Raw genomic sequence first — 115,343 nt, 5'->3', positions numbered from 1 at the left:
GCACCTTTGGTTTTTGCAGCAGTTATTTTGAAAGCAACCGATAGCGATTTATTCAAAAACTTAGCTTTCATGACTGGCGAAAATCGAAACAACGCTTTAAATGAGCTTATCTCCAGAGTCATTGAACCTTATTTTTTTGTAGGTATCTTATTATTCTTACTCGGGCTTTCGGTAAGATTTTCGCCTTTGCCAGAAATTGAAACTGATCAAGAAAGTGAAGAAGTAGCACAAATCAATTCCTCCAAAAACAATATTCTACAATTTCCTCATTTAATACTTGGAGCTATGGCTATCTTTTTACATGTAGGCACCCAAGTCATTGCCATTGATACAGTAATCGGATATGCTGGATCCATGAATATTCCACTTATTGAGGCAAAAATTTTCCCTTCCTTCACACTTGCCGCAACAATTTGCGGATATATACTTGGAATTATCTGCATTCCACGTTTGATCAGTCAAGTCAATGCTTTACGGATTTGCACTATTTTAGGATTTATTTTTAGCTTGGGTATTCTAGTTAGCCATGGGACGGTAGAAATTATCGGTTTAAAAACGGATTTAAGTATTTGGTTTGTAGTGGCTTTAGGTTTAGCAAACTCGCTGATTTGGGCAGGAATATGGCCATTGGCCTTGGATGGTTTAGGGAAGTTCACCAAAATTGGGGCTTCTATCTTAATCATGGGACTATGTGGAAATGCCATTTTGCCTCTTATTTATGGACATTTTGCAGACGCTTATGACTTAAAATCTGCTTATGCGGTTTTACTACCTTGTTATCTTTACTTAATTTTTTATGCCATGAAGGGGCATAAAATCAAAAAATGGAAACATAGAAAATAATATGATGAGAGAAAAAATGACACGTAGAAATTTTATGGTTCCTTTGGCATTAACTGGCTTAAGTTTACCATTTTCTAGACTAGCTTTCCATTCAGATTCATTTTCTGGTAAGCGAATTGGCATCATTGGCTTAGATACTTCCCATAGTGTTGCGTTTACCAAAGCATTGAATGCCAATTCTCCGAATCCAATTTATGATGGATACAAAATTGTCGCTGCTTATCCACATGGAAGTAAAGATATCATATCTAGTTCAGAAAGAATTCCTGGCTACACAGAAGAAGTAAAAAAAATGGGTGTTGAAATTGTCGATTCCATCCAAGAATTGCTCAACAAAGTAGATTTTGTCATGCTTGAAACAAATGATGGAAGATTGCATTTGGAACAAGCCATAGAAGTGTTTAAAGCAGGAAAAATCACTTTCATAGACAAACCGATGGCAGCCTCATTGAAAGATGCAAAATCAATTTTCAAGGAAGCAAAAAAATACAAAGTACCTATTTTTTCCTCTTCATCGCTTCGATATGCTACGGGCATGCAAGATATTAAAGATGGTAAAATTGGAGCTATCACTGGAGCAGATACCTATAGCCCAATGAAATTTGAAAAAACACATCCGGATCTTTTTTGGTATGGAATACACGGAGTAGAAATGCTTTTTACGGCGATGGGTCCTGACTGCATCTCTGTTCAAAGGACCATTTCCGAAGAACAAGAAATTTGCACGGGAATCTGGTCAGATGGTAGAATTGGTACATTTAGGGGAATCAAATCCGGTAAACAAGACTATGGTGGAACCGCTTTTGGCAAAAATGGCATTCTACATTTAGGCCCCTACAATGGATATGACCCACTTCTTGTAAAAATCATTGAATTTTTCAAAACAAGAATTCCACCTGTGGAAGAAACGGAAACTTTAGCCATTTTGGCATTTATGGAAGCCGCAGATACAAGTAAAAAACTACAAGGAAAACGCGTTGAATTAGCAAAAATCAAAGAGTAAGATCATGAAAAAAACACTTGTCATTTTTTGTTTAAGTTGTGCCTTATTTGGCTGTCAAAGTAATAAATTGAGCCATTCGGAAGAAAAAAATGGTTTTCAACTTCTGTTTGATGGAAAATCAACTTCTGGCTGGAGAGGAGCCTATCAAAAACAATTTCCTACCCATGGTTGGGTCATCAAAAATCAACAACTTTTGGGAGAACTATCTTCAGGAAAAGAATCAGGTGATGGAGGAGATATTATCACACTCAAAAAATACCAAAATTTTGATCTGCGTTTTGACTGGAAATTAGGGAATTTGGGGAATTCTGGAGTCAAGTATTTTGTAGAAGAGCTTCCTACAAAGCCAAGTAATTCGAGTTCCCTCATTGGGTATGAATACCAATTAATCGATGATCGTGATTTTATTTATAATGATAAACACTTACCTGAAGACCATAAAACAGGTGCGCTTTACAACATCATTCCTCCGACTAAACCAGATGTTAAAATTGGAAAATGGCATACTTCTCGCATCGTTGTCAAAAGAGATCAGATCGAACATTATTTGGATAATCAACTAATTATGAGCGTCAATAGAAATTCACCGGAATTCAAAATTGGATTCCAACAAAGTAAATTTAAATCGATTACTGGATATGATCAACGAAATGAAGGCTATATATTATTACAAGATCATGGTCATAATGTCGCCTTCAAAAACATTAAAATCAAAGAGTTGGATTAGATTTTTGATAAACCAAATTACCTTTTACAATAGTTTTCTGAATTTCAATTTGAGGATCAAATATCACTACATCGGCATCCGAACCCTTGGTAAATGATCCTTTTTGGTTTGAAATACCCATAATTCTAGCGGGCGTGCTAGTCATCATTTGAACTGCCTCCACTAAAGGAACTTCAGCTAATTCCAACATGTTTTTTAGCAAACGATTAGCTGTCGCTACACTTCCTGCAAAAGCAGTGCGGTCTGGAAGTTTGGCTACTCCATCTTCCACAATAACTTTTAATCCATTCTTATAAGATCCCAAAACCGAATCACCTTCCGGCATTGCGGCAGCTCGCATCGCATCCGTAATTAACGCAATTCTGTCCGGCCCTTTTATTTTATAAATCAATTTCAATAAGGGTGCTGGCAAATGAACACCATCAGCTATGATTTCCACATCCATTTCATCCAATAAATAAGCGGTTTCTATAACACCTGCATATCTAAATGCGTTTCTACGCGTCACCCCAGACATAGCAGAATAGAAGTGGGTAGCAAGAGTAAATCCGCCATTCTGAAAGGCATCTAACACTTCTTCATATATGGCATCTGTGTGTGCAATAGCTGCTAAAACCCCTTTTGAGCTAATATATTTTCCAAATTCTACCGCACCTTTTAATTCAGGAGCAGCAGACCAGCGCTTGATAAAATCAAAAGAATTCAATATTTCTTGGTATTCCTTAGGGTCAGGATCACGGATATATTTTGGGTCTTGTGCCCCACGCTGAGAAACCGCAAAATAAGGCCCTTCTAAATGCATTCCAATAAAATCGGCACCTAAGGTATTAGATAAATGCGCTTTTTGATAAGCCTCAAGCGTTTGAATTAAATCCTCTTTTTCACAAGTTAAAGTAGTGGGCAACATTGACGTGGTCCCATATTTTGCATGCGTTTGCGCCACCTGCAAAAATGCCTCCATGGTGCCATCCATGAAATCAGCACCACCACCGCCATGAATATGGATATCTATGAATCCTGGGGAGACAAAATTCCCCTTTGCATCCACCAATGTTGCTCCTGGAAAATCTATATCTTGACTTTCAACATTTAATATTTTACCATTTTCAATCAAAAGGCAAGCCCCCGAATGAATTCGATTTTGGTGTATGATTTGACCATTAAAAATTTTAATTCTACCTACCATCCTATTGGAAATTAACTGGAAGTCGAGAAGCGGAACTTGAATCTAAATATAAGTCAACTTGAGGATGATTTTGTAAAATACTAGCAGGAAACAAATTAGATACTCCTTTTGTCAAACAATCTGCCACAGCTTGAGATTTTCTTTCATCAGGAACCGAACAAACAATATATTCAGATTTAAGAATTTGTTGAATCGACATACTAATTGCCTGTTTTGGAACATCATCCATTGTTTCAAACCAACCCTCTCCCATTTGTTGAGCACGACATGCTTCGTCTAAATCAACAACGATATAGGGTTTTTCTGTATGAAAATCGGCTGGAGGATCATTAAAAGCTAAATGTCCATTTTCGCCAATGCCAACCAAAGCAACATCGATGGGATTTTGTAAAATCAAATCATCTAATCGTTTGCATTCCGTTTCAGGATCAAGTTCTCCATTGATTAAATGTGCTATTTTCAGGTTGGGAACTAGCTTAATAAATCTTTCCACCAAATAATTTCGAAAACTAGCTTTGTGTGTTATCGGAAGGCCAATGTATTCATCTAGATGAAACATTTGAACTCTTTCCCAAGAAATTTCAGCATCAGAAATTAATTGTTGAATCGTTTCAAATTGGCTCGTCCCTGTAGCTAAAATAATATTCGCAAAACCTTTCTGCTGTATCGTTTTTTTAATTAATTCCGCCGCTATTAGTCCAGCGGAAACTCCTAAATCCTTTGAATTGTTACTGATATGTACTTTCAAAATAATGAATAGTTAAACGCGTAAAAATATATTTTTCTGATATAATAATCGTAAAAAAAGCCATTTAAGGGCCAGTATGGTAATAGCTACATAAACAATGAAACTTGGTTCACCAGCTAATTGAATAAGCCATTCAAAAAAATACTTAGCGGTAAATTCCCAATCAATAAATTTCTCTGAAAGATAAATCAAAATTGAATTAACGCCAATGACTTGGAATGGGAAAGCCCATTTTTTGTAGCCTAAAACATCAATGACATAATAGAAGAGCGCAAACAACAAGAGGCTAAAACCGACGGTTTGCATCACAAAAGAACTAGACCAAAGATTTTTATTAATAGGAAAGTCCAAGTTCCAAATTTGGGCAATAACTAAAGAAAGGAACCCAGAGCACACTAGATATATCGTTTTTTGTTTACCATTGAGATTTGTCTGTTTCAAAAACACTCCCACCATAATACCAGCCAATGCATTTGATATAGCTGGAATATTATTAAAGAAACCAACCGTATCGTGAATTCCTTTACTTAATTTACCAGGCAAAATCAATCGATCCACATAAGAAGCAAAATTACCAGGCATACTTAAATCGCCGATGGGAAAACCTGGAGCTGATGTAAATTTCAAAATCAAATAATACCCTATTAAAAGTCCTGAAAACCAAATGAATAACCAACGTTGTTTGACATATAGAAATAAAATATTGGCGAACAAATAAGCGATGCCTATTCGTCCCAGAACAGAGGAAAATCGAATATCTTCCAAAGTTCTTATGGAGAAACCATTGTTATAAAAGATTCCTAAAATCACCAAAACGCCTCCACGAATCAAGATTTTTTTCAAAAGCAGGTGTTGGGGAACACCCTTATCCAAAGATTTACCAACCGAAAAAGGTGTAGAAACTCCTGCTAAAAAGATAAATAAAGGAAAAATTAGATCATAAAAAGTAAAACCGTTCCATTCTGGATGTCGAAGCTGATCAGAAAAAGCTTGAAAAAAGGAAGAATTGGTCACTTTAGATAAACCATGAACGATATCTTCTGCCCCTATAATCCAAAATAGATCAAATCCCCTAAGAGCATCTAATGAATACAATCGATTGTTCAAAAAATCCTCTCGCTTTTCCAATAAATTTGATGAATTTGCCATAGGTTAAATTTTAGGTTCCCAACCAGCTTCGTATTCACGCGACCAATATTTCATGGCTTCTTTATCATTCAAAATGTGTCCGTTTTTTGGATTAATAGCTAAAGAACGGCCTACGCGCTGAGAAATATTTCCCAACTGAACCAAAAGTGTACTTTGGTGACCACTCACTATATCGGAGTTCAAAGTAGAACCTAAACGAATACCATCAAAAAAATTCAAAATATGAAGCGCATCTAAATTTTGAGAAGGATCTGAAAGATTTCTTGCATCTACATTAAAATTATTTTTCACCTCTTTCACCAAATTATTTTTAAGGTCGTAAATTTTATATGAATTTCCGCTCTCAATCACCATACTTCCTTGCTCTGCATAAAAAATAATCCCAACACTGTTGGATTCAATGGATTTGCCATTGCAACTCCTTCCTTCCCAAGAAATCATCGTATTATTTTCAAATTCAAGATTTATTACTTGTGTATCTGGCGTTTGCCAATCGTCTTTATACATATATCTTCCACCTGAGGAACTCACTTTAGAAGGGTATTCAACATTTAAGCCCCATCTAGCTAAGTCGACCATGTGTGTTCCATTGTTCAACGCCTCTCCTGTTCCCCAATGCCAAAACCAATGCCAATTATAATGAATCAAATTATCTTTAAATGGTTTTCTAGGAGCCGGTCCTTGCCATAAATCATAGTTCAACCATGCTGGCACGGCCGTTTCTTTGCCTATTCCGATGGATGGACGATTATTGGTGTACCATGTTTTGGCAAAATAGGGCCGACCAATTACTCCAGCATGAAGTTCAGCAATGGCCGCAGCAACATTGGGCCAAGATCTTCTCTGGTTTCCCATTTGCAATACACGTTTGTGTTTCGCGGCAGACTTTACCAACATTTCACCTTCATTGGGATTATGGCTACATGGTTTTTCTAAATACACGTGTTTTCCCGCAGAACAAGCTAACATAGCTGCAGGTGCATGCCAATGATCAGGAGCAGTTACAATTAGAGCATCCAAATCTTTATCCTCCAAAGCATTCCTGAAATCGGGTGTTGCTTTAGGTTTAAACGCTTGGATTTTCTGAATGGCATCGATACAAATATCTGCAGCGCGCGAGTCGACGTCACATACATGAAGAACTTCGCAATTTTTCTGATGAGCGAAATTTTTACCAACAGCCAATCCGCGACTATTTACACCCATGCAAGCGACTCTAATTTTTTCGTTGGCACCCAAAATATTTTGATAACTTTTTGCTGAAAAGGAAGGAAGCATACCGCCCAAAGTCAAAGCAAATGCTCCAGATGAGGCCTTTTGAATAAAGGTTCTTCTTGAATTTTTCATAATATATAGGTTAAAAAGTTCCTAAAGATTACGAATTTATTCGACTATTTATATATATTTTATTAAAATTCAAAGAGGAAACAATTGATAAAAAACAAATCCATATTCTATATCACTCTTTTTGCATGTTATACATCAAAGTTTGAATTCTCCATTCATCCCCAACTTTAATGAATAAAAAAACATCGACGCCTTTGTGGGTAAACTTGCCATTTAAATAAAATTCATAAGGAACCCAAGCGCTTGCAATTTCATGATCTACCAAAATTTCACCCCATGAGATCACTCGCTCATCCAAATCACCGGACTTTCTAGTCATTACATTTTGGACAAACTTAGCAATGGGCACTTCACGAATGATGTTTCCTTCTGGTCTTATTTGACTGACATGTAAAACAGCATTGGGTGTAAAGCAGGATTTTAAAGCCACCGAATCTACGGATTTCATGGCCGAAAAAGTTTTTAAAATAACCGCTTTGATATTTTCCTTTTCATCATTCCCTGAATGATTTGTTGCTTGAACATAAAATGGGCCAAACAACAGTATTACTAATAAGCCAAAATTGTAGATAGTTTTCATAAAACTAATTTAAGAGTTTTGAAATAAATTTAATAATGCGAATTAAGGGTTAAAAAATAAAGTTCTGGATCTTTCCAATAATTGTAGCTAAATTAAATTTAATTGTGTTTTTTCTTGCCAAAAATGCAATTTTCTGGCTAATTCATTTTCTATGGTATTTCTTTTTTTGAAAAAAAAGAAACCAAAAAACTTATTTGTTGCAAGTTAATCCAAGAATAAATAGCGTTGGCTGAGCACGGTTGCTGAACACGGTTGCTAAGTCTGTCGAAGCACCGAAGCCAAAAGTGGTAGGAAAGGGAAAACTTGGTGAATCTTTGTGTTAACTCCTATTTTTAAACACCAAGTTCACAAAGGATATTTTGACTCTTAATTCGCATTAATAATTATCAATAAACTGATAATCTAATGTTTGCTATTTTTTTAGCCCTTTTCATTTTTTAAATTTATTAACCTAATCACTAATATAAATGGAAAATCAAATCGAAATTTTCAAAACCAATGAAGGTACTACAGAATTAAAGGTACAAATCTCAGCAAACACTGTTTGGCTATCACAAAAGCAAATGTCAATGTTATTTGAAAAAGATTCAGATACAATAGGTCTTCACATAAAAAATATTTTTAAAGAAAAAGAGTTAGAGGAATTGTCAACTACCGAGAATAACTCGGTAGTTCAAATAGAAGGAAAACGTAAAATTAAAAGAACAATAAAGTCATATAATCTCGATGTAATCATTTCAGTCGGATATCGAGTAAATTCAAAACGCGGTACTCAATTCCGCCAAAGGGCTACGCAACGACTAAAAGATTATCTTATTGCCGGATATGCGATTAATCAAAAACGACTAGAAGAGCAAAATAAAAAATTAGAGGTATTAAGAGATGGCATTCGAATTATGAGTAGAACCATCGAAGAAAAAGCTACTCATTCAGAAGACTTTAAATGGTTACGACAATATAGCCTTGGACTACAATTATTAGATGATTATGACCATGAGAATTTAGACAAAAGGGATTTGAACAACATGACCTCCTTCTATTCAAGAAAAAGCAGCGATGCTTTTGTATTTAATCATAAAAAACCACGCCTTTATAGATGGCAACAAACGTATCGCTGCTGCTTGTTTTTTATTATTCCTGAATAAAAATGAACTTCTTTTTAATCCAAAAGGGCATTTTATCATTAGCAATGAAGCACTAGCCAGTTTGACACTTTTTGTAGCAAGCAGCCATCCAGATGAAATGCAAACCGTCAAAATGCTATTAATAAGCGTTTTAAACAGAAGTTTAATTGATTAAACTCCTATTCCTCCAAACTCTTCATTATCCAATTTTTAAACTCCGTTCTTAATTTAGGAGGATTCGTGGACGGCCTTTGCAATAATACCATGGCAATCATTTCATGCTTTTGATCGATAAAGAAAATTGGGCCAGTCGCGCCACTCCAATACAAAGTGCCAGCTGGACGCGGGTCATTTCCTATTTCCTTTCTTTTGATTGCATAGCCGAACGTAAATCCATTGTTCTTTAAATTGTCGGTCGGTGTAATAGCCGCTTCCAAATTCAATGGTACATAATCCGTTTTCATCATGGCAATGGTAGAGGGCTTTGCAATACGAACACCATTCAATTCTCCATTTTGTAAAACCATTTGGCTAAACTTGAAATAATCTAATGCGGTAGAATGCAATCCACCTGAACCAGAATAATAGGTTTTTTGTCCACTAATTCTAATGCTTTTTTCAGAACCTGGATCGATTAAAGCCAACCCTCCTTTTCCATCTGGTTGATAATAAGATGTAAATCTTGGTGCATCTTTAGGCTCTAAATAAAAATGTGTATCCACCATACCCAAAGGATCTAATATTCGTTTTTGCACAAAATCTTGGAAGGGTTGCCCTGTAATTACTTCCACAATTCTACCAGCTACCAACAAACCAGGACCATAAATCCATCCATCACCCGGCTCATGCGTTAAAGGGAGTTTCGACAATTTCTTTACATAATGTTCCAAATCGCTGAAATACACATCCTTGGTAATTGCATTGTAAATTTCGGGCATATTTCCCCCATAAGCACTGGGTTGACCTGTGGTGTGCGTCAAAACATGTTTAATCAACATGGGTTTGGTAGCTTCTTTGGTTTTATAAATCCAATGTCCATCCACACTATCTTTAGAAATCAAAACTTGCTGAGAAGCAAATTCGGGCAAATACTTACTCACGGGATCATTAGGCTTACATTTGCCATCCTCCATCAATAACAACAAAGCTAGTGTTGCAATGGGCTTCGTCATTGATGCCAAACGAAAGATGGCATCTTTCTTCATGGGAATATGGGTCTCCATTTGCGACTCCCCTTTTGCTTCAAAATGTACAATTTTACCTTTGCGCGCTATGAGCGTGACCGCACCTGCAATATCTTTGTTTTGAATCGATTGAATGACAAAATTCTCATAGTCATTTAATATAGACGGCTTAAATCCCAATTCTTTAACTTCCTTTTCTCCAACAGATTCTAAACTAACTACTTTCTTTGTTGGCTTTTTGATCCCCTCATAAACTCCTGTCCTAAATTCATCGCTAAAATAAAATTGATAGGGATTCGGTGTTGTTAAAGCACCAATTTGCGTCATAAAAATACCAATCACATCATCTTTAGGATTCACAAAAAAATGGGTTGAATTTGCACCACTCCAGAAATACTCACCAACTGACACATTGGTTCGATTCGCAAGCATTGGATCTTTTAACATTCCAAATCCAATACCAAATCCGTAGCCTGGTTCCAAATTCGTACTTCCATCTTCATCCATGGAAATGCCCGTTGCAATTTTATAAATTCTTGAATTTTGATCTGGCTTGCGCGTAATATCATGGGTTACATCCTGACGCATCAATTCCAAGGTTTCCTTTTTCAAAATCCTTTTTCCATTTAATTCTCCATTATTGTAAAGCATTTTAGCAAACTTCAAATAATCATCCATAGTGCCCCATAAAGCATTCACTCCCGCAAAAACTGTTACACCAGCACTTTGTGGTTGCATTTTTGAACGAGTCAAATTTTTACCATCGGCAAAATCATAAACAATCATAGCACGTTTTTGCTGCTCTTCGTTCAAATTGTACCCAATGTCTTTCATTCCCAAAGGTTGAAAAATGGTTTTCTTTAAAAAGGAATCCGTTGTTTCTCCAGATAAAACTTCAATCAAACGAGAAGCCACATCTGGACCAAAAGAATAATTCCATTTAGAACCAGGTTGATAAGACAAAGGTATTTTAGCCAAAGCTTTGACACGCTTTTCAATCGTAGTTAAACTTTGATCATATAAAATGGTATTCCAAATATCGCGATCCATTTTTACTTGAGTAATTCCGTGTGACATACCAGAAGTATGACTCAACAATTGACGAATGGTTATTTTTTGTTGTGCTGGGATCAATTCACTGGACATTCCCACATTCACATCTTTTACTACTTGAAGATTTTTAAATTCTGGCAAATAATTCTCTACAGGATCATCCAATTGAAATTTACCTTGTTCATAGAGTGTCATTAAAGCAACAGTCACAATCGGTTTTGACATGGATTGTAAATAATAAATTTCATTGCCAGACATTTTTACGTTTTTATCAACATCTCGATTACCATAAAATTTATTGTAGACGACTTTGTCTTTATGATATACCAAACCATGGACTCCCATTAATTTTTTCGATTGAATTTCATTTTTCAAAAATTGATCGAGAGTGTCAAATTTTTGAGCAAATGTTGTATTTACAAAGAAGAAGACCGCTAGTAAAAGCGTGATTTTTGTTAAAATTATTTTCATAGAAATAAAAAGTTTGAGCTAAAATTACAGAAATATTTCTCACAAAAAAGTATCACGAATGAGTCAAAAAAAAGGGACCAAATTGATCCCTCTTTTAAAAAACTATATCAATTATTTTAATCTATACAAGTGTTTAAAATTTTCAACAAACCTAAACCATAAATAAGTCATTTTTGAGAATCACAATGTAATGATTGTTCCCATTTCAGAAAAAGGAACAATTGAAATGAATTTCACAAATCCCAAAATCAAAAAAGAATAAATCTGGACAAAAATGACAGAAATATGGACAAATAAAAAGTTCACAATTCCATAAAATTGAAGCAAAATCAATCTATTTGTTCTTTTGATATCTTCTGTAAAAAATAATCAATACGGCTATAATGGCAAATAATATGGGGAAGGTCATAATTATGAGTTTAATTTAATTAAATATACAGCAAGCAACTTCAAACTCCATCCATGCAAAATCAAAATTACCCAGTCATTTTATTTATAAAACAAGGAATTAATCAGTAAATGGAAGTACATCACCCGCATCATGCACCTAAAAATTGGAAAGAATACTTCAGCGAATTTCTAATGCTTTTTTTGGCAGTCACACTCGGCTTTTTCGTTGAAAACTACAGAGAACATTTTGTAGAGCGGGAAAGAGAAAAAGAATTTTTGGAGTTAATTGTAAAAGACTTAACAATGGATATTCGGATGGTGGATTCGAATTTATATTATCGAAACATTAGGGCATCCATTTGCAAGGAATTTGCTGATACTTATACCAACGAAACCTATAAAAAAGACACAGGACCTTTTTATTTAAATAGTAGAAGATTACATGTTCGATATTTGTTTGAACGCACCGATGCAGGTTTTCAGTTGTTAAAAAATGCTGGTGGATTACGTTTAATCCATAATCCAGAAATTGTTCAAGCCATTCAACATTATGAAAATTCCATCGCAGCGATAGAAAAATTTCAAGAAGGAGAAATGAATTATTTGCGAGAATACTCTAGAGCAAATGGCGAAATTTTTGACATCAAGGTCTTAATGAAATATTCTGGTGGAAAAGTAAGTAATTACTTTTCCTATTTAATGCCAAAAGAGAATCCTCCACTCCTTTCCAATGATCCGGTTAAATTAAATCTAATGATGACTCATTTTTTTGGTATGGATAAATCCAATTATGTGGTGATGTTTTTTGAGGAAAAGCTCAAAAACGAAGGAGAAGATTTAATTCATATCATTGAAAAACAGTTGAACAAGTAAAATCTCATTGAAATAAATCCCATATTCATTTCAACACCTATGGGTCGAATCAACAACTGGCTAAATATGAAATAATTATGCAAATAATACCTTTCTAAATACGAGAATAATCTTAGAAAGCTGTATTTTGCCATATATTAAAATCGATATGCCTAATTTCAAAAAAGTTTCTGATTCCGAAACCACCATCACTGAATTAATGATTCCTGCTTTTGCCAATTTCAGTGGTAAAATTCATGGGGGAACCTTATTGTCTTTGATGGATAAAGTTGCTTATGTATGCGCCGCCAAACACAGCGGTCAATATTGTGTGACAGTCGCCGTCGAAGGTGTGGAATTTTTCAATCCCGTAGAAGTTGGTGACTTAGTCTCCATCAAAGCATCCGTTAATTATGTAGGTCGAACCACCATGATTATCGGAATGCGAATCGAGTCATTAAAGCCCAAAACTGGAGTGGTTACTCATACCAATTCTTGCTATTTCACCATGGCGGCAAAAAATGAAGAAGGGCAATTAACAGAAGTTCCTGGATTGATTTTAGAAAACGAAACACAAGCTCGTCGATTTGCCGAAGGAAAATTATTGCGCAAATTATCTTTAGAAAAGCGTGAATTATTAAAGTCTGATTTAAGAAATATTGCTGGAGATATTCAAGAAATGTGTATTGGAGAAAAATGCGAATTGAAATATCTTTAAAAGGTAAAAGGTAAGAGGTAAGAGGTAAGAGGTAAGAGGTAAGAGGTAAGAGGTAAGAGGTAAGAGGTAAGAGGTAAGAGGTAAGAGGTAAGAGGTAAGAGGTAAGAGGTAAGAGGTAAGATGTGGCTTCGAGAACCTCAGCCACCGAATTTCCTCTTTTCTCTTTCCTCTTTTCTTATCAATAACTCAAAAAAGCCGCATATATCAATTCTGCCCATTTGCGGTAAGCTAGTGAAGAAGGATGTAGGCCATCTTGAGCTATCCAATCCGGATTATTTTTGGCATTTCTACCAATTTCCGTAATGTCTATGTAGGAACATTTATTTTGAAGCGCTATCCGTTTATTGATTGCATTGAACATATCAATCTCTTTACTAATCTTCAATGTGTCCAATTGCTTCCCAATCGGTGTTAAGCTATAATCTGGAATAGAAAGAACTAAAACCCTTCCTACATCTCCACCTGCTAATTCAATGGATCTATTTATAAGAAAGGTAAAATTTTTCCGATAGGTACTCGTATCAATTCCTTGATATTGATCATTGACACCAACCAACAGTGAAACAAAATTATGTTCTTCTAAATTTTGCTCCCCCATCGATTTAAGCAGGTCAGCACTTGTCCAACCCGTTTTTGCCAAGTAAGTCAAACGTTTGGTTTGAATGAATTTCATTTTCAACAATTGCAGTGCTTGATAAGGAAAACGATCTGATTGATTTACCCCTTGGCCAATGGTGTAGGAATCTCCCAAGGCCAACCAAGAAATAGCTGTAGAGTCTTTTTGAGAGATAACAGGCTTTGCAATAATTATTTCGGATTCAAAGGATTTCTGACAGGAAAAGCCGAAAATCAGTAAAAAAATAGCGAAACAATATTTCATTCTTTACAAACCAAGCAATTGATGAATTGTTTAAATTTAGTATTTGGAAGTTTATACAACGAAAAACACTTAGTGAACTAAGAGTTAAAATAAAAACAACAAGAGTTTTATTATTTTTTGAACAAAATAAGATTATGTTTACAATATCAAATTAGCCAACGAAATCTCTAAATCTAAGATACCATGTTAAAACATCATCTATTTATCGTCTCATTTTTGTCCATCATTTCTTGTTCCAAACCCTCAGAAACGCTGACTAACTACTTTAGTTATCCAGATAGCTTAGAATCTGCAGGTGTAAAAATGATACCTATCCAAACACCCAAAGGCACATTCAAAGTTTGGACAAAACGATTTGGCAATAATCCGAAAATAAAAATTTTATTATTGCATGGAGGTCCAGCGATGACACATGAATACATGGAATGTTTTGAGACATTTTTTCAAAGGGAGGGATTTGAATTTTACGAATATGATCAATTGGGCTCTTATTATAGTGATCAACCGACCGATTCAACGCTTTGGAAAACGGAACGATTTGTAGAGGAAGTAGAGCAAGTGCGTAAAGCCATAGGAGCCGATGCTTCTAATTTCTATGTATTAGGAAATTCATGGGGAGGAATTTTAGCCATGGAATATGCCCTGAAATATCAGCAAAATATGAAAGCTTTATTGGTATCCAACATGGTAGCCAGCGCACCTGAATATGGAAAATACGCAGATGAAGTATTGGCCAAACAAATGAAACCAGAAATACTGCATGAAATCCGTGCGATAGAAGCCAAAAAAGATTTTTCTAATCCACGCTACATGGAATTACTAATTCCGAACTTCTACCACGAGCATATTTGCCGACTCAAAGAATGGCCTGATGCATTGAATAGATCCTTAAAACATGCCAATGGGACAATTTACGTACAGATGCAAGGACCAAGCGAATTTGGCATCAGTGGATTATTAGCCAAATGGGATATCAAAAATCGTTTAAAAGAAATAGTTGTTCCCACCTTAATGATAGGTGCCAAATACGATACCATGGATCCTAAAGCCATGGAGGAACAAAGCAAAATGGTCCAAAACGGAGAATACCTGTATTGTCCAAACGGCAGTCACCTAGCCATGTGGGATGACCAAAAAAAGTATATGAATGGGGTGATTGGGTTTATCAAAAAAGTGAGTGGGGAGTGAGATAAATAGGTAAATCACCTATTTGTCTACATTCTTTCACGTATCTTTTCAGGGGAATTTTTATATTTGTGTACACCGTATTTTACGTTGAATACATTCACAAGTTTCTAAAATTTATACCATTTACTATGAGGATATGTGTTGGCTGGAAAGTCATTTTCTTATTATTGAATGTTGGTCTCTTGTCATTGAATTCCTTGCCCTATTCACATGAACTCAAATCGTTCAATCAAGAAAGAAAACTGCTTATTAAAATTGATTTACAAACCAATCAGGTTTTCCAAGAAATTCCCAATGCTGAAAATTTTGAATTCATAGGTACGTTAGGGACAAAGCATCCAGAGATAACTTCCTTGGATTGTGATATCTTTAACATTCAGGAATTCAATTTAAAAAATAGACCTATCATCAGTATCAAAGGGACTAGCTTGGTCTACCAATTCGTTCGAAAAGGAAATACTTTTGAACTAATACGATTAGATCATTCTTCCTTTAAAGGTTTTAATTTCTTCGCCTATCAATTTGTTCGAAAGGACACATTGTTTAGCATTGGAGGGTATGGATTTTGGAATTATAATAACAAATTAACCTACTTTGACGAAAATAATAAAGGTTGGGAATTATATAAAATCAATAATGAAGGACCTTTATCTGTAGATTATAGCGTCTGTGGATACGATTCAAAAAAAGATGGAATTTGGACACTAAACCTCATTAATCCTGAAAACTTAATCATCGGTAAAAATGAACAAAATCTTTACTTTTACGACTTCAAAACAAAAAATTGGGATAAGAAAGGAGAGATTAATAAAGAGATTTTAGCCAAATATCATGCTTCCTTTGAGAAAGCAATTGGATAGACAACCATTTTATCTTTAATCTAAAAGAAGTATGTATTGCCGCAGATCCAGGAACTCTTCAACTGACTATTTTTGATAAAAAAATGGTAGAAACTGGGGCAATGGAAGTGACATCGTTCAAATTAAGGATAGTATTTATTTGTACAGTGCTCAACAAGAAATAAATCCCAACATAAAGTTTCAACAGGTTAAAACAAAGGCAAGTCAATTTTTAAGTCAATTTAAACCTATTGATGAATCTTTTGTAAAATTTCCCATTTACACATCTAAAATCTTCTTAATGTTTGCCATCATTCTAGCATCATTAGGTGTTTCTGCTCTGTTGTTCCTTGGTTTCAAAAAACAAAATTCGATCTTTAATGACATAGAATTGGCCTTTTTGAAAATGCTACAAGAAAAAGAAGAGGGAATTAGTACGGAGGACTTAAAACAGTTCCTCGACATCGCAAAGAAAAATGTGGATATCCAAAAGAACCAACGCAATCAATTCATTAAAAATATCAATACCAAATTTCAGGCAAAACATAGCACAGAGGATAATCTAGTGGATCGAAAAAGCTCTGAAAACGACAAGCGATTTGTGCGCTATGTGGTGAATGGGAAATATGTAGGTACTTTAAGTTAGGTATTAGTTGTTAGTTATTAGTTATCAGAAAATATTAACAACTAATAACTAACAACTAATAACTAACAACTAATAACTATTTCAACGTTCTCTTAACTTCTTTCATTTCGTAGCATTCCAACATATCTCCAACTTCTAAATCATTGAAGTTTTTGACAGAAAGACCGCATTCGTATCCGAATTTAACCTCTGCTACATCGTCTTTGAAACGCTTCAAGGCTGAAATTTCTCCATCGTGAATCACGACAAAGTCACGAATGACACGAATTTTATGTGAACGTTTTACGGTACCATCTAAGACATAACATCCAGCTACAGTACCAATTTTAGTAATTTTAAATACATCACGAACTTCGATATTGGCGGTGTTAACTTCTTCAAATGTTGGAGCCAACATACCTTCCATGGCAGCCTTGATTTCATCAATGGCTTGGTAGATAATCGAATAGTTACGAATTTCAATTTGCTCAGTTTCTGCCAATCTACGGGCATTTTGAGAAGGTCTAACCTGGAAAGCAATAATTACTGCATCCGATGTACTTGCTAAAGCGACATCTGATTCAGATACTTGCCCCACCCCTTTGTGAATGATACGTACTTGAACCTCTTCCGTAGAAAGCTTCATCAATGAGTCAGACAAGGCCTCCACTGAACCGTCCACGTCACCTTTTACAATTACGTTTAATTCACGGAAAGTACCTATTGCCTTTCTACGACCAATTTCTTCTAATGTAATGTGCTTACGAGTACGTAAAGATTGCTCACGTAAGATTTGCTCTCTTTTGTTAGCGATTTCTCTGGCTTCACGCTCATTTTCTAAACAGATTAATTTATCACCTGCTTGAGGTGCACCATTTAATCCCAAAACTTGAACTGGAGTAGATGGACCCGCTTTTTTAATTTTATTTCCATGGTGATCGAACATCGCTTTCACACGACCGTAATTATCACCTGCTAACATCATATCACCCACATGTAAAGTTCCCGCTTGAATCAATAAAGTGGTCACATAACCTCTACCTTTATCTAATTCCGCTTCAATAACAGAACCTACTGCTTTTTTATTTGGATTGGCTTTCAATTCTAATAATTCAGCCTCCAACAATACTTTTTCTAATAAATCATTAACACCTAGTCCAGATTTAGATGAAATTTCTTGAGATTGATATTTACCTCCCCAATCTTCCACCAACATGTTCATGGCTGCTAATTCCTCACGTACTTTATCTGTATTGGCACCATCCTTATCTACTTTCGAGAAAGCAAAAATGATCGGCACGCCAGCTACCATAGCGTGATTAATAGCTTCTTTCGTTTGTGGCATCACTGAATCGTCCGCTGCAATAACGATAATTACAACGTCAGTCACTTTAGCTCCCCTTGCACGCATGGCGGTAAACGCTTCGTGACCAGGTGTATCTAAGAAAGTTACTTTTTTACCAGAATCTGTTTGTACTGAATATGCTCCAATATGCTGAGTAATACCACCAGCCTCACCTGCTGCCACTTTAGCACGACGGATATAATCCAATAAGGATGTCTTACCGTGGTCAACGTGACCCATGATGGTAACAATCGGTGCTCTTGGAACTAAATCAGCCGGATCATCTTCTACTTCCACTTCAACAGCATCAATTTCTTCTTCCGCTGAAACGAAACTCACTTCAAATCCAAACTCATCTGCAATAATGGTAATCGCTTCTGCATCCAAACGTTGGTTGATCGAAACGAACATACCTAAACTCATACAAGTAGAGATAACCTCGTTCACAGAAACATCCATCAAAGAAGCTAAATCACTAGCCGAAATAAATTCCGTTACTTTTAAGATTTTTGCACCTTCATCTTCCGCTAATTGACGCGCCTCTTCAGCCTCTGCTCTCTCTCTTCTCTTTAATTTACGCTTATCGGCACCAAAACTTTGCTTGTTGGTGGCACCTTGCAAACGAGCCATTGTGGCCTTGATTTGCTCTTGAATATCTTTATCAGAAAGTTCTTCTTTCGGTTGAACTTTGTTTCCTTGCTGATTTCCTTGATTTCCTCCTGGCTTTTTCGTGAAATCCTTCTTTTTGTTTGGATCTTGCGAAGCTTGGTTAGGAGCATTATTCGGACGATTTGCCTGATCAGCATTTCCTGCAGGTTTCTTTTCGTCTTTAACGATTCTCTTACGCTTGTGCTTGTTGGAATTATTTGAACGATCATTCGCAACAGGTAATTCAATTTTACCCAAAACAGTTAAACCTTTTAAGGTTTCACCTCTAGCTTCAATCAATTCAATTTCTTCAGGTACCACAGGAGCTATAACTTCAGGAGTTGCGGGCTCGACTTTTACTACAGTTGGTTGAGGAGCTTCTTCTTTTTTTACTTCTGCAACAGGAGTTTCCGCTTTAGGAGCAGGAGCCTCCACTTTAGCCTCAATTTTAGCTTCTTCTTTAACGACAGGCTCGGCTTTAGGTCTAACAGGATTTCCATTTTTATCTAAATCTATTTTACCTAATATTTTTAAACCTACTTGTTTTGGCTCTTCCTTTACCTCTTCCTTTTCAACAGAAGGAGCAATTACTGCTTCAACTGGTTTTTCCTCCACTTTCGCTTCAATTACTGGAGCCGGCGCAGGGGTTGGAATAGGTTCTGGAACAGGTTCAGGCTTAGGAGCTTGAACAACAATTTCAGGTTCTGGAATTGACACAGGAGTAGGCGCAACAACCTCAGCAACCTCTTCAACTTTTCTAGGTGCCTCTCCAGCTTCAAGAATATGCTCTGCATGATATTCTTTGGCTAACAAAGTCAACTGCTCAAAGTTCAATTTGGCGTTTGGGTTGTTGTCAATTTTGTGCCCTTTAGCAGAAAGAAATTGTAGAATCGTAGACGTTCCTACATTAATTTGTTTTGCTACAAGGCTCAATCGCATTGTCTTTTCTTCTGCCATAAATTTTACTAAATACTATATGTTTTAAACTATTAATCTTTACTCTCAATGATTATCACTATTCAAACTCAGAACGTAAAATAGCCATAATTTCATCAATTGTGCCTTCTTCTAATTCTGTTCTACGCTCTAATTCTTCTTTCGACAATGCTAAAACTTGTTTCGCTGTATCTAAACCAATTTTATGCAATTCTTCCAAAATCCAAGCATCGATATCGTCTGAAAATTCTACCAATTCTACATCCTCGTCATCTAACTCTTCTTTTGGAACATCTCTAAAGACATCTATTTCGTAACCGACTAATTTACCTGCTAATTTAATATTTTGTCCACCACGTCCAATCGCCATAGAAACTTGATCCGAATTCAAATAAACCGAGATACGCTTGCGCTCTTTGTCAATCTTCATTGAATTCAATTTAGCTGGACTCAAAGTACGGTTGACCAATAACTCTAAATTATCTGTGTAATTGATTACGTCAATGTTTTCATTTTGCAATTCACGAACAATTCCATGAATACGAGAACCTTTCATACCCACACATGCTCCTACTGGATCAATGCGGTCATCGTAAGATTCTACTGCAATTTTAGCACGCTCACCTGGTTCACGAACAATTTTACGAATAGTAATGGTTCCATCATAAATTTCTGGAATTTCTTGTTCGAATAAACGCTCCAAGAAAACAGGAGAAATACGCGACATAATGATACGTGGAGTACCATTTGACATTTCTACTTTATGAATAATTGACTTGATAGTATCACCCTTCTTAAAACGATCTTTAGGAATCATCTCTGATTTTGGCAAAATCAACTCATTATCTTCGTTGTCAATCAAAATCAACTCACGACCTAAGATTTGATATACTTCAGCAGAAACTAGTTCTCCCACTAAATCTTTGTATTTGTCATACAAACTCTCTTTTTCCAAATCTTTGATCTTTTGAATCAAGGTTTGACGAGCAGTTTGAACAACACGACGACCAAAGTCTTCTAATTTAATCAATTCTGCAACTTCCTCACCTATTTCAAAGTCTGGCTCAATCAATTTCGCTTCAGCCAATGGTATTTTATCAAAATCCCAAATATCTTCTGAATTGTCATCAACGATTTCACGTGTACGCCACATTTCTAAGTCGCCACTCTCTGGATTTACAATCACATTAAAGTTTTCATCGGAACCAAATTTCTTACGAATCATGGTACGAAAAACCTCCTCCAATACCGAAATCATCGTCGGCTTGTCGATATTCTTCTCCCGAGCAAACTCTGCAAATGACGAAATTAATTCAACACTGTTCATTGCTATTAATTATGTTTTTTTTATTAAAATGACACTTGTACTTTTATTTTATCAATCTCCACTAATGGAAAATGAGAACTTTCTTTTGCTACTATTGTACGGTGTTTGACCGTTTTCTCTGTTAGTACTTCGATGGATTCTGCTGTGTGAGACAACAAAGTCCCTTCAACACTCTCCGCTTTTTTCAACCAAACTTTCACTTTTCTACCAGCATTTTTTTGAAATTGCCAGCCCTGTGTCAATGGAAAATCTAAACCAGGTGATGAAACTTCAAGATTAAAAGCGTCAGGCATTAAATCATTTTCCTCAATAAAATGCGCCAATTTTCTACTTAATAAAGCACATTCATCAATCGAAATACCTTCCAATGTATCCACTAAAATGGTCAACAAAGTCCTTTTAGTCCCTGGAACAAATTGAAAATCAACTAAAAATATAGGCCCTTGTCCAATGTATTCTAGTACCCAATTCTTAATTTTTTCAGCTATATCACTCATGTAATTTATTTTGAAAACAAAAAGAGGGATTAAAAACCCCTCTTCTTTTCATATTTTTCCGTTGCAAATATAAAGTAATTAATTGGTAAAAGCAAGACTATGTTGATGTAAGATGTAAAAGGTAAAAGGTAAAAGGTAAGAGGTAAGAGGTAAGAGGTAAGAGGTAAAAGATAGCTTAGCTTCTCGAAGCCACAGATTTCTACATTTCTATCTTCTCTCTTCTCTTTTCTCTCTTCCTAAGGTTTAAACCTTTCATACACATCCTTTCCAGTAACTGGATCTTTGCCAAATAATTCAATGTAATTAACCGAGGGCATAAACTTCTCCTCATTTACACTAACGAAGACCTTTTTCAAGATTTGTAGTCGGCCATTGATGGGAAATAATGCGATTGGGGAACCTTTGGCATCCATTTTTACCACAAATTTTCGCTTTCGATAAGCTAAAAAATAACCTTCATAACTATCAGTCTCATTAACGATTGGATTCGTATAAAGTCCGTAGGCTAAGGTTCTTTGAATGGTGGTTAATTCTTCTTTTTGCCCTTTATCAGTATATCTGATCCAATAAGTATGCACTGGATTTTTCGGATTCAGCTTTTTATCTGCTATGAAATTAGCATCATAAATCACCGCATTGGCATTGGAACTCCTTTGGATGTAAAACAATGAAATTTTACTTTCAGGAGGGGTGGGAAATCGGTCATTAGGTTCAATAAAACTAAATAATAGTCCACTAAATAGAATGAAAACTAATGACCGATACATGTTAAAAATTATGTGCAAAGAAATTGAACGACTAATTACCCATTTTGTCTACGATTTCCTCAGAAATACCCACTGAAGAAAATCCGCCATCATGGAACAGATTTTGCATAGTAACTTTTCTAGTTAAATCTGAGAACAAGGTAATTACATAATCAGCACAATCATCTGCCGTAGCGTTTCCTAAAGGTGCCATTTGATTAGCATATTCATAAAACGCATTAAATCCACTGATACCTGTACCTGCTGTTGTTTTAGTTGGCGATTGAGAAACGGTGTTCACACGAACTCCTTTGCTCTTTCCATAATGATAACCAAAACTTCTTGCGATTGATTCTAACATGGCCTTCGCTTGAGCCATGTCTGTATAATCTGGAAATGATCTTTGAGCTGCGATGTATGACAAAGCAACAACGGAACCTCCTTGAGCAATGGCGTCTTTCTTTTGGGCAACTTGCATCATTTTATGAAATGATAAAGCAGAAACATCCAACGATTTCATGAACCAATCGTAGTTCAAATCATTGTAAGGTTTTCCCTTACGAATGTTGGTAGACATGCCTATTGAATGTAGAACGAAATCAACTGGTCCGCCTAAAAATTCCATCGACTCATCATATAAATTCTCTAAATCTTCGATTGAAGTAGCATCTGCTCCAATGATTTTAGCGCCACAAGATTCCGCTAATTTATTAATTTCACCCATACGCATTGCGATCGGTGCATTAGTCAATGTGAACGTTGCTCCTTCTTCATGAGCTCTTTGAGCAATTTTCCAAGCAATTGAATTTTCATCCAGCGCACCAGAAATAATTCCTCTTTTTCCTTTTAGTAATTGATATGCCATATCTAAAGATTAAAATCTATGTTTTGTGATTTTGCCTTCAAAAGTAAGGAAATTTTCATGAAAGTGGAAATCGTGCCTTAATAATAGGATTTAGAATTAAAAATCCTTCAGCTTCAAGATTACATTTTACTAGCTTATTATGATATTACGGCATTTATTTAACCTAAATGAGAGAAATAAAACACCTTATTGTCTCTTTATTTTAACCCAATGATTCGAATTAATTCAAGTAAAGTTTTTTCTGAACAAAAAAATGGAAGAGGAGATTTTGAATGTCTTGATTAAAATCACATAATTGATTGAAAATATAAGTTTTTCAAATGCGATTCTGATTTTCTTTTTTTAAGGGGTAATGCGTCCCCTTACCCCCTGCAATTTACAAGTATTATAGTTCAGTTTATTGATAAATTGATTAGATCTAAAAAGAAGTCCAATTATTAGCATTGGTTCAAATTTGAGAATACTATTTCCGATGTTTTTTTAACACAAATTAGGATATAAACATCGTTACTGAGTAAGGTTGTTGAGCCTGTTGAAGCAACGAAGTAAAAAGCCGTAAAAAGAAGAAGAGTGAAAACCTTTCTCTCTTCTTCTTTAATTTTTAATTATATATCAAATTTTTCCTCAAAATTTCATCTCCAGATTAAATTGACCATTTCGAATTTGACCATTATAACCGTACAATTCCATAATTTCATGATTGAATACGTTTTTCAAAACAAATCCCAAACGAAATTTTTTATTCAGTTGGTAAGTAACTTGCAAATCAGTCCAAAGATAAGCGTTCAATGTTTTTGCCACTACTGCAAATGTTTCATCATCATATACATAATCGGTTCTTGCATCAATCCATTGATTCAACATAGAGAGTTTCCATTTATCACTCATATCATAACTTAAACGAAATGAAACAGCATTTTTAGGTCTTCGAATTAAAGAAGAATAAGTACTATCCTTTGTACCTACCAGTGTAGAAATTTGACCATCCATCAAGGTATAACTTAATTGACCTGACCACTTTTTTCTGTTGAAAGAAAATTCAAGTTCTACGCCTTTTGTTATTTGCTGAGAAACATTCACATATTGCCCATAAGGTTCCACATTTTTTGATTGAAATACAATACCATCTTTCACCCTATTTTCAAAAAATACGGCTCTAAATTTAGTATTTCGAACATTTTTTTCCCAGCCAAATTCATAACTCAATCCTTTTTCTGCCACCAAATTCAAATTCCCGTAAGGAGAATACAATTGGTACAAAGAAGGCACTTTGAAACCCGAACTGATATTGATAAATAATTTTGAGTTGGGACGAAAATACCAATATGGATTCAAATTAAAACTCATAAAATTACCAAAAGTGGAAGAATGGTTCCACCTCCCCCCTAATTCCAAACCAATCTTTTCATTCCAATTTTTCTGTAATAGTCCGTATGCTGCAAAAATCGATTGATTGGCCAAAGATGCATCCATGTTGGGCGAGTCATAACGACCATAGGAACTAATCGAAAAATCAGATTGGTTGGTGGTTTGATTTCGTAATTCTGCCCCAACAATACCCATTAAATCATTGCTCAAAGGAATTTTGGCATACAATTCTAATCCTCTACTTAAACCCTGATAATTGGATTCATAAAAATTAGAATAGGCAAATGGTGGAATATAGGTGGAATCGTTCCTAAATACCCGATTAATTTGGTCTGAAAAACCACGAATATACAGATCCGCCGATTTGATTTTTATTTGAAACTGGAAACGCAAGGAGTTAGAATGTGCCTTGGAAGTATAATCTAATTCGTCCGTAAATGGCCCTGCATCCAAGTTTCCTCGATAATTTTGAAATGAATAATATACATCCAACCAAGAATTTTTACCCACAGGCCGCGAAACAGCCAAATCAATATTTTGTTGCCTAAAGCCATCAGTTTCACCCCCTCCTGCTACTTTTGCTGCAGAAAATCCAGATGAAAAATAATCCTTTCCTGAAAACCTCCACTGCCATTTCTGCCATTTTCCTTGAAGTTGGAGTTGAGGAGAATAAGTCCCAAACGAACCAGCCAAAAGTCCAACCGAACCTTTCATTTGTTGTACGTCTGATTTTTTTGTCACCAAATTAATCACAGCAGCCATAGCATCAGAACCATATAATGTAGATTGTCCACCTTTTAAAATCTCAATTCTTTCCAATGTGGAAAGACTAATCAAATTCCAATCCCAAACTTGAGAAATATGAGAAGGATCGTTGATGGGAAATCCATCTATCAAAACCAATACATGACCCGTATTTGAACCACGGACATAGACCTCTTGGTTACTTCCTTGTGCACTCCTGGCACCCACAATGGAAACACCCACCTGTTCTTGTAATAATTCACCCAAGTTTTTCCCAAACGACATTTGAATTTGATCTTGAGAAATAAGGGTGAGAACTTTCCCAGTCTGACTAATTTTTTGGGGAAATTTAGGAGCACTAACTTCAACTTCAGACAAAAGTTGAGTTTCTTGAGCGAATGTAGAAATACTACAAAACAACCCTAAGGCACATGCAAAAGCTGGTGCAAAACGAAAATTGAACATAAAACACGCCTTTTAAAAGGCAATAAAAATGGAAAATACTCGAACGCTCAATCTCGTTTCATCCTCCGTAAATCGAAATCAAGAATAAATATTGGCAGGTCTCCTGACTTGTTTCCATTCCTTTTCGTCTTCCCAGCCTAAGCCAGTGACAAAATTGAAAAGTATTGTAGAAACTTACAGTTGCGGGGACAGTCTCGGCTTCAACCGAATTCCCTATTAAGTAACGTTTTTGGAAAAACGTATACACCAGTATCTGGCACAAAGGTAAAATAAAATAGCTGAAATTTACTTGAATCTTCGAACTAACTTGACTGCCAGCATAATAAAAACGGCAAAAAGTGCGAAACCTAGTAATCCGTACATCCAATCTACGGCATTTTTATTCACTACCAAAAATACCACGGCTACTAATAAAATAGTTGCAATTTCATTGAACAATCGAAGCGCGGAACTGGTAAAAATGAAGTGTTTCTGTTTGAATTGAAGCAAGATGTGTCGACAATAAAAGTGGTAAATTGTAATACAAACCACAAAAGCTAATTTTAAATGCAGCCAAGTATGTAGCCCGAATGAAGACCACCAAGAAAAATAAATCAATGTTAGACCTGTTATCCAAGTTAAAAACATCGCTGGAATCATGATGGCATTGAAAAGCAATTTTTCCATTTTTTCGAATTGCTTCGTCAAAACTTCTTTTTCAAGATCCGTTTTATCTTGCGCTTCTACATGATAAACCAATAAACGAGGAAGATAAAATAAGCCAGCGAACCAACTTACCACGAAAATAATGTGCAAAGATTTGATTACTTCGTAAGTCATTAATTCGATTGATATCGTTTAAACAAACTACTTATTTTTAATTGAATCACACCAAAAATGGCTTCTTTGAAGATATTGGCAGACATTTTACTTTCTCCCTTGGTTCTATCAGTGAAAATAATAGGCACTTCCTTTAGCACAAATCCATATTTCCATGCAGTAAATTTCATTTCTACTTGAAAGGCATAACCAATGAACTTAATTTGATCCAAAGGAATGGTTTCTAACACCTTTCTCTTGTAACAAACAAAACCAGCTGTGGTATCTTGAATATTCATACCTGTGATAAATCGCACGTAATATCCAGCAAAATAAGACATCAATACTCGACCGATCGGCCAATTGACTACATTAACGCCATTGATATATCTGGAGCCAATCGACATATCTGCACCATTTTCTGAACAAGCCTGATATAATTTGATTAAGTCCTCTGGATTGTGTGAAAAATCAGCATCCATCTCAAAAATGTATTCGAAACCCTTTTCTAAGGCATATTTGAATCCAGCTATATAAGCTGTTCCTAACCCCAATTTCCCTTTTCTTTCAATCAAATGAATGCGATCGACAAATTGAGCTTGTAAATTTTTAACAATCGCAGCAGTTCCATCTGGTGAACCATCATCCACAATCAAAATATCAAAAACAGGTTCCAAGCTAATCACTTTTTCGATGATCGCTTGAATATTTTCTATTTCATTGTAAGTGGGGATGATAACTACCCTCGAATTCATTGACTGATATTTTTAAAAACCTTTGATTAACTTCAAAGCTAGCATTTTTTTGTGAATTAATAACAAAAACAATCCTTTACATGATCATCTACCATTCCCGAGGCTTGCATAAAAGCATAAACTATGGTGGGACCTATGAATTTAAAACCTTCCTTTTTTAAAGCTCTACTAATTTGAATTGATAGTTCCGTAGCAGCAGGTAATTCATGATGGTGGTTAAAATGATTTTTAATCGGTTGAAAATCAACAAAAGACCAAATATATTGGTCAAAACTCCCGAATTTTTCTTGGATTTGAATGTATGCCATAGCGTTCGTTTTTACGGCATTTATTTTTAATCGATTTCGAATGATTTTGGGATTGGACATACACGCATCTAATTGATCATCTTGCCATTCTGCAAGTTTTCGATAATCGAATTGCTCAAAACAAGCTCTAAAATCTTCTCGCTTTCTTAAAATGGTTATCCAACTTAGTCCAGCTTGAAAACCTTCCAAAATCAATAATTCAAACAACTTTTGTTCGTTATGTTCTGGCTTCCCCCATTCTTCGTCATGATAAGCTTGATACAAAGCGTCATTTCCTGCCCAAACGCAACGAATTTTTGTCATAGCAATATTTTATTTAAAAACCTTTGCATTCCCATCAATCGATTTAGGATCATAGCTTAGTCCTAGTATTTGTGCAATTAAAGGAAAAACATGGATATTCTCAAAAGCCTCCACTTTTTTACCTGCTTTAAATGCAGGCCCCCAAGCCAAGAAACTTGCTCGCATTTCTGGCAAATAGTTATCAAATCCATGTTTACCCAAGGAAGTTTGATTTTTCCCCAAATTAAAAACTCGAGGCAATTTAGGCACCAATAATATATCTCCTAATCGATTATATCTGTCATCGGAAGCAGAAAAATGCCAACGTTTAGGTGTTTCGCAGATTAAATAAGTATCAAAATCCGAATTCTTTTTCAAGGATTCATAAGTACTTTGAATTTTACTTTTATCCTTTGCATACACTTGCAAAAGTGCATCTCCAAAAGGCACTTTAAATGCATCCAAATCAATTTCCTTTGGCAAACCAATTGTATTGACATTGTCAACCTCCTTCATTCCATGATCTGATACAAAAACATAGTTAATAGGCAAATTTAAAGGCTTTAAAGCTTCTTCCAACTTTTGAATACTTTGATCGACAAACTGAACTGATTCCTTTACTCGAACATCATTTGGGCCAAATTGATGTGCATCATGATCAACTTGAGGGAAATAAAATGTAATCAAATGAGGTCTTTTTTCTTCCGGCAAACTTAACCAATCTTTTACCGCCTGAATTCGTTGATTGATTTCCGTTACTTCATTATAAACGTAAAAATAAGTCGGTCTGACACCTTGAATATCCGCCTCTGAAGCCACCCAAAAATAACTCGCTGCTAACATTCCTTGTTGTTCAGCTAATACCCAAAGTGGCGTACCACCATACCATTTACCCTCTCCAACCAACTTTTTATTACCCATGCTGTATTCTGTACTAGACGAAACATCAAAATATCGGTTATTCACCAAACCGTGATGTGCGGGATACAATCCTGTGACAATGCTATAATGATTAGGGAAAGTCAAGCTTGGATAAGATGGAATCATATATGGCGCCGACATTCCTTGTGATTTTTTAGCTTTTAAAAAATTGGCTTGATATAAATCAAAAAAATCAGCCCGAAAACCATCTGCAGAAATCAAAATCACATAAGGCTTTTTTAATTGATTGGCTAAATTTTGCCTTCCTTCTATGACATGTTGAGTTGTGTCTTGCGCTTTGAGTAAAGCACTAAATAAAAATAGCTGGAGAATTAATAGAATAATATTTTTCATTTTTTAGGCATTTTTAGACGGGCAAATTTCGTAAAAATTCATCGATTTTCCCTGTTACTTCTTCCCAACCAGTTTCAAGCATGAAAGTATGTGAACCAGTTGGCAAAATAAAGGATTCTGCGGAATAACTCTTGGCTAAAGAAAGTGTATGAGGTACAGAAAACAAATAATCTTGGCCACCACCAATAACCAAAATAGGTATATGATTCATAGGAATCTTCGGTTTATTCCACAGCATTTGCAAAAACACCCAAAAAGATTCATCCTGCAACTGATTCTGAATGGATTCTAATTCATTCTCAGGAAAATCAGCTCGAAACATTAATCTTTTCAATCGATTTTTTTGATGTAAAATAGGCAACCAAGAAGCCTTGCAAGTAGATTCAATAAATTTCAATGGGTATGTCAACAATAATTTTCCAATTAAGGACCAAACTCCTTGGCGGGGAACGGCACAAAGCATAACAGCAGCTTTCACTTTAGAATCAGCACGGTTCAAATAATTTTGAATGACCATCCCTCCCATGGAATGCCCAATTAAAATCACATCCCCTTCAATATCTACCATAATTCGCACCAAATCTTCTACATAATCTTGTATGCTATTCCAACGCAAAGAACCGTTTCCTTCACTTGCTCCATGGTTCCTAAAGTTCAAAGCATACATATTGAAATTTCTTTCAAAAAAATACGGAATGAAATTATTTTCCCAAACCCAGGCGCCTAAACAAGCACCATGAAGCAATATGATACTTGCTTTGGGATTCGATTGTATTTTTGAAATTACTTCCAATCTTAACATTAGCTTTTCAATTGTTTTAATAAGCGTTTTTTGAATTGATGAAAATCCACTGTAATGGTATGTCTTGGTGTATTTATCTGTTTGTAATCGGGATTTTCCAATTCCGTTTTAATCGCTAAATTAATATCAATGGGTCTATTCCATTTTCCAGAAAGTTCGCGGGCCATGATTTTGCTTTGTAATTCAGACCCTGGCCAAATACATCCAAGTGGCTGAAAAAGTCCAATAAAATAAAGATTATTCATTTCAGGATGAATCATTCGCAAATAAAGAGGTACCTCCCCTTCGGAATAATCAATGAGATTTTTATCAAAAAAAGGATGGCTAATCACATATCCAGTGCAGGCGATAATGACATCAAAATCCTTTTTATTCCCATTTTTAAAGACTACGGTTTGTCCGTCAAGGTAATCGATGTCATTTTGTGGGGATATTTTCCCATGACGAATGGTAAAAAAAAGATCTTCATTAATGGTCACATGATGAGAACCTAATGGCCCATCAGGTTCTTGAAGACCGTATAATGAATTTTTTCCATTTCGAATAAATAAACTTAAAGCAGAAAGTTTTGCCCAAATCCAACGTGGTAAAAAGTTGATTTTGGTATTAAATACATCCGCAGGTTTACCCATCAAAAACTTTGGTGCAATCCAATATCCTCGCCGCCAGGACAAATCGACACTTTTGGCTACTCTACTAGCCTCTACTGCTACATCACACGCAGAATTTCCACCTCCAATAACTAAGACTCTTTTTCCCGAAAAATAGGAGAACTTTTTTACGTCATGTGAATGCATCCATTCTCCAGAAAACGATCCTTTATAAGTTGGCATTCTAGGTTGCCAGTGGTGTCCATTGCAAACCGCTAAGGCATCAAACGATTCTGAACTTTTTTCACCCATACAATCGAATGAAACAAGCCAAGAACCATCATCTTGAAGTTGACAAGATTCTACTAAAGTGTTGAATTGAATGTATGGATAAAGGTTAAAATGTTTGGCATAATTTTGAAAATAGGATGCTAATTGCCAATGAGAAGGATAATCAGGATAATCCTCCGGCATTGGAAAATCTACATACTGACTCAAGGTCTTGGAAGAAATGATATGAGTGGTTTCAAACACGGAACTATGTCCTACTTGCTCATTAAAAACCCAATTGCCCCCCACTTCCGAACCCAAGTCATAAACTTTGACTTCATGGCCCTCATCCAATAGATTTTTAGCAGCTGTTATTCCAGAAGGCCCCGCACCAATCACACAAACTTTTTTCTTCATCATGGTTTCAAAAATCTTGAAATTTCGAGGGATACTTGATGCGGCACCTCTTCCATAGGCACATGTCCTACATTGTGAAAAATTACTATCTTGGCATTGGGAATATCCTTTTTAAATAATGTTGCATTTCCAACATCGATTAAATGATCCTTGTCGCCCCACAAGATCAATGTAGGGACTTTTACTTTTCGAATATTCTCATAATCAGCTTTCAATCCACCATCAAAAATACTCAACATGGCAGCCCGATTCCCTTCACGAATGGCCACATCATGAAAACGTTCCACTTGGGCATCAGTCACCTTTGTTTGATCAAAATAAATACTTTTTAGACTTTCACGAACCAAGGATTTGGGAGTAACAAATAACATGATTTTGTTCAAAACAGGCGTAGATGCTAATAAAAAACCCAATGATCCTTTTTCATTTAATTTAGGATAGCCCGCCGCGTCGATTAAAATTAATCGGTGGATTTGATTGGGAAAATGAACCGCATAATTCCAGGCAATGGCTCCACCCAAGGAATTTCCTGCAATGGACCATTTTTGAATTTTCAAACGTTGTCGAAATTGATCTAGAAATTCAGCATAATAATCCAAGGAATATTTATTTTCTGGATTGGGGCCCGTCAAACCAAAAGCAGGTAAATCCAAGGAAATAACTCGATGATTTTTCTTCAAATCAATCGCTACCGAATCAAAAGTATGCAAAGAAGAAGACATGCCGTGAATCAATAAAATAGGAATAGAATCGTTGGGATTTCCTTCATCCCGAAAATGCACATTCATTCCCATGATAGGCACGAATTCTGACTCTGCATTGACATATTTGGCTTTCATTTCTTCCAAAGACAAATCAGATTCTCCAATGAATAGAAATAAAATAAAAATCAAAGAAACGATTCCAAGCAAAAACCAAGCGAGTATTTTGAAAAACTTTTTCATCTAGACTTATTCAAATTTGACTAACCTTCAAAACTAAAGAATTCCCTTTGAAATTTTAACTTTTAGATAGGTAAAATAGCAAATTGAATTTAAGCCAAAAGGATAAATTATTAATGCGAATTAAGGTTTAAAAACTAAAATTCCGAATCTTTTCCAAAAGTTGGGATTAAATCAAATTTAACTGTCTTTTTTCTTGCCAACAATGTTATTTTCCCGCTAATTCTTTTTGTATGGTATTTCTTTTTTGGAAAAAAAAGAAGAAATAGCGTTGGCTGAGCGGAGCCGAAGCCAAAAGCAGAGAGAATGTAGAATTAAGAATAAAAAATGAGAATCATCCGTGCACAATGTTTTTAAACATTAAGTCATTAAGAAACATTAAGATTTTTCTTTTACCTATTAATACGAATTAAGGTTTAAAAACTAAAATTCTGATCCTTTCCAAAAGTTGGGATTAACCGAAAGTTCATTGATGAATTTGAAAAATGGATAATTTAAATCTTAATTCGCATTATTAGTAAAAAAACACTTTATTGCAGTATTAATTTTCGAAACCTATTTCAATGAAAAAATCAATTACCAACATGCTCCATCTGAGCTTGTGCTTTTTTGCTATTTCACTTTTTGCACAAAGTCCGAAAATCACAAGAGGACCCTACATTCAAAATATCACATCCACCTCTGGAGTGATTCGTTGGAGAACCGACATCCCTACTTCAAGTAAAATCACATTGGGGGAATCGATTAACTCACAAAAATTAAACGCAAAGAATGCGGCTTTGGTAACGGAACATGAACTTCCCATTTATCATTTGCAACCTGATAAAAAATATTTCTATACCGTTGGTTCCATCGAACAATTGGAAAAACCATCGGATCAACAATTCATCAAAACAAATCCCAAAAAAGGTTCTACAAAACCTATTCGTATTTGGGCTTTAGGCGATTTTGGGGCAGGTACAGAGAATCAAAAGGCCGTAAATAATACTCTTTTAAATTATGTGGGTAAACGAAAACCCGATGTTTGGATTTGGTTAGGGGACAATGCCTACAATAATGGGAAAGACGAAGAATATCAAAAAAATGTATTTGATTTTTATCAAAAGGATTTTCTTCAAAATACGACCTGTTACCCTTCTCCAGGCAATCACGATTATGCGGGTAAGCATGATTCCTCTTTACCTCCTTATTTTAATATTTTCACTTTACCCAGCAAAGGGGAAGCTGGCGGAGTTCCATCTGGTACTGAGTCGTATTATTCTGTCGATTATGGAAATGTACATTTGATTTCATTGAACACAGAAGAAAAACATGCCGATGGGACTTCTTTATATGATGGAAAAGGTGCTCAAGCAGAATGGTTAATCAAAGATTTGGAAGCCAACAAATTACCTTGGGTGATTGCCTATTTCCATAAGCCTCCGTATACCAAAGGTTCGCATGACTCTGATTTTGAAGATGATCTTATCATGATGCGTAAAAACGTAACACCCATTTTTGAAAAATACAAAGTAGATGTAGTAATTGCTGGACACAGTCATGTGTATGAAAGAACTTACGCCATGCGAGGACATACTGAGTTGAACAAAACCTTTGATCCTCAAAAACATATTGTTGAAAATAAAACTTCAAAAGATAAATATGTCATTGATAAAAATGGACAAGGTGTCATTTATGTGGTTTGTGGATCAGGCGGAAAAGTAGGCGGGCAAAAAGCGGAATATCCATTAAAGTCTTCCATTTATTCCAACAACAAAGAGGGAGGTTCTATGTTATTTGACATCAAAGGTAATTTTTTAGATGCAAAATGGGTAGCATCCAATGGCGAGGTGCTGGACCAATTTAGCATTAAAAAAACACAAAAATAAAATCTTTATATTATTTAATCAATCCATCTTTTTATGAAAAATTTCTTCAGTTTAATGTTATTGAGCATAGGATATTCATCTGTTGCTCAGGTTAGTAAACTCCCTGCCTATCCTTTAATCACTCATGATCCTTATTTCAGTATTTGGTCTTTTTCAGATCAAGTGAATCAAAATACGACAAGGCATTGGACGGGGAATGAACAATCTTTGGTAGGAATCATAAAAGTAGACAATAAAGCATATCAATTTTTAGGCAAAATCGTCAAGCCTGCCGAAAATATTGTACCCTTCGGAGAATTGGCAAAACCAATTGATTGCCAATTTATTGAATCTGATCCCGGTCAAAATTGGATGAATGAGAATTACGACGATAAAAACTGGTTCCAAGGAAAAATGCCCTTTGGAAAAGGTTGGGGAAATGATTTCGCGACTTCATGGAATTCAAAGTCGATTTGGGTGAGAAGAAGCTTTGAATTAAATGATTTAGATATAGATCAATTCATCTTGCAACTTCGTCATGATGATGATGTACAAGTTTATTTAAATGGCACTGCTATTTATGATTGCAAAGATTGCCATAACACAAAAGTGAAGAATTATTCAATGACAGATGAAGTCAAAAAAGCATTAAAAAAAGGAAAAAATCTTTTGGCGATTCATTGTATTAACCCAAGAGGAAATGCATGGTTAGATGCAGGTTTTGCCAAACAAAAAAGAGAGAAAGATGCTAATTTAGCTATTCAAAAATCGGTGGAAGTAACAGCAACCAAAACTACTTATGTTTTCGATTGTGGTCCTGTTCAATTAAAAGTTCAATTCCTTTCTCCATTAATTGCTTCCGATTTGGATTTATTATCCAGACCACTTTCTTACATCAGCTACGAAGTACAATCAAAAGATCAAAAAAGTCATTCGACAGAGATCACTTTTGGAGTTGCTGCAGATATTGCAAGAATGGATCCGAAGCAAGCATTAAACATTACAAATGGAGAATTCCAACATGTAAACTATTTGAAGAGCGGTACTCAATCACAAAAAATCCTAGGAAAACAAGGAGATGATGTCCGCATTGATTGGGGATATGCGTATTTAGCGAGTGGCAATAAGAATCAAGTTCTTTCTGTAAAATCTTCGAGCGATTTATCCGGACTTTCTAAGAATCAAAAAAACAGCAGTTCGAACTCAAATCCACAAAATGATTCATTTTTGTGTGCTCAATGGAAAACCATTGCTAGCAAAAAACCACAAAAATCGATGATTATGATGGCATACGATGACATCAGTTCGATTCAATATTTCAAAAAAGATCTGAAAGCTTGGTGGGTGAAAAAACACGGTAAAATAGAAAATCTATTAAGTGTTGGTTACAATGAATACCAACAAATCAACGAATTGGCTACGAAATTCGATAAGCAAATTTATCAAGATGCTTTGCAATCCGGAGGAAAAAAATACGCAGAAATTTGCGTAGCTGCTTATCGACAATCTTTGGCTGCGCATAAATTAGTGCGTGGAGAAAATGATGAAGTGTTATTTCCACAAAAAGAAAATTTTAGCAACGGTTCCATTTGGACGGTGGATGTAACCTACCCTTCTGCACCATTAAGCTTGATTTACAATCCAGAATTATTGAAAGGTATGGTAGCTCCATTGATTTATTACAGTGAAAGTGGCCAATGGAAGAAGCCATTCCCTGCACATGATATTGGAACATATCCATTAGCTAATGGACAAACTTATCCAGAAGATATGCCAGTGGAAGAAGCTGGAAATATGATTATTTTAACTGCGGCCATTTGCAAAGCAGAAGGAAATGCTTCTTTCGCTAAAAAACATTGGAAAACCTTATCGCAGTGGGTGGCATTTTTAGTAAAAGATGGACTAGATCCTGCCAATCAATTATGTACAGATGATTTTGCAGGTCATCTAGAAAGAAATGCCAATTTATCTATCAAGGCCATCAATGGAATTGGGGCTTATGCTCAAATAGCCAGAAACCTAGGAGATATCAAAACAGCAGATTCATTGCAAAGCATTGCCCAAAATTATGTGAAAAAATGGATGAAATTGGCAGATGAGGGAGATCATTATGCTTTGACATTCAACAAAAACAATACTTGGAGTCAAAAATATAATTTGGTTTGGGACAAATTATTGAACCTAAATTTATTTCCAGAAGAAGTTTATAAGAAAGAAATCAAGTACTATTTGACCAAGCAAAATCCCTTTGGACTACCATTGGATAGTAGAAAAACGTATACCAAAAATGATTGGATTATTTGGACGGCAACATTGGCCGACAATGACAATGATTTCCAAGCATTTATTAATCCAATTCATAAATACATGCTAGAAACCCCGACACGTGTTCCTTTTGGAGATTGGTATGAAACAACGGATGGGAAGCAAGTTGGTTTTCAAGCGAGAAGCGTGGTAGGTGGGTTTTTCATCAAAGTTTTGGAAAAAAAATGGAAGAAATAAGTAAATATTAGGTGCTTTTAGGTTTTGATATAAAAAATAAACAAGATGAAAACATTACAAAATTCTCGTAGAGATTTTCTGAGAAGCTCAGCTCTAATGACAGCAGCTTCAGCATTTCCTTCCTTTTTTGTCCACAAAAATCCAGGCGAAAAAGTCAATTTAGCTTGTATTGGCATTGGAAACCAAGGTGGATCAGATGTAATGTCATTGTACAATACAGGATTGGCTAATATTGTTGCTTTGTGTGACGTAGATATGGGCGCTCCGCAAACCTTGAAAGTATTAGAAAAATTCCCAGATGTACCTCGTTTTCAAGATTTCAGACAAATGTTTGATAAAATGGGAAGCCAAATAGAAGCTGTTGCGATTGGAGTACCTGATCATTCTCACTTCCCCATCACTATGATGGCTTTGGGTTTAGGAAAACACGTATTTGTGGAAAAACCAATGGCAAGAACATTCAATGAAATTGAATTGATGATGAAAGCTGCCAAGAAGAATCCCAAATTAGTGACTCAAATGGGAAATCAAGGACATTCTGAAGCCAATTATTTTCAATTCAAAGCTTGGAAAGAAGCTGGTATCATCAAAGATGTAACAGCCATGACGGCTCACATGAATTCAGCAAGAAGGTGGCATGGATGGGATACCAATATCAAAAGTTTTCCTCCCAAAGAATCTATTCCAAGTACCTTGGACTGGGACATTTGGCATGGTGTCGTACAAAATCACGACTATAACAAAGACTTAGTCAATGGCCAATGGCGTTGTTGGTTCGATTTTGGACTAGGAGCATTAGGCGATTGGGGTGCACATATCATGGATACTGCGCATGAATTTTTAGAATTAGGTTTACCTACGGAGATAAATATGCTGAAAGCTGAAGGACATAATGCCTTTTTCTATCCACAATCTTCGACCATTAATTTCAAGTTCCCTGCCAGAAAAGACATGCCAGCCATGGACATTACCTGGTACGACGGTATCAATAATATCCCTCCTGTTCCTGAAAATTATGGAGTAAATGAATTAGATCCCAACATCCCTCCAGCAAGTAATGGTAAAATCCAACCCGCAAAATTAAATCCAGGTAAAATTATTTACGGCAAAGATTTAACGTTCAAAGGTGGCTCACATGGTTCTACTCTTTCTATTTTGGGTGATAAAGCCAAGGACATCAAGCTTCCTGAGGTTCCTAAAAGTCCTTCTAACCATTATGCCAATTTCTTATTAGGCTGCATGGGAAAAGAGCAAACAAGATCTAGATTTGAAATTGCTGGACCTTTAAGTCAAGTTTTCTCTCTTGGTGTTATGGCTCAAAAATTGAACACTAAATTATTGTTCGACAGAAATACCAAACAAATTACCAACAATAAATTAGCGAACCAATTGCTTATAGGTGCCGAACCTAGAAAAGGTTGGGAGCAGTATTATCGGGTATAGGTGAAAGGTAAAAGGTAAAAGGTAAGAGGTAAGAGGTAAGAGGTAAGAGGTAAGAGGTAAGAGGTAAGAGGTAAGAGGTAAGAGGTAAGAGGTAAGAGGTAAGAGGTAAGAGGTAAGAGGTAAGAGGTAAAAAGTAATAGGTAATAGGTAATAGGTAACGCGCTCGGCTGTGCCGAGTGTGTACTATGAATTGAACTTTTAGTTCAAAAGTCAAACACTTTTACCTTTTACCTATTACCTACATTCCTAATATTTCAAATAAGACCAACCAGCCTCTTGCTTCAAAACTACCTCAGCAACTCCGGAAGGAACAAAACCTGATTGCTGTAATAATGTTGCTTTGTCAATTTTTCTTTCTCTGATAGTATTTTCACACGCCTTGAATAAAACGCCACTAGCGGCTAATTCAGCGATTTTAGCTTTTTGAGTAGTCTTGGATTCTATTAAAATTCCAATACCACTTCCGTGAGCGACTACCTCCAGTTGCGTGTTAGGTCCTAATGCTGCCTGCAAATTGGAAATATTTTTTAAAGCTCCATGCCATACCAACGTATCACTAGTATTCAATTGAATAACCACTCTATGAGTAGGATTTTGTGCATTCAATAAAAAAGTGATGGCAAAGAAAAAGGGGATCAATAATAATTTTTTCATAGCTATTTTATTTTTGACGAAACTACAAAATTTTAATGAACTTAAAAGACCACTCAAAATCGCAATAGAGACATTTGTCACGAAATTGCCCTCTTACAGAAGCTATATTTGCATCACAAATCCAAACAGCTAATGTTAGAACTATTAAAAAAAATATTTGGTATCGGTCCGAAAGTAGACCTAAAAGCACTCATCAAAGATGGAGCTGTCATAATAGATGTTCGTACTCCTGCGGAATTCAATCAAGGGCACGTTTCTGGCGCAATTAATCTACCTTTGCAAAATATGCCTGCCAATTTAAACAAACTAAAAAAGGAACAAACAATCATTACTTGTTGTGCATCAGGAGTTCGAAGTGGTGCAGCAAAAAGACTGTTAAAAAACCAAGGATTCGTTCATGTTCACAATGGTGGCACATGGATTTCATTACGCTAATTTCATTTAAAATCGATGTATTATGAGCAATTTCGCAGAATTATTGAAATCGAAGGAACCTGTTTTAGTTGATTTTTCAGCCGAATGGTGTGGACCTTGTAAGCAATTGAAACCCATTTTGGAACAAGTCAAAAAAAATGTGGGCGACACAGCAAAAATCATTAAAATTGATGTGGATAAAAATAGAAGCACTGCCGAAAAATTTCAAATCAGATCTGTTCCTACTCTAATATTGTTCAAAGATGGAAAATCTGTTTGGAGACAATCAGGCGTCATTCCTGCCAAAACTTTGGAAGAATTAATCAAAAAATATCACTAAAATTGAAAAATACCATTCAAATGAGAAAAATCATTCTTGCTCTTTCTGTTAGTTTAATCCTATTTTCTTGTAATAAAAGCAATGACACAGGTTTAAAGGATTTACCTGCCAGTGAATTCCAATCCGCGATTTCATCAGATGAACAAAAGCAAATCATAGATGTTCGTACCAAAGGCGAATTCGAATCTGGACATATCGAAGGTGCTCAAAATATGGATATTCAATCGATGGATTTCCCAGAAAAAATTGCTGGATTAAATAAAGAAAAAACCGTTTTTGTGTATTGTTTATCAGGGGGACGATCCTCTTCTGCTGCAGCTCAACTTCAATCGATGGGATTTAAGTACATCGTTAATCTTCAAGGAGGAATTTTAGCTTGGAATGCGGCACAATTAGCTTTGAGTAAAGAGGATTCAAAACCTGCCGCTTCTGGATTGAGTTTAGCGTCTTACAAAAAATTAGTTGCTGGCAAAAAATCAGTCATTATCGATTTCCATGCAGAATGGTGCGGGCCTTGCAAGCAATTGAGTCCAATTTTGGAACAATTTGTCAAAGAACAAAAAGGTGCAGTAGAATTAATTAAAATTGATGTAGATCAAAATCAAGAATTAGCAGCAGCCCTTCAAATTGAAGCTATTCCTTATGTGGAAAGATATGAAAATGGCCAATTAAGCTGGAAAAAAACGGGTTTATTTTCGGCAAATGAGTTGAAATAATTCAATTTTATGGCATTTTTGACGAACTCAAATTGTTTTATTTCTAATTAAATGAATTATTTTTAAGAATTATTTTCATTTAATTCCACTCCTTTGAACATATTAATCGTCCATGATCAGAAATTACCCGTGTTTACCTATGGTGGAACAGAGCGGGTAATATGGGCATTAGGAAAAGAATTACACCTTTTGGGACATCAAGTCTCATTTTTATTACCCGTATTCACGCATTGTGATTTCGCGAAAATCATTGTTCGAGATTATTCAAAAAATATCAATGATCAAATACCAAAGGAAATTGATATCGTTCATTTTCAAAAAGAACCTGACCAACAAATCACCCAACCCCATGTGGTAACGATTCACGGTAACGGAAATGGGACTTCGCAGCTAAATATCAATACTATATTTGTATCTAAAAACCATGCGGAAAGACATGGATCTACTTCATTCGTTCACAATGGGCTCGACTGGAATGAGTATGCGAAACCAGATTTACAAAGAACAAGAAGTCATTTTCACTTCTTGGGAAATGCAGCTTGGAGAGTTAAAAATGTAAGAGGAGCGATAAACATCATTCAAAAAACGCCTCATGAAGAATTAGACGTTTTAGGCGGATGCCGCTTCAACTTCAAAATGGGTTTGCGATTTACCTTTAGTCCACGTGTTCATTTCTTTGGCATGGTGGGAGGACAACAAAAATTTGATTTATTGAATCGTTCTAAAGGCTTAATTTTCCCTGTACTTTGGCATGAACCCTTCGGTTTAGCCATTACTGAAAGTTTATTTTTTGGATGCCCTGTTTTTGGAACTCCTTATGGTGCTTTACCTGAAATTATCAGTTCGGAGTACGGTTTCCTTTCAAACAACTCTCAAACAATATCCGAGCATATTCAGCAAGCCGAGTCCTATGACAAAATAAAATGCCATGAATACGCTAGGGAAGTTTTTGACTCTAAAACAATGGCAAAAAAATACCTTTCCCATTACGAAAAGGTATTAAATGGACAAACTTTAAATTTGAAAAATCCTCAATTGATGGAAAAAAATGGCCCAAAATTTTTAGCTTGGGCCTAATTTATTCTACATTCGACCGGGTAAAATTTGATTCCAATATAAATAAGGCAAAATGTATTTTTTCAATTGATACATGGACCATCTTTCTTGTGATTGATCAAAAGGAAATGTTTCAGTAGGTACATTGTTGTAATCAAATTCAGCCAAAACTAATTTGTTATAACCTGTTATAATCGGACAAGAAGAATATCCATTATAAAATTCAGAAATCGGTTCTTCCTTCATGGTGGAAAGCAAATTACTCACCAAAACGGGAGCTTGCTTACGAATCGCGGCACCAGTTCTAGAAACAGGTAAATTGGCCGCATCTCCACAAGCAAAAATATTCTTAAATTTATTGTGTTGTAAAGTATGTTTTTCAACATCGATCCAACCTGCTTCATTCGCAATGGGGCTATTTTTAACAAAATCAGGGGCAGATTGGGGGGGAGTGACATGAATCATTTCATAATCCACCCAATATTCTTGATCCTTATTTGCTTCTCCAAAACCAAGGAATTTAGCTCGTTTATTTGCTCCATCAATTTCATCCAATTTTACAAAAAAATGGGTTTCGATTCCATATCGACTAATTACCTTTTTGAGTGTTTTCTCATATTTTTCCACACCAAAAACACGAGTCCCACCGCTCCAAAATTGCACTTGCGTTTTAATATGATGCTTTCTAAAATAATCAGCCGCTAGGTACAAGATCTTTTGCGGAGCTCCTCCACATTTAATGGGTGTATTTGGATTGGTAAAAATGGCATTTCCGCCTTTGGTATTTTGCAGACATTCCCACGTATATGGCGCTGTTTCAAAACTGTAATTGCTACAAACTCCATTTTTGCCTAAATTTTCTTTTAATCCTTTAATGGCAGACCAATTCAGTTGAATACCAGGCACTACAATCAAAAAGGCATATTCAACTTCCTTGCCATCTTCTAAGACTACTTTATTTTGCTCAGGTAGAAATGATTTAGCCATTTGTTGAATCCAAGTGACATTCTCAGGCATTACAGAAGCCTCATCACGAACCGTATCATTGATATCAAATTCACCCCCTCCTACCAAAGTCCATGCCGGTTGGTAGTAATGCTTTTTGCTTCCTTCTACGATGGCGATATCTAAATTAGCCTCTTTACGAAGTAGCTGAGAAGCGACAGAAATACCTGCATTCCCACCACCAATAATTAAAATTTGATGTTTCATAGCAATTAATCATTTAACCTTATTTAAAAAAGATATAGTAATATTATCGGATAAATCTTATATTCATTGTGACTATTATCACGAAGATGATTCATCAAAAGTGGCAATTTTGAAAATCATTTATAAAAACAAAGCTATGTCAGATTCTTCACCTAAAAAGAATTTTCAAAATTTAACAACTCTATTATACAGCTTATTTGTATTGTTGGTGGGTATGTTCTTTTTTTTAGGATTCAATCAGATTCAAAAATTTGAAAAGGTAAAAAAAGATTCAACCCGCACTTATGTGGCTCCTGATTCTAATTTCAGCCATTTATGGACAGCGCCGTCAGATTGGAGGATGATGTATTTAAGCAAAGAAGAAAAAGAGTTGGTACTTTATGGAAGAGAGTTGATTGCACACACAAGCGAATATTTAGGCCCAAATGGTTCTGTTCAACATAGTTCAAATGGCATGAATTGCCAAAATTGTCATTTAAACGCAGGGACTCAAGCTTGGGGAAATAATTACTTTGCCGTTCAATCCACTTATCCAAAATTCAGAGCTCGATCAGGGACGAAAGAAGATCAATTTAAACGCGTAAATGATTGTTTTCAAAGGAGTTTAAATGGACAAGCCTTGTTGAAAGAAAGCAAAGAAATGAAGGCTATTTTGGCCTATATCAAATGGCTAGGATCTGATATTGAAAAAGGAAAAGTACCCAAAGGAGCAGGAATTTTTAAGTTGAAAAAATTAAAACGTGCAGCAGATCCTTCGAAAGGTCAAGCAATTTATGCATCGAAATGCCAATCTTGTCATCAGGCTAATGGGGAAGGAATATTAGCAGAAAATGGCAAATCTTACACCTATCCACCCTTGTGGGGGCCTCACAGCTACAATCAAGGTGCAGGATTATACCGTATTTCAAATTTTGCTGGATTTGTCAAATACAATATGCCTTTAGGCACCACTTATGATAAACCTCAACTTCCGAATGAAGAAGCTTGGGACTTGGCTGCTTTTGTCAATTCCATGCCAAGACCCGAAATGGATTTAAGTAAAGATTGGCCTGATATATCTAAAAAACCATTTGACCACCCTTTTGGCCCATATATAGATGGAAAATCAGAATTACAACACAAGTATGGGCCCTATGGAAAGTAGTATTAACTTAACTTAAATTCAGAAGTAAAGTGGAATTCTACATCCGGATTATTTTGTTGATTCATACGCAAAATCCAATCCGATTCAGCTAGAAAAACATAATTCCCATCTTTATCTTGTGCAATTTGTTGACCTTTTAAACGGACAAATTCCTGTAATTTTTTAGGATCCTCGGCGGTAATCCAACAAGCTTTTGAAACGGACATACCTTCAAAACGACATTTTGCACCATATTCATGTTCCAAACGGTATTGAATTACTTCATATTGTAATTCACCTACGGTACCAACAATTTTACGGTTACCTAACTGCGGTTGTGTGAATAATTGAGCTACTCCTTCGTCAGTTAATTGATCAATCCCCTTTTCCAATTGTTTGGCTTTCATCGGATCTAAATTAATTAACTCTTTAAATATTTCTGGAGAAAAACTTGGGATACCTTGATAATTCAACACTTCCCCTTCCGTTAACGTATCTCCAATTTTAAAAGTACCGGTATCGTATAAACCAACTACATCCCCTGGAAAACCTTCGTCTACCACTTCTTTGTCTTGTGCCATGAAGTTGTAAGGGTTCGAAAATCGCACATTTTTTTTCAAACGAATGTGCTGATAAAAAGTATTTCGATGGAAAGTTCCTGAACAAATTCGTAAAAATGCAATTCGATCACGATGTTTAGGATCTAAATTAGCGTGAATTTTAAAGATAAAACCCGTGAACTTCTTTTCATTCGGCTCAACAATACGAACATCCGTTCCTCTTTCTTGCGTTGGAGGAGCTATTCGAGTAAAAGTGTCCAATAATTCTTGAACCCCAAAATTATTCACAGCCGATCCAAAAAAGACAGGAGCAATATCTCCTGATAAATACGTATTTCTATCAAAAGGCTCATAAACCCCATCAATTAATTCCACATCCTCTCTCAACTGTTTGGCATCTCTCTCACCCACACGAGCATCCAACTCAGGAGAATTAATATCCACCGCGTAAACTTCTTTTTCAATTTTGGTTTTATTGGCAGAAAAAAGATTTAAAGATCGATCTAACAAATGATAAACTCCTTTGAAATTGGAGCCCATATTGATTGGCCAAGTTAAAGGACGAACTTGAATGGATAATTTTTGTTCCAATTCATCCAACAAATCGAAAGGATTTTGTCCTTCCCGGTCCATTTTATTAATAAAAATAATCACGGGAGTTTTACGCATCCGACAAACCTCCATTAAGCGCTCAGTTTGCTCTTCCACACCTTTCACACAATCAATCACCAGAATAACAGAATCGACGGCTGTAAGGGTACGGTAGGTGTCTTCTGCGAAGTCCTTGTGACCAGGAGTATCCAGAATATTGATTTTTAAATCATTGTACTCGAAAGTCATCACAGAAGTTGCCACAGAAATACCTCTTTGTCTTTCAATTTCCATGAAATCGGAAGTGGCCCCTTTTTTAATTTTGTTGGATTTCACCGCACCTGCTGTTTGGATAGCCCCACCAAAAAGTAATAATTTTTCAGTTAAGGTTGTTTTTCCAGCATCAGGGTGGGAGATGATTCCAAAGGTTCTTCTTTTGGCAATTTCAATATCGAGCTTACTCATTCGTGTTTTTTAAAATCAAAATGCAAAAATAAGCCAAAAAAGGTGGAATTAAAAGACAAAAAAAATAGCCGATGCTTTCGCAACGGCTATTTAATAAAGTTGTTTTGAATTACACTCGAGTATTCAAATGCGATTTAGGTCTTCCGTAAAGGAAGTAAACAACTAAACCAAACAAAAGCCAAACAATAGCAAAAAGTTGTGCAGTTCTACCTAAATTCAAAATCAAGAATGTATTTACTATTATTCCCAATGGTGCAATGATATTCAAGCCTGATACTTTAAAAGGACGATCACGCTCTGGATCTCTAAAACGTAAAATCCAAACCGCTAAACACACCATTGTAAAGGCAAATAAGGTTCCGAAACTGGTCATATCTCCCAATAAAGAAATTGGAGTAAAACCAGCTACAATAGATACAACAGCACCTACTAAAATAGTTGATTTCCAAGGTGTCTTAAATGTTGGATGAACCTCAGCAAAGAATTTTGGCAATAAACCATCCTTCGCCATTCCTAAGAAAACACGCGTTTGGCCTAACATCATCACCAACATAACAGATAATAAACCTGCAGTAGCTGCTGCGGTAATCACAAATACAGCCCAAGGTTGTCCTGCCACATCAAATGCAAAAGCAACAGGTGCTTTTAAAGCATCTCCCGTGATATCTTTGTAATTGATCATTCCGGTCAACACTAAAGAAACAGCGATATACAAAATTGTACAAATCAATAAAGAAGCAATGATTGCGAATGGCATATCTTTCTTCGGATTAATGGCTTCACCTGCTTGGGTAGAAACAGCGTCAAAACCAATGTACGCGAAGAAAATTGCTGATGCACCTGAAATAATACCACCCCAGCCATAAGCAGGAAGCATTTCACCACTTTCGTGTTCTACTAAGGTTTCAGCAGGAATAAATGGAGTCCAATTAGCCACATCGATATAAAAAGCACCCATGATGATCACAAATAGAATCACTGCCACTTTAAGAACAACTATTAAATTATTCGCACTAGCAGCTTCTTTGATTCCTTTGACCAAAATCCAAGTCACAAACCAAACAATAACCAAAGCTGGTAAATTCACTGCCACTCCACCAAAAGATACAGGATCATTGGTTAAATTTGCAGGTAAGTGAATCCCAAAGAGATGGAGTAGCTTATTAAAATAACCTGACCAACTCACAGCGACAGTCATAGCACCCATAGCATATTCGAGAATTAATCCCCAACCAATAATCCAAGCAAATAACTCACCTACTGTACCGTATGCATAGGCATAGGCACTTCCTTCCACAGGCAACATGGCCGCAAACTCTGCATAACAAAGCGCAGCAAAAATACATCCAATTCCAGCAATAACGAAGGAAATTGCTAAGGCAGGACCCGCATGATAATGTGCTGCGGTACCAGTTAAAACGAAAACTCCGCCACCAATAATCGCTCCAATACCAATGGCTGTTAAACTCCATTTACCTAAGACACGCTTGAGCTCGCTTTTTTGCATGTCTTGCTCAAACATGTGCATCGGTTTTTTTCTCCAAATACTGTTGTTCATAGTGTAAGTTGTTAGTTGTAAGTTATGAAGAATGAAATATGAATTATGAATTATGAGGTATGAATTATGAGGTATGAAATGACTTTCATAATTCATAATTCATAACTCATAATTATTTTACTTTTTCTTTTGCTCTTTTGTCGAAGTACCTAAGTCAATAACAATCGGAGCAGCAACGAAAATTGAAGAGTATGCCCCAAATACTACACCGATAAACATAGCAAATGAGAAACCTCTTAATACATCGCCTCCAAAAATCAACAATACAGTTACTACTAAAAATACAGTAGTCGCTGTCATGACAGTACGAGACATAGTATGGTTAATCGATTCGTTGATTGTTTTGATCATTAGGGCTTTATTACCTAAGTCTGGATTCACACCGATTTCCTCACGAATACGGTCAAATACTACCACCGTATCATTGATTGAATAACCAATTACAGTCAAAACTGCAGCAATAAATACTTGATCAATTTCTAATTCAAATCCAAATAATCGTACGATTCCAACCATACCCAATACTACTAAAGTATCATGCAATAAAGCAACAATACCACCTAGAGAATATTGCCATTTACGGAAACGGATTAAAATATAAATGAAGATAGCAATTAAAGCATAGAAGATAGATAAAAACGATTGCGTCAAAATATCATCTGCAATGGTTGCTCCAACTTTAGATTCCGACAAAATTTTAGGAGAAGCTGATGAAAACTCTTTCAATCCATTTTCTAATGCTGTTCTAACAGTATTATTTGCAGTGATAGATTCATCTTCTACCAAATAAGAAGTAGTTACTTTTAATTTAGTTAAACCGTTGTATGTTTTAACCTCTGAACCTACTCCTTTAAAATCATCTTTCAATGCTTCTTTTACTTTTCCAGCTTCAACGGGTTGAGTAAATTCTACCACATAAGAACGACCTCCTTTGAAGTCTACTCCTAAATTAAATCCTCCTTGGATAAATAAAACAATTGCACCAATAGCAATCAATCCCCAAGAGAACCAATAAGAATATTTACGTTTTCCAATGAAATCAAAATTCATTCCTTTGAATAAATCTCTAGAAATAAATGTTTCAAAGGTCATTTCTTTCTCTTTTCCTGCTTTGATAGCTCTTTTTGCCATCCAATCAATTAAAATATGAGAAATATACACTGCTGTGAACACCGACGTAACCAAACCAATACAAAGTGTAACACCAAATCCTTTCACCGAACCTGAACCAAAAATAATCAAAATTACACCCACTAAAACGGTGGTAATATTTCCATCTAAGATCGCACTTAATGCTTTTTCATAACCCACATTGATTGCATCTAGCAATCCTTTTCCAGCATGTAATTCTTCTCGAATACGCTCATTAATCAATACATTGGCATCAACCGCCATACCCAATGTTAAAACGATACCCGCAATACCCGGCAATGTTAAGGCTGCTTGGATTTGAACCAAAACTCCAGCAATAAAGAATACGTTAAATAATAATGACAAATTCGCCATCCAACCTGGTGCACCATAATAACCAATCATAAAGATGATTACTAATAATAAACCTAAGCCCATCGACATATATCCTTGATTAATTGATTCATTTCCTAAAGATGGGCCAATGAATGCATCTTCTACAATACGTGTTGGAGCTGGTAATTTACCTGCTTTTAATACGTTCGCTAAATCTTTTGCTTCTTCAACTGTAAATGAACCAGAAATAGAAGAACGTCCTCCTGGAATTTCTCCATTGATCACTGGTGCAGAATACACATAACCATCTAAAACAATTGCAATTCGACGGCCTACGTTAGCACCTGTTAAATTTTTCCAAATACGAGCTCCAGTTCCGTTCATCGACATAGTTACTTCTGCACGACCAGCTTGATCATAATCCTGCGCTGCATCTGTAATCACATCTCCTTCTAAAGGAGCATTTTGACCTTCTCCTTTTTTCAAAGCTTCTAATGTCAATATTTCATCACCATTTTTAGCAGGAATTCCTTTAGCTGCCCAAGCGAAAGATAAATTAGCTGGGAACAAAGCTTTCACATCTGCACGGCGGAACAATGCATTCACACGCGCTGTATCTTTTCTATAAACTCCTAAACCATTTCCAATAGGTAAAAATAATTTAGTCAAGGCAGAACCAGCAGCAGTATCTGTCTTCGCTTTTCCTGAATCTTTTTTAGCAGCTCCAGCTAATTGATTGCCCAATGAATTGGCTGTAGTATCCTTAGCAGTAGTTGTAGATGCACTTGCTTGAACAGTAGGTTGCTTCTCTTCACGCTCTAAAATAGAACCTAATACATTTAAACCTGTGCCATACTCATTTAACTCATAACACTCAATAAACTCCAATTTAGCAGCTCCTGATAATAATTTACGAGCACGCTCTGGATTATCTACACCTGGTAATTCAACCTGAATACGGTTAGAACCCGGTAAACGTTGAATATTAGGGTTAGCCACACCAAATTTATCGATACGCGCTTGAATAATTTTGTAAACACGATCCACAGCTCCATCAATCTCAGCATCAATCACTTTCTTAACTTCAGAATCAGAAGAAGTTGAACTGATTTTACCTCTATTAACTGAATTAGCAAAAACAGATGCTAACTTTTGTGTAGGTGCTACCTTAGCAAACTCCTCATAAAACAATTCATTGAAAGGCTTGGTAGAAGTTGCTTGTTGCAAACTAGCTTGTGCCAACGCTTTCTCAAAATTTGGATCATTCGATTTTCCAGATAAAGCTCTTAATATTTCTATCGGAGAAACTTCCAATACCGCGTGTAAACCGCCTTCTAAATCTAGACCCTTGTGCAATGCATAATTCGTAACTTCTTGAAAGGTAAAACCTAAATATACAGGTTGCTTCCAAAGCGAATCAATGAAATGTAAACGCTTTGCTGGATCATATTTGCCATCTTTGGTAGTGGCATATTTAACTGCTTGATCTCTTAAATCACTTGCCTTCCATGTAAATGAAAGAAAGAAAATACATAATGCTGATATAATTGTACTCAGCCATACAATGAAATTTTTGTAACGCATTTGAATAAAAAATTAATGAAATTAAAACAATGATTTTGACTCTGTCGATGTATTAACCGACAATATCAAGGGGCCAGAGTGGCGATAAATTGGGTAAATAAAATGCTCAATAATTGAGTTCTGTGAATCTGAACAGGCAATTTAACTTGATGCAATTGCTCAGCAAAAAAAGTGAAGACCGGAGCACTGAAGGTCCAATCTGTTGGAAAATCGATGTTTAAATTCGCTGCTGCTTGATATACTTGATGATCAGCGTAAAAAGTAGCCTGTGGGCTTGACTTTTCTTGACTAGATTTAGAATGAGCAGAGGTTTTAACGAATTTGCAAGGAGAAGATGTTACCGTTATAGGCTTTGCCACCAACCAAAATAGGACGGGCAAAAATATAAATAACCGAAAAAATTGAATCTTCTTTTGCATATTGAGTAGCAAAAATAGGATATTTTAATTAAATAACAAATGTTTATAAAGTACCTCCTATTCCAATCTATGTTTTTAAGCAACAAGATTGTTGTTTATCTTTATTATCCAAATCTCCATTAAGTTTTGAACACGATCATGAAAATCTATATTCCCATCATTTTTATCCTATTTTTGTCTTTTGAATCGATGGCCATTGGTCCAAAATCAAAAAAACCAAATGTCATTTATATCTATGCGGACGACTTAGGCTATGGAGAAATTGGTGCTTATGGTCAAAAAATCATTAAAACTCCTTTTCTCGATGCCATGGCTAGGCAAGGAATTAAATTCACTCATCATTATACTTCCGCACCTGTTTGCGCACCAGCTAGATGTATGTTGTTGACTGGAAAACATGCAGGTCATTCTCAAATCAGAGGAAACTTTGAATTAGGTGGCTTCAGCGATTCAACCGAAAAAGGACAAATGCCTTTGGAAGAAAATACATTCACCATTGGCCATCTCATGAAAAATGCGGGTTATCGAACCGCTGCCATAGGCAAATGGGGGCTTGGAATGGCCAACGGAACAGGCAATCCAAACAAACAAGGCTTTGACTATTTTTATGGGTTATTGGATCAAAAACAAGCACATAACTATTACCCAACTCATCTTTGGGAAAATGGAAAATGGGATACCTTAAAAAACCAATCCGTTTTTGTGCATGAATACCAAGGAAAAAAGAATTCAACAAATGTGGATTTTGATAAATTCAAAGGCAAAGAATATGTGGTTGACAAAATGATGGAAAAAGCCATCCATTTTATTCAAGAAAATAAAACAAATCCCTTCTTTTTATATCTTCCTCTTCCTTTACCTCATCTTTCTTTGCAAGTTCCTGATGTAGCTATTGAACCCTACCTTCATGCATTTCCGGATAGTGCCTATTGGGGTCAAAGAGGATATGTTCCCAATAAAAACCCAAAAGCAACTTACGCTGGAATGATTTCTTACTTGGATTTGCAAGTCGGTAAGATTTTGGAAACACTCAAAAAAGAACAATTAGATGAGCAAACCATCGTCTTTTTCTCTAGCGACAATGGGGCTACTTTTGATGTGGGTGGAGTGAATACTCAGTTTTTTAATAGCACTGCGGGACTAAGGGGGCGTAAGCAAGATTTATACGAAGGAGGAATTAGAGAACCCATGATTGTTAGATGGCCTGGGGTAATTCCTGGTGGACAAATAAAAGACCTCCCATCTACTCAATACGATGTCTTAGCTACATTAGCTGAATTGACTCAACAAAAACTAACAAAAACAGATGGCATTTCATTTCTTCCTACATTGTTAAACAAAGGTCAGCAAGAAAATCACCCCTATTTATATTTTGAATTTCCTGAAAAATCAGGCCAGATTGCTATTCGGATAAAAAACATAAAAGCGGTTAAATCTAATCTCAAAAAAGATCCAAATGCAGCATGGGAAATATATGATTTAGCTTTAGATCCTCAAGAAACTCAAAATATTGCTCAACAGTATCCTGAATTAATTCCAAAGCTAAATCAAATTGTTTTGAAAGAACATCAGCCTGCTAAAATCAAGGATTGGGAGGTGCTGCAAAGCCGCTCTTCGCCAAAGCTTTAAATAGCTGGTCGACCTTATTGATTCCATTACTGTCATTGATATCAAAATATCGATAAATTTCTAAATCGGTTTTATGAATTCCGTTTTCTTGAATAGCTCCTTGGGATTTGTATTCAGCAATGACCCAATCAGCCACAATCTTATAACTTACTTTATCATTTTCCTTAAATCGGAAAGCTCTATTTAAAATAAATTGAGGCGAATTAGGTTTAATTTTTGTCTCTGGAAAACCCTCTAATTGGCTAAATTCATTGGGTTTTGCATTCAATGCAGCTGGGCTACCAGCTATAATAATAGGTTTCTTTGCTCCTTTATATCTTTTTACTGCTCTTAAACCCATCAAAACAGCTGTTTTATGATGTCCATGTTGGCCAGCATGCGGAAGCATGGTTATCACAAAATCATAGTCTCCATCTGCCAAAATTCGATCCATTCGCTTTTCCACGTAAGGAATATCCCAATTCTTACCACTGATATAAGGCGTTGGATCAGTTGTATACCAATCGTCCGGTTGCTCCATGTAAAACATATTTCGCACGCCCATGATTCGTCCAGCGTTTAAAATTTCTTGTTTTCTTAACAAAGGCAGGTGATTTCGAGCGGTTACTGAATCTGTTAAATTTAAGCCGTAATACATCGCACCTAATTGTGAATCTGCAAATCCCCCACCCCCATCGGTCATCACTGCCATATCCACAATACCCTTTAATTCATGCGTAATTTTAAACATCGTAACAGAAAAACCAGTTTCATCATCTGGATGGGCCGTCACAACTAATACCTTGGGACCTTGTGCATAAATTACACTTGTCATTAATAAGCAAATGCTCAAATAAAATAATTTCGATTTCATCGTTTTATAAAGATTTAAATTCTTTTAATAAAGCTTTAGTAATGACTTCATATCCTTTGTCGGATGGATGTAAACCATCATAAGTCATTTGTATCGACTCCATTGGATAAGGATATTCATCTTTGACAGGATCAAAAGGAATGTTGGTAAAATCAGGGAAAGTATAATTTTGATATTCGCCTGTGTTTGGATTTTTCAGCCGTTTGAACTGAACCAAATTGGGATGACTTAATTTTTTGTTGTGGTATAAATCAACAACAGGAAAATGTTCCATTCGACCAATCTCTACAATGGCATTGGCAAAGGATTCTAAAAATTGGCCATTTTTATCTTTGTATGAGCCGTATGCATTGTTCTTAAAATTGTTGATATAAACAAAATCAACGCGTTGCATAGGAGTTATAAAAATTATTTTAGCCTGCGGATTTAAGCTTTTTAATTTATCGGTGATCACTCGAAAAGCACCATTAACCGTATTTAGACCTGTATTATTTTTATAATTATCTAAAGTTCCCAAGGGCTTTCCGCCCCACCAATCGTTGGTACCCAAAAAAATACTGTAAACATCGGCTTTTTGTAATCCTAATTTTTCGATGTCAGTGGCAATTTTAATTGCCGTCCAACCATTATGTCCTTGGTTTAAATAATGAACATTTGGCAACTTTTCGGTTAACATGGTCATATAACCTTTACTAATTCGATTCCCTGTTTCATTGGGATGATCATTCAAATAAGTGATTGAATCGCCAATGGCTACCCAGGTAATTTCTTTGTCAATTGTAAATGACAAGTTTAAAGCAAGTAGTAGAACTACTAGCATACATTTTTTCATAGTATTTCAGGTTTGTGTACAAATCTAATCAAATTTGTGTAATTCAAAACAAGATAAAAATTAATGAAAGATATACCTAGCATTGAATAAAAGGGGATATGGAACCTATTTGTACATTAAATTGTATAAATTTTATCGTTTAAAATCCATAAATAATACCTTTGTCCCATCCAATTTGAAATCACATGACAACCTTACAAGAATTCAAAAAATTCAATGAAGAGTTACCCATTCAAAATTATTTAATGCCTGTATTATTTATCGGACATGGCTCTCCAATGAATGGGATAGAAGATAATGATTTCAGTAAAAGATGGAGCAGCATTGCCAAACAAATCCCAACACCTAAAGCAGTTTTAGTTATTTCTGCCCATTGGTTTACCAATGGAACCAAAATCACCGCTATGCAATCGCCTGCTACCATTCATGATTTTGGTGGATTCCCCAAAGCCTTGTTTGAAGTACAATATCTGGCTCCTGGAAATCCAACCTTGGCCTTAGAAACGAGTCAACTAATTCATTCGGCAAAAGTAGAATTAAATCACGACTGGGGATTGGATCATGGAACCTGGACGATTGTGCGTCACATGTACCCAAAAGCAGATATTCCAGTGTTACAATTGAGTATAGATTACACCAAAGATGCGAAATTTCATTACGAATTATCCAAGGAAATTACTGAACTACGTAAAAAAGGCGTATTAATCATTGGTAGTGGAAATATGGTTCACAATTTAAGAATGGTAGCTTGGGACAAATTAAATGGTCCTTCATATGGCTATGATTGGGCCTTAAAATTGAACGAGAGTTTTAAAAATGCGATCAAAAACGGGCAACATGATCATCTAATTCACTATCAAAAATTAGGACAAGAAGCAGCATTAGCCATCCCAACACCTGAACATTATTTACCGTTAATTTATACCTTGGGAGTGAGTAATTCCAAAGACACCATTGAATTTTTCAATGACAAAGCAGTTGGAGGATCTTTAACGATGACCTCAGTTAAATTTGGTTAAATAATTGTTGAATTTCGGTAATCAATTCCTTCCCGACATTTTCCAATAAATATTTTTCTTGAAATAAACGATACCCATTTTGACTTAAGCTTTGCTTCAAGTCTCTATTCTCAACAAAATGAATTAAGGCATGGGTCAAAGAGGGTACATTGGGCTGACACATAATTGCTGCTTCATATTCTAAAGCAGCCTCACGAAAACCGACTTTATTACTAAAAATACATGGATTTTGATAAGCAAGAGCTTCCAATGCAGCAATAGAAAATCCCTCAGAATAAGAAGGTAAGACAAAACAAAACTTCTGCGACAATAAATACTTTTTTTCCTCTCCTTTTACCGTTCCAATTTTTAAAATATTGTCAAAAGGATAATCTTGCAAAAAATGATTTAAATCAGCAGAATAATCATCATCTGGCCCAGCAATAATTAATTTAATGCGATTTTGATAGGTTTTACTAATATTTTCGAACGATTGTAATAACAAATTAAGTCCTTTTTTAAAACTAATTCTTCCAATAAAAACAAACACCACTTCTGCCCCCACAATATATTGATCAATCGAATTTTTGAAATTAGTGTCAGGCAACGCTTTGACTAAACTAGGCTCTTCCAACGCATTGGGAATACAAACGATATTGTTGTTCGGAAAAAGTTCCCGCAAAATCCTTTCCTCATCTTTATTAATGGCATGTATTAAATCACAAGACTGAACAAATCGTTTTTGGAAGAATGTCCAAAACAATCCCTTTTTCCATTTGGAATCTTTTCTGGTATAACTATCTAAAAAACCATGAATCGTAATAACTTTTTTTGCTCGGTTGGGAATAATAAAAGGTAAAACAGCTCCGAAATACCAAAGGCCATGAATATGAATAACATCAAACTTGTTTCGATTTTTGAAAAACCAAAAAATCAGTGGAAATGAAAATTCAGATAAAAAACGAGAAAAATAGCTTTGTGAAAACACAAAAAGCTTTATTCCTTTTTGAATAGGATATAAATGATGATTTGACTTAGTTGAACTAGCAATAAAAACTTCAAAATCATTTTTTAGTTGAATCTTTGAATGATTAAAAATTACACTTGAGGGGCCGCCTGTTTCCCAAGTATAATTACAAATGTTCAAGATTTTACGTTTTGTGCTCATCAAAAATTAATCCTCAAATTTAATTCTCCAATCGTTCAATATGATTTCCTTCATTACCTCTACATCTCCTTTCGCTAGATTTTTCAATTCATAAATCGTAATATCTACTAAAAGTCGATACCAAAGTCCCTGCATAAAATGAAATATCCAAACCTTCGGATGATCTAAAAATCCCAAACGAATGACAAAACGATAAAAAAAGTATAATAGAGGTCTTAAACCTAATGGTAAATGATGATAGACTTTATTTTTTAGAACTCGCTTTAATATAGCCTCTTTCACGCCAGATTTCTCTTCTAACTTGGTCGTTTCCATCAAATGATATTCTAAATTAATAGCATCTGCGGCTTCCCTACGAGCATAATTATTGTGTTTATTAACCCACCAGTGCATAGAATTCAAATTCTCATCAATCAAATAATGATCAAATGAAACGACCTTTCCTTCGTCTAATACAATGTGCTCATCCATCAAACGTTGTTCACAAATGCCATGACCAGTCCTCCAAATCCGCAATAACTTAAACTCCTTAAATCCTCCAAATCGAATCATTGAACCTTTAAATACAATTCGACGGGTTAATTCTATTCCAAAAACATCTTCATCAACCTGATTGAGCTTGTTCGAAATCTCTTGTTGAATTTCAATTGGAAAATGCTCATCAGCATCTACTCTCAAAGTCCAAGCGGTTGAAATTTGACAATTTTCAATCGCCCAATTTAATTGTTTTGCATAATTATTTTCCCATTTATTTTGATATACATCAGCCCCTAATGATTTAGCAATTTCAACCGTATTATCGGTAGAAAAAGAATCAACCACACATATTCTAGCACAAAAGCTTTGTAAACTTTTGATGCATCTTTCTAGATGTATTTCTTCGTTAAATGTTAAAATAATTGCCGTAATGCTAGACATACAGGATTATATTCATGAATAATTGTAGGTAAAATCAGAAAATTCAGATTAAACTTATGCAAAATAAGTTATTTATCCCAAATCACTTCCATTCCAATGTTTTGATTAAATGCAAAGCATCACGTTTAATAAAATCGATAATGGGCGCTAAAGAATCGTTTTGAGTAGCAGTTCTTACATACACCGCACCTCTTAAAAAATGTTGCGTACTGTCAGTCGTAAAAAATTGAAAAGAGGTAGCCACTTCCCCATTTAATTCAATCAAAGTAGCAGATTTCCCATTGGAAGAACGCATTTGATATTCTTTGGTACCACTGGATTTCATATTATGCTTAGCTACTAAGGTATAGGCATCATTGATATGTTCAAATAATTTCTTTTGATCGCCATTCAAGGGCTTATAAGTCAATTGTATAAAAGCCTGCCATTTGGGATAATAAACATATAACCAATGCGGTTCTGCCCAAGAAACGGTATCAGGCAATACTTGTGCAAATTTTGACACCTCAAACGTAAATGGATGGCCTTTTTCTAACACTTTGTACTGATGATTTGGAAGTATAATCCGATTATATCCTTTGGGACGTGGCAAATCGGAATTAGTATCTTTTTGACAATCGCAAGAATTCAAGATCAGTAATAAAGTCAACAAAAAAACACATTTTAGGACATTCATTCTTGTAAAGATTAATTAGGCAAATCAATAGAATAATGTGCTAAAATAGGCAACTGTATAGATTGATACACTTTTTCACGTACAACAGGTAGATCGTCCATGCTTAAGCCTCTTGTGATAATTGGCTCATGAACATGTACTTTAATTACACCTGGTCGTAATAGAAAATTATCACCATTCAACATCAAATGATTATTGAACAAGCTAATGGGAACGATAGGTACCTTTTGTTGAATCGCCATTTGAAAAGCACCATCTTTCAATGGTGTTGACATATAAGGAAACTGCTTAGAGGTAATTCCCCCTTCAGGAAAAATGGCTAAACTTCTATTTTGCAATGCTCTTACTGATTTTATCAAAGAACTTGCCCGACTAGATTTACTTCCTCGGTCTACCAAAACGTGTAGTTTGGCATACATATATCCAAATAAAGGAACTTTACGAATACTACTTTTACCAATAAAGGAAAAATGATTTTTGATTAAAATCACTAAAACAGGAATGTCTAAATAAGAGAAATGATTGGCGCAAAAAACGTAGATTTGATCTTTTTTTGGCTTAAAATCATAACTAATATCAAAACGTATAAAAGAAAAGAGAAAGAAAAGTTTTCCCCAAATATGAATTAATTGTAAGGCATTTTTTCTCCAAGGTACTCGATGAATAAGTACAAAAATGATGGGATAAAGCAGCAAAAAGAAGAATAAAAACCAAAAAGCAGCCCATAAAGTGTATAAAAAGGTAAATGACTTAGATAACCAAGAAACTTTCTTTTTCATACGCGTTTAAAGGACTGCCTTTAAGTAAATATTATTCTACAATACCTAATTGTACTGTATTTGTTTTTTTATCTGTATTTGCAGGAATAGATAGCGTTGTAACAAACACATCTCCTTCTTTTAATAATGCTGCTTTTTTCAATTGATCAACCATTGCAGCTACTGTTTTTTCAGCACTTTCTGCAGATGGATCATAGAAGAATACTTTTACTCCCCACAATAAGCCCATGGTAGACATTAATTCCTTATTGGAGGTAAAGACAAACAAGTCAGCCTTAGGACGGTGAGCAGATAAACGAAATGCTGTATACCCTGAATTAGTAATACACAAAATTGCCTTAGCTTTCGCATCACGAGCTAAACGACAAGCTCCAGCTATTAAACGATCATTTAAAGTTATTTCAACACTTCCATGATTACTTAATGCGTGATTTTTAAAATAGATTGCAGCTTCGTCACCTTTTACAATTTCAATTTGATTTTGTTGTTGTTCAACTACTTCATGAATATGCGCCATTGTTTCAACCGCCTTAACTGGATATGCTCCAGAAGCTGACTCACCACTTAACATAGTTGCAGAAGCTCCTTGTAATACAGCATTGGCAACATCTGATGTCTCAGCACGAGTAGGAACAGGATTTGTAATCATTGATTCCAACATTTGAGTAGCAACAATCACAGGTTTACCTGCTGCTGTACACTTCTCAACCATTACTTTTTGTAAATAGGGTACCACAGCGCCATCCATTTCAACACCTAAATCACCACGAGCTACCATGATTGCATCAGTAGCTGCAATGATTTCATCTAAATTATCAATCGCCTCTGGTTTTTCAATCTTAGCAATTACACGCGTATTTTTACCGTAAGCCTTAATTTTATCTTTTATATCCCAAATATCTGATGCTTTACGTACAAATGATAAAGCTATCCAATCAACGCCATGATCTAATCCAAAATATAAATCTTTTTCATCTTTAGGAGTCAAACAAGGCAATGAAACCTTTGTACCCGGTAAATTAATACCTTTCTTAGATTTCAAAATACCACCATATATTACTTCAGTAATAACTTCCTTTTTTTCTTTATCGATGGAAATCACTTTCACTTCAAGATTACCATCGTCCATCAAAATTCTTTCTCCTACATTCACATCTAAGTACATAGATGTATAAGTAGTTCCAACCTTTTCAGCCGTTCCCAAGAGATTTTCATCCATGGCAAAAATCAACTGCCTTCCAGCCTCTAACAATACACCACTTCCTTCAACCAATTGCGTACGAATTTTAGGACCTTGTAAATCTTGTAAAATACTAAGGTTCAAATTAAATTCTTGACTGATAGAACGAATTGTTTTTAAACGTTCTAAATGATCTTCATGGGTTCCATGAGAAAAATTTAGTCTGAAAACATTGACGCCAGCTTTGGCTAATTGAATTAAAGATTCTCTTGACTCAGACGTTGGTCCGACAGTTGCAACAATTTTTGTCTTGCGTTGATACGACATATTTAATTTTGATTCAAATTATCCTGCAATTTACATTTAACTCTTCAAAAAAAGGAATTATTGGGAGATATTGTACCCTATTTTAATGTAAATTTTAGTTTTTACTTATTTTTAAATGTATTATACTCGAATATTACAATTATTAAATTGGATTATGATGACATTAAAAAAGGGAGAAAATCTCCCTTTAAAAATCTAGAATTAATTTTCCCACATATCGTGTTCCATTTCTAATAATTCATATTCCAATGATTGCGAACGATTTAAACCGTCTAATTCATTATTATTAATATCTGTCAAATATTGATTTCTTGCATTTCCTTTTTTCACAATTCGCGCTTGAAACATTCTTAAATCGAATGCATCCGCCATATTTTTGTGTTGAATCTCATTTTGAGAATTATACCAAATGCAGTTCGGAGTGTTTCTAAATAATTTATACACATCTTTGTATCTAAACGATGCTACTGGTTTATCAAACCCTGCTTTGGTTTTGACCGCTGGAATAATCAAGGTAAATGATTGAATATCGAAATACAATCTTGAACGTTGACGATCAATGATTGCATCTTCTTTAATTTCAATAATCGTTAACTCTTTCGGGAAATAATAAGCTGCAGTTGTTGCTGAACCTGCAGGTTTTTCTGAAAAAGCATCTGATACCTTTGGCTTTTCAGCAGTAGTAGCCGTTTTTCCACCCCATCCATCATCTGTGCCAGCAGCAACTGTTTTGCTTTCTGTACCAAAACCAGCAGATTTCTCAGCTTCAGACAATTCACCATCTACAACGCCTTCTTCAATTTTCAAGTTTTCCTTGAACTGAGCAAGAGTCATTTTGGTCAACAAAGAATCATTCATATATGGAGTTAAAACACCCGCTTCAACCCACTCAACTAAAAATTTAGAAATTTCGTTATTGAATGAAAACAATGGCTGATTGATTTTTTCATTCAAATCTAATCGACGCCAAAGACGTACCCTATAGTGCACATTTGCATCATCTATGGGACGTACAGAGTTTAGGGCTGCCGCATTTAAAGGTTTTTCTTGGGCAAACGTATTATATCCCAAAAATGAAACCAATAAGCAACTGATACTCAAGAATAATTTCATAACACAATATTTTCTAAACCTATTCAAATTAATATAAAGGAATATTTTTCGACAATGTATAAGGGATTGACTCAACTGTTCCTTTAAAATTCTTGCGCTGAACTCCTTTTACTTCAATATAATAACGATCTCCTGCTTGAGCCTGAGCAGCTAACTTAGCCAATGAACCACTTCCTGGTAGAGTAATATCATCTATCTTTCTTTGGCCTCTCGCTAATGCAACATATAGTTCAGATACTCTAAAATTAGCATCTTCTGGATTGGTTGATTTAAATGACTCATCCGCCAAAGCACGCGCATCAATCGTTCTTAGTGAAGTAGCACTAATTCCTCTTTTTTCATCCAATTCACCACCATTTCCAAAAAGCTTAACTTCAGGTCTTGGCACACGACGTACTCTAAACGTTTCTTTTCCTAATAAAGTACCTGAATTTGCTACATTTAATGTAACATTTGCAGAAGTGGGTACAATGGTCACTTTTCCTCTGCTTTGTCCAGCAATTGCCTCTCCTCCATCTGCTGAAAACTGTGGATTCCACAAAGCTCCAAGTCCAGGACTAGCCACACTTAAGCGATTCGCACATCCTAAATACAAGGCTGGCAAAGTAGCTGTTTCAATATTATAGGTTGGTTTTAGAACAAAATACTCTTTCGTAACAGATTCCGTTTTAGGACCTGCTGGACTCATGTAAGAAACTGTTGCAGTATAGGTCTTTTTAGATAAACCATTGGCATCATAATTTCCACCAGATGTTTTGAACTTAATTTGTCCACGTCCATCAGAAACAGGAATTGAACTACCATTAAAACTCATCCTTGGAGTAAATCCACTCGATGTTGCGGCGATAAATACCTCAGCTTGATATTCCATTCCTGCTACTACCGTATTCGCATTGGCAGAAACTTGGGCAAACACTTTATCAAACTTAATTTCTTTGGCACCAACTTTAGACGCTAATTGATTCAACACTTCACTTTCATATCTTCTGATTTCCGCTTGTTTTTGACTCAATGTAGCCAATGCTGCTGGAACAGGTGTTTGTTGAAAGTTCAATTCAGCAAAATCTTTGTTAGATTGATTCCAATCACGACTAACAATCGGATCGTCTTTTGCATCCAAAGCTAATGGTGAAAATTTGGTTCCTTTGTCTGCTAAAGCTTCTAAACTTTTTAAATATTGTTCAAACAAAGGCACTAATTTATAAGCTTCACCGCTTTTATTAGAACCGATCATCAATTCGTATACCTTCTCTTCTTCTTTCGGATTTTTAATATTACCCGTTTCTGGATCAATTCCACCTCCTACTTCAATCACCTTAGATTTCACTGCATCTAAATGATTGATTAATTCATCAGATATTTTTCTAACCTCGTTTGCGCGCTTCAAAATATCTGCATAAGCTGCTGGATTAGGTAAATCTTGAATTCGTTGTTCAATTCCTTGAACCATACCTTTATTTTTGGTGGTAGACGATTGATTCGCTACTTCCAAACTATTATTTAATAGGGTGAATTTTTGGAGTAATGCATCACTTACTTGCAAAGCAAGCAAAGCGGTTAACACCAAATACATCATCCCGATCATTTTCTGCCGAGGGGTTTCCTTTAACGCTGCCATATCTTATAAAGCTATTGTTTTAAATTAGCCTTTCATAGCTGTTAACATACTACCATACACTTGGTTAAGCGATTGAATGTTTGCATTCAATTTAGCTAACTCAGATTTGAAAAGTTCAGCATCCTTCTGTGTAGAAGCAATTTGCTCTGCAGAAGTATTAACATTTCCATAAAAACCATTGATGGCCTTCAAATGCTTGGAAGCTTCTTGAATTTCATTTTCATATACTGCATTTAAAGCAGCTAATTGATCTCCTGCTTTGGCATATTGAGTAGCATATTTTGCCGCTTCCAAAGAAGAAGTTGAAATACTTGTCAATGAATTTGCTGCATCAGATACAGATTTGTTCAAAGCTCCCAAGGATTGTGAAGAAGAAGTTAATGATTGAACAAAATCTTGAGTAGCTCCAGTCACTTTAGTAATTTCTTGTAAACTATTCGCTGTAGCAGTTAAACCTTTTAAAGAACTTGTTAAATTTTCAACAACCTCAGGACTAATTCCATTTTGACTTAAACTAGATAAATCAGCTGAACGTTTTACGGCAGGAGCACCATCTAATAATTCTGGATATACTTTTTCCCAATCATACGATTTTTCAGGCTTTTGTTGCAAATACAAAACACCAAATAAAATAAAAATAGCGGCCTCGGTAAACATACCGACAATTAGCATTTCATTGGCTCCTGTCCAGTGTACAATTTTAAACAAAGCTCCTACAATAACCACTGCTGCACCAAAACTCGCAACTACATTAATGATTTTTTCTAATCCGTTCATTTTATTATAAAGTGTTAAATTTTAAAATTATTTACTTGGTTTGCCTAAATAACGCATTGCACATCTAAAACCTATGTAAGATCGTTTACTGTTTTCAAGCTCATAAGCTCTCGTTCCTGTTTCCAAATAATAAGCGATATCTTTCCATGACCCACCACGTGTAACTTTTCTTGGCTCATCTGAATTTTTGTTCACAGTATTTAAATCCCAGGTCAAAGCCACTGCATTATCAGCATAAGCATCCTCACACCATTCAGCCACGTTTCCTGACATATTATACAATCCAAACTCATTGGGATTATACGCATTTGCAGGGGCAGTATAAGCATAACCATCCGAATCAAAATTACCACGATGTGGTTTGAAATTAGCTAACAAACAGCCTTTTGCATTGGATATATAAGGGTTCCCCCAGGGATATTTAGCAGAAGCCTTGCCTCCTCTTGCTGCCCACTCCCACTCTGCCTCAGATGGCAATTCAAATCGTGGTAAAATATACATACCCTCTTTTCTGCGATAATTATTCAACATTTTACTTCTCCACTCGCAAAAATATTTACTGGCTGTCCAACTAACTCCAACGACAGGATATAAATCAAAAGCAGGGCTAGAGAAATAATATTCCAACATTGGATCACCATTATGATAGGTGAAATCACGTTTCCAAACAGTAGTGTCTGGATAATAATCATTCATGATTTTATCTTCACCTAATACAGACACAGAATCTTTCAATAGTGAATTGGTAAATTGACGGTATTCATGGTTGGTAATTTCCGTATCATCCATAAAGAACGGAGATACAGTTACACGTTTATTGAAGTTAACACCTGTATGTGAAATATCTTCATCCGCTTGGCCCATCATGAAACTTCCAGATGGAACTAAAACCATTCCATAAGGAGTGGGCTGACTCCAACCTCTACGCGCAGAAGCAACAATTTCACCGTTTTCTACACCAACAGTTTCCTTGATTCCCTTTTTAAAACTAAGCAATCCTCCCTTGGAAGAAGAACTACCTTTTTTACTACTTAGTGTTTTACCTCCTCCTTCTTTCGATTTAAATAAACCACAACTAAATAAGGTTGAGGCTACCAAAACAATAGAAAGGACTTTAAAAATACTTTTACCAACAAGTTGAAAATTCATATTCAAGTATAATAATATCTAGTCTCTAACGTATCTGAACACAATAAATTGTATTTTAATCCACAATCCCTTGCAAGATTGATTCAAATTCCCCAAAATTAAAGGTTTTATATCAATAAATATTCAAAAAAATACATTTTTAAAATATAATATTTTATAAAATCTTAAATCGAGGGGTTTTAATTGGTACTCCTTTAGAAGGTGCCTTCAAATTTGGCAAAAGAAATTTTATAAAAATTTCATGAGACAAAGGCGCTTTTACCGCAGCATTAATTAACGTATTATCTAAAGAATAACCAATATCTATCTTTTGTTTTAAAGCAGAAATCCCTACCATTCCAATGACAGCATCATTCAAACGGTAACTACCACCTATCCAAAATGTATCAAATAATTCAATTTTTGTTCCTCCTTCCGGCAACAGACGCCCTGAATAATAACGTAACGCAGCAAAAGGTTGAACATTTATGACATCGGACAACATAAAATCAATGTTGGCATGAACGGTATAAATGGGTTTTAACACAATGGCTGCATTATTTTGAAAAGAAAAACTAGGTGAATTTATGTGATCGACATTGACGCCAAATGAATAATTATCTTTTGAATAAACAACACCTAAACCCAAATTGGGTAAAGATTGGCTAATCGATTTACCTGATAATGGTTCAATGATAGGATCGTTAACATCTCTAGGTTTAAATACTCGCCCATCAAATGATTTAGAAGAAAGACCAAATCGTACACCAGCTGAAAGTTGGCCACCACCCAATTGAAAATGTTTGGCAAGCTGTATGTTGACAAATTGTTGACCAACTCCTGATGGGGTATTATCTGACAAGTAAAAGACAGAAGCACCCATGTTAATTTTGGGAATGGGCATTGAAATTCCTGCCATTTGAGTTCCTAAATTACCTGCACCGTCATACGAGGATTGATATTGAGTCCATTGATTGCGATAATGAATTTGAGCATACGATTCTCCATTTAAACCAGAGAAGGCAGGATTCTGCGTTATCTTATTAAAAGAAAACATACTTAAACCTGGATCCTGTTGTGCCAATAAACCAAAAGGTAATAAGCACAAGCTCATCCCAATGATTAGGTTCATCAAACTATAAGGACAAAATTTTCGCACGTTAGGCATTAGTAATATTTACGTTCTAAAGGCAATCAACGGCTAAAAATAAACAATATTTTTATTCCAAATGATTTTAGTAGACAAATAAATAAAAAAGCCCCATAATCGGGGCTAAAAATTCTAATTATTGGCTTGTTTGATATACACTTCCAAAGCTCCTGTCATGGAAGGCGCATTGGGCATGGGTGCTTGAATATCTAAAATCAATCCAGCATCCGTAACCGCTTGGGCTGTTGTTGGCCCAAAAGCTGCGATTCGTGTATTATTTTGTTTGAAATCAGGGAAATTTTCGAATAAAGATGTAATCCCTGAAGGACTAAAAAATGCAATTATATCATAAAAAACATTTTCTAAATCTGATAAATCTGCTGATACAGTTTCATACATTACAGCCTCTGTCAATTGATAATCGTTCGTCCCCATATAATCAGGTAAATCTTTTTGTCTCTTGTTGGAACAAGGGAATAAAAACTTCTCCGATTTGTGTTTTTTAATTACCTCCAATAAATCAAGCGCTGTTTTTGTACCTGTAAAAACCTTTCTTTTACGAATAACAATGTATTTCTGAAGGTAATTAGCTGTTTGTTCAGTAATACAGAAATATTTCATATCAGCTGGCACCTCTATTTTTGCCTCTTTACAAATACGAAAGAAATGATCAATAGCATTTCTACTAGTGAAAATAATCGCTGTATGCTCTAAAATATTTATTTTTTGCTTGCGAAAATCTTTGAAAGCAATTCCTTGAACCTCAATAAATGGTCTAAAATCTACCTTGACATTGTACTTTTTTTCAATCTGAAAATAAGGTGATTGTGCATCGGTAGGAGCCGCTTGGGTAACCAAAATACTTGTAACAGTTTTAAGTCGATCCGTTTCTGTTTGGGTAACTTTAGTCATTTCACTCATAAACAATTGGTAAGTTTACTCTATTTTGAAGGATGAACAATCCCTAATTGGGTGCAAAGATAAGAATTTTTCAAGAAAAAATTAACTCTTCTTTTTATTTGATGGAAGGAAAAAGAATTTGATTCAATCCAAAGAAAAGGACCTGACCTTCGATGATGATTAAATAAGCTCCCAAGGTAATGGCATTCACATGGTATCTTTTTCTGAAAATTTGGAAAAAATAAATAACACGAACTATGAAATAAACATATAATATATTGTAAATCAAGTCAAAATTAGGCAGATATGATGGGCCAAAATAAAGAGTCATCAATACAAAACTTGCGTAAATCAGAGCAATAAATTGCAAATTGGTTTGAATAGCTTTGAAAAAATGTGCCTTAGTTAAAAATTCAATTTTAAATAAACTCGTAAAAATTCGATAAATTAAATACCTGCTAAAAAACAAAAGTAAGGCTAAAATTGCCCTTGATCCAACCCAAGCAAAAGCTGAATAAAAACTCAATTCTTCTCCTTGTGATAAGAAAAAATTAGGGTTAGAAAGGGTAAAATAAAAACCAACAAATGCAGACAAAAGACTTAAAACTACGATGACCAAAATATTAGGTAAGGCGAAAGGAGTATTTTGTATTACTGAATCTTTTATTTCCCAATGAAACCAATCCGAATACTTAAAATACGTATAAAAATATTTAGGAAATGAGTAATGTAAAATGGATAATAAAGTTAAAATTAACAACAAGCTAATGAATACAAAATTCGTTTTAAACCGTGTTAATCTTTCCAGTGATTTTACTTGAGCTGCTGCAACCAGCTGAAGCTTTGATGCATATTTTTTCCCTAAACTAATTTCAGAAGGGATACCTTTTAAATCATCTTTGTAAAATGTCAGGATTAAGTTAGATGCATCAACATATTTATTCATCAAACTATCCACTGAAAATACATAAGTAGAATCTTTCTTCAACTGAAATTGATAAGTTCCATTCAGGAATAAATAATACGAATCAATCGGGCGAACTTTCAGAAAATGATCGGGATAATCTTGCGCATGCAAGATGATGGATTTCGAGTGGTAATTGAAATGTTTATTGGCGATATAGGGCAAATAACTTTTCCAAGTAGATTGATAAATGTACCAATCCTTATCAAAATCATGGGTCTTTTGAAATTGTCCAAAAGCAGAAATTGTGCTGAGTAAAAAAAAAGCACAAAAAAATCTGCTTCTAATGGCCAAGAAAGACGTCAAAGAAGCAGATTGATTCATAAAAGGAGTTTTCCTTTAATTTATGTTACTTAGAAGCTAATGCTTTCAACATTGTTTCTCCAATATCTGCTGGAGAATAAACAACGTGAATACCGCATTCTTGCATGATTTTCATTTTTGCTTCAGCCGTATCATCAGCTCCACCGATAATGGCACCAGCATGACCCATACGACGACCTTTTGGAGCAGTTTGTCCAGCGATAAATCCTACAACTGGCTTTCTATTTCCATCTGCCTTAATCCATCTTGCTGCCTCTGCTTCCATACCTCCACCAATTTCACCAATCATAACAATTCCTTCTGTTTCAGGATCATTCATCAATAATTCAACAGCTTCTTTCGTCGTTGTTCCAATGATAGGATCTCCACCAATTCCAATGGCAGTTGTTTGACCTAAACCAGCTTTTGTCAATTGATCTACTGCTTCATAGGTTAAAGTTCCTGATTTAGAAACAATTCCTACTTTACCTTTAGAGAAGATAAAACCTGGCATGATACCCACTTTACACTCTTCTGCTGTCATTACTCCTGGACAGTTTGGTCCGATCAAACGACAATCGTGATTGCTAATGTATTCTTTCGCAACAATCATATCCTTTGTTGGAATACCTTCAGTAATACAAATGATTACTTTTATTCCAGCATCAGCTGCTTCCATAATTGCATCAGCAGCAAATGCTGGCGGTACAAAAATAATAGAAGTATCAGCTCCTGTTGTTGAAACAGCTTCTTGAACTGTGTTAAATATAGGGCGATCCAAATGCTTCGCTCCTCCTTTTCCAGGTGTTACCCCGCCCACAACCTGAGTGCCATAGGCAATCATTTGCTCTGCATGAAAAGTACCCTCAGTTCCAGTAAATCCTTGAACTATGATTTTTGAATTCTTATTGACTAAAACGCTCATTTCGTTGGTGTTAATTTAACTAGGCGAAAAATTTTCTCAAAGGTACAAATTATTGATAAATTTTATCAAAAAGCTTTTCTTCTTTTACAGAAATAAAATTGAAACAAAGAAATTGTGTAATTTCAGGGTTTGAAGACAATTTAAAAAATGCTCAAGCATCTACATATTCAAAATTATGCTTTGATTGAAACCCTTGACTTAGATCTAGACAAGGGATTAATTGTCATTACAGGAGAAACGGGTGCAGGAAAATCCATTTTATTAGGCGCCATCTCTTTATTACTGGGCCAAAGAGCAGATTCGAAATCGTTGTTTGATCAACAAAAAAAATGCATTATTGAAGGTAGTTTCCATATTGAAAACTACCCCCATTTAAAAGATATATTTCTCGAAGAAGATATCGACTGGGATACCATTTGCCTTATTCGTAGGGAAATCAATCCGCAAGGAAAATCCAGAAGTTTTATCAACGACAGTCCAGTCAATTTAGACGCACTTAAAAAAATTGGACAAGAATTGGTCGATATCCACTCCCAACAAGATAATAGCTGGATGTACCATGCTGATTTCTCTTTGGATTTGGTAGATAGTTTCGCTCAAAATCAAGAAATCAGACTTCAATACCTCGAAAGTTTCAAAGATTATTCTAAAAATGTAGATATTTTTAAAAATCTACAATCAAAAGCGGAATCAAGCAAACAGAATCTAGATTATTTGCAATTTCAACGAAATGAACTAGATAAAGCCCAGTTAAAAAGTGGTGAATATGAGCATTTACGTAGCCAAGTAGAGCGACTTCAAAATGCAGAACAAATTCATGAAAAATTAGCAAGCCTTAGTAATTTATTAAGTATTTCTGACTTTTCGGCCTTGCAACAAACTCGATTGGCCTTGCAACAAAGTCAGGCCTTGAGCAAATGGGGTGTTGATTTTGAAAATTGGAGAAGTCGACTAGAATCCATCTGGATTGAATTAAAAGATTTAAGTTTAGAAATCGAATCGGAGGCGGAATCTAGCCTTTCAGAACCTATTGAATTAGATGCGCTTCAGCAAAGACTCGATTTATTAAACCGACTACTTCAAAAATACCATGTCGCAGACGTTGACGAATTAATAAAAGTCCAAGAACAACTAGAAAACGAATTAAGTTTAGTTGAAAATCTAGACGAAAACTTAATAATCGCACAAAAGAACCTGACCAAGGCACTGGAATTAGCGATCCAAAAGGGACTTAGATTAAGAGAAAGTAGATTAAAGGTTATTGATTTGATCATTAAACAACTATCTAATTCTTTGCAACAATTAGGTATTCCCAATGCCAAGCTGGATTGGGATATTCAAGAAAAAGAATTAGGTCCAAACGGACTAGACAAAATTCAATTATTATTTTCTGCCAACAAAGGTCTTTCTCCCAAACCGTTTAAACTCATTGCCTCGGGTGGAGAAATGAGTCGATTAATGCTTTCCATCAAACATTTATTGGCTGAAAAAAGGGCATTACCAACATTAATTTTAGATGAAATCGATACAGGTGTATCTGGAGAAATTGCCATAAAAATAGGCCAAATGTTGGGTCAAATGAGTCGAAAGCATCAATTAATTGCGATTACTCACCTACCTCAAATTGCATCGGCAGGTCAAAAACATTTGTTTGTTTACAAGAACCATTCTGGAGAAAAAACCGTTTCTGCCATTAAACATTTGTCTGAAGAGGAGCGTATAGATGAAATTGCCAAAATGATTGGGGGACAAAATGGCTATTTAGATCTTAGAGAAAATGTCAAAAAACTTATTTCAGATAATCGAGTTTAAAAAAAATGAAAGCATTCTTACCCATAATTCTAATTGTAATTATTTCAACTACTTTTTCTTGTCAGCAAGCAGAAGAAAAAACCAAAGAAGTTTTAAACGAGCAAGTCATGAATTTACATGACAAACTGATGCCACAAACAGAAGAGATTATACAACTGAAAAGCCAATTGGATAGTATTTCAACAGGAAAAGATTCCACGCATGTGAAAAATTTAATACGTTCTTTGACGAAAGCCGAAAATGAAATGATGGATTGGATGCATCATTTTTCTTTGGATAGTTTAGAACAAATGGATGTAAAAAACCAAGTAAAATATCTCCAATTGCAATTCAATCAATTAAAATCCGTCGAAAATATTACAGATTCTACCTTAAATGCAGCTAAAAAATATATTTCTAAGTAGTCTTTTCATTTTCATATTCCTTTCTGCTTGTACAGAAAAGAAAGAATTACCTTTTTTAGGTCCTAAAACGACTCAAAATATTGGCGGGAAAATAGATACCATTTACCACACGATTCCACCCTTCCAATTTCTGAATCAGGATTCAGTTTGGGTAAGCCAGAAAAATTTAGATCAAAAAATCTATGTAGCAGATTTCTTTTTTACCTCCTGCCCTACCATTTGTCCAAAAATGAAAACCCAAATGCTACGATTGTACGAAAGATATCAAAACAATCAAGAGGTTGCGCTCGTTTCTTACAGCATAGATCCTGATTTTGATCGCCCCAATGTGTTAAAAAGTTATGCAAAAAGGTTGCACATTGAAGCCCCGAAATGGAATTTATTGACAGGTGACAAAAAAGCTATTTATACTCTGGGTGAAAAATCTTACATGGTGACAGCTCAGGAAGATAAAAATGAGGCGGGTGGATTTGTTCATAGTGGAGCCTTTATTTTGGTAGACAAAAACAAACATGTTCGTGGGATATATGATGGTACAAAACCTGAAAAGGTTGATCATTTAATAGAGGACATGGAAATTTTATTAAAAGAGAAACAATGAAAAAGTTGACATACATTGCGTTTTTAGGCCTATTCAGTTTAGTTTCTTGCCAAAGCAAAGAAGAAATTTTGCGTCAACAATATTCCATTGAAGGAATGAATGCCTACCAAACTCATTGCGAAAACTGTCACCAAAGAGATGGAAAAGGTTTGAAGGATTTGTATCCTCCAGTGATGGGGACGGATTTATTTCAACGCGTGAAAAATCAATCATTGGTCCATTTAATTAAATATGGACAAAAGGGCGAAATCCTGGTAAATGGGAAAAAATACGATGGATTTATGCCTGCTAATAATCGCTTGGAGGCCTTGGACATCGCGGAGATAATTACTTATTTAAGAGAAAAAAATGGCATAAAAGTAATTTTCCCCTTAGATAGTGCGAGGAAATATTTGGCGAAACAATAAACGATTTATCGTTTTCCAATCACAAACCTAGGATTATCTCGAAAATCATGGATCAAAGCTACTTCCGAAAATCCTTTCTGTTTTAACAATTCAATAGTTTCATTCCCAAATGCTCGATTGATTTCTAGCATTAACCAGCCATTGTTATGTAAACTGTTGATGGCAAAATCGGCTAAAGTTTTATAATACTTCAATGGATCGTTATTCGGCACAAATAAGGCTAATTTAGGTTCAAATTCAAGCACATGCTTTTCCATTTCAAAAGCCTCATTTTCTAATACATAAGGAGGATTAGAAACGATAATATCCCAAAATTGTGTTGTTTCAGCCCATTTGAATACATCTTGTTGAGTAAAATGAATTTCAACCTGATGCTTTTTCGCATTTTTTTGAGCGATCTCAATGGCTCCTGGGGAAATATCCCAAGCAGAAATTTGAGCTTGAGGAGATTCTATTTTTATCGAAATTGGAATACAACCTGAACCTGTACCCACGTCTAAAATGCATGGATTTGTCTTCCATGTAGGAATTTTATCTAATACTAAATCGACTAATTCAGCGGTTTCAGGCCTTGGAATTAACGTATGTTCATTTACATCAAAAATGGCTGATTGGAAAAAGGCCTTTTGAATGACATATTGAAAAGGTTCTCCTTTGCTCAGCCTATCTAAAATTTGAATCCAATGAGAAGGTCTTTCCAAATCTCTTCCCATGTACACGTCCATTTTACTACAATCAAATTCAAGATCTAGCAATCGATAGGCAATGGCTTGAGCTTCCTCCTCCGCATATAGGTGCTTGATGGACTCAATGATTTCAGAAATTAAAACAGAAGCTTTGACGATCGACATAAAATGGATTATTCTGTAAAATTAGATGAATTATTCTCCAAAAAGCATCCAATTCGGATTAGTTTTTTTAGAATAATTGTATATATTTGAAATTCTTTGAGAAATATTTTAATTTTTTCTTTAAAAGAATTTCCTCGTATCGAATAAACCGAAAATAATATGAAAAAAATGAACAGAAGAGATGCTGTCCAACGAGTAGCATTTTTAATGGGCGGTATGATTTCAGCTCCAGCAATGGCTGGTATTATGGGCAAAAAAACCAACCGTGGTGCATTTGTCCAATTTACCCCAGAACAAGAATCTTTATTAGCTGAAGTAGCTGACGTGATCATTCCAACAACCACCACTCCAGGTGCGAAAGCCGCCAAAGTAGAACAATTTATCGTTCGTGTGGTAAGAGATTGTTACACCAAAGCTGACCAAGACATTTTCTATGCCGGATTGGAAAAATTAGATGCTGATTGCAAATCTAAATTTGGAACTGGATTTGTTGCTTCCAACGCTACACAGAAAAAAGAAGCATTAACAACTTCTATGTTAGAAGCCGATTTAGCTCGTAAAAACAAAAAAGGCCAAGCTACTTTTTTCTTTATGATGAAAGAATTGACCACCACTGGGTATTTTACCTCTGAAATTGGCGCAACCAAAGCATTGGAATACCTACCAATTCCGGGCAAATTTGATGGCTGTATGCCGTTAACAGCTGGTCAAAAAACTTGGGCGATTTAATCTTTAAACCGAATAACGATGAATTTAAATATAGATGCAATTAAAGGCCAAACATACGATGCGATTGTCGTAGGTTCTGGTGTATCCGGTGGTTTTGCTGCCAAAGAATTAACCGAAAAAGGATTAAGAACCCTTGTATTGGATAGAGGTAAACAAATGGAACATATCACTGGATATGCTCCTACGTACAAAGATCCTTGGGATTTCAAATACAATGGTTTATTAACACAAGAACAAAAAGCTAGTCATCCTAAATTAGCTAGAGATTATCCATACAATGAAATGACGCAGGATTATTGGTTCAATGATTCTGATTCTATGTACAAAGAGGTACAGCGTTTCGATTGGTTCAGACCCAATATTGTGGGTGGAAAATCAATCATGTGGGGACGTCAAACTTATCGTTTATCGGATATCGACTTTGAGGCAAACTTAAAAGATGGTATCGCTGTCGACTGGCCTATTCGTTATAAGGACATCGCACCTTGGTATTCGTATGTTGAAAAACATGTTGGTATTTCTGGTGAGGCATTAGGATTACCTCAATTGCCTGATTCGGAGTTTTTAAAGCCGATGGACATGTATTGTGTGGAAAAAGAGGTTCGTAAAAGAATCGAGAAAAACTTTCCAGGCAGAAATATGACAATTGGGCGTGTTGCCAATTTATCGGAAGCAAAACAAGCGCAATTAGGCATTGGTCGTTCTGCTTGTCAATACCGAAATAAATGTAGACTAGGTTGCCCTTATGGAGCATACTTTAGTTCTCAATCATGTACCTTACCTCCTGCGGCAAAAACGGGTTTAATGACCCTGCGCCCGGATTCCTTGGTTTCTGAAATTCTTTACGATGAAAAGAAAAACAAAGCAAAAGGTGTACGTGTAATTGATACAGTAACCCATGAAGTAAGAGAATACTATGCAAAAGTAATTTTCATTTGTGGATCAACAGTTAGCTCAACAGCCTTGTTATTAAATTCAAAATCAGCTCGTTTCCCGAATGGATTTGGAAATGATTCAGGTGAATTAGGTCATAATTTGATGGATCACCACTTCCGTACAGGTGCAAGTGGAGTTTGGGAAGGTGATGAAGACAAATACTACATCGGCCGAAGAGCGAATGGTATTTATATTCCAAGATATCGTAACATTGGAAATGATAAGAGGGATTATTTACGTGGATTTGGTTACCAAGGAAGTGGCTCTAGACAAAGTTGGAATAGAGGCATAGGTGATTTAAGTTTCGGTGGAGACTACAAAGAATCCTTAACTAAACCAGGACCTTGGACGATGAACTTGGGTGGTTTTGGCGAGACATTACCGTATCACGAAAACAAAATGTACTTAGATCCAACGACTAAAGATAAGTGGGGATTACCAGTAGTTGTTTTCGATGCTGGTTTGAAAGAAAACGAGATGAAAATGCGTAAAGATATGATGGAAGATGCTAGAGAAATGTTGGAAAGCGCAGGTTTGAAAAATGTCAAAACGCATGACAACGGCTCATATCTAGGTATGGCGATTCACGAAATGGGGACAGCTAGAATGGGTAGAGATCCTAAAACTTCTGTTTTAAACGCACATAATCAAACACATGCTTGTAAAAACGTATTTGTTACAGACGGTTCGGCCATGACTTCAACGTCTTGTGTCAATCCATCTTTAACGTATATGGCATTAACTGCAAGAGCAGCCGATTTTGCGGTAAAAGAGTTGAAAAAACTCAATTTGTAATCCTTAAAACATAGACGTGCATGCTCACATGCACGTCTTTTTTTTCTTATGTCAAAATACCTTCTCTCCTGCTTTGCAGCACTTTTAGCGATTTCTAGTTTTTCTATGAAAGCACAAAATAACTATCCAACAATTGGTAGAATTGAACGGATTGATTCTGAGTTAGACCATTTATTGGATGTCAATTCAAAAATTGAAATCATTGCAAAAGGCTTTACATGGTCGGAAGGACCTGTTTGGGTCAAAAAGGATAAATTCCTATTATTTACAGATGTTCCTGAAAATAAGATTCACAAATGGACGGCGGCAAAGGGCTTAGAAACCTTTTTAGAACATGCGGGCTATACAAAACCAGAATATTATTCAGAAGAGCCTGGTGCAAATGGATTAATCATCAATCAAAAAGGCAATTTAGTCAGCTGTGAGCATGGTGATAGACGCATTGCGGAAATGCCCATTCATCATCCAGACCAGAAAAAGACTTTAGCTCATATTTTTGAAGGGAAAAAATTAAATAGTCCGAATGACTTAGTTCAACACAGTTCAGGGGCCTATTACTTCACAGATCCTCCCTATGGCTTACCCGGTAGAGGAAAAGAAGAACCAGCCAAAGAATTGGATTTTCAAGGTGTTTATAGAATTGATACCCAAGGGAATTTAAGTTTACAGTCAAAGGTTATGACCAGACCCAATGGTTTAGCCTTTAATTTAGATGAATCAATCTTATACGTTGCACAATCTGACCCCAATGCCTTAATTTGGAATGCTTACCCAGTAGATAAAAATGGGAATTTAGGTAAGCCAAGTATCTTTTTTGATGGAAATGCCATGCACAAAAGTGGTTTAAATGGTTCTGCAGATGGTATGAAAATTGACAAAGAAGGCAATATATGGGCTACGGGTCCTGGAGGAGTTTTAATTATCAATGCAAAAGGAAAATTACTTGGAAGAATTATTACAGACAATGCTAATTCAAATGTGGCTTTTGGAGAAGATGGAAAAACATTGTTTATCACTTCCGATATGAATTTATTGCGCGTAAGAACGAAAGTATTGGGGCATGGATTTGAAACAAAAAAAATAAAATAATTTTTTATTTAAGCTCCATTCACGAAATTTGTGAATCAAATTCTTTAGCCTGACCGCTTTCGCTTGTTCATGTTTAACATTATTAAGCGATTCATCAATTTATAACCTTTATTGAATTACTGTGTAATCATCAATCGTTTGGTTTAGGCAATATACTTGTTAAATCAAATCCCCTTAAATAACGAAAGGCTTGCCGCGAGGTGAGCCTTTTTATATTCTTTCTTGAATCTTGAATTCATGTTCTTGAACTACAAGTTCAAATCATAGTACACACTCGGCACAGCCGAGCGCGTTTTTTAGCCATTTAGTATTCTTTCTTGAACTACAAGTTCAATTCATAGTACACACTCGACACAGCCGAGCGCGTTTTCACTTTTCTCTTTCCTCTCTTCTCTTTTCCTTTCAAACCCTCAAAAGTGCCTCCCGTTTACTAAGTGCTGCCAATGCATGGTTTTCAACAAAATCAATGACCCAAGGAGCATCTGTTCTAGCATATTGGCGCAAGGACCAACCAATGGCTTTTTGAATAAAAAACTCTTTGGAAGAACTTAATTCTAATATTATTTTGGATAATAATCCCCTATCCGTTTTCGATTTATACATTAGTTGAAAAAGAATACAAGCTCTTTGCAACCAAAAATTATTTGATTCCATCCATCGAGTCAACCAATAGGTTTGTTGTTCAGGGAAACGCAAAAAGTAAGGCCCTAATACTTTGGGAGATAAAACATCCACAACATCCCACCAAGGTTGGGCTAAAATCCAAGATTCAACCAGCGATGGGATTCGCTCATCCCATTCTTTGGATTTCTTTTGCAAAAAATCCATGGCTACATACTGATATTCACGCTCTTTTTTAGCAAATAAAACATTACATACTGTCCACCAATCCTCTTTACTACCATGCTTTTTATATAAATCAACAAATACCGCATGCCGTTCAGGTTTTTTTATTCCTAAATAAGGAAACTGATTCCGCATGTATTTCGTCATCCAATCTGCATTTTCAGCATTTTGAAGCAAATGAAATGCCACTTCTAATTCATTAATAAAAATACTCATCGGTTGGTAAAAAATATATTCCCTTTTAATCCACTGGTATCGATGGCCCAATTAGAAGCATCAAACGGTTTATAACGAATATCCACAAAATTGATTTCATGGAAATTTTTCCAAACAACACCTTTTTTATCTAAATCCCTAATTCGGTTGGCAGATAAATTGGTCACCTCAATTTCAAATCGATTATGCTCTTTTAAAACTCCATTGGGAATATCCAATTGGAAAGGAATAGCCCATATCTTACCCACTAATTTTCCATTAATGGTAACTTTTGCCCAATCTTTCAATTGATCTAAGTGTAAAACTTTCGCATATTTGATTTCCTCAGCTGTCAAATCAAAATCAAAACTATACTTCCCTGTCCCCCAAAAACGGTGGGTAGAAGAATCTTTCGTCCAAAAATCCAAGCTTTCCATAATCATCGATTTAGGCAATTCAGGAGCTCCTTTGACAAAATCAACATTGATTTTACTAGAAGGAGTTATATTAGTCAAAGTGAGTGAGATTACAGGAAGCATTTTTTGAATCTTTTTTGCTTTAACCGTTCTTATAATAACACTTTGACCCGGTAATAATTGGACAAAAGCACCTTTCATTTTATCCAATGGAAGTTGACCTACTTGCCCATTCATTGGATTTAAGGTTGAATAGGCATTGGATTTTCGGGCAAAATTGACAAATCCTTCATTAAATGTATTGGATAAATTAGTCACAAAATAGGCGTAATTACCATTTTCTCTCTTCCGGATAAAGGACAATCCCAATTCACTCATTTCCTCTTTAGCCACCCCTTTTCTAGCCAGTACATCGCGAGGGTCAGACAAAACATTCATTACTAATTGCTCTCGCAATGTGTTCCAATTTGATTTTTGTACCTCAGATTCATTCCAAAGAATATTTTTTTCTGGAAGTTTCTCAAGGAAATAAACAGGATAGCCCTTTTTGACCCAATCAGCTAACAATTCCAAGGTTGATGTTGATAAATAATTAATCGGCGGAATCAAAATGGTTTTGTATACGTTTCCAGAAGATGCCGTAAAAGTCTTGTTCGCATTGGGTTTCAAGGTTTTCAACAAATCGTCTGAAATATAATCTGTTTGATAACCTCGATCTTGTAAAACTTGAGCCCATTTTCCGAAAGGGGTATTTTTCAACCAATTTCTACTGTTTGCATGCAAGTCGAGCGTATGCATTTTACCTTTTCCATTTCTTTGATGCCAAATTTCTTCCATGGGGAAGTACAACAACAAATCAGAATCTGTTGCATTATTTTGCAAGAAACTTTGGCAAGTCTCGATGTATTTATTCAATTCTGGCAATGCCTCCCAAAAATGACTTTGGGGATTGAAATTCGTACTAGCATAAAACAACCAACCTGGCCATTTCACTTCCGGTGGACTAAAGGTTGCTCCGTGGAAGAAAACATGATTGACACCTCCAACAAACACTTCATCGATGATGGGTTTTACTTGAGATAAAGAAACTTTAAAATGATTCCCTAACCAAGTGGCAGTTTCACTGGTCACTAATTTTTTACCCACTAAATTGGCTGCCGAAGAAGCCAACTTCAAAGCACGAATATCCGGTATACCAAATGTCAAACTATCATATTCAGGATCTACTCGATAATTCGGAATTTTGTAGGGTTTACTACCAAAAAATTCTGCTTCAGGAATATCGACAGCGCCATATAAATCCAACAAATTCCCAGGAGAACCATGTGCTTGATCTCTACTTAAAAATCCCATTCCCTTTGCAAAAGCGGCAAAAGGTTGAGTAAAATTTTTCATTAATAATTGAGAAATGGTTCGATGATAGTCTGCCCAGATTTGATTCTCTGTTTCATTTTGGGCTTGACTTTTATACATAACATCCAAATGTGCCCGAAGATCATAGCCATTTAATTGAACAAATTGATCAAAAAAATCAGAGGTCCAATTGGCTCCAAATGCTTCATAAGAATCGTTATAAATGGCCCTTAAAGGTCGATGAGATTTTTTTAGCAAGGCGGTAAAGGGAACTTTGTAGGCATCAAATGCATCTGCATTAAAATGGTCCATGACCAAACCCTCCCCACCTGGTGCAGCTCTTTTGACCATTTGTTTGGTCAAGGTTTGATACATCAAATAAATATGAGTGGAATCCGATTTAGAATGCCATGTAGCTAATTGTTTTTTTTGAAATAAGTCAAAAAGATTTTCCTTGTATATGCCATTTTCAAAAACAGAAATGGCTGTTAAAATGGACCCTGGAAATTTCGCTAAGGAATTGTCTAAAACGGGTAATGTTGCCCCCTCTGGGATAGTCAATTGAAATATTTGGTAGGCTTTTGCTGCTTCCAAAGGAGTAATTTGTGGACCTCCAAATGGCCAGCCTGTTCCCAAAGTCAAGTCAATACCCAAATGCAGCCTTTGAGCTTCTTTTAAGGTAAAGGCAAATTTTGCTTTCCAGTCGGCAGATAAATAATTTAGAAACTGATTTTCAAATCCTTTGGCCCCATAAATAGGAATGATATGTAATCCCCCAAATCCTTGTTTAGCAAAAGCTTCTAAATTGTAAGTAATACTCTTTTCATTGACAGCACTTCCAGGCCACCACCAATAAGCCCATGGTTTAGAAGTAGAAAAAGCAGCAGGTTTTTGACCCACTGCTTTTAAATTTATCATAATTAATAATAGGAAAATCGGCAATATATTTTTCATATCTAATCCATTGTATTAAACGAATCGACCCAATAAATTCTCAAGATATTCTTGTTTTCCAGATAGCATTTGAGGCTCTCCGATTTCCGTCGCAATTTGGAATAAATCCTCTAATTTCAATTTTCCTGCTTCGTAATCTGCACCTTTTCCTTGATTGAAACTTGCGTATCTTGCAGCTTTAAATTTAGCAAGCTCACCGTTTTTCTGAATCTTTTCTGCGATCAATAAAGAACGTGCAATGGTATCCATTCCACCAATATGAGCATAAAATAAATCGGCTGCATCGGTAGAATTTCTACGACGTTTTGCGTCAAAATTAATACCACCACCAGCTAATCCGCCTTGATTCAAAATAATTGACATAGCTTCCGCCCACTCATAAATATCCAAAGGAAACTGATCTGTATCCCAGCCATTTTGGTAATCACCACGATTCGCATCGATGGAAGCCAACATACCCGCATCAGAAGCAACTTGGCACTCATGCGCAAAAGTATGACCTGCCAAAGTAGCGTGATTCACTTCAAGGTTCAATCCAAACTCAGATAGCAAATCAAATTCACGCAAGAAACCAATAACAGTGGCCGCGTCATAATCATATTGATGCTTAGTTGGCTCACATGGTTTTGGCTCAATAAAAAACTTCCCTTTAAAGCCATTTCTACGTGCATATTCCACACAAGTATGTAGCATTCTTGCAAAATGCTCTCTTTCACGCTTCATATCTGTATTTAGCAAAGTCATATAACCTTCTCTACCTCCCCAAAACACATAACCTTGGCCACCTAATTTAATGGTTGCATCAATAGCTCCTTTTAATTGAGCACCTGCATGGGCAACTACTTCAAAATTAGGGTTGGTAGAAGCACCATTCATGTATCTCTCATGTGAAAATAAGTTGGCAGTTCCCCAAAGTAATTTCACTTGACTTTCTGCTTGTTTCTTTTCAAAAACATCCGCAATAAATTTCATTCTTTCTGAAAATTCTTTCGGATCATTGCATTGATCGATGGCATCTATATCGTGAAAACAATAATAAGGTGCACCAATTTTGGTGATAAATTCAAAGGCGGCATCTGCCTTATCTAATGCTCTTTGTTTAGGATCATTGGAAACATCCCAAGGATAATGATGAGTTCCTGGACCAAATGGATCCGCACCATTTCCACAAAAGGAATGCCAATAAGCAATGGCAAAACGAAGGTGCTCCTTCATTGTCTTACCTGCAACCACCTGATTTTCATTGTAGTATCTAAATGCTAATGGATTGTCCGACTCAGGACCTTCATATTGAATTTGATCTATTCCTTTAAAATATTCTTTTTGTCCAACTAAAATACTCATATAAATAAAATTAAATTATTTCTTTAAAGACTTAAATCTACAAATTCTAAACAAATAAATTAAATTTTTTAATAAATAAATTAGCACAGGATAGCACAGAATTCAATGTTTAGATCCGGATTAATCTAAGTTAAATCGTTGGTCTGAATTTAGTATGTAAAAACTTTTTTATAGATTTGAAAAAACTATATCAACAAATGATAAAAAAATTATACCTCTTGACTTTCATAAGTCTTCAAACTTTCATTGGCTTGGCTCAATCTAGCTCTGCCAATTACAATGCAAACAATCGTTTTGAACAATTAGAATCTACTTTACCTACTCCAAATTCTTATCGCACAGCGAGTGGTTCACCGGGCAAGGATTATTGGCAACAAAGAGCTGATTATGATATCAAAGTAGAATTAGATGATATCAATCGAAAAATCATTGGTTCTGAAACCATTACCTATTTCAATAATTCACCCGACGAGTTACCTTATATTTGGTTACAATTGGATCAAAATTTATTTGAAAAAGGATCTAATGGTAGCACTTCCAAAACGGGTGGAATTAATGGATCGATTAGCGCAGCAGCGTTTAAAGATTTAACAAATCCAAAAGATTATGGGTATAAAATAACTTCTGTAAAAGATATGAAGGGTAATCCCCTTCGACATACCATCAATCAAACAATGATGCGAATTGATTTGCCTAGTCCGATAAAAACGGGTCAATCAGTGAGCTTTTCCATTGATTGGAATTATTTAATCACAGAATATTATGGTCGTTCTGGTTATGAATTTTTCGAAAAAGACGGAAATGCCAATTACTTTATTGCGCATTGGTTCCCAAGAATGGCTGTTTATAATGATGTGTACGGATGGCAACACAAACAATTTTTAGGACAAGGAGAATTTACCTTGAACTTTGGAAATTATAAAGTTGAAATTACTGCCCCTAATGACCATGTTGTAGGTGCTTCTGGTGAATTACAAAATCCAACAAAAGTGTTGTCTGCTACTCAGTTAAAACGTTGGGAGCAAGCCAAAACAGCGACAAGACCTGTGTTATTGGTGAGTCAAGAAGAAGCCGAAAAAGCTGAAAAAGGGAAACCAACAGGCAAAAAAACGTGGATTTTCAAAGCGGACAATGTTAGAGATTTTGCCTTTACTTCTTCAAGAAAATTCATTTGGGATGCGATGCAAGTAGATGTGGAAGGGAAAAAAGTGATGGCTATGTCTTACTACCCGAAAGAAGGAAATCCACTTTGGGGAAAATATTCTACGATGGTAGTAGCCCATACATTGAAGTCTTACTCAAAACGCACCGTAGCCTATCCATATCCAGTAGCTATTTCTTGTCATTCCATAGCAGGAGGAGGAATGGAATATCCGATGATTTCTTTCAATGGTGGTAGACCAGAGGCGGATGGAACTTATTCGGAAAATGTAAAAAATGGAATGATAGGAGTTATCATTCATGAAGTTGGACACAACTTTTTCCCAATGATAATCAATTCAGATGAGCGCCAATGGTCGTGGATGGATGAAGGATTGAATACATTTTGTCAATACCTAGCTGAGCAAGAGTGGGATCGTAATTTCCCTGCTAGAAGAGGGGAAGCGCAAAGTATTGTTCCTTATATGAGATTGGATTCCAAAAGCCAAGTACCGATCATGGCCAACTCGGAAAATATCATGGAATTTGGTAATAATGCCTATGCAAAACCAGCAGCAGCATTGAATATCTTAAGAGAAACGGTTATGGGTCGTGAATTATTCGACTATGCATTCAAAGAATATGCGCGCAGATGGGCATTTAAACAACCCTACCCTGCCGATTTCTTCCGTACTTTAGAAGATGCCTCAGGTGTCGATTTAGACTGGTTCTGGAGAGGCTGGTTTTATGGAACGGAGCCTGTTAACCAATCGATTGAAACCGTTGAATGGTTTGGTGTTGATAACCAAGACCCAACGGCTAAAAAAGCCAATGATAAAGCTAATTTTGATGCAAAAAGACAAACAATTTCGAATATTCGTAACAAAACGGATATCAAGGAAACAGTGGTAGAAAAAGAAAGCGATATGAATGATTTCTATAATACTTTCGATCGTTTTGCTGTATCAGAGGATGAAAAAAAGAAATACCAAGATTATTTAAAATCTTTGACAGATGAGGAAAGAAAATTAGTTTCTGCTGGCAAAAACTTTTATGTAGTCAATTTCAAAAACAAAGGAGGTTTACCGATGCCAGTGATTGTCAAATTAACCTTTGAAGATGGGACAGACCAAGTGCTTAGATTCCCTGCAGAAATTTGGAGATTGAATGATGTTCAAGCGAAGAAAATAATTCCAACGGACAAGAAAGTAGCAAAATGGACATTGGATCCTTACTTTGAAATTGCGGATATCGATACAGATGACAATGCTTATCCAAGAGAGCCTGCACAGCCTACTAAATTGCAATTATTCAAAATGAATAGACAAGGCCCATTGAATCCTATGCAAGAAGCTCAAAAAGCTAAATCAAGTGGAGCGGCCTTAGGAGGTGCGAAATAATATAGATTAAAATAAATTTAAAGTCTTTGTCATTCAATTGGCAAAGACTTTTTTTTATACAAAGAATAATTTGAGACTCGCAATGATCAAAACCAATCCTAAAATGTATTTGATCCACTTTGAAGAAGCATAATTGGCTCCCCAAGAAGATCCTAAAATCCCTCCTATCAAAGAAGCTAAAATCATCCAAACAAAATTTTGTTGTTCTAAAGCCACCCAATTTTTCACTGCTATTAAACCTGCCAAAGAATTGACAAAAATAAAAAGAGCACTTACTGCAGCAGTTTCTTTCATATTTGCCCAAGCAAACAATAGGATTAATGGGCTTAATAAAATTCCTCCACCAATGCCTATCATACCTGAAATCAGACCGATAATAGCACCAATCATCAGGGCTGCAATCAAAGGAACTTGCTTTTGAGAAGGTTTTGCGTTTTGTTGAAACATTATTCTCAACACAGCAAAAAACAAACAAATTGCTAAGACTTTTTTATAAGTTGAATCACTTAATATCCAAAGTGAACCCAAATAGGACATCGGAATACTTGCCAATGCAAAGGGCCAAAAATTTCTCCATTTAAAAAATCCCTTTCGATAGAATTGCAAAAAGGAAATCATAGAAACCCCCAAATTTAAAATTAAGGCGCTTTGTTTCATGACGGCGGGAGCTATTGAAAATAATGCCATAACGGCTAAGTAACCGCTCGCACCACCATGCCCCACGGAGGAATATAAAAATGCCATGATAAATAAAGCAAATATCAACCAACTAGCATTTTGCAACAAAAAATCCATTATTTATTTTTTAAGAATAAGCTGAAAATAAATCAAAAATTTCTCCCAATCGGGTACGCGAACTCGCTCGTTTTTAATCACATCAACTGAGCTAGCCTTGATTTTTTCGAACAAACGAATGTAATATTCATAGGCCAAACGAACACCTTTTTGAGAATTAGAAGGTAAGTTTTTAACACCTCGCAAACCAGCATCAAAATCCAGTTGAATATCTGCTTCGATCTCCTTCTTTTGATCTTCAGTAAAATTCAAATAATCAATCTCTGGGAAATATACACGACCCCTTTCTTCATAATCTGAGCGAATATCTCGTAAAAAATTGATTTTCTGAAATGCCGAACCTAAGGCACATGCATCCGCTTTTAGGTAATCAAAATGCTGTGGATTCCCTTTGCAAAAAACACGCAAACACATAAGCCCAACGACCTCAGCAGAACCATAAATATATTTTTTGTATTCCGAGTCATCATAAACTGTCTCTGTCAGATCCAATTCCATGGAATACAAAAAAGCTTCAATGTATTCTTTATCTATTTCAAATTCATGCACCACTGACTGAAAACAATGCAAAATAGGATTCAAACTTATTTTTTCCTCCAGTGCTAGATAAGTATCTTTCTTAAATCGCTCAAAGAGCATTTTTTTATCATGTGAATGAAAGGTATCCACAATTTCATCGGCCAAACGCACAAAACCATAAATGGCATAGATCGGGTTATGCACGCGCTTAGACAAGGTTTGAATTCCCAATGAAAAAGACGTAGAATATGCCTTTGTCAATAATTTACTACAAGCCAATGAAACTTTTGGGTATAAATCCATGCTAAAGTTTTTTAAGTTCTTTATCTAATTCTTTGGCAACGACCAACCCAGAAATCAATGCAGGTGGCACGCCAGGGCCTGGGACGGTTAATTGACCCGTGTAATACAAATTTTTCAATCGCTTATTTTTCAAACTTGGTTTTAAAATAGCGGTTTGCATTAAGGTATTAGCTAATCCGTAGGCGTTTCCTTTGAATGCGTGGTAATCATTTTTAAAATCTTTGTGCGCATAAGACCTCTTGAAAACAATGGCTTCTCTAATGCTTGTACCACAATAACTCTCCAAACGATCCATTAATTGGTCGAAATATTTTTCTCGGATTTCTTCTGTATCAACCAAATTGGGGGCAACCGGAATTAATAAAAACAAATTTTCGCTTCCCTCGGGCGCAACACTCGGGTCTGTAACAGACGGAGCAGAAGCATAAAATAATGGATCAGAAGGCCAGGAAGGTTCTGTGTAAATTTCGTTGGAATGAACAGAGAAATCACGGTCAAAAAAGAGATTATGGTGTTTTAATTTGGGTAATCGCTTGGAAACACCGAGGTAAAATAAAATAGAAGATGGGGCCATGACGCGTTTATCCCAATAATCTTCTGTATAGTTTCGATAATCGTCACCCAATAAAGTTTCTACATGATGATAATCGGCACTTGCTACAACTGCATCGGCATAATGAATACCTGATTTCAATTGTATGGCTTTCACTTTTTTATCTGCTATTTCAAATCCCAAAACCTCTTGGTTGTAATGAATTTTAACACCCTTTTCTTCCGCCAATTGAACCATTCCCTCAATGATTTTGTGCATCCCTCCCATTGGATACCAGGTCCCCATGGTTATTTCAGCAAAATTCATCAAACTGTACATCGCTGGAGTATTCTGGGAAATAGCACCTAAAAAGAGGATGGGAAATTCCATGATCTTTAGAAGTGTACTCGACTTAAAATACTTTCGAATGTGGGTGTAAAACGATTGAAATACATCTAAACGAATGACATCAATCAATAACTTTAAGCTTAGAAATTCTGAAATTTTCCGAGAAGGCTTCCAAACAAAATTTGTAATTCCGACTTGGTATTTATAGGATGCTTGATCTAAAAATTGATCTAATTGATTCGAGGCACCTGGTTCAATTTGTTCAAACAATGATTTAATATCATCCAAATTGGCTGGCAAATCAATGACCTGATCGGGTGATAAAATGACCGTGTAAGAAGGATCAAGTCTTTTTAATTGATAGTAATCCGATGGTTTTTTATGAAAAACAGAAAAATATTTCTCAAAAACATCAGGCATCCAATACCAGCTTGGCCCCATGTCAAATACAAAACCTTGCTCTTTGAATACCCTCGCGCGGCCTCCAGCTTGTTCATTTTTCTCAAATATTTCTACCTCATAACCCCAATCCGCCAATTGAGTGGCAGTTGAAAGTCCAGAAAATCCGGCACCTATTACGATTACTTTTTTCTTTTTCATCATCTTAACTAATGACCATAGTAATTAACAAATATAAACAATTTAACGGGCTAATGGGCGCAACGATTCGACTAATTACCCCTATATTTTTGGTTTGCACCAAAAGAAAAAGTCAGAAATTATCTGACTTTTTACTCAATCTTTTGTTAACCTAAACCTATTTAAAACCTCAAATCAATTGGCATACATTTTCAATTGACTTTTTAACTCTTTACGAGCAATATGAATTCTATTTTTAACTGTGCCAATCGGCAAGTCAAGTTCTTCAGCAATTTCATGGTACTTAAATCCTTCAAAATACATTAAAAAAGGTGTTCGGTACATCTCTTCCGTGTTGGCCAAAGCCTTCTCTAAATCCTCTTTTACAAAGGAATTTAGAGCAAGGTTGGACTGTATAGATTCGGTTGAATTGATGAAGTGTAAATTATCTGTTGTGTCGATAAAAGTATTTCGACGGACCATTCGCTGGTATTGCGTTATGAAAGTATTTTTCATAATGGTAAATAACCAAGCTTTCAGATTTGTCCCATCTGAATATTTATCTCTATTCGTGTAAGCTTTTACAAGTGTATCTTGTATTAAATCGTTCGCATCATCTGAGTCTCTTGTCAAACGTAATGCAAATGGTTTCAAAATCTTGGAGAAATTCCCAACCTGATAAGTGAATTCTAAGGCAGTCATTTGTGTTCGATTTAAATTTTGTTTAACAAATTTATAAAAAGATTAAACAAAACAAATATTTATTTCAAAATTTTTGTCAACTTTGTTTAACAAGTCATCTTCAAAAATTCAACTTTCATCGATCGTGAACCTGTTAAGTACCTATTAAAGCATATTTAAACGTATATTTAAAGTCTGATTTAACATTTCATCATCTACATGCGCCTAAGCATCTTATTTATTTTTTTTCTCCATTTAGCCAGTTTGACTGCATTCGCACAAAACAAATGTGATTGCGTTTTGCGGGGCACAATTAGTTCAAGTGAAACAAAACAAAAAATAGGGAATGCGACTATCTATTTAAAAGGCACCAAATTTGGGACAAAGTCAGATGAAAAAGGTTTTTACCAATTAAATAATATCTGTCCAGGCACCTATCAGCTAGTTTGTGAATTAAGTACATTCGACAAGTTCGAAATGAGTGTTACTTTAAAAGAGGAAAATCTGCAAAACATTGATCTACACGAACACGAAGAGCATTTACAAGAAGTGATTGTATCGGGTAAAAAATCAGAAGCAAGTAGTCAATTGACAGGTAGACTTTCAGATGAAGAACGTTCTCAAAAAGACGGATTAAGTCTTGGAGAAATGATTAAAGGTATCAGTGGGGTTCAAAGCTTACAAACGGGCAGTACGATTTCTAAACCAGTCATTCATGGAATGCACTCATCTAGAGTCATTATTTTAAATCAAGGAGTCCGCCAAGAAGGACAACAATGGGGTAGCGAACATGCTCCAGAAATAGATCCGTTTGTTTCCAAAAACATACAAATTATTAAAGGACCAGCTGGTTTGCGCTTTGGAGGAGATGCCATTGGAGGGATTGTATTAATGGAACCAAATGCTTTAGCAGATACGGCTGGGATAAAAGGGGAATTACAAAACATTTATTTCACCAACGGAAGGCAATGGGTTTTATCTGGAAGTTTAGAAGGTGGAATAAACAATTTTAAAGGTTGGGGCTGGAGAATTCAAGGAACCATTAAAGATGGGGGCAACATTCAAAGTGCCAACTATTACTTAGCCAATACAGGAGTTAAGGAAGAAAACTTTTCGGCACAATTCGGGTACAAATCAAAATTATGGGGCTCTGAACTTTATTACAGTAGATTCCACAATATCATTGGTATATATTTAGGATCACACATTGGTAATGTTGGTGATTTGGAAGCTGCTATCGCCAATCCTGTTCCTGCAAATATATACACCCCCACTCAGTTTATTAGAAATATAGAAAGGCCTAATCAAGATGTTTTTCACGACTTATTGAAAATTAAAAACTTTTACAAACTAGAGAATGGTTCTGCAATTCGGGGAACTTTTGCCTATCAATTCGATGAAAGATTGGAGTTGGATGTCTTGCGGGCTGGAAAGAATGTCAATAATTTAAGATTTGAATTAGACACTTTTACTGGCGAATTATTATTGGATGAAACCAATGATTCCAAAACATGGAAAGGACAATTTGGACTTACATTCTTGCATCAAGGAAATATAACATCGGGTAAAGCTGTAAGGAATCCCACGATATCCAATAGCCTTTTACCCAATTATTTTCAAACTAATTTAGGAGTATTTGGTATTGAGCGACTGGCTAAGGAAAAATATGAATTAGAAGTTGGACTTCGTTTTGACGCAAAAAATTTAGAAACCCATCGTACATTAATCAGTTACTCAGGTCAATCCAGAAGTGATCAATACAATTTCAATGGCATTTCAGGTAGCATTGGGGCAAAATATCATTGGACCGATCAATTAGAAAATCATTTTATTATTGCCAGAGCCTTTCGGGCACCCAGCGCGAATGAATTATTTTCGTATGGTGTCCATCATGGTGCTGGAGCATTTGAAATCGGGGATCCCTATTTAAAAGGAGAAACTGCCACAAATTTGAGTTTAAACACTATTTTCAATAAAAATAAATTAGAAGTAGAACTAGGTTTGTTTTATAATTACATTCAAAATTTTATCTACTTAAGGCCGATGGTAGAAAATGGAGAGCCTTATTATATTCAAACTGTCAGAGGTGTTTTTCCTGGTTTCGAATATCAACAAATCAATGCTACTTTTCAAGGTATCGATGGAAAATTAACTTACCAACTAGACAAACATTGGTCTTTAACGCATAAAGCAAGTATCACAAGGGCGTATGATGTAAAAAACAAGGAATATTTGGTTAATATTCCTCCAGACCGATTTGAATATCAAATTCGCTATCAATTTAGTCAATCGGAACAATACATTAGCGCTGGAATAACAGAGGTATCAAGACAAACGCGTGTAGAACCTGGTTCAGATTATGTTGAACCTCCCAAAGGCTATCAATTGGTAGAAATAAATTGGGGATTGAAAGTGCGCAAATTTGACTTTGGCATACGAATCAGCAATGCATTAAATGCGGCCTATAGAGATTATCTAAATAGATTTAGATACTTCACAGATGACCAAGGAAGGAATGTAAGTTTGAGGGTTAATTATAGAATATAAGGTAAGAGGTAAGAGGTAACAACATTTCTTGATTCTCTTTTCTACATCTTTTGACTTCGATGCTTCGACAAGCTCAACAACCATGCTTCGATAGGCTGAGCAACCATTCTAGGAAAGGCTTCAAACTGTTCTCAGTCAAACCCTAATTGTTTAAAAAAATTGAAAACCGCTTTAACTAATTGTAAATAAGGCCTAAGCAAGGAATCTTTTTGATATAATCAATTTATCAATTAACTGAACTTTATAACACGTAAATTGCAGGGGGTAAGGGGACGCATTACCCCTTAAAAAAAGAAAATCAGAATCACTAACAGAAAACTTATATTTTAGATTAGAAATTAATAAACCTATTACCTATTTTACCTGTTACCTTTTACCTCTTACCTATTACCTTTTACCTCTTACCTCTTACCTATTACCTCTTACCTATTACCTCTTACCTATTACCTCTTACCTCTTACCTCTTACCTTTTACCTCTTACCTCTTACCTCTTACTTCCTCAGCCATGCTTCTGGATTCTGACGAATGGTGTTTTTCCAAACTTGAAAATTAATTTCAGCCGTTCCATCATCATCTGATGCAACAGATCCAATTCGTTGACCCGTTTTAACTCTTTGCCCCGTACTTACAGAAACATTATCCAATTTACTATATACAGTAAAGTAATCTCCATGTTGAATGGCGACAACCATATTAATGCCTGGAATATTTACCACTGACTGTACAACTCCTTCATACACTGAATGAACTGCTGAGCCTGGAGATGTTTGAATATCAATACCATTATTATTTATCATGACACCTTTTAAAATAGGATGTTTATGAACCCCAAAATGGTCTGAAATAAATCCAGAAGGAACAGGAAATGGCATTCTTCCTCTTAATGCACCAAAAGAACTTGCCAATTTAGCTTCTTCTGCATTCATGTAATAAGTATTACTTTCTAAAACAGGTTGTTTGGCCTCTACCTTCGAACTAGCAGCCTCTTTAGATTCTGCAGCTTTTTCAGATTTAGCAATTTCTGTTCCAGAAGAATTCTTCGCTGATTCTTTTTCGGATTTATCTACATATTTTGGAAGTGATCCATCTGTCTTTAAAGTAGGAAGTGCTGGCTTGTTCACCTCCATTTTCTTGGCTTGTTGAGCCATTCTCAATTTCCTCTCTCTTTCCTGACTTTTTTGAATTTCACGAGCAACGATATTGGTAATTAAATTGTCCAATTTTCGAATTGCTAACTTCTTCTTTTCTAGTTCAATTCTTAGTTTTTTCTCTTGCTGAGTTAAAACGGTTACTACTTTATCCTCTTTTGTTTTTAATACTTCTAAGGTTTTCTTCTCTTTTTCTTTTTCAACAATGACCTTCTTCTCTTCTTCCTTTTTAAAAATCACCTTTTGTTTTTTGGTCATTAAATCCTGGCGAGTTTCAAAAATTTTATTGGCTTGTTTTTTTCTATTGATTGAGAAATGGCGCAGATAATCAAATCGCTTCACAAACTCTCCCAAATTATCCGATAAAATCAAAAAAGTTAATTTATTATATACATTGGACGTCTTTTGTGCTTCGTAAAGCATAATTGCATAAGCACGCTTCAAACGTTTCAATTTCTCGGCTAACACATCACTTTCTTTGGTTAACTTTTCAGCCTCTTGTGCTAAAACAACTTGGTTTTCTGAAAGTATATTAATTTGTTTCTTTTGTACACCTATCTGCTCTTTTAAAACATTCAATTTACCAATAGAAGCATTTTTCTTTTTGGAAGTCCGAGAAATGATCGAATTCAACTCCTTGATTTTGGCCAAGTTATCTTTCTTTTGTTGTTCCAATTGAGTTTTTCTATCAACCTGTGCCAAAGCACTAAAACCCAGGATAACAAAAAGGATAAGAAGGGAATTTTTCAAAAATTTTAACATTATTTTTTCAATAATTTTTCAGGAACACGGAAAGGAAATTGCAAAGGAGTATCTAACAATTCCACTTTGGAATACTTAATACTAATGACCGTTTGCTTAATTTGATTCTCTTTATTTTTCACATCCAATGTAATTGAACTTGAAAATGGAAACAATATTTGATTGATAGTGGAAAAATCTTCATAATCCATCACCATTTTATTATTCGAAGGTTCGTCACTCACCAACAATTTTTTCAGTTTCCGATTAGGTCCTACAAAATTATCAATCTTAATTTGTCCCTCTTCTTGTTTAAAAACAAAGTTATCATTCTCACGTATTACCCGAGAATTATTCTTCTTAAAAGGCTGATTTCCAACGATTAATGACTGTAAAATATTATAATCAATTTTAAAACCCATTAGAACACTTAAACTATCATAAGTTAAGTCAAAGTATTCATTGTTGATTTTATGATAAAACTGGATTCGATCTTTAGTGAATAATCCTGTTGCACCAGTAATCATTGTCACAGAAACATTTACCCAAATAATACTATCTTTTTTTACTCGTATATCAACGGTATAATTATCCTGATTATTACTAGTTTTCCAAGAAACTTTAGATTTAGCTTTTAAATAATTAAAATTCAATTCTTCGGAACGAAGCTTTAAATCTGGATTTTCAATCAAATTCTCTGACTTACTAGAAACACTATCTATTTTTAAAGAATCTGTTGCTATAATAGCTGGACTTAGAACACTATCTATTTGTATTTCCTTCAAAATGGGGCTAATTTTTTTCGAACAAGAAAAAATTCCCACCGATAAAAGGAAGCAAGAAAAAATAGAAAGGAAAGCCTTAGATGGCATACATTAAATTTAATTTTACAAAAATATCTCAATTTTCCGAAAATTGCTTCATCTGAATTTTTTTATCCAAAATTAAACTTGCTCCAGGTAGCTTTTTTGCAATTTTCCAAGCATTAACTGCCTCCTCTACTCTGCCTAATTTGATAAAGGTATCACCCAAATGCTCCCAAACAACTGAATTTTCCTTTTTATCACCTTTAACTGCCTTTTCCAAATAGCCTAAAGCAGTTGTGAATTCGTTTTTTTGAAATAAAACCCAAGCATAAGTATCTAAATAAGTTCCATTGTCAGGAAATTGCTCAACTAATTTTTTAGCCATCAAGGCAGCCTTTTCCAAATTCGTTTTTCGAAGGGATAAATAATAACTATAATTATTTAATACATGTTCTTCATTCGGATCCTTTGAAAGGACTTTTTCGAAACTACTATCCGAATCTTTGGAACGACCTAAAGCATGATAAGTGTCTCCAAGAATGGAATACAATTGAATATACCATTCATCTTTTTCTGTTACATAAGAAATAGCAGTTTCCAAAGAGGCAAGCGCTTGAAAATTTTTCCCTAAAATATGCTGAGCAAAACCTAATTGAAAATACAAAAAACCTTGATTGGGGAACAAATTCAATGCTTCTTCTACATGCACAATCACGCTATCAATCCGGTTTAATTCAAAATCGATTTGAATTATTCGTTGCCAAATCTCAAAATTATTGGATCCTAAATGAACAGATTTTAAAAAATACACTTGCGCCTGGTCTAATTTACCTTCGCTGGTTAACACATCCGCCTTTAAGGATAAAAATTTTGATTCACTTGGAAAAACCAACAAAATTTGATCCAATAATATATTCGCTTTTTGTAAATCTTCTTTTGACTTCAATAAACTAAATACATTCAATGTCATAGCCCCAACCATTTGATATTCCATTTGTGGGTCTTTTAAACTATTGGAAATATTTCTGACAGCAAGATCAAAATTCTTATGTTCAACATAATATTTACTCAGAAAAATCGGAATTTGCCCCATCTCGGGATATTTATTGGCAAGTTGTGACAATACCATTTCTGCCTTATCCCATTTTGAGAAATCGATTAAATCAAGTAATTCCCAAGAAAACAATGTTTCTTCAGGATAATCGACTAACAATTTTTCGCCCTCGGCTATCATTTGATCAAATGAATTTTGCTTCAAATAAATCAATTGTTTCATTCGATGTACTCCCGGATATTCTTCTAATTCCAAATGACTAATGTGAGATAAGGAATTCAATGCCTCATCATACTTTTCTTGGTACAAATAGGCCTGCGACAAACGAAGATTCACTTCTGTTTGTTTATCATCGTATTGCAAAAGTTGCGTTAAGCATTTGACTACTTCATCATAATTTTTATTTACACTTAATAAATCAGCATACAATAAACCATAATCCAAGGAATTGGGAGAAAGCAGATTGGCTTCTTTGGCATTTTGCAATGCATTTGCCATACTTTTTAATTCCAAATGAGCTTTGGCTAAATAAAAATAAATAGCAGGATTGTCCTTTACCTTTTGAATCATTCCTTCCCAAACCAGAATGGCCTCGTTATAATCTGATTTCAGATATAGGCGCATCCCTTCCGCAAAAGTTTCTTCTTGAACAGACATAGATGGGGATTTTGAAACAGGGCTAGCTGTCTTTTTATCCTGACTTAAAGCCTGAAAGAAACCTCCAAATAGAAAAGAAAATACTAGAATTAGGATGAATTTTTTCATATCGAACTTGAAGATACTGAATAGATTAGAATCTTGACAAAAAAATTAAAAATCAGGGGATAAAATCAAAGATAATTCGATACATTCGGGTTAAAAATTAAACTATATGCGATTATTTTTGACTTTACTTCTTTTTTCTAGTGTCTCGCTTTTTGCACAAGAAAAAACCATGACTTTTGAAGAATACGATCCTGTTTCAACTTTGAAAGTTCCAGAACATCAGGTTACACGAGCTAAATATCCCTTCATTGATATTCATAATCACCAAGGAAATATGCCTAATCAAGATTTGGCTTTTTTGCTTAAGCAAATGGACAGCTTGAACATGCGAGTAATGGTCAATTTGAGCGGAAAAGGATTCCAAAGAAATGCAACAAGAGAGTCCGGAACTGATTTTCTCATTCAATCTACCAACGCTGGAAAGGAAAAGACAAACAATCGAGTGGTTGTTTTTACGAATTTAAATTTCAATGACATTGATCATCCGAATTGGTCTTCTGAAACAGTAAAAGCCTTAGAGAAAGAAGTAAAAGCGGGCGCAATGGGTTTGAAAATTTATAAAGATTTAGGTCTAGAAGTAAAAGATAGCAAAGGGAATCGCATTGCGACAAACGACCCAAGATTGGATCCTATTTGGGCGAAATGTGGAGAATTAAATATTCCTGTTTTGATTCACACGGGAGAACCCATTTCATTTTTTGATACGCATGACAAAACCAATGAACGCTGGTTAGAACTAAAACAATTTCCGAGCAGAGCTAGGCCTTCATCCAAATATCCTTCTTGGAAAATAATCATGGACGAGCAAACGGATATTATTCGAAAGCATCCAAAAACAAAATTCATTTCAGCACATCTGGCATGGTTGGGAAATAATTTAGGTGAATTAGGACGATTATTAGACACCTATCCCAACATGTATACAGAAATTGGAGCTGTGATTCATGAATTAGGAAGACAACCCAAGAATGCAAGACAGTTTATGATTAAGTACCAAGACCGAGTTTTATTTGGTAAGGACATTTGGACAACTTCTGAGTATTATACGTATTTCAGACTTTTAGAAACGGGCGATGAATATTTTCCTTATTACCGAAAAAGACATGCTTTTTGGAGAATTTATGGCTTAGAATTACCTGATGAAGTTTTGAAAAAAGTCTATTATAAAAATGCCCTACATCTTTTGCCTTTGATAGATAAAAAACAATTCCCTAATTAGATTTTGCTAGGGAACGATTGAGAAATTCCAACCAGATTTTAGCGCCATTTTTATTCCAATGAGAATCTGATTTGAAATAATTTTGAGAAGCATTCACTTTTAGAGAGTCCGATGGATCAATGATCTCGACCTTTAAATTTGGATGCTTTTTTAGTCGGTTTAACAATTGATTCGTTGAAGATTTTTCAGTTTGCAAAATGGCAACGGGGTTGGCTGGAATACTAATTAATACGCGTTTGAACCCAGCCTTTAAATAATAATCATTTATCTCATTCAAATCAGACACGAATGAATCGATTTCTTGATTTGTAAATGGATAAAAAGAACTGCTAGAAACAGAAGGATCTATGGTTTCTTTTAAGTACAAAAATGAGCTATTGTGTGCTAATGAAGCAGCATGATCAATCCTTTGAAACCAATTCAAATTTAAACTTGCTTTCAATTCTTTGATTTTCCGAAAAACTCCTCGACTAAATAGGATAAAATCCAAATTAGTTTCCAGGGTTTTGTGATATAAAACTTGCTTAACAGCCTCATTCAGATCATGCAAAGAAGGGAACTTAAATGTATTTTGAGCGACAGCGGACTGTTTTAATTCAGGTTTGGCAATTGCAATTCGAGCATTCACTTCAGATAATTTCAAACGCATAATTGCATTACGCTCTACACATTCTATCAAAAGAATTGAATTGGAAGATTTTAACTGATTGGAATTAATTAAGGTGTCTTCCGTCCATCTAGTGAAATAAGCATTCTTTACACCCTTAAAATAGGTGGAATTTTCTTCAAAGGAACTATATAAATAGCTATCGCACAAAATGAATAAATCCTTTGTACGTTGAATCGTATCCAAGTAAGACGGTAATTCAACATAACTTGGATCTTTTACAATTCTGAATTGCGGCAAATAGGTAAATCCATATAAATCGCCAAAAGTATATTTATCAGATTGTAGATTTTCAGGCAAGTGGTTACTGAGTTTATTTATCCACTTCATAGAAGCATCTGAGCCAGTGCAAACTAACACAAATGCAAAGAGCACAAATAAAAACCAAGCTAAAATTCTACGCATGTTAGAATTGGAAATAAATGAATTGTTTTAAATTAAATACACCCAAAAAGTAGATGCTTAATAAACAAGCAACCATTATCGGCCAAAAATATTTACCATTTAATAAGGAATTTTTCCAATTTAATTTTTCAGCTATGATCAACAAAGCTGCCAAAATAAAGCATAAAATTAATTCGTTGGCATTTAAAGCTAAATTCAATCGATCGGAGAATGACAAACTCGAAAGTTGTTTAAAAAATAATTTTACTTCCGAAAATTTGGGAATTCTAAAAAACACCCAAGCGAGTGTTACCAAAGCGAAAGTCCAAATTTGATAAATCACTTTTACAAAACTCGATTGAATTTTATCTGCTGCTAAGGCTGGAAAAAAGCGGTTGATACTTAATCCGATTACTTGAAATGCACCGTGCAAAAATCCCCAAATAATAAAATTCCAACTCGCCCCATGCCAAACTCCAGAAAGAATAAAAACAATCATGATATTCATATACCATTTTGGTATAGATACACGATTCCCTCCTAAAGAAAAATACACATAATCTTTGAACCAAGTTGACAGTGAAATATGCCATCTTCTCCAAAATTCAGGCAATGATTTAGCTAAATAAGGGCCGTTAAAGTTATCCATTAATTTAAAACCCATTACCCTTGAAGCACCGATTGCCACATCAGAATAACCCGAAAAATCACAATAGATTTGAAAGGAATATAAAAAGGCAGCGACCAATAAGTTTAATCCTGTTTGTTGACCTAAATCCTGATAGGCTGGATCAACAACCATTGCAAAACGATCAGCAATCACCACTTTTTTGAAAATCCCAAATGCCATTTGCAATAATCCTGATTTAACTCGAGGCCAGTCCCATTCATGTTTCTCATAAAATTGATGCAACAAATTTTGAGGGCGTTCAATTGGTCCTGCAACCAATTGCGGATAAAACATGACATACAAACTGTAAATCCCAAAATTTCTTTCTGCTTTTTGATGACCGCGATATACCTCTATCGTATAACTCATGGCCTGAAAAGTATGAAAAGATAAACCTATTGGCAATAAAATATTAAATGCTGGCAAGTGGTAGTCGGCACCGATTAAATTGGACAAAAATCCAATGTTTTGGTCAATGAAATGATAATATTTAAAAATAGCCAAAACTCCAATATTGGCAATTAAACTAAAAGCCAGAAATATCTTTTTCTTTTGACCAGTAAATTTCTCGAGATATATTCCTGCGAAATAATCAATAACAATCGTAAAGCCTAAAATAACAATGTAAATAGGTACAAATGCCATGTAAAAATAGCATGAACCCAACAATAACAATAGCCATCGATATTTGTGATTCAACAAAAAATAGGCACTGGTGATTAGTCCAAAAAATACCAAAAAATGGAGTGAATTGAATACCATATTTATTGTGGGATAGAATTTAAATAGTTGTTAACTTCATTTAGCCAAATTGTCGCTCCATTGGAGTTCCAGTGAGTATCCGATTGGAAAAAGTTACTCCTTGCATGAACTTTTAATTTAGGTGAAATATTCAACATGGATGCTTTTAAATTTGGTGAAGCTAAAATTCGTTCTAATTGGTGATTTTGTCCAAATTCATTTTGGCCAACCAAATCATAGGGATTTGGAATAATTGAAAATAGGACGTAATCAAAACCTTTTGATTTAAAAAACTGATTTAATTCATTGATTTTAGCTACTTGATCCTCAATTTCGGTTTCAGTAATTGGATAAGCGGCACTTCCTACATGTGTTTTACTAACCGTATTTTCCATGAAGAGAAATTGACGATCTTTGGATAAAACAACAGATCCGTTAACACGGTCAAACCAATTCAACAATAAATCTGATTTCCACATTTTTAAATTCAATAAAAAATCGAAATCAAACAGAATAAACTCTAAATGTGTCTCAATATTTTTATGATAAAATGTCTCACTTACCCACTTATTAACATTTCCTATTAACCTCCTAAAAAATGCTTTCCAATCTATTTTATCATCGTAAGCATAATGAACTGTGGAAGCATTTACCGTTCCAGATAAATTTGAAAAATCTGATTTATTCGTAATATTTTTCAAATTTAAATCTGTGAATAGATTTCTTAGAACGATTTCGACAATGATTGCATTTTTGTGGTTATTAGAGAAACGAGGCACTTCCCAGTTTGAATCTTTTAATTTCAAAAAATGCACATTTTTTGCCCTTGCAAAATAATCCTTTTTACCGTCAAAAGTTCCAAAGACATAGCTATCACAAATAAAATACAATGACAAGTCTTTTTTAGATTCAACAATACCCTTGGGCTTATTTAATTGCTCTACTTTCTTGATTTTAAAACGCTCCAAATAACAAATTCCAAACAAATCACCATATTGATATTTTGGAGAGCTAAACATTCCTGTCGACTGATACCTAGATTCAGTAATCTCCTTCATTGAGTTCTCCGAAACGGAGACTTTCAATAAATAAACACAAGCGACAAAAATACAAGCGGCAACAATTTTCTTCATCTTATTCCTTCTAAACTACCCAAACTCTTACTTGTAAGGTGGATTCGTCTATTTCGATAGAATTAAATTCTTTAGCACTTTGATTCACAAAGTCCAAAGTTAATGCTTGAACTTCTTGTGAAATATAGGTTTTAAAATCAGTCAAGCTACTGATCCATTCTTCATCGGCATTCAATACTTCAATCCGAATCTTATCGACCACATCAAAGCCAGAATCCTTTCTTAAATTTTGAATACGGTTGACAAATTCTCTAGCTTTCCCTTCTCTTATTAATTCAGGAGTCAATTGATTATCCAAAGCAATGGTTAAACTTCCTTCACTAGCCGTCAAATAGCCCGGCATATCTTCCGTTAAAATTTCAATATCGGTTAAATCAATCGCAAAATTACCTCCTAAAACAATGGCATTTTTTGATTCAATTTCCGACAATTCATCCTCAGACATAGATGAAATCAAATCAGCAACTTGCTTCATGTCTTTGCCAAATTTCGGCCCTAAAGCTTTGAAATTAGGTTTCACTTTTTTGCTTAAAACGCCAGAAGCATCATTCAAATAATTTACTTCTTTTACGTTCACTTCCGACTTGATCAAATCCTCTACGCGACGAATTTGCTCACGAACACTTTCCTGTAAAACTGGAACTAACACTTGCGCCAAAGGTTGACGTACTTTTAATTTATGAATCTTTCTCAAAGAGTGTACCAAAGAACAAATTCTTTGTGCTAATTCCATCGACTGCTCCAAATCTGTATCTTTCAAAGTCCCATTCACTTTCACGAAATCAGTCAAATGTACCGACTCTTTATTCGACAAATTCTTGTACAACCACTCTCCATAAAAAGGTGCGATGGGCGACATCAATTGAGCAACCGTTTCTAAGCAAGTATATAAGGTTTGGTAAGCAGATTGCTTGTCTTTACTAAAACCTTTGTCCGCTGATTCTGGATTCCAAAAACGTCTTCTCGACAAACGAACATACCAATTGGATAAATGATCACAAACAAAGTCTTGAATTAATCGACCCGCTTTGGTTGGTTCATAAGTTTCGTAAGCTTCTTCCACTTCTTCTATTAACGTCATTAATTTAGATAAAACCCAACGATCTAATTCCGTTAAATCTTCCTTTTGAATTTCTTCTAATTGTCCCGACTTAAATCCATCTAAATTGGCGTATAAAGCGAAGAAATTATAGGTATTGGTCAACGTTCCAAAGAACTTATTTCTTACCTCAGTAATCCCTGCTAAATCAAATTTTAAATTATCCCAAGGTTGTGCATTGGTAATCATGTACCAACGCGTAGGATCTGCTCCGTATTTTTTTAAGGTGTCAAATGGATCGATGGCATTGCCCAATCGCTTGGACATTTTATTACCATTTTTATCCAAAACCAAACCAGTTGAAACCACATTTTTAAATGCTACCGATTCTTCCACCATGCTAGAAATCGCATGAAGCGTAAAGAACCAACCTCTCGTTTGATCCACTCCTTCTGAGATAAAATCCGCTGGATAATTTTGCTTAAAAGTTTCTTGATTCTCGAAGGGATAATGCCATTGAGCAAATGGCATCGCACCTGAATCAAACCAAACATCAATCAAGTCTAATTCACGACTCATCAATTGGCCACTTGGACTCAAACAATACACTTCATCCACATAAGGACGGTGTAAATCGGCTTTACCTTCCGCTAAAGCTTTCAAAAAGGCATCATTTCCTTTTCTTTGATCTGTACTTAACTTGCCAGAATTATTCGCTTTTTCTAACTCACTTTTAAGATCAGCCAAAGAACCCATGCAAATTTCTTCAGAACCATCTTCTGTTCGCCAAATGGGCAAAGGAGTTCCCCAATAACGAGAACGAGATAAATTCCAATCCACTAAATTCTCCAACCAATTCCCAAAACGACCTGTTCCAGTAGATTCAGGTTTCCATTGAATCGTTTTATTCAATTCAATCAATTTTTCTTTTACAGCAGTTGTTTTGATAAACCATGAGTCCAATGGATAATACAAAACAGGCTTATCCGTTCTCCAACAATGTGGATAAGGGTGATCAAACTTTTGAACATTAAATGCTTTATTTTCCGTTTTCAACTGAATAGCAATTCGCTCGTCAACAGATAAATATTTATCACGACCTTGCTTTTGCTTTTCACTTTCTTTCTCCTCGTCTGTTAAGTAGGCTTCTTTGACTGGTTCCAGAGCATAATCTGTCACTTCCTCCACAAAACGACCTTGACGGTTTACCAAAGGAACTTCCTTTCCAGAGGCATCCAACACCAAAATAGCGGGAATCCCGTTTTGCTGGGCTACACGAAAGTCATCTGCGCCAAAAGTAGGAGCCGTATGCACAATTCCTGTACCATCTTCAGTGGTAACAAAATCGCCCAATATTACTCGAAATGCTGCTTCTTTCGGCTGAACATAAGGCATCAATTGCTCATATTCTACCCCTTCCAATTGGGCTCCTTTGCACTCTCCCAATACTCGATATGGAATAGCTTGTGGCTTTTTATCTGCCGCCAAATAAGCGTAAAAGTCGCCATTTTCTGCAACAGCTTGAAAATAATTTTTCACCAAATCTTTGGCCAAAACTACATGAACAGGAAGATAAGTATATGGATTAAATGTTTGAATTAATACATAAGTAATATTCTTCCCAGCGGTCAATGCCGAGTTAGAAGGCAAGGTCCAAGGCGTAGTTGTCCATGCTAAGACATATACATTTTCACCTTTGGCCAAATCGAATAAAAATTCAGATTTAGCATTTTGAATCACTTTAAATTGGGCTGTCAAAGAAGTATCTTTTACATCTCTATAACAACCTGGTTGATTCAATTCGTGTGATGACAAACCTGTTCCTGCAGCTGGAGAATAAGGTTGTATGGTATAGCCTTTGTACAAAAGACCTTTGTCGTATAATCGTTTTAATAAATTCCAAACGCTCTCAATATAATTGGCTTGATAGGTCACGTAGGGATTTTCTAAATCCACCCAATAGCCCATTTTTTGAGTCAAATCATTCCATTGGTCAGTAAATTTCATGACCGTTTCACGGCATTTTTGATTGTATTCTTCTACGGAAATCGATTTCCCAATATCCTCTTTGGTAATGCCTAATTCTTTTTCTACTTGCAATTCTACAGGTAAACCATGCGTATCCCATCCTCCTTTTCTCTTTACTTGTTTGCCTTTCAAAGTTTGATAACGACAAAAAATATCTTTGATGGTTCTTGCCATGACGTGGTGAATACCAGGAGTACCATTGGCAGAAGGCGGACCTTCAAAAAATGTAAAACTAGGTTTCCCCTCTCTCGAAGATATTGATTTCTCGAAAATCTCATTCTCTTTCCAAAATGATAATACTTCGTCTGCTACCTGTGCGTAATCTAAATTTTTATATTCCTTGAAGTTCACTGAATTGTCGGTTTTTATATTTTACGGCAAAATTGAGGCAAATTTACAAAAAATTATTCACCTTTTTTTTGCCAAAAAAATCGATTGAAATTTTTATTAAAAATAATGGACGAACCATAAGTACGGTTGATTTGGTAAGAGTTTAAAGACCCCGCTAAAGTGGTTTGAACATTGCGCGTATAAGCCTTCCACCTGAAACTTCCATCCTTTTTAATAAACCACTCCGTAGACCAATCTCCTAAAAACATTTGCAAGCTTGTTTGATTTCTAGCATCCGTAAAACCTCCACTTCTTGTAACCCGAAGTTCATCATTAATGGTATAGGTTGCTCTTAGTTGTAAATTCGTTAATAAATCTTGATTCAAACTACCTCCACCTAAATACACATCTATATTTAGATCCTTGTTAATTTTGGAAGCCAAATTACTTAATTGATTGGAAAGCATCTCCGTAAAATTACCCACCAAACTACCCAACTCGATTCCGCTTCCTCCATAAGGTGGAACTAATTGACCAAACAACAAGACATTACTTACTTGCCTGGTTAATTCTTGCTCATCCGTTTTTATCCGATTGGCAAAAGCGGTAACTGAACTATTAAAATTGACATCTTTGGGATAATCTCTAATTCCAACATTAAAGCTTATATCTGGCGATAACAATCTATTTTTTAAATTAATACTCACATCGACAGGATACCTTCTTTTGTATTCTGGAGAATTGGCTTTATTGGAAGTATCTAAAAGTATTGGATAAAGAGAGGCATATTGTGTGTAAATAGCTTTGATATTGACTTGTGCATCCAATGGATTTCCTTTCCAAGAAATTTTCGAATTCTTTTCTATACTAAACTTTTTATTGATAACATTTTGAAGGGTAAAAGTATAATCCCCTTGATCAATGGCATATTCACCATTCATTTGAAATTTACCTTTTTTATCCAAAGTCATGTTGACATTTCCTTGACCATAAACACGCATCAAATCACCTTTTTTCTGATCAAATTGGACTTCGCCATAGGCCTCTGGAGTTAATTCCAAGTCCAAATTCATTTGTATGCCATCATCCGATAATTTCTGAGTTAAACTTTGTTTTTCCAGTTCAGTTGAAGCTTTGATTGTTTTGCTTAAAAATTCATAATCTTCTTCATCGGAGAAAACCTCTTCCCTGTCTAGAGGAATAAATAAACGTGTACCTTTTTCAGATTTCAAATTACCCGAAATCATTAAATTTTGAAGCGTACCATCTATTTTCATCAATCCACTTGCATAACCGATTCCGTAATAAATAGAACTCGGATTTCTTTGTGTATTCAATATTTTAAATTTCGACAATTCAGCTCCAAGAGATAATTCAAAAGGTTTATCCAACGGAAAAGAAACTGCAGTATTAACCTTAGCTGTGTTCCCATCCGCATCTTTCACCAACCAATTTTTTCCAATAATTTGTCGAGGTAAAAACTCAATGGTATCTGAAAATGCCAAAGTAGTATTCAAATAATCAAAGGTGACTCCAGCTTTCTGGACAGCCAATTTACCCGTAACTATCGGCTGAGATATCGTGCCACCAATATGTAATTTACCCAATGCAGTTCCCTTAAAATCCGAAAATACTCCCACAGTAAAGGGCTCCAAAATTTGCAAATTTGTTTTGGTCAAATCAGCTACCAAATTCAGCTTTTCATTCTCCTCAAAGGGTTGATAAATGCCACTCATAGACAAAACAGATTCACCAAATCGATTTAAATTAAAATCTAAATCCATGACTTTTTCCTCTGCACGATAGGTACCCAAACCCAACAAATTACCCATATATACTTTACCCAATCGGAAGGAATCTATTTTCGCCCAGGCATCAATATGGGTATGTTGATACCAATCTTGTATGCTTAACTCAGCGTTTAACTCCCCAACAGACTTAATCGAAAAAATGGGCTTCAAGGTTTCCAATTGAAACTTTTTAGCCTTCAATGTCAATACATTCGTAGAATCTTTAGAAATGCTACCTTGCAATGATATAGATTGCTTATTGTTCGAAATAAAAACATGATCCGCCTTTAATTCTTTGCCTAAAAAACTCAATTTATTGAGCGGATCAATGGACCAATCTTGCCCTAAAATCCTAAAATAGGAATCCTTAAATTTCAATGAAAATCCTTCTTTTTCAAACTTCCAAATACCCCCTAAATGGGCTGAATTTTCCTCTTCTTGCTGTTTGAAATCCAAGGTGAAATTGATTCGGTCTTGGTCCCACAATGCTCCTAATTTAAAATTTTCAGTAGGAGTCAAAAAATTCAAATGTTGCCTTCTCGACTGAAAAACCAAAGAACTAGATACTTCCGGACTACCCAAAAACTTGGAACTTTGGAAAGAAAAAATAGATTGATAAAATTTATATCCTCCAAAAACTAAAGTATCTGGATAAGCCTCCAAACTAAGATTTAATGCACGGCCTTTCATGATATTTCCTGAAAAAACCGTGTTTTTAGCAAGGTCAATGCTTGGGAACCAACGTGCTAAAATGGGTGATAAATGGTGACAAATAATCGTAAAATCAGCATGATATTTATCCGAATTTTCAGCATTTTTTTGGGCATAAAATAGCGCTCTTTCTGCATCATTTTTCTTAAAATAATTTCCATACTCTCCCCATAATTGCAATAAATCACTCTTCAACTGATTCGGCAAAAAATCACCTTCTACATCAATCGAAACTAAATCTGAATTGAGCTTATAGCGTTTCTTATTTTTACGACTTATGTCAGAATTGAATGACAATAAATCAACGGACAATTCGGGAACATTTGGCTTTTTAATGAGCAAATCTGTCAAAACAATTCCTCCTTCGAAATCGTCTAAATCATTGAATTTCATATCCAATTTAAAATCAGCATTGACTTTCAAAGGAGATTGAATTAAATTCAAATTCACCAAATCAGCTCGAGTGATTCTACCATCTAATTGATAATGAGGCTTTTCATTTCTTAGATTAATTTCACCAATCATTGTTGCCAATAAATTCGAATCTTTCACAGAAACAGCACCTTTGAACAATTGCTTCTGTAAATTCCCTCGAAGTGCTACGCGTTTATAGGCATAATGATTCAAATTGATTTCAGATATTTGTCCATCAAAATCAATATTAGCTGATCGATTGGAGAATCCCGTTCCTTTGATGTTTGCATCTAAATCAATGGTCCCAACATAATCTTGCAGATCTACCAGAACGCCTAACCTAAATTTCTTTAAGGAAACTTTACCTTTGTAAGCTGAAAATGCCATGGAATCCTTCAAAGCCATATCAAAATTAGCCTCCATATAACCTAGGCCTGTTTTCATTTTACCAGAAGTAGAAAAATTCAAATGGGTTCCAACAAATGTTCCATCCAAAGTACTTGGACCCAAAATTTTCATTTTTTCAGCGGCTGGTTTAGAAATAAAAGTGGCCAAATCTTGAGGAACAAAAAAGGAGTTTTTCATTTTAAAATCCATCAAGGTCTTCTTAACATTTGGCAAACCTTTAAATCCAAAATCTCCTTTTAAAACACTTTTCGTACCAAATCCCAATTCAAAGTTTTTCAAATTCAAGGATTCAACTGTTCCGTTTAATTGTCCTTTTAATCGATAAATTCCTTTGTATTCATTCATCGAAGAAACAAATCTCCCTAAATCTTCTCCTAAAATCTTGGCATTATCAAAATTAGCCTGCATGTTGACCTTCGTATTCCAACTACTCAATGAACCTTTGTTGGCATAATTCATGACAACTTTATTCTTCAACCAAGAATCATTGAACCACAAAGAAAGCTGATCAAAACGCATCTGTTTGTCTGAGATCAAAAACTTAGTATCTAAACTCTTAACCGTAAATTTGGTATCTGGATCAATGCCAGAAAGCCCTATGGTTTGTAAGGCTATGGTATCATCCTTGACATAAAATTCTTTAACTTTTGAATGGATTTTTTGAATGGAGAAATGGGAAATATCAAAATGAGTGGGGGTTCCTTCGTCTACAGTTTGAAAATCATCCAAAGCAAAAGCCCCATCAATTACTTCAGCTTCATGAATAAAAAACATGGAACTAGGTGCCTTAGGATCTTTTTTACCAGGACTAATCCATTTTGATAATCGATCAATGAATTCTTCCAAATTCATTTTTCCCGATTTTTTTTCAAAAATCAAATGTACTTTTGGACGAACCAATCTGGCATAATCAAGGGCGGGTTGTGTTTGCCCCAATAACAAATCATAGATACTAAAATTTACATCCAATTGATGAATGTAAATCATTTCTTTTCCCCAAGGGTCTTTCACTTTTAATCCCCAAAAGCTGACTTCATCAAAAAACTTCAGCTGTATTCGATCTAAAGTAAGCGGATAACCAATGGCCTTTTCAATTTTAGGCGCATAATATTTCGCAAGAAGCGTTTGATTGGAAGGTGCCCTCAACAGCAAAATGAACATAAATAACAACAAAAAGATAGCCACTAATCCATAGAGGAACGACTTGGCTAAAATTTTGAGATATTTAATCATATTTTCTTTGGAAGAAAAAATCTATTCCGGCAAATTTTGCCCTATTTTTGCAGAGAATTTACAAATATGAATCTACTGGCAATCGAATCTTCATGTGACGAAACCTCCGCAGCTGTTATGGTTAACGGAATTTTACGTTCAAATGTTATATCTACTCAACTCATTCATACTGAATGGGGAGGTGTAGTTCCAGAATTAGCCAGCAGAGCACATCAGAAATCTATTATTCCTGTTGTCCAAGAAGCTCTACAACTAGCAAATATAAACAAAAATGACCTGAATGCCATTGCTTTTACCAGAGGGCCTGGTTTATTGGGGGCCTTATTGATTGGCACTTCTTTTGCCAAGTCTTTGGCATTGAGTTTAAACATCCCGCTTATTGAAGTAAACCACATGCAGGCGCATGTATTGGCACATTTTATCGAAGATCCCAAACCACAATTCCCTTTCTTGTGTTTGACAGTAAGTGGTGGACATACACAAATTGTTTGGGTAAAAAGCGCCTTGGAAATGGAAATCATTGGAGAAACAATGGATGATGCAGTGGGTGAAGCATTTGATAAAACAGCTAAATTGATCGGTCTTCCTTATCCAGGTGGACCACTCATTGATAAATTGGCCAAAGAAGGAGACCCCGATCGATTTAAATTTCCAATGGGGGAAATTCCAGGATTGAATTTTTCATTTTCAGGAATTAAGACCGCCATTTTATATTTTTTACAAAAAGAACAAAAATCCAATCCTGATTTTATCGAAAATAACAAAGCGGATATTTGTGCTTCAGTTCAGAAAACCTTGATTGAGATCCTTTTAAGAAAAGTTAAAAGAGCAATGAAGGAGAAAAATTGTAAACAAATCGCCATTGCTGGTGGAGTTTCTGCCAATTCAGGTTTAAGGACTCGTTTGAAAGAAATGGGAGAAGAACAAAATTGGGAAGTTTTTATCCCCGCTTTTTCTTATTGCACAGACAATGCAGGCATGATTGCCATGGCAGGATATTTCAAAGCATTGGCTGGAATTTACTCAGATCAAAATGTGAGTCCATTAGCTCGAATGGAATTTAATTCTCACAAAAATTAACAATTTATACAGGTTTAGTCAGGTTGATTTTCTCCATCAATTCACCAACATGAGAATCACTGACAGGGATATCATAGGTCCCAATTTTAATTCTTTGTTGTTTGACTTGCTCAATTTTTCGAAGATTAACGATAAAGGATTTATGAACTCTCAAAAAATTAAAACCTACCACTTTGGCTTCAATGGACTTCATCGTCAATTTTGTTAAAATGGGTCTTTTTTCCCCTTCAATGAAAATTTTTATATAATCTTTTAGGCCTTCAATGTGCGTAATTTGTGGAATAGAAATCCGAACTAGTGAATATTCTACATTGACAAAAAAGAAATCTTCTTGATTTTGGCTTGCATCTGCTTGAATAACTTGTGCAGGTCTTTTAGATTGAAATAATTGCAAGGCTTTTTGAGCAGCCATCGTAAATCGCTCTAAACTTGCTGGTTTGACCAAATAATCTACAACATCTAAAGCGTAACTCTCAATCGCATAATTTTCATAAGCAGTGACAAAAACAACCAAAGGTTTTTCCTTCAATGTTTGTAAAAATTGTGTACCCAACATTCCAGGCATTTGAATATCCAAAAACATTAAATCTACTTGATGTACATTCAAAGCTTCCATGGCTTCAAAAGCATTTTTACATGAAGCGACTAAATTTAAAAAAGGTAATTGCTGAATATTATCTTCTAACAATTTTCTCCCCATACTTTCATCATCTACAACAATACAATTCATCTTTTGCATACCTTATTTATTTTTATGTAATGAAATGGCTAATTTAACAGAGAAAAATCCATCAATTTGATCAATCGATAATTGATGCTTTTTAGGATAGAGTAAATCCAATCTTCGAGACACATTTTTCAAGCCAATACCCGAATCAGGATCTTTGCTTTCAGTAAGGGATGTGCCTATTTTATTGATTACTTGAAAATTCAAAACCTCAGCGCTCATAAAAAACTCAATTCGAATGGTAGGGTCAATCACATTTCCAACCCCATGTTTGAACGCATTTTCAACAAATGGAATTAATAACATTGGTTCAATCATATAAGCTCCTGCCAAGCCTCTTTGCTCAAACTCAATTTTCACATCGTCTTCAAACCTGATTTTTTGCAAATCAATAAAATTTTGCAAATATTCTAATTCTCTACTTAATGGCACCATCGATTGATCGGAATCGTACAACATATAGCGCATCAAAGATGATAATTTTATGGTAACAGCTTCCGCCTCTTTCCCTGATTTCAATCGAATTAAATATACTATGCTATTAAGAACATTAAAGATAAAATGAGGGCTAATCTGTGATCTCAAAAAGGATAATTCCGATTTCATCTGTTCGCTGCTTTTCTCTTCTTTCTCTGCTTCTATTTCAATGAATTCTAAAAGCAAACCATAGGTAGAAGCAATTCCTGCGATCATAATCAAAGGGAAAACCCCAAAAATTTTCTTCGGACCCTCATCGAATTGCTCAAACGACATGAAATACATTTGTATCAAATATTGAATGCCCATGAAAGCAAAAACCAAAACAACCAGCGAAAGAATAAACATTAACACCCCTCTTTTTTTAAATACATAAGGTATCAAGACCCATGTAATGATGTAAAATAAAGGCACAACTGTTGATAATTCCAACCATATATGTTCTGAAAACTCTGGATTTTCATGTGGATGCGGATGGGTATTTTCATGCGGATGATGCACAGGACTTAATAGAGGTAAACCTACCCAAATACCCCAAAGGGTTAGATTAAATAAAATCTTAAATGTTAATTTCGCGTTAGGGGAATTCCAAACTCGCCACATAGGTTTTTAACTTATAATTCTACAAAGCTATACATTTTAAAAGCAATAGAAAATTCAAACTACCAGCCCAACATTTTCATCGACCAAATACCCATTCAAGCCTATTTGCGTGGGAATACAATTTCATCGACAATAATTTGTTTTAGATAGACTTCTATACGCCACTCATCGAAAAATGAAAGTTCTTACAAAAAAGTTCATTAGCTTGCCGAACATTTAAACGCTAAAAAAATATGATTAATTCAATCCGCCTAAAATCAGCTTTGATTTTACTACTAAGTTCAAGTACATTATTTGCTCAAAATACCTCAACCATAAATTCAAATGATTCTGTAAAACACAAAAAAACAGAATCTCAGAAAATGAAAACTTTGTTTTCAGATAGCAAAACTTTTCAATTAAAATCTTGGGGATTATCCATGTCACCTTTGGTTCAATTTGGTCAAATTGGTCAACAAAGAGGATTTAATTTTGCCTTCCATGCTAATAACAAATGGGCGATTGGAATTGCACATATCAGAGGCATCGGCGATAGACATGACATGATGAATTCAACAGGAGTTTTCCAAAAACCTGAAACCGCCTTTACTGCTCTCTCATTAGAATACACCGCCAAATCCAATTCAATTTTACACGTTAGTTTTCCATTTATGATTGGATCCATCGTTTCACGTGATCCAAACATGATGTTAATTCAACCAGCCTACTCGCAAAGTATATACGACCCAAGAATGGACAACCATTTAGATAACCACGCTGACTTCAGAGGACCTAAATCTTTGGGGATTCAAGCAGGAGTTAATCTAGAATTAAATGTTTTCAAATACGTGAAATTATTCTCAGGGGTTAATTATCGTTTCGCTGCTGGAAAAAATTCCACACAAGAAATGGAAGGCATTTCAGGAACTGTGGGATTGAAATTAGGGTTGTTTGATCAAAAAATCAATAAAGGTAAGAGGTAAGAGGTAATACGTAAAAGGTAAAAGGTAAAAGGTAAAAGGTAAAAGGTAAAAGGTAAAAGGTAAAAGGTAAAAGGTAAAAGGTAAGAGGTAAAACCGATGGCTGAGCGGAGTCGAAGCCAAAGGTCGAAATGATGTTAATTATGACCGAGGCTCTCGAAGCCAATGATTTTATAAACAAGAGAATATCTGAAACCTATCACCTCTTACCTTTTACCTTTTACCTAAATTCTTATTTCAAAACTCCCCATACGTATCTTCTAAATACTTTTGCATCACTAAGATATCTTCCTTACTAGTCAAATCAGGTACATTTTCTGCCAAAGGAATAGCAAAAAATCCACGACCGGTACCTTCTCCATATAGCGCAACAGATGTTGGCAATTCTTTTTCATTGCGTACAGGATGAAAAGGTGTTTTCTCCAAATAAGGTAAAAAAGCACTTGCTTCAAAAACAAAAATATTCATACTTACCCCTAAACGACCAATTTGAGCTTGCAATTCCGTTGCTTGTTCAGCCGTAGGTTTTTCGATGATTTCCAATAAATAACCCTCTGAATCTGTACGAATTAAAGCAAATGCTGAAATTCTTTCTGCAGGATATAATAGACTATCTCTATGGTAACTAATCAATGCCTCTGAATGCTCCGATGCCCAAAGAGTTTTTAGTGCATTGACAGAATATAAATTATCCGAATTACAAACAATGACACGCCCCTTTTGCCAATCAGCATGTTGCATCAAGGCCTGATATACTGCATCAGCTGTTCCAGCAGGTTTTTCGCGATCCGATGGAATTTGTTGCCGAGAGAAAACTATTTTCATTCCCCAGGTAGCATCTTTCGCCATTAACGCTTCGCAATATTGTTGAGTAACCTGGTCAGTTGGATGTAATAACAACATCACTTCCTCAATTCCAGCCAAATGAGCATTGTATAATTGATAATCGATTAATGTTTTTCCATTCCGACCCACTTGAATCATTCCTTTGGTAACAGAATTGGCCTGAGCCACTAAATTAGGATCCAAATCGCTTCCTTCACTTAATGCTTTCTTCATTCGAGAAGCCATCCCTCCCGCTAAAATCAATAATCTTTTTTTCATTTTTTATTAATAAAATAAACTCTCATTTTCTAATTTAGTACCTTCATCTACTCGTATGATATAAGCTTTTCCGCCTTCCGCTTCAATAGCCTTTACCACTTTCTCTGGTTCAACAGGTGCATACGCAAACATACATCCGCCTCCACCTGAACCATTGATTTTAGCCCCTAATGCTCCTGCATCTAAAGCTGCCTGAATCATTCGATCTATTTTAGCCGTAGAAATTCGCTTATGCTCCCGTAAATTCACTTGGTGCAAATTTAACAAATCTCCTAGTTTTTTGTCGTCCCAAATTTCCTTTCCTTCAAACATATTTTTTGCGGCCAATAGAATATCTCGATCAGATAAATTTGCACTTAATAAAATCCATTCATCCTCCGTTAAAAGTGATTGATAAACTTCACATTCTTCCAAGGTGCAAGTGGCTAAATTAAATGCTGGATTTTTTTCTTGAATTTTCTTGATTCCCGCTAAAGTACCAAACTTTACTCGGGAAAGAATTCCTAAAGTATCTTTGGCTTCCAATGAATCACCCAAAACAAAGGTTCCCATTTTATTTTGGTAGGTTTCAATGGATATTTTAGGAACGCTCTCTAAATAAATCACATTTCCTACGGCTGTAGAATATTGATCCATCATTCCACCTGGCTCGGTAAATTCCAAGACCTCCGCTTCATAAGTTATTTCACCTATCTCTTTTTGAGTATAGGGCAAATGATACATTTCACACAAAAACTTAACCCATGAAACCAATAAGGCAGATGAACTAGATGTACCAGAATTAATAGGAATATTTCCACGGATCTCTAACTCTAATCCACGATTAATTAAATGGCCTTTTCTGGACAAAACATTACAAACGCTTTTAAAATAATCACGTTCTTTGGAATAAGTAAGTGGATAGTTCAATTCAAAAGACTCTTCTTTTCCAATATCTGGTAAAGAAAAATGAACCGTTTGATCAGCGCGAAATTGACCTTTTATTTGAATGCGTTTTGAAATAGCCGCAGCAATGACAGGTAAACCAAGATAATCTTGGTGTTCACCAAATAAACAAATACGGCCGGGAGTGGAAACAATCATAAAAATTTTATAATTAACAAAAGTACAAAATTGAAATTAAATAAATACCTTAGCTGTTAAACACAAAATTTAAATCATGATTTCCCAACGAATACCTTCAGTTGATTACTTCCGTGGTTTTATTTTATTTCTTTTAGCTGCCGAAAGCACGGGCCTTTATCATAACCTTGATAAACTTTTTCCAGATAATCCCATTATTGAACAATTCTTTCATGTTGATTGGCAAGGATTACATTTTTGGGATCTCATTCAACCTGGATTTATGACCATAGCTGGATCTGCTTTGTATTTTTCAACCTATAAAAGATTAGATAATGGTGCTACTTATGCTAACTTATGGCCGAAGGTTATAAAGAGATCTATTTTACTATTTTTATTTGGGACTGGGCTTCATTGTTTATACCGCGGTAAAATCGTGTTAGAACTTTGGAATGTATTAACCCAATTGTCTGTCACGACCATCATCGCGTTCTTTTTATTGAGGTTCTCTATTCCTCTTCAAATTGCTGCATCGCTACTTTTACTTTTGCTATCACACAGTCTTTATGTTTTTTCAGAAATCCCTGGATTTGATCAAGCATATACACCAGATAAAAATTTTGGTTCTTATATGGATTTGCTATTAATGGGCAAATTGAGTGGAGGCCATTGGATTGCTATTAATTGTATTCCAACGGCGGCACATACTATTTGGGGTGCCTTATTAGGTAGAATTATTCATCGAACAAAGGACAAACAAGCTGTTCTTAGGACTTTATTTTCCTTGGCATTTATCGGTATTGTTGTCGGATATGGACTCGATTGGGCAGGAATTCCGATTATTAAGCGAACGGCTACTATTTCTTTTACGATTGCATCAGGCGGCTGGGTAGCTTTAATGATGGGCTTTTTCTATTTAAATTGGGAACGTGAAAAACCCTTGATCAATGTTTCCAATACGATTTTATCGTTCGGTAAAAATTCAATCTTTATCTATCTTTTCTTTGAATCAATCGGACCTGAATGGCTAAATGACTCATCTTTGATTTTCATCAAAGGACTTGCGGAAAAAGTCAATATTAACGAACCAGTTTATCAAGTAATCAATTCATTGGTTGTATTGGGACTCATTTCCATCATGGCGGTCTTCATGGATAAGAAAAAAGTATATATTTCACTTTAATACGCTCTTCCTTCTACCCCTTTCATGAAATTGACAAATGCCTTGTTTACTACTTGATTACCCCCTTTGGTCGGGAAATTACCCGTAAAATACCAATCGCCTAAATGGTTGGGACAAGCGACATTTAAATTGGCTACCGTTTGATAAACAACGGAAATCTCTGCACTTAAATTCTTTGGTCGGACTATATCTGCGATTTTTTCTGAAATTTCATCATCGGTAAATGGTGCATAAATCGCTTTGACTAAATTCTCTTCTTGCGCAGTACCGTTTTCCAAAGCCTGAAGACATTTCAAATTAACTTCATCTAAAATATGTTCCAATCCACGTTCCTTCAATAACGCCAAAGCTGCTCTGAATGCGACAAATTCCTTCATTTTAGACATATCAATGCCATAACAATCAGGATATCGAATTTGTGGAGCAGAAGATACGATTACAATTTTCTTAGGTGATAATTTATCTAATAAACTCAAAATACTTTTTTCCAATGTTGTGCCTCTCACAATGGAATCATCTATCAACACTACTGAATCTACCCCTTTATTAATCACCTCATACGTAGTATCGTATACGTGAGAAACCATGTCGTCTCTTTGGTCATCACTCGTAATAAAAGTACGCACTTTGACATCCTTCGAAATCAACTTTTCTACACGTGGTCTAAAAGTCAATAATTCATCCAAATCTTCTTCAAAAAGTACTCCATCCATGATGGCTTTTTTACGTTCTTTGGCTAAATGATCTTCTAAACCATCAATCATCCCTAAAAATGCTGTTTCCGCTGTATTGGGGATATATGAAAATACGGTATT

General features: G+C 35.3%; 95 protein-coding genes and 1 riboswitch (2 of these 96 only partly in view). Of the genes, 33 read left to right on the top strand and 62 right to left on the bottom strand.

Translation table 11 applies throughout. The features are described 5' to 3' along the window. The 3 genes in view from V7S79_RS08615 to V7S79_RS08605 are tightly spaced (at most 16 nt apart) and all read left to right on the top strand, a layout consistent with a single transcriptional unit that may run on beyond the window. Positions 1–843: the 3' portion of a sugar MFS transporter gene (locus V7S79_RS08615; RefSeq protein ID WP_459490174.1), read on the top strand. It extends 477 nt beyond the left edge of the window; only the last 843 of its 1,320 coding nucleotides appear in the window; its start codon lies beyond the left edge, outside the window; its stop codon occupies positions 841–843. A 16-nt stretch (positions 844–859) separates the two neighbouring features. Continuing rightward, positions 860–1,846 (top strand): Gfo/Idh/MocA family protein, encoded by a 987-nt coding sequence (locus V7S79_RS08610; protein ID WP_459490173.1) that lies wholly within the window; start codon positions 860–862, stop codon positions 1,844–1,846. Positions 1,847–1,850: 4 nt separating this feature from the next. Further along, entirely contained in the window at positions 1,851–2,573 is a 723-nt protein-coding gene (locus V7S79_RS08605) for a 3-keto-disaccharide hydrolase (RefSeq protein ID WP_459490172.1), read from the top strand. Here the strand turns inward: V7S79_RS08605 and nagA are convergent. The 5 genes from nagA to V7S79_RS08580 all read right to left on the bottom strand — a co-directional run bounded on the left by nagA (position 2,557) and on the right by V7S79_RS08580 (position 7,583). Next, positions 2,557–3,759 carry an N-acetylglucosamine-6-phosphate deacetylase gene (gene nagA / locus V7S79_RS08600; RefSeq protein WP_459490171.1) on the bottom strand — a complete coding sequence of 401 codons (1,203 nt, stop codon included), beginning with the start codon at positions 3,757–3,759 and terminating at the stop codon, positions 2,557–2,559. The two genes, V7S79_RS08605 and nagA, sit on opposite strands and share 17 nt — an antisense overlap. A gap of 1 nt (position 3,760) precedes the next feature. Further along, positions 3,761–4,507 carry a glucosamine-6-phosphate deaminase gene (locus V7S79_RS08595; RefSeq protein WP_459490170.1) on the bottom strand — a complete coding sequence of 249 codons (747 nt, stop codon included), beginning with the start codon at positions 4,505–4,507 and terminating at the stop codon, positions 3,761–3,763. Between the two features lie 12 nt (positions 4,508–4,519). Next, complete coding sequence (locus V7S79_RS08590) at positions 4,520–5,656, bottom strand: acyltransferase family protein (RefSeq protein ID WP_459490169.1); 1,137 nt, start codon at positions 5,654–5,656, stop codon at positions 4,520–4,522. 3 nt (positions 5,657–5,659) lie between these two features. Then, a complete protein-coding gene (locus V7S79_RS08585; protein ID WP_459490168.1) occupies positions 5,660–7,003 on the bottom strand; it encodes a Gfo/Idh/MocA family protein in 1,344 nt (447 codons plus the stop codon). Between the two features lie 112 nt (positions 7,004–7,115). Then, entirely contained in the window at positions 7,116–7,583 is a 468-nt protein-coding gene (locus tag V7S79_RS08580) for a nuclear transport factor 2 family protein (RefSeq protein WP_459490167.1), read from the bottom strand. A 467-nt stretch (positions 7,584–8,050) separates the two neighbouring features. On the opposite strand from V7S79_RS08580, the gene V7S79_RS08575 reads away from it, so the two are divergent. Continuing rightward, positions 8,051–8,728 (top strand): virulence RhuM family protein, encoded by a 678-nt coding sequence (locus tag V7S79_RS08575; protein ID WP_459490166.1) that lies wholly within the window; start codon positions 8,051–8,053, stop codon positions 8,726–8,728. After that, positions 8,640–8,882, top strand: a complete 243-nt coding sequence (locus tag V7S79_RS08570; RefSeq protein WP_459490165.1) for a Fic family protein — start codon at positions 8,640–8,642, stop codon at positions 8,880–8,882. The genes V7S79_RS08575 and V7S79_RS08570 overlap by 89 nt, the downstream gene beginning before the upstream one ends. 4 nt (positions 8,883–8,886) lie before the next feature. Here V7S79_RS08570 and V7S79_RS08565 read toward each other — a convergent pair whose 3' ends face one another. Next, a complete protein-coding gene (locus V7S79_RS08565) occupies positions 8,887–11,415 on the bottom strand; it encodes a serine hydrolase domain-containing protein (RefSeq protein WP_459490164.1) in 2,529 nt (842 codons plus the stop codon). Positions 11,416–11,934: 519 nt separating this feature from the next. Between V7S79_RS08565 and V7S79_RS08560 the strand changes: the two genes are divergently transcribed. Together V7S79_RS08560 and V7S79_RS08555 are read left to right on the top strand one after the other, a co-directional pair. Beyond that, positions 11,935–12,678: a hypothetical protein gene (locus V7S79_RS08560; RefSeq protein WP_459490163.1), complete on the top strand. Its 744-nt coding sequence runs from the start codon at positions 11,935–11,937 to the stop codon at positions 12,676–12,678. 148 nt (positions 12,679–12,826) lie between these two features. Beyond that, positions 12,827–13,375, top strand: coding sequence for an acyl-CoA thioesterase (locus V7S79_RS08555; protein WP_459490162.1), 549 nt, complete (start codon positions 12,827–12,829; stop codon positions 13,373–13,375). 178 nt (positions 13,376–13,553) lie between these two features. Here the strand turns inward: V7S79_RS08555 and V7S79_RS08550 are convergent, their stop codons facing one another. After that, on the bottom strand, positions 13,554–14,255 hold the full coding sequence (locus tag V7S79_RS08550) for an SGNH/GDSL hydrolase family protein (RefSeq protein ID WP_459490161.1): 702 nt from the start codon (positions 14,253–14,255) through the stop codon (positions 13,554–13,556). Positions 14,256–14,438: 183 nt separating this feature from the next. On the opposite strand from V7S79_RS08550, the gene V7S79_RS08545 reads away from it, so the two are divergent. From V7S79_RS08545 to V7S79_RS08535, 3 genes are all read left to right on the top strand, one after another. After that, the gene (locus V7S79_RS08545) at positions 14,439–15,443 is read left to right on the top strand and encodes a proline iminopeptidase-family hydrolase (RefSeq protein ID WP_459490160.1); all 1,005 of its coding nucleotides are present in this window, start codon (positions 14,439–14,441) and stop codon (positions 15,441–15,443) included. A gap of 128 nt (positions 15,444–15,571) precedes the next feature. Beyond that, positions 15,572–16,303 (top strand): hypothetical protein, encoded by a 732-nt coding sequence (locus tag V7S79_RS08540; RefSeq protein ID WP_459490159.1) that lies wholly within the window; start codon positions 15,572–15,574, stop codon positions 16,301–16,303. A gap of 280 nt (positions 16,304–16,583) precedes the next feature. Continuing rightward, positions 16,584–16,928: a hypothetical protein gene (locus V7S79_RS08535; protein ID WP_459490158.1), complete on the top strand. Its 345-nt coding sequence runs from the start codon at positions 16,584–16,586 to the stop codon at positions 16,926–16,928. 76 nt (positions 16,929–17,004) lie between these two features. Here the strand turns inward: V7S79_RS08535 and infB are convergent, their stop codons facing one another. From infB to V7S79_RS08470, 13 genes are all read right to left on the bottom strand, one after another. Further along, a complete protein-coding gene (infB, locus tag V7S79_RS08530; protein WP_459490157.1) occupies positions 17,005–19,857 on the bottom strand; it encodes a translation initiation factor IF-2 in 2,853 nt (950 codons plus the stop codon). Positions 19,858–19,915: 58 nt separating this feature from the next. Continuing rightward, positions 19,916–21,163, bottom strand: coding sequence for a transcription termination factor NusA (gene nusA / locus V7S79_RS08525; RefSeq protein ID WP_459490156.1), 1,248 nt, complete (start codon positions 21,161–21,163; stop codon positions 19,916–19,918). A 23-nt stretch (positions 21,164–21,186) separates the two neighbouring features. Continuing rightward, positions 21,187–21,660 carry a ribosome maturation factor RimP gene (locus tag V7S79_RS08520; protein WP_459490155.1) on the bottom strand — a complete coding sequence of 158 codons (474 nt, stop codon included), beginning with the start codon at positions 21,658–21,660 and terminating at the stop codon, positions 21,187–21,189. A gap of 236 nt (positions 21,661–21,896) precedes the next feature. After that, on the bottom strand, positions 21,897–22,427 hold the full coding sequence (locus tag V7S79_RS08515; RefSeq protein WP_459490154.1) for a DUF4833 domain-containing protein: 531 nt from the start codon (positions 22,425–22,427) through the stop codon (positions 21,897–21,899). Positions 22,428–22,458: 31 nt separating this feature from the next. Then, positions 22,459–23,271 (bottom strand): enoyl-ACP reductase FabI, encoded by an 813-nt coding sequence (locus V7S79_RS08510; RefSeq protein ID WP_459490153.1) that lies wholly within the window; start codon positions 23,269–23,271, stop codon positions 22,459–22,461. A 624-nt stretch (positions 23,272–23,895) separates the two neighbouring features. Next, positions 23,896–25,848, bottom strand: a complete 1,953-nt coding sequence (locus V7S79_RS08505) for a TonB-dependent receptor plug domain-containing protein (RefSeq protein ID WP_459490152.1) — start codon at positions 25,846–25,848, stop codon at positions 23,896–23,898. Positions 25,849–25,924: 76 nt separating this feature from the next. Then, positions 25,925–26,114, bottom strand: a riboswitch (cobalamin riboswitch). Between the two features lie 19 nt (positions 26,115–26,133). Beyond that, positions 26,134–26,667 carry a CopD family protein gene (locus V7S79_RS08500; protein ID WP_459490151.1) on the bottom strand — a complete coding sequence of 178 codons (534 nt, stop codon included), beginning with the start codon at positions 26,665–26,667 and terminating at the stop codon, positions 26,134–26,136. Beyond that, entirely contained in the window at positions 26,667–27,401 is a 735-nt protein-coding gene (locus V7S79_RS08495) for a polyprenol monophosphomannose synthase (RefSeq protein ID WP_459490150.1), read from the bottom strand. Before V7S79_RS08495 ends, V7S79_RS08500 begins: the two co-directional genes overlap by 1 nt. Positions 27,402–27,457: 56 nt before the next feature. Then, positions 27,458–28,012, bottom strand: a complete 555-nt coding sequence (locus tag V7S79_RS08490) for a DNA-3-methyladenine glycosylase I (RefSeq protein WP_459490149.1) — start codon at positions 28,010–28,012, stop codon at positions 27,458–27,460. A 9-nt stretch (positions 28,013–28,021) separates the two neighbouring features. Continuing rightward, positions 28,022–29,266 carry an alkaline phosphatase family protein gene (locus V7S79_RS08485; protein WP_459490148.1) on the bottom strand — a complete coding sequence of 415 codons (1,245 nt, stop codon included), beginning with the start codon at positions 29,264–29,266 and terminating at the stop codon, positions 28,022–28,024. Between the two features lie 13 nt (positions 29,267–29,279). Continuing rightward, on the bottom strand, positions 29,280–30,068 hold the full coding sequence (locus V7S79_RS08480) for an alpha/beta hydrolase (RefSeq protein ID WP_459490147.1): 789 nt from the start codon (positions 30,066–30,068) through the stop codon (positions 29,280–29,282). Beyond that, positions 30,068–31,348: a flavin-containing monooxygenase gene (locus tag V7S79_RS08475; RefSeq protein WP_459490146.1), complete on the bottom strand. Its 1,281-nt coding sequence runs from the start codon at positions 31,346–31,348 to the stop codon at positions 30,068–30,070. The genes V7S79_RS08480 and V7S79_RS08475 overlap by 1 nt, the downstream gene beginning before the upstream one ends. Continuing rightward, the gene (locus V7S79_RS08470) at positions 31,345–32,289 is read right to left on the bottom strand and encodes an alpha/beta fold hydrolase (protein ID WP_459490145.1); all 945 of its coding nucleotides are present in this window, start codon (positions 32,287–32,289) and stop codon (positions 31,345–31,347) included. The genes V7S79_RS08475 and V7S79_RS08470 overlap by 4 nt, the downstream gene beginning before the upstream one ends. Positions 32,290–32,849: 560 nt before the next feature. Here V7S79_RS08470 and V7S79_RS08465 point away from each other — a divergent pair. Genes V7S79_RS08465 through V7S79_RS08455 form a run of 3 tightly spaced genes read left to right on the top strand, consistent with a single transcriptional unit; the run spans position 32,850 to position 38,078 of the window. Then, a complete protein-coding gene (locus V7S79_RS08465; protein WP_459490144.1) occupies positions 32,850–34,154 on the top strand; it encodes a metallophosphoesterase in 1,305 nt (434 codons plus the stop codon). A 33-nt stretch (positions 34,155–34,187) separates the two neighbouring features. Beyond that, positions 34,188–36,635 carry a glutaminase family protein gene (locus V7S79_RS08460; protein ID WP_459490143.1) on the top strand — a complete coding sequence of 816 codons (2,448 nt, stop codon included), beginning with the start codon at positions 34,188–34,190 and terminating at the stop codon, positions 36,633–36,635. Positions 36,636–36,680: 45 nt separating this feature from the next. Beyond that, positions 36,681–38,078, top strand: a complete 1,398-nt coding sequence (locus tag V7S79_RS08455) for a Gfo/Idh/MocA family protein (protein ID WP_459490142.1) — start codon at positions 36,681–36,683, stop codon at positions 38,076–38,078. 246 nt (positions 38,079–38,324) lie between these two features. On the opposite strand, the gene V7S79_RS08450 is transcribed toward V7S79_RS08455, so the two are convergent. Next, complete coding sequence (locus tag V7S79_RS08450; protein WP_459490141.1) at positions 38,325–38,732, bottom strand: DsrE family protein; 408 nt, start codon at positions 38,730–38,732, stop codon at positions 38,325–38,327. Positions 38,733–38,864: 132 nt separating this feature from the next. On the opposite strand from V7S79_RS08450, the gene V7S79_RS08445 reads away from it, so the two are divergent. The 4 genes from V7S79_RS08445 (at position 38,865) to V7S79_RS08430 (ending at position 41,279) form a co-directional block, all read left to right on the top strand. After that, positions 38,865–39,167 (top strand): rhodanese-like domain-containing protein, encoded by a 303-nt coding sequence (locus V7S79_RS08445; protein ID WP_459490140.1) that lies wholly within the window; start codon positions 38,865–38,867, stop codon positions 39,165–39,167. Positions 39,168–39,189: 22 nt separating this feature from the next. After that, positions 39,190–39,486 (top strand): thioredoxin, encoded by a 297-nt coding sequence (trxA, locus tag V7S79_RS08440; RefSeq protein ID WP_459490139.1) that lies wholly within the window; start codon positions 39,190–39,192, stop codon positions 39,484–39,486. A 20-nt stretch (positions 39,487–39,506) separates the two neighbouring features. Further along, on the top strand, positions 39,507–40,202 hold the full coding sequence (locus V7S79_RS08435) for a rhodanese-like domain-containing protein (RefSeq protein WP_459490138.1): 696 nt from the start codon (positions 39,507–39,509) through the stop codon (positions 40,200–40,202). 93 nt (positions 40,203–40,295) lie between these two features. Next, positions 40,296–41,279, top strand: coding sequence for a glycosyltransferase (locus V7S79_RS08430; protein WP_459490137.1), 984 nt, complete (start codon positions 40,296–40,298; stop codon positions 41,277–41,279). A 6-nt stretch (positions 41,280–41,285) separates the two neighbouring features. Here the strand turns inward: V7S79_RS08430 and V7S79_RS08425 are convergent, their stop codons facing one another. Continuing rightward, on the bottom strand, positions 41,286–42,470 hold the full coding sequence (locus tag V7S79_RS08425; protein WP_459490136.1) for an NAD(P)/FAD-dependent oxidoreductase: 1,185 nt from the start codon (positions 42,468–42,470) through the stop codon (positions 41,286–41,288). Between the two features lie 136 nt (positions 42,471–42,606). On the opposite strand from V7S79_RS08425, the gene V7S79_RS08420 reads away from it, so the two are divergent. Beyond that, complete coding sequence (locus V7S79_RS08420; protein ID WP_459490135.1) at positions 42,607–43,614, top strand: c-type cytochrome; 1,008 nt, start codon at positions 42,607–42,609, stop codon at positions 43,612–43,614. A 2-nt stretch (positions 43,615–43,616) separates the two neighbouring features. Here V7S79_RS08420 and V7S79_RS08415 read toward each other — a convergent pair whose 3' ends face one another. From V7S79_RS08415 to V7S79_RS08400, 4 genes are all read right to left on the bottom strand, one after another. Beyond that, entirely contained in the window at positions 43,617–45,209 is a 1,593-nt protein-coding gene (locus tag V7S79_RS08415; protein ID WP_459490134.1) for a peptide chain release factor 3, read from the bottom strand. 109 nt (positions 45,210–45,318) lie between these two features. Next, a complete protein-coding gene (locus V7S79_RS08410; RefSeq protein ID WP_459490133.1) occupies positions 45,319–46,767 on the bottom strand; it encodes an APC family permease in 1,449 nt (482 codons plus the stop codon). 117 nt (positions 46,768–46,884) lie between these two features. Continuing rightward, positions 46,885–49,818, bottom strand: a complete 2,934-nt coding sequence (gene secDF / locus V7S79_RS08405) for a protein translocase subunit SecDF (RefSeq protein ID WP_459490132.1) — start codon at positions 49,816–49,818, stop codon at positions 46,885–46,887. 65 nt (positions 49,819–49,883) lie between these two features. Next, positions 49,884–50,237, bottom strand: coding sequence for a hypothetical protein (locus V7S79_RS08400; RefSeq protein ID WP_459490131.1), 354 nt, complete (start codon positions 50,235–50,237; stop codon positions 49,884–49,886). Between the two features lie 138 nt (positions 50,238–50,375). Between V7S79_RS08400 and V7S79_RS08395 the strand changes: the two genes are divergently transcribed. Next, positions 50,376–51,866, top strand: a complete 1,491-nt coding sequence (locus tag V7S79_RS08395; protein ID WP_459490130.1) for an arylsulfatase — start codon at positions 50,376–50,378, stop codon at positions 51,864–51,866. On the opposite strand, the gene V7S79_RS08390 is transcribed toward V7S79_RS08395, so the two are convergent. Both V7S79_RS08390 and V7S79_RS08385 read right to left on the bottom strand, forming a co-directional pair. Continuing rightward, positions 51,820–52,719, bottom strand: a complete 900-nt coding sequence (locus V7S79_RS08390) for a PIG-L family deacetylase (protein ID WP_459490129.1) — start codon at positions 52,717–52,719, stop codon at positions 51,820–51,822. The two genes, V7S79_RS08395 and V7S79_RS08390, sit on opposite strands and share 47 nt — an antisense overlap. Positions 52,720–52,723: 4 nt before the next feature. Further along, complete coding sequence (locus V7S79_RS08385) at positions 52,724–53,551, bottom strand: SGNH/GDSL hydrolase family protein (RefSeq protein WP_459490128.1); 828 nt, start codon at positions 53,549–53,551, stop codon at positions 52,724–52,726. A gap of 185 nt (positions 53,552–53,736) precedes the next feature. Between V7S79_RS08385 and ygiD the strand changes: the two genes are divergently transcribed. Beyond that, positions 53,737–54,570, top strand: a complete 834-nt coding sequence (ygiD, locus tag V7S79_RS08380) for a 4,5-DOPA-extradiol-dioxygenase (protein ID WP_459490127.1) — start codon at positions 53,737–53,739, stop codon at positions 54,568–54,570. Here ygiD and V7S79_RS08375 read toward each other — a convergent pair. The 13 genes from V7S79_RS08375 to sucD all read right to left on the bottom strand — a co-directional run bounded on the left by V7S79_RS08375 (position 54,557) and on the right by sucD (position 68,475). Continuing rightward, positions 54,557–55,717: a glycosyltransferase gene (locus tag V7S79_RS08375; RefSeq protein WP_459490126.1), complete on the bottom strand. Its 1,161-nt coding sequence runs from the start codon at positions 55,715–55,717 to the stop codon at positions 54,557–54,559. The two genes, ygiD and V7S79_RS08375, sit on opposite strands and share 14 nt — an antisense overlap. Before the next feature lie 6 nt (positions 55,718–55,723). Continuing rightward, a complete protein-coding gene (locus V7S79_RS08370) occupies positions 55,724–56,635 on the bottom strand; it encodes a glycosyltransferase family 2 protein (RefSeq protein ID WP_459490125.1) in 912 nt (303 codons plus the stop codon). A gap of 82 nt (positions 56,636–56,717) precedes the next feature. Further along, positions 56,718–57,311: a gliding motility lipoprotein GldD gene (gldD, locus tag V7S79_RS08365; protein ID WP_459490124.1), complete on the bottom strand. Its 594-nt coding sequence runs from the start codon at positions 57,309–57,311 to the stop codon at positions 56,718–56,720. 11 nt (positions 57,312–57,322) lie between these two features. Continuing rightward, positions 57,323–58,090 (bottom strand): lysophospholipid acyltransferase family protein, encoded by a 768-nt coding sequence (locus V7S79_RS08360; protein WP_459490123.1) that lies wholly within the window; start codon positions 58,088–58,090, stop codon positions 57,323–57,325. Between the two features lie 31 nt (positions 58,091–58,121). Further along, complete coding sequence (gene pyk / locus V7S79_RS08355; RefSeq protein WP_459490122.1) at positions 58,122–59,597, bottom strand: pyruvate kinase; 1,476 nt, start codon at positions 59,595–59,597, stop codon at positions 58,122–58,124. A gap of 201 nt (positions 59,598–59,798) precedes the next feature. Further along, positions 59,799–60,710: a type IX secretion system ring subunit PorN/GldN gene (gene porN, locus V7S79_RS08350; RefSeq protein WP_459490121.1), complete on the bottom strand. Its 912-nt coding sequence runs from the start codon at positions 60,708–60,710 to the stop codon at positions 59,799–59,801. Positions 60,711–60,738: 28 nt separating this feature from the next. Beyond that, positions 60,739–62,328, bottom strand: coding sequence for a type IX secretion system motor protein PorM/GldM (gene porM / locus V7S79_RS08345; protein WP_459490120.1), 1,590 nt, complete (start codon positions 62,326–62,328; stop codon positions 60,739–60,741). Between the two features lie 24 nt (positions 62,329–62,352). After that, positions 62,353–63,105, bottom strand: coding sequence for a type IX secretion system motor protein PorL/GldL (gene porL / locus V7S79_RS08340; RefSeq protein ID WP_459490119.1), 753 nt, complete (start codon positions 63,103–63,105; stop codon positions 62,353–62,355). Between the two features lie 27 nt (positions 63,106–63,132). Next, a complete protein-coding gene (gene porK / locus V7S79_RS08335) occupies positions 63,133–64,254 on the bottom strand; it encodes a T9SS ring complex lipoprotein PorK/GldK (protein WP_459490118.1) in 1,122 nt (373 codons plus the stop codon). A 154-nt stretch (positions 64,255–64,408) separates the two neighbouring features. Beyond that, the gene (locus V7S79_RS08330) at positions 64,409–65,347 is read right to left on the bottom strand and encodes a PorP/SprF family type IX secretion system membrane protein (RefSeq protein ID WP_459490117.1); all 939 of its coding nucleotides are present in this window, start codon (positions 65,345–65,347) and stop codon (positions 64,409–64,411) included. A 168-nt stretch (positions 65,348–65,515) separates the two neighbouring features. Beyond that, on the bottom strand, positions 65,516–66,295 hold the full coding sequence (locus V7S79_RS08325) for a uroporphyrinogen-III synthase (protein ID WP_459490415.1): 780 nt from the start codon (positions 66,293–66,295) through the stop codon (positions 65,516–65,518). Between the two features lie 103 nt (positions 66,296–66,398). Then, positions 66,399–67,571 carry a hypothetical protein gene (locus V7S79_RS08320; RefSeq protein ID WP_459490116.1) on the bottom strand — a complete coding sequence of 391 codons (1,173 nt, stop codon included), beginning with the start codon at positions 67,569–67,571 and terminating at the stop codon, positions 66,399–66,401. Positions 67,572–67,596: 25 nt separating this feature from the next. Next, on the bottom strand, positions 67,597–68,475 hold the full coding sequence (sucD, locus tag V7S79_RS08315; protein WP_459490115.1) for a succinate--CoA ligase subunit alpha: 879 nt from the start codon (positions 68,473–68,475) through the stop codon (positions 67,597–67,599). 147 nt (positions 68,476–68,622) lie between these two features. Between sucD and recN the strand changes: the two genes are divergently transcribed. Genes recN through V7S79_RS08295 form a run of 4 tightly spaced genes read left to right on the top strand, consistent with a single transcriptional unit; the run spans position 68,623 to position 71,699 of the window. Beyond that, positions 68,623–70,287, top strand: a complete 1,665-nt coding sequence (gene recN / locus V7S79_RS08310; protein WP_459490114.1) for a DNA repair protein RecN — start codon at positions 68,623–68,625, stop codon at positions 70,285–70,287. A 5-nt stretch (positions 70,288–70,292) separates the two neighbouring features. Next, positions 70,293–70,691 (top strand): hypothetical protein, encoded by a 399-nt coding sequence (locus V7S79_RS08305; protein ID WP_459490113.1) that lies wholly within the window; start codon positions 70,293–70,295, stop codon positions 70,689–70,691. After that, the gene (locus tag V7S79_RS08300) at positions 70,663–71,292 is read left to right on the top strand and encodes an SCO family protein (protein ID WP_459490112.1); all 630 of its coding nucleotides are present in this window, start codon (positions 70,663–70,665) and stop codon (positions 71,290–71,292) included. The genes V7S79_RS08305 and V7S79_RS08300 overlap by 29 nt, the downstream gene beginning before the upstream one ends. Next, positions 71,289–71,699, top strand: coding sequence for a c-type cytochrome (locus tag V7S79_RS08295; RefSeq protein WP_459490111.1), 411 nt, complete (start codon positions 71,289–71,291; stop codon positions 71,697–71,699). Before V7S79_RS08300 ends, V7S79_RS08295 begins: the two co-directional genes overlap by 4 nt. A gap of 5 nt (positions 71,700–71,704) precedes the next feature. On the opposite strand, the gene prmC is transcribed toward V7S79_RS08295, so the two are convergent. Next, positions 71,705–72,550, bottom strand: coding sequence for a peptide chain release factor N(5)-glutamine methyltransferase (gene prmC / locus V7S79_RS08290; RefSeq protein WP_459490110.1), 846 nt, complete (start codon positions 72,548–72,550; stop codon positions 71,705–71,707). A gap of 168 nt (positions 72,551–72,718) precedes the next feature. On the opposite strand from prmC, the gene V7S79_RS08285 reads away from it, so the two are divergent. From V7S79_RS08285 to V7S79_RS08275, 3 genes are read left to right on the top strand one after another with little or no spacing between them, the layout of a single operon-like run. Further along, complete coding sequence (locus V7S79_RS08285; protein WP_459490414.1) at positions 72,719–73,279, top strand: gluconate 2-dehydrogenase subunit 3 family protein; 561 nt, start codon at positions 72,719–72,721, stop codon at positions 73,277–73,279. A gap of 18 nt (positions 73,280–73,297) precedes the next feature. Further along, positions 73,298–75,010 (top strand): GMC oxidoreductase, encoded by a 1,713-nt coding sequence (locus V7S79_RS08280; RefSeq protein ID WP_459490109.1) that lies wholly within the window; start codon positions 73,298–73,300, stop codon positions 75,008–75,010. A 48-nt stretch (positions 75,011–75,058) separates the two neighbouring features. Beyond that, positions 75,059–76,099: an SMP-30/gluconolactonase/LRE family protein gene (locus tag V7S79_RS08275; protein ID WP_459490108.1), complete on the top strand. Its 1,041-nt coding sequence runs from the start codon at positions 75,059–75,061 to the stop codon at positions 76,097–76,099. A 402-nt stretch (positions 76,100–76,501) separates the two neighbouring features. Here V7S79_RS08275 and V7S79_RS08270 read toward each other — a convergent pair whose 3' ends face one another. From V7S79_RS08270 to xylA, 3 genes are read right to left on the bottom strand one after another with little or no spacing between them, the layout of a single operon-like run. Next, positions 76,502–77,161 (bottom strand): DNA alkylation repair protein, encoded by a 660-nt coding sequence (locus tag V7S79_RS08270; RefSeq protein ID WP_459490107.1) that lies wholly within the window; start codon positions 77,159–77,161, stop codon positions 76,502–76,504. Beyond that, entirely contained in the window at positions 77,158–79,863 is a 2,706-nt protein-coding gene (locus V7S79_RS08265) for a glycosyl hydrolase (RefSeq protein WP_459490106.1), read from the bottom strand. The genes V7S79_RS08270 and V7S79_RS08265 overlap by 4 nt, the downstream gene beginning before the upstream one ends. 15 nt (positions 79,864–79,878) lie before the next feature. Beyond that, positions 79,879–81,207 (bottom strand): xylose isomerase, encoded by a 1,329-nt coding sequence (gene xylA, locus V7S79_RS08260; RefSeq protein WP_459490105.1) that lies wholly within the window; start codon positions 81,205–81,207, stop codon positions 79,879–79,881. Between the two features lie 197 nt (positions 81,208–81,404). Here xylA and V7S79_RS08255 point away from each other — a divergent pair, with 197 nt between their 5' ends. Then, positions 81,405–83,747: a M1 family metallopeptidase gene (locus V7S79_RS08255; RefSeq protein WP_459490104.1), complete on the top strand. Its 2,343-nt coding sequence runs from the start codon at positions 81,405–81,407 to the stop codon at positions 83,745–83,747. A gap of 54 nt (positions 83,748–83,801) precedes the next feature. Here V7S79_RS08255 and V7S79_RS08250 read toward each other — a convergent pair whose 3' ends face one another. The 4 genes from V7S79_RS08250 to V7S79_RS08235 all read right to left on the bottom strand — a co-directional run bounded on the left by V7S79_RS08250 (position 83,802) and on the right by V7S79_RS08235 (position 87,525). Then, on the bottom strand, positions 83,802–84,542 hold the full coding sequence (locus tag V7S79_RS08250) for a sulfite exporter TauE/SafE family protein (protein ID WP_459490103.1): 741 nt from the start codon (positions 84,540–84,542) through the stop codon (positions 83,802–83,804). Positions 84,543–84,545: 3 nt separating this feature from the next. Further along, positions 84,546–85,364, bottom strand: a complete 819-nt coding sequence (locus V7S79_RS08245) for a phytoene/squalene synthase family protein (protein WP_459490102.1) — start codon at positions 85,362–85,364, stop codon at positions 84,546–84,548. A 1-nt stretch (position 85,365) separates the two neighbouring features. Further along, positions 85,366–86,844: a phytoene desaturase family protein gene (locus tag V7S79_RS08240; protein ID WP_459490101.1), complete on the bottom strand. Its 1,479-nt coding sequence runs from the start codon at positions 86,842–86,844 to the stop codon at positions 85,366–85,368. Between the two features lie 174 nt (positions 86,845–87,018). After that, positions 87,019–87,525, bottom strand: coding sequence for an RNA polymerase sigma factor (locus V7S79_RS08235; protein WP_459490100.1), 507 nt, complete (start codon positions 87,523–87,525; stop codon positions 87,019–87,021). A gap of 198 nt (positions 87,526–87,723) precedes the next feature. Between V7S79_RS08235 and V7S79_RS08230 the strand changes: the two genes are divergently transcribed. After that, on the top strand, positions 87,724–90,051 hold the full coding sequence (locus tag V7S79_RS08230; protein ID WP_459490099.1) for a TonB-dependent receptor: 2,328 nt from the start codon (positions 87,724–87,726) through the stop codon (positions 90,049–90,051). A gap of 492 nt (positions 90,052–90,543) precedes the next feature. Here the strand turns inward: V7S79_RS08230 and V7S79_RS08225 are convergent, their stop codons facing one another. The 3 genes from V7S79_RS08225 to V7S79_RS08215 are packed head-to-tail and all read right to left on the bottom strand — an operon-like array spanning position 90,544 to position 94,566. Further along, positions 90,544–91,950, bottom strand: coding sequence for a murein hydrolase activator EnvC family protein (locus V7S79_RS08225; protein ID WP_459490098.1), 1,407 nt, complete (start codon positions 91,948–91,950; stop codon positions 90,544–90,546). Between the two features lie 11 nt (positions 91,951–91,961). Further along, on the bottom strand, positions 91,962–92,813 hold the full coding sequence (locus V7S79_RS08220; protein WP_459490097.1) for a DUF4292 domain-containing protein: 852 nt from the start codon (positions 92,811–92,813) through the stop codon (positions 91,962–91,964). Between the two features lie 28 nt (positions 92,814–92,841). Next, positions 92,842–94,566: a tetratricopeptide repeat protein gene (locus V7S79_RS08215; protein WP_459490096.1), complete on the bottom strand. Its 1,725-nt coding sequence runs from the start codon at positions 94,564–94,566 to the stop codon at positions 92,842–92,844. A gap of 106 nt (positions 94,567–94,672) precedes the next feature. Between V7S79_RS08215 and V7S79_RS08210 the strand changes: the two genes are divergently transcribed. Beyond that, entirely contained in the window at positions 94,673–95,785 is a 1,113-nt protein-coding gene (locus V7S79_RS08210; protein WP_459490095.1) for an amidohydrolase family protein, read from the top strand. Here V7S79_RS08210 and V7S79_RS08205 read toward each other — a convergent pair. The 5 genes from V7S79_RS08205 to V7S79_RS08185 are packed head-to-tail and all read right to left on the bottom strand — an operon-like array spanning position 95,778 to position 107,333. Then, a complete protein-coding gene (locus tag V7S79_RS08205) occupies positions 95,778–96,857 on the bottom strand; it encodes a hypothetical protein (protein ID WP_459490094.1) in 1,080 nt (359 codons plus the stop codon). The two genes, V7S79_RS08210 and V7S79_RS08205, sit on opposite strands and share 8 nt — an antisense overlap. Before the next feature lies 1 nt (position 96,858). Further along, on the bottom strand, positions 96,859–98,268 hold the full coding sequence (locus V7S79_RS08200) for an MBOAT family O-acyltransferase (protein WP_459490093.1): 1,410 nt from the start codon (positions 98,266–98,268) through the stop codon (positions 96,859–96,861). Between the two features lie 2 nt (positions 98,269–98,270). Continuing rightward, complete coding sequence (locus V7S79_RS08195) at positions 98,271–99,380, bottom strand: hypothetical protein (protein WP_459490092.1); 1,110 nt, start codon at positions 99,378–99,380, stop codon at positions 98,271–98,273. Positions 99,381–99,390: 10 nt separating this feature from the next. Continuing rightward, positions 99,391–102,798 carry an isoleucine--tRNA ligase gene (gene ileS, locus V7S79_RS08190; RefSeq protein ID WP_459490091.1) on the bottom strand — a complete coding sequence of 1,136 codons (3,408 nt, stop codon included), beginning with the start codon at positions 102,796–102,798 and terminating at the stop codon, positions 99,391–99,393. A gap of 53 nt (positions 102,799–102,851) precedes the next feature. Then, positions 102,852–107,333, bottom strand: coding sequence for a translocation/assembly module TamB domain-containing protein (locus V7S79_RS08185; RefSeq protein WP_459490090.1), 4,482 nt, complete (start codon positions 107,331–107,333; stop codon positions 102,852–102,854). A 66-nt stretch (positions 107,334–107,399) separates the two neighbouring features. Between V7S79_RS08185 and tsaD the strand changes: the two genes are divergently transcribed. After that, positions 107,400–108,413 carry a tRNA (adenosine(37)-N6)-threonylcarbamoyltransferase complex transferase subunit TsaD gene (tsaD, locus tag V7S79_RS08180; protein WP_459490089.1) on the top strand — a complete coding sequence of 338 codons (1,014 nt, stop codon included), beginning with the start codon at positions 107,400–107,402 and terminating at the stop codon, positions 108,411–108,413. 4 nt (positions 108,414–108,417) lie between these two features. Here tsaD and V7S79_RS08175 read toward each other — a convergent pair whose 3' ends face one another. After that, positions 108,418–109,152: a LytR/AlgR family response regulator transcription factor gene (locus tag V7S79_RS08175; protein ID WP_459490088.1), complete on the bottom strand. Its 735-nt coding sequence runs from the start codon at positions 109,150–109,152 to the stop codon at positions 108,418–108,420. Positions 109,153–109,155: 3 nt separating this feature from the next. Further along, a complete protein-coding gene (locus V7S79_RS08170) occupies positions 109,156–110,220 on the bottom strand; it encodes a sensor histidine kinase (RefSeq protein WP_459490087.1) in 1,065 nt (354 codons plus the stop codon). Positions 110,221–110,453: 233 nt separating this feature from the next. Between V7S79_RS08170 and V7S79_RS08165 the strand changes: the two genes are divergently transcribed. Next, positions 110,454–111,182, top strand: a complete 729-nt coding sequence (locus V7S79_RS08165) for a hypothetical protein (RefSeq protein ID WP_459490086.1) — start codon at positions 110,454–110,456, stop codon at positions 111,180–111,182. 234 nt (positions 111,183–111,416) lie between these two features. On the opposite strand, the gene V7S79_RS08160 is transcribed toward V7S79_RS08165, so the two are convergent. Both V7S79_RS08160 and V7S79_RS08155 read right to left on the bottom strand, forming a co-directional pair. After that, positions 111,417–112,283, bottom strand: a complete 867-nt coding sequence (locus tag V7S79_RS08160) for a sugar phosphate nucleotidyltransferase (protein ID WP_459490085.1) — start codon at positions 112,281–112,283, stop codon at positions 111,417–111,419. Between the two features lie 6 nt (positions 112,284–112,289). Next, positions 112,290–113,372 carry a mevalonate kinase family protein gene (locus tag V7S79_RS08155; protein WP_459490413.1) on the bottom strand — a complete coding sequence of 361 codons (1,083 nt, stop codon included), beginning with the start codon at positions 113,370–113,372 and terminating at the stop codon, positions 112,290–112,292. A 70-nt stretch (positions 113,373–113,442) separates the two neighbouring features. Here V7S79_RS08155 and V7S79_RS08150 point away from each other — a divergent pair, with 70 nt between their 5' ends. Beyond that, on the top strand, positions 113,443–114,528 hold the full coding sequence (locus V7S79_RS08150) for a DUF5009 domain-containing protein (RefSeq protein ID WP_459490084.1): 1,086 nt from the start codon (positions 113,443–113,445) through the stop codon (positions 114,526–114,528). Here V7S79_RS08150 and V7S79_RS08145 read toward each other — a convergent pair. Then, positions 114,525–115,343, bottom strand: the end of a protein-coding gene (locus V7S79_RS08145) for an amidophosphoribosyltransferase (RefSeq protein WP_459490083.1). The gene runs 1,098 nt beyond the window's last position; the window shows 819 of its 1,917 coding nt (coding positions 1,099–1,917); the start codon falls outside the window, past its right edge; its stop codon occupies positions 114,525–114,527. The genes V7S79_RS08150 and V7S79_RS08145 overlap by 4 nt on opposite strands.

This window comes from Aquirufa sp. ROCK-SH2, assembly GCF_054558315.1.
The sequence above is the reverse complement of the archived record's forward strand: the minus strand, read 5'-3'. Positions and strand labels throughout refer to the sequence as shown.

Bases quoted from the DNA above. Each gene is read 5' to 3' on its own strand.
- V7S79_RS08610 (WP_459490173.1), top strand. From the start codon at position 860: ATGACACGTAGAAATTTTATGGTTCCTTTGGCATTAACTGGCTTAAGT.
- V7S79_RS08605 (WP_459490172.1), top strand. From the start codon at position 1,851: ATGAAAAAAACACTTGTCATTTTTTGTTTAAGTTGTGCCTTATTTGGC.
- nagA (WP_459490171.1), bottom strand. From the start codon at position 3,759: ATGGTAGGTAGAATTAAAATTTTTAATGGTCAAATCATACACCAAAAT.
- V7S79_RS08590 (WP_459490169.1), bottom strand. From the start codon at position 5,656: ATGGCAAATTCATCAAATTTATTGGAAAAGCGAGAGGATTTTTTGAAC.
- V7S79_RS08585 (WP_459490168.1), bottom strand. From the start codon at position 7,003: ATGAAAAATTCAAGAAGAACCTTTATTCAAAAGGCCTCATCTGGAGCA.
- V7S79_RS08580 (WP_459490167.1), bottom strand. From the start codon at position 7,583: ATGAAAACTATCTACAATTTTGGCTTATTAGTAATACTGTTGTTTGGC.
- V7S79_RS08575 (WP_459490166.1), top strand. From the start codon at position 8,051: ATGGAAAATCAAATCGAAATTTTCAAAACCAATGAAGGTACTACAGAA.
- V7S79_RS08570 (WP_459490165.1), top strand. From the start codon at position 8,640: ATGCTTTTGTATTTAATCATAAAAAACCACGCCTTTATAGATGGCAAC.
- V7S79_RS08565 (WP_459490164.1), bottom strand. From the start codon at position 11,415: ATGAAAATAATTTTAACAAAAATCACGCTTTTACTAGCGGTCTTCTTC.
- V7S79_RS08560 (WP_459490163.1), top strand. From the start codon at position 11,935: ATGGAAGTACATCACCCGCATCATGCACCTAAAAATTGGAAAGAATAC.
- V7S79_RS08555 (WP_459490162.1), top strand. From the start codon at position 12,827: ATGCCTAATTTCAAAAAAGTTTCTGATTCCGAAACCACCATCACTGAA.
- V7S79_RS08550 (WP_459490161.1), bottom strand. From the start codon at position 14,255: ATGAAATATTGTTTCGCTATTTTTTTACTGATTTTCGGCTTTTCCTGT.
- V7S79_RS08545 (WP_459490160.1), top strand. From the start codon at position 14,439: ATGTTAAAACATCATCTATTTATCGTCTCATTTTTGTCCATCATTTCT.
- V7S79_RS08540 (WP_459490159.1), top strand. From the start codon at position 15,572: ATGAGGATATGTGTTGGCTGGAAAGTCATTTTCTTATTATTGAATGTT.
- V7S79_RS08535 (WP_459490158.1), top strand. From the start codon at position 16,584: ATGTTTGCCATCATTCTAGCATCATTAGGTGTTTCTGCTCTGTTGTTC.
- infB (WP_459490157.1), bottom strand. From the start codon at position 19,857: ATGGCAGAAGAAAAGACAATGCGATTGAGCCTTGTAGCAAAACAAATT.
- nusA (WP_459490156.1), bottom strand. From the start codon at position 21,163: ATGAACAGTGTTGAATTAATTTCGTCATTTGCAGAGTTTGCTCGGGAG.
- V7S79_RS08520 (WP_459490155.1), bottom strand. From the start codon at position 21,660: ATGAGTGATATAGCTGAAAAAATTAAGAATTGGGTACTAGAATACATT.
- V7S79_RS08515 (WP_459490154.1), bottom strand. From the start codon at position 22,427: ATGTATCGGTCATTAGTTTTCATTCTATTTAGTGGACTATTATTTAGT.
- V7S79_RS08510 (WP_459490153.1), bottom strand. From the start codon at position 23,271: ATGGCATATCAATTACTAAAAGGAAAAAGAGGAATTATTTCTGGTGCG.
- V7S79_RS08505 (WP_459490152.1), bottom strand. From the start codon at position 25,848: ATGTTCAATTTTCGTTTTGCACCAGCTTTTGCATGTGCCTTAGGGTTG.
- V7S79_RS08500 (WP_459490151.1), bottom strand. From the start codon at position 26,667: ATGACTTACGAAGTAATCAAATCTTTGCACATTATTTTCGTGGTAAGT.
- V7S79_RS08495 (WP_459490150.1), bottom strand. From the start codon at position 27,401: ATGAATTCGAGGGTAGTTATCATCCCCACTTACAATGAAATAGAAAAT.
- V7S79_RS08490 (WP_459490149.1), bottom strand. From the start codon at position 28,012: ATGACAAAAATTCGTTGCGTTTGGGCAGGAAATGACGCTTTGTATCAA.
- V7S79_RS08485 (WP_459490148.1), bottom strand. From the start codon at position 29,266: ATGAAAAATATTATTCTATTAATTCTCCAGCTATTTTTATTTAGTGCT.
- V7S79_RS08480 (WP_459490147.1), bottom strand. From the start codon at position 30,068: ATGTTAAGATTGGAAGTAATTTCAAAAATACAATCGAATCCCAAAGCA.
- V7S79_RS08475 (WP_459490146.1), bottom strand. From the start codon at position 31,348: ATGATGAAGAAAAAAGTTTGTGTGATTGGTGCGGGGCCTTCTGGAATA.
- V7S79_RS08470 (WP_459490145.1), bottom strand. From the start codon at position 32,289: ATGAAAAAGTTTTTCAAAATACTCGCTTGGTTTTTGCTTGGAATCGTT.
- V7S79_RS08465 (WP_459490144.1), top strand. From the start codon at position 32,850: ATGAAAAAATCAATTACCAACATGCTCCATCTGAGCTTGTGCTTTTTT.
- V7S79_RS08460 (WP_459490143.1), top strand. From the start codon at position 34,188: ATGAAAAATTTCTTCAGTTTAATGTTATTGAGCATAGGATATTCATCT.
- V7S79_RS08455 (WP_459490142.1), top strand. From the start codon at position 36,681: ATGAAAACATTACAAAATTCTCGTAGAGATTTTCTGAGAAGCTCAGCT.
- V7S79_RS08450 (WP_459490141.1), bottom strand. From the start codon at position 38,732: ATGAAAAAATTATTATTGATCCCCTTTTTCTTTGCCATCACTTTTTTA.
- V7S79_RS08445 (WP_459490140.1), top strand. From the start codon at position 38,865: ATGTTAGAACTATTAAAAAAAATATTTGGTATCGGTCCGAAAGTAGAC.
- trxA (WP_459490139.1), top strand. From the start codon at position 39,190: ATGAGCAATTTCGCAGAATTATTGAAATCGAAGGAACCTGTTTTAGTT.
- V7S79_RS08435 (WP_459490138.1), top strand. From the start codon at position 39,507: ATGAGAAAAATCATTCTTGCTCTTTCTGTTAGTTTAATCCTATTTTCT.
- V7S79_RS08425 (WP_459490136.1), bottom strand. From the start codon at position 42,470: ATGAAACATCAAATTTTAATTATTGGTGGTGGGAATGCAGGTATTTCT.
- V7S79_RS08420 (WP_459490135.1), top strand. From the start codon at position 42,607: ATGTCAGATTCTTCACCTAAAAAGAATTTTCAAAATTTAACAACTCTA.
- V7S79_RS08415 (WP_459490134.1), bottom strand. From the start codon at position 45,209: ATGAGTAAGCTCGATATTGAAATTGCCAAAAGAAGAACCTTTGGAATC.
- V7S79_RS08410 (WP_459490133.1), bottom strand. From the start codon at position 46,767: ATGAACAACAGTATTTGGAGAAAAAAACCGATGCACATGTTTGAGCAA.
- secDF (WP_459490132.1), bottom strand. From the start codon at position 49,818: ATGCGTTACAAAAATTTCATTGTATGGCTGAGTACAATTATATCAGCA.
- V7S79_RS08400 (WP_459490131.1), bottom strand. From the start codon at position 50,237: ATGCAAAAGAAGATTCAATTTTTTCGGTTATTTATATTTTTGCCCGTC.
- V7S79_RS08395 (WP_459490130.1), top strand. From the start codon at position 50,376: ATGAAAATCTATATTCCCATCATTTTTATCCTATTTTTGTCTTTTGAA.
- V7S79_RS08390 (WP_459490129.1), bottom strand. From the start codon at position 52,719: ATGAAATCGAAATTATTTTATTTGAGCATTTGCTTATTAATGACAAGT.
- V7S79_RS08385 (WP_459490128.1), bottom strand. From the start codon at position 53,551: ATGAAAAAATGTATGCTAGTAGTTCTACTACTTGCTTTAAACTTGTCA.
- ygiD (WP_459490127.1), top strand. From the start codon at position 53,737: ATGACAACCTTACAAGAATTCAAAAAATTCAATGAAGAGTTACCCATT.
- V7S79_RS08375 (WP_459490126.1), bottom strand. From the start codon at position 55,717: ATGAGCACAAAACGTAAAATCTTGAACATTTGTAATTATACTTGGGAA.
- V7S79_RS08370 (WP_459490125.1), bottom strand. From the start codon at position 56,635: ATGTCTAGCATTACGGCAATTATTTTAACATTTAACGAAGAAATACAT.
- gldD (WP_459490124.1), bottom strand. From the start codon at position 57,311: ATGAATGTCCTAAAATGTGTTTTTTTGTTGACTTTATTACTGATCTTG.
- V7S79_RS08360 (WP_459490123.1), bottom strand. From the start codon at position 58,090: ATGAAAAAGAAAGTTTCTTGGTTATCTAAGTCATTTACCTTTTTATAC.
- pyk (WP_459490122.1), bottom strand. From the start codon at position 59,597: ATGTCGTATCAACGCAAGACAAAAATTGTTGCAACTGTCGGACCAACG.
- porN (WP_459490121.1), bottom strand. From the start codon at position 60,710: ATGAAATTATTCTTGAGTATCAGTTGCTTATTGGTTTCATTTTTGGGA.
- porM (WP_459490120.1), bottom strand. From the start codon at position 62,328: ATGGCAGCGTTAAAGGAAACCCCTCGGCAGAAAATGATCGGGATGATG.
- porL (WP_459490119.1), bottom strand. From the start codon at position 63,105: ATGAACGGATTAGAAAAAATCATTAATGTAGTTGCGAGTTTTGGTGCA.
- porK (WP_459490118.1), bottom strand. From the start codon at position 64,254: ATGAATTTTCAACTTGTTGGTAAAAGTATTTTTAAAGTCCTTTCTATT.
- V7S79_RS08330 (WP_459490117.1), bottom strand. From the start codon at position 65,347: ATGAGCTTGTGCTTATTACCTTTTGGTTTATTGGCACAACAGGATCCA.
- V7S79_RS08325 (WP_459490415.1), bottom strand. From the start codon at position 66,295: ATGACTAAAGTTACCCAAACAGAAACGGATCGACTTAAAACTGTTACA.
- V7S79_RS08320 (WP_459490116.1), bottom strand. From the start codon at position 67,571: ATGAATCAATCTGCTTCTTTGACGTCTTTCTTGGCCATTAGAAGCAGA.
- sucD (WP_459490115.1), bottom strand. From the start codon at position 68,475: ATGAGCGTTTTAGTCAATAAGAATTCAAAAATCATAGTTCAAGGATTT.
- recN (WP_459490114.1), top strand. From the start codon at position 68,623: ATGCTCAAGCATCTACATATTCAAAATTATGCTTTGATTGAAACCCTT.
- V7S79_RS08305 (WP_459490113.1), top strand. From the start codon at position 70,293: ATGAAAGCATTCTTACCCATAATTCTAATTGTAATTATTTCAACTACT.
- V7S79_RS08300 (WP_459490112.1), top strand. From the start codon at position 70,663: ATGCAGCTAAAAAATATATTTCTAAGTAGTCTTTTCATTTTCATATTC.
- V7S79_RS08295 (WP_459490111.1), top strand. From the start codon at position 71,289: ATGAAAAAGTTGACATACATTGCGTTTTTAGGCCTATTCAGTTTAGTT.
- prmC (WP_459490110.1), bottom strand. From the start codon at position 72,550: ATGTCGATCGTCAAAGCTTCTGTTTTAATTTCTGAAATCATTGAGTCC.
- V7S79_RS08285 (WP_459490414.1), top strand. From the start codon at position 72,719: ATGAACAGAAGAGATGCTGTCCAACGAGTAGCATTTTTAATGGGCGGT.
- V7S79_RS08280 (WP_459490109.1), top strand. From the start codon at position 73,298: ATGAATTTAAATATAGATGCAATTAAAGGCCAAACATACGATGCGATT.
- V7S79_RS08275 (WP_459490108.1), top strand. From the start codon at position 75,059: ATGTCAAAATACCTTCTCTCCTGCTTTGCAGCACTTTTAGCGATTTCT.
- V7S79_RS08270 (WP_459490107.1), bottom strand. From the start codon at position 77,161: ATGAGTATTTTTATTAATGAATTAGAAGTGGCATTTCATTTGCTTCAA.
- V7S79_RS08265 (WP_459490106.1), bottom strand. From the start codon at position 79,863: ATGAAAAATATATTGCCGATTTTCCTATTATTAATTATGATAAATTTA.
- xylA (WP_459490105.1), bottom strand. From the start codon at position 81,207: ATGAGTATTTTAGTTGGACAAAAAGAATATTTTAAAGGAATAGATCAA.
- V7S79_RS08255 (WP_459490104.1), top strand. From the start codon at position 81,405: ATGATAAAAAAATTATACCTCTTGACTTTCATAAGTCTTCAAACTTTC.
- V7S79_RS08250 (WP_459490103.1), bottom strand. From the start codon at position 84,542: ATGGATTTTTTGTTGCAAAATGCTAGTTGGTTGATATTTGCTTTATTT.
- V7S79_RS08245 (WP_459490102.1), bottom strand. From the start codon at position 85,364: ATGGATTTATACCCAAAAGTTTCATTGGCTTGTAGTAAATTATTGACA.
- V7S79_RS08240 (WP_459490101.1), bottom strand. From the start codon at position 86,844: ATGAAAAAGAAAAAAGTAATCGTAATAGGTGCCGGATTTTCTGGACTT.
- V7S79_RS08235 (WP_459490100.1), bottom strand. From the start codon at position 87,525: ATGACTGCCTTAGAATTCACTTATCAGGTTGGGAATTTCTCCAAGATT.
- V7S79_RS08230 (WP_459490099.1), top strand. From the start codon at position 87,724: ATGCGCCTAAGCATCTTATTTATTTTTTTTCTCCATTTAGCCAGTTTG.
- V7S79_RS08220 (WP_459490097.1), bottom strand. From the start codon at position 92,813: ATGCCATCTAAGGCTTTCCTTTCTATTTTTTCTTGCTTCCTTTTATCG.
- V7S79_RS08215 (WP_459490096.1), bottom strand. From the start codon at position 94,566: ATGAAAAAATTCATCCTAATTCTAGTATTTTCTTTTCTATTTGGAGGT.
- V7S79_RS08210 (WP_459490095.1), top strand. From the start codon at position 94,673: ATGCGATTATTTTTGACTTTACTTCTTTTTTCTAGTGTCTCGCTTTTT.
- V7S79_RS08205 (WP_459490094.1), bottom strand. From the start codon at position 96,857: ATGCGTAGAATTTTAGCTTGGTTTTTATTTGTGCTCTTTGCATTTGTG.
- V7S79_RS08200 (WP_459490093.1), bottom strand. From the start codon at position 98,268: ATGGTATTCAATTCACTCCATTTTTTGGTATTTTTTGGACTAATCACC.
- V7S79_RS08195 (WP_459490092.1), bottom strand. From the start codon at position 99,380: ATGAAGAAAATTGTTGCCGCTTGTATTTTTGTCGCTTGTGTTTATTTA.
- V7S79_RS08185 (WP_459490090.1), bottom strand. From the start codon at position 107,333: ATGATTAAATATCTCAAAATTTTAGCCAAGTCGTTCCTCTATGGATTA.
- tsaD (WP_459490089.1), top strand. From the start codon at position 107,400: ATGAATCTACTGGCAATCGAATCTTCATGTGACGAAACCTCCGCAGCT.
- V7S79_RS08175 (WP_459490088.1), bottom strand. From the start codon at position 109,152: ATGCAAAAGATGAATTGTATTGTTGTAGATGATGAAAGTATGGGGAGA.
- V7S79_RS08170 (WP_459490087.1), bottom strand. From the start codon at position 110,220: ATGTGGCGAGTTTGGAATTCCCCTAACGCGAAATTAACATTTAAGATT.
- V7S79_RS08165 (WP_459490086.1), top strand. From the start codon at position 110,454: ATGATTAATTCAATCCGCCTAAAATCAGCTTTGATTTTACTACTAAGT.
- V7S79_RS08160 (WP_459490085.1), bottom strand. From the start codon at position 112,283: ATGAAAAAAAGATTATTGATTTTAGCGGGAGGGATGGCTTCTCGAATG.
- V7S79_RS08150 (WP_459490084.1), top strand. From the start codon at position 113,443: ATGATTTCCCAACGAATACCTTCAGTTGATTACTTCCGTGGTTTTATT.